The sequence below is a fragment of the Streptococcus sp. 17.1 genome, from assembly GCF_016648655.1.
GTDB lineage: Bacteria > Bacillota > Bacilli > Lactobacillales > Streptococcaceae > Streptococcus > Streptococcus salivarius_E.
Genome location: NZ_JACLQM010000005.1, coordinates 1 through 115,343, shown reverse-complemented (window position 1 = coordinate 115,343; position 115,343 = coordinate 1). Strand labels below are relative to the sequence as shown.

The 115,343-nt window shown below is 39.9% G+C and carries 111 protein-coding genes, 2 pseudogenes and 1 riboswitch (1 of these 114 running past the window's edge); of the genes and pseudogenes, 94 read left to right on the top strand and 19 right to left on the bottom strand.

All coding sequences use genetic code 11. From position 1 onward, the window contains the following. The 9 genes from queD to H7T99_RS04695 form a co-directional block, all read left to right on the top strand. Nucleotides 1–94, top strand: the final stretch of a protein-coding gene (queD, locus tag H7T99_RS04735) for a 6-carboxytetrahydropterin synthase QueD (RefSeq protein WP_004182082.1). It extends 350 nt beyond the left edge of the window; the window shows 94 of its 444 coding nt (coding positions 351–444); the start codon falls outside the window, past its left edge; its stop codon occupies nt 92–94. Next, nucleotides 87–803 carry a 7-carboxy-7-deazaguanine synthase QueE gene (gene queE, locus H7T99_RS04730; RefSeq protein WP_022496683.1) on the top strand — a complete coding sequence of 239 codons (717 nt, stop codon included), beginning with the start codon at nt 87–89 and terminating at the stop codon, nt 801–803. Before queD ends, queE begins: the two co-directional genes overlap by 8 nt. A gap of 122 nt (nt 804–925) precedes the next feature. Then, a complete protein-coding gene (queF, locus tag H7T99_RS04725) occupies nt 926–1,417 on the top strand; it encodes a preQ(1) synthase (protein ID WP_003097375.1) in 492 nt (163 codons plus the stop codon). Nucleotides 1,418–1,677: 260 nt separating this feature from the next. Further along, nucleotides 1,678–3,714: a CAP domain-containing protein gene (locus H7T99_RS04720; protein ID WP_037613878.1), complete on the top strand. Its 2,037-nt coding sequence runs from the start codon at nt 1,678–1,680 to the stop codon at nt 3,712–3,714. 125 nt (nt 3,715–3,839) lie between these two features. After that, nucleotides 3,840–4,610: a DUF1003 domain-containing protein gene (locus tag H7T99_RS04715; protein ID WP_037603138.1), complete on the top strand. Its 771-nt coding sequence runs from the start codon at nt 3,840–3,842 to the stop codon at nt 4,608–4,610. Continuing rightward, nucleotides 4,591–5,481 carry an RNase adapter RapZ gene (gene rapZ / locus H7T99_RS04710; RefSeq protein ID WP_037603141.1) on the top strand — a complete coding sequence of 297 codons (891 nt, stop codon included), beginning with the start codon at nt 4,591–4,593 and terminating at the stop codon, nt 5,479–5,481. Before H7T99_RS04715 ends, rapZ begins: the two co-directional genes overlap by 20 nt. Further along, nucleotides 5,478–6,452 carry a YvcK family protein gene (locus H7T99_RS04705; RefSeq protein WP_002891102.1) on the top strand — a complete coding sequence of 325 codons (975 nt, stop codon included), beginning with the start codon at nt 5,478–5,480 and terminating at the stop codon, nt 6,450–6,452. Before rapZ ends, H7T99_RS04705 begins: the two co-directional genes overlap by 4 nt. Beyond that, complete coding sequence (whiA, locus tag H7T99_RS04700; RefSeq protein WP_037603144.1) at nt 6,449–7,360, top strand: DNA-binding protein WhiA; 912 nt, start codon at nt 6,449–6,451, stop codon at nt 7,358–7,360. Before H7T99_RS04705 ends, whiA begins: the two co-directional genes overlap by 4 nt. A gap of 17 nt (nt 7,361–7,377) precedes the next feature. Further along, complete coding sequence (locus H7T99_RS04695) at nt 7,378–8,775, top strand: C69 family dipeptidase (RefSeq protein WP_037603147.1); 1,398 nt, start codon at nt 7,378–7,380, stop codon at nt 8,773–8,775. A 54-nt stretch (nt 8,776–8,829) separates the two neighbouring features. Here the strand turns inward: H7T99_RS04695 and H7T99_RS04690 are convergent, their stop codons facing one another. After that, nucleotides 8,830–9,651: a PrsW family glutamic-type intramembrane protease gene (locus H7T99_RS04690; protein WP_037603150.1), complete on the bottom strand. Its 822-nt coding sequence runs from the start codon at nt 9,649–9,651 to the stop codon at nt 8,830–8,832. Between the two features lie 157 nt (nt 9,652–9,808). Here H7T99_RS04690 and H7T99_RS04685 point away from each other — a divergent pair, with 157 nt between their 5' ends. The 3 genes from H7T99_RS04685 to H7T99_RS04675 all read left to right on the top strand — a co-directional run bounded on the left by H7T99_RS04685 (nt 9,809) and on the right by H7T99_RS04675 (nt 12,427). After that, nucleotides 9,809–11,353, top strand: coding sequence for a zinc ABC transporter substrate-binding protein AdcA (locus tag H7T99_RS04685; protein ID WP_002885163.1), 1,545 nt, complete (start codon nt 9,809–9,811; stop codon nt 11,351–11,353). A 218-nt stretch (nt 11,354–11,571) separates the two neighbouring features. Then, a complete protein-coding gene (locus H7T99_RS04680) occupies nt 11,572–11,970 on the top strand; it encodes a hypothetical protein (RefSeq protein WP_004182057.1) in 399 nt (132 codons plus the stop codon). A 145-nt stretch (nt 11,971–12,115) separates the two neighbouring features. Further along, entirely contained in the window at nt 12,116–12,427 is a 312-nt protein-coding gene (locus tag H7T99_RS04675; RefSeq protein ID WP_037603153.1) for a hypothetical protein, read from the top strand. A gap of 54 nt (nt 12,428–12,481) precedes the next feature. Here H7T99_RS04675 and H7T99_RS04670 read toward each other — a convergent pair whose 3' ends face one another. Further along, complete coding sequence (locus H7T99_RS04670) at nt 12,482–13,489, bottom strand: YeiH family protein (protein ID WP_037603156.1); 1,008 nt, start codon at nt 13,487–13,489, stop codon at nt 12,482–12,484. Between the two features lie 172 nt (nt 13,490–13,661). Between H7T99_RS04670 and H7T99_RS04665 the strand changes: the two genes are divergently transcribed. Continuing rightward, complete coding sequence (locus H7T99_RS04665; RefSeq protein WP_037603158.1) at nt 13,662–14,375, top strand: glycoside hydrolase family 73 protein; 714 nt, start codon at nt 13,662–13,664, stop codon at nt 14,373–14,375. Between the two features lie 93 nt (nt 14,376–14,468). On the opposite strand, the gene H7T99_RS04660 is transcribed toward H7T99_RS04665, so the two are convergent. Beyond that, nucleotides 14,469–15,377 (bottom strand): LysR family transcriptional regulator, encoded by a 909-nt coding sequence (locus tag H7T99_RS04660; RefSeq protein WP_002891090.1) that lies wholly within the window; start codon nt 15,375–15,377, stop codon nt 14,469–14,471. Nucleotides 15,378–15,584: 207 nt separating this feature from the next. Between H7T99_RS04660 and glmS the strand changes: the two genes are divergently transcribed. The 9 genes from glmS to adhP all read left to right on the top strand — a co-directional run bounded on the left by glmS (nt 15,585) and on the right by adhP (nt 23,529). Continuing rightward, nucleotides 15,585–17,393, top strand: a complete 1,809-nt coding sequence (gene glmS, locus H7T99_RS04655; protein WP_037603160.1) for a glutamine--fructose-6-phosphate transaminase (isomerizing) — start codon at nt 15,585–15,587, stop codon at nt 17,391–17,393. A 117-nt stretch (nt 17,394–17,510) separates the two neighbouring features. Next, nucleotides 17,511–17,843 (top strand): zinc ribbon domain-containing protein YjdM, encoded by a 333-nt coding sequence (locus H7T99_RS04650; protein WP_037603162.1) that lies wholly within the window; start codon nt 17,511–17,513, stop codon nt 17,841–17,843. Nucleotides 17,844–18,042: 199 nt separating this feature from the next. Next, entirely contained in the window at nt 18,043–18,684 is a 642-nt protein-coding gene (locus tag H7T99_RS04645) for an amino acid ABC transporter permease (protein WP_002891087.1), read from the top strand. Nucleotides 18,685–18,692: 8 nt separating this feature from the next. Beyond that, a complete protein-coding gene (locus tag H7T99_RS04640) occupies nt 18,693–19,322 on the top strand; it encodes an amino acid ABC transporter ATP-binding protein (protein ID WP_002891086.1) in 630 nt (209 codons plus the stop codon). Between the two features lie 12 nt (nt 19,323–19,334). After that, complete coding sequence (locus H7T99_RS04635) at nt 19,335–20,186, top strand: amino acid ABC transporter substrate-binding protein (protein WP_021144064.1); 852 nt, start codon at nt 19,335–19,337, stop codon at nt 20,184–20,186. Between the two features lie 113 nt (nt 20,187–20,299). Further along, a complete protein-coding gene (locus tag H7T99_RS04630) occupies nt 20,300–21,715 on the top strand; it encodes a Y-family DNA polymerase (RefSeq protein WP_021144065.1) in 1,416 nt (471 codons plus the stop codon). Next, complete coding sequence (locus H7T99_RS04625; protein ID WP_037603164.1) at nt 21,712–22,089, top strand: hypothetical protein; 378 nt, start codon at nt 21,712–21,714, stop codon at nt 22,087–22,089. The genes H7T99_RS04630 and H7T99_RS04625 overlap by 4 nt, the downstream gene beginning before the upstream one ends. Next, on the top strand, nt 22,067–22,348 hold the full coding sequence (locus tag H7T99_RS04620) for a DUF5960 family protein (protein ID WP_002891080.1): 282 nt from the start codon (nt 22,067–22,069) through the stop codon (nt 22,346–22,348). Before H7T99_RS04625 ends, H7T99_RS04620 begins: the two co-directional genes overlap by 23 nt. Before the next feature lie 161 nt (nt 22,349–22,509). Beyond that, nucleotides 22,510–23,529 (top strand): alcohol dehydrogenase AdhP, encoded by a 1,020-nt coding sequence (adhP, locus tag H7T99_RS04615; protein ID WP_021146799.1) that lies wholly within the window; start codon nt 22,510–22,512, stop codon nt 23,527–23,529. A gap of 109 nt (nt 23,530–23,638) precedes the next feature. Here the strand turns inward: adhP and H7T99_RS10730 are convergent. Beyond that, a pseudogene (locus H7T99_RS10730) lies at nt 23,639–23,695 on the bottom strand (IS3 family transposase); the annotation flags it as partial. Nucleotides 23,696–23,813: 118 nt separating this feature from the next. Here H7T99_RS10730 and H7T99_RS04610 point away from each other — a divergent pair. Beyond that, nucleotides 23,814–24,398: a GNAT family N-acetyltransferase gene (locus H7T99_RS04610; RefSeq protein WP_021144068.1), complete on the top strand. Its 585-nt coding sequence runs from the start codon at nt 23,814–23,816 to the stop codon at nt 24,396–24,398. Between the two features lie 286 nt (nt 24,399–24,684). Here the strand turns inward: H7T99_RS04610 and guaA are convergent, their stop codons facing one another. Further along, complete coding sequence (gene guaA, locus H7T99_RS04605; protein ID WP_008534755.1) at nt 24,685–26,247, bottom strand: glutamine-hydrolyzing GMP synthase; 1,563 nt, start codon at nt 26,245–26,247, stop codon at nt 24,685–24,687. A 168-nt stretch (nt 26,248–26,415) separates the two neighbouring features. Between guaA and H7T99_RS04600 the strand changes: the two genes are divergently transcribed. The 17 genes from H7T99_RS04600 to trmFO all read left to right on the top strand — a co-directional run bounded on the left by H7T99_RS04600 (nt 26,416) and on the right by trmFO (nt 42,735). Then, complete coding sequence (locus H7T99_RS04600; RefSeq protein ID WP_037599995.1) at nt 26,416–27,114, top strand: GntR family transcriptional regulator; 699 nt, start codon at nt 26,416–26,418, stop codon at nt 27,112–27,114. 65 nt (nt 27,115–27,179) lie between these two features. After that, nucleotides 27,180–27,512, top strand: a complete 333-nt coding sequence (locus H7T99_RS04595; RefSeq protein WP_002883908.1) for a putative DNA-binding protein — start codon at nt 27,180–27,182, stop codon at nt 27,510–27,512. 32 nt (nt 27,513–27,544) lie between these two features. Beyond that, nucleotides 27,545–29,107, top strand: a complete 1,563-nt coding sequence (ffh, locus tag H7T99_RS04590; protein WP_037603167.1) for a signal recognition particle protein — start codon at nt 27,545–27,547, stop codon at nt 29,105–29,107. A gap of 111 nt (nt 29,108–29,218) precedes the next feature. Next, the gene (locus H7T99_RS04585; protein WP_002883896.1) at nt 29,219–29,746 is read left to right on the top strand and encodes an ECF transporter S component; all 528 of its coding nucleotides are present in this window, start codon (nt 29,219–29,221) and stop codon (nt 29,744–29,746) included. Nucleotides 29,747–29,768: 22 nt separating this feature from the next. Continuing rightward, nucleotides 29,769–30,284 (top strand): transcription repressor NadR, encoded by a 516-nt coding sequence (locus tag H7T99_RS04580; protein WP_037603169.1) that lies wholly within the window; start codon nt 29,769–29,771, stop codon nt 30,282–30,284. A gap of 94 nt (nt 30,285–30,378) precedes the next feature. Next, on the top strand, nt 30,379–31,068 hold the full coding sequence (locus H7T99_RS04575) for an XRE family transcriptional regulator (protein WP_002891070.1): 690 nt from the start codon (nt 30,379–30,381) through the stop codon (nt 31,066–31,068). 128 nt (nt 31,069–31,196) lie between these two features. Continuing rightward, entirely contained in the window at nt 31,197–32,051 is an 855-nt protein-coding gene (ylqF, locus tag H7T99_RS04570; RefSeq protein WP_021144074.1) for a ribosome biogenesis GTPase YlqF, read from the top strand. After that, complete coding sequence (locus H7T99_RS04565) at nt 32,038–32,805, top strand: ribonuclease HII (protein ID WP_037603171.1); 768 nt, start codon at nt 32,038–32,040, stop codon at nt 32,803–32,805. The genes ylqF and H7T99_RS04565 overlap by 14 nt, the downstream gene beginning before the upstream one ends. A gap of 10 nt (nt 32,806–32,815) precedes the next feature. Then, the gene (locus H7T99_RS04560) at nt 32,816–33,736 is read left to right on the top strand and encodes an ROK family protein (RefSeq protein WP_037603173.1); all 921 of its coding nucleotides are present in this window, start codon (nt 32,816–32,818) and stop codon (nt 33,734–33,736) included. 66 nt (nt 33,737–33,802) lie between these two features. Continuing rightward, nucleotides 33,803–34,642 (top strand): DNA-processing protein DprA, encoded by an 840-nt coding sequence (gene dprA / locus H7T99_RS04555; RefSeq protein WP_037603175.1) that lies wholly within the window; start codon nt 33,803–33,805, stop codon nt 34,640–34,642. Nucleotides 34,643–34,809: 167 nt separating this feature from the next. Further along, nucleotides 34,810–36,954: a type I DNA topoisomerase gene (topA, locus tag H7T99_RS04550; RefSeq protein ID WP_014633069.1), complete on the top strand. Its 2,145-nt coding sequence runs from the start codon at nt 34,810–34,812 to the stop codon at nt 36,952–36,954. A gap of 183 nt (nt 36,955–37,137) precedes the next feature. Next, complete coding sequence (locus H7T99_RS04545; RefSeq protein ID WP_037603177.1) at nt 37,138–37,812, top strand: ABC transporter ATP-binding protein; 675 nt, start codon at nt 37,138–37,140, stop codon at nt 37,810–37,812. A 4-nt stretch (nt 37,813–37,816) separates the two neighbouring features. After that, nucleotides 37,817–38,545, top strand: a complete 729-nt coding sequence (locus H7T99_RS04540; RefSeq protein ID WP_037603178.1) for a lantibiotic ABC transporter permease — start codon at nt 37,817–37,819, stop codon at nt 38,543–38,545. Then, the gene (locus tag H7T99_RS04535; RefSeq protein WP_037603180.1) at nt 38,532–39,182 is read left to right on the top strand and encodes a nisG; all 651 of its coding nucleotides are present in this window, start codon (nt 38,532–38,534) and stop codon (nt 39,180–39,182) included. The genes H7T99_RS04540 and H7T99_RS04535 overlap by 14 nt, the downstream gene beginning before the upstream one ends. Nucleotides 39,183–39,262: 80 nt before the next feature. Continuing rightward, on the top strand, nt 39,263–39,922 hold the full coding sequence (locus tag H7T99_RS04530) for a response regulator transcription factor (RefSeq protein WP_037603182.1): 660 nt from the start codon (nt 39,263–39,265) through the stop codon (nt 39,920–39,922). Then, nucleotides 39,913–41,274, top strand: a complete 1,362-nt coding sequence (locus H7T99_RS04525; protein ID WP_155267075.1) for a sensor histidine kinase — start codon at nt 39,913–39,915, stop codon at nt 41,272–41,274. The genes H7T99_RS04530 and H7T99_RS04525 overlap by 10 nt, the downstream gene beginning before the upstream one ends. A 117-nt stretch (nt 41,275–41,391) precedes the next feature. Then, nucleotides 41,392–42,735, top strand: coding sequence for a methylenetetrahydrofolate--tRNA-(uracil(54)-C(5))-methyltransferase (FADH(2)-oxidizing) TrmFO (gene trmFO, locus H7T99_RS04520; protein WP_037603184.1), 1,344 nt, complete (start codon nt 41,392–41,394; stop codon nt 42,733–42,735). 59 nt (nt 42,736–42,794) lie between these two features. On the opposite strand, the gene H7T99_RS04515 is transcribed toward trmFO, so the two are convergent. Further along, the gene (locus tag H7T99_RS04515; RefSeq protein ID WP_037603186.1) at nt 42,795–43,940 is read right to left on the bottom strand and encodes a cobalamin-independent methionine synthase II family protein; all 1,146 of its coding nucleotides are present in this window, start codon (nt 43,938–43,940) and stop codon (nt 42,795–42,797) included. Nucleotides 43,941–44,106: 166 nt separating this feature from the next. On the opposite strand from H7T99_RS04515, the gene ndk reads away from it, so the two are divergent. The 18 genes from ndk (at nt 44,107) to H7T99_RS04425 (ending at nt 60,556) form a co-directional block, all read left to right on the top strand. Continuing rightward, on the top strand, nt 44,107–44,520 hold the full coding sequence (gene ndk / locus H7T99_RS04510; RefSeq protein WP_171968068.1) for a nucleoside-diphosphate kinase: 414 nt from the start codon (nt 44,107–44,109) through the stop codon (nt 44,518–44,520). Between the two features lies 1 nt (nt 44,521). Beyond that, a complete protein-coding gene (locus H7T99_RS04505; protein WP_037603190.1) occupies nt 44,522–44,815 on the top strand; it encodes a rhodanese-like domain-containing protein in 294 nt (97 codons plus the stop codon). 212 nt (nt 44,816–45,027) lie between these two features. Beyond that, nucleotides 45,028–45,792, top strand: a complete 765-nt coding sequence (locus H7T99_RS04500) for a (S)-acetoin forming diacetyl reductase (RefSeq protein ID WP_002883902.1) — start codon at nt 45,028–45,030, stop codon at nt 45,790–45,792. Nucleotides 45,793–45,892: 100 nt separating this feature from the next. Next, nucleotides 45,893–46,057 carry a hypothetical protein gene (locus H7T99_RS04495; RefSeq protein WP_002883920.1) on the top strand — a complete coding sequence of 55 codons (165 nt, stop codon included), beginning with the start codon at nt 45,893–45,895 and terminating at the stop codon, nt 46,055–46,057. Between the two features lie 121 nt (nt 46,058–46,178). Further along, nucleotides 46,179–48,011 carry a translation elongation factor 4 gene (gene lepA / locus H7T99_RS04490; RefSeq protein ID WP_003092624.1) on the top strand — a complete coding sequence of 611 codons (1,833 nt, stop codon included), beginning with the start codon at nt 46,179–46,181 and terminating at the stop codon, nt 48,009–48,011. Between the two features lie 47 nt (nt 48,012–48,058). Next, the gene (locus tag H7T99_RS04485) at nt 48,059–49,438 is read left to right on the top strand and encodes a hypothetical protein (RefSeq protein ID WP_037603193.1); all 1,380 of its coding nucleotides are present in this window, start codon (nt 48,059–48,061) and stop codon (nt 49,436–49,438) included. Between the two features lie 98 nt (nt 49,439–49,536). After that, nucleotides 49,537–49,878, top strand: coding sequence for a hypothetical protein (locus tag H7T99_RS04480; protein ID WP_037603195.1), 342 nt, complete (start codon nt 49,537–49,539; stop codon nt 49,876–49,878). Nucleotides 49,879–50,091: 213 nt separating this feature from the next. Further along, complete coding sequence (alsS, locus tag H7T99_RS04475; protein ID WP_037603197.1) at nt 50,092–51,768, top strand: acetolactate synthase AlsS; 1,677 nt, start codon at nt 50,092–50,094, stop codon at nt 51,766–51,768. 15 nt (nt 51,769–51,783) lie between these two features. Then, nucleotides 51,784–52,503 carry an acetolactate decarboxylase gene (gene budA, locus H7T99_RS04470; protein ID WP_002891043.1) on the top strand — a complete coding sequence of 240 codons (720 nt, stop codon included), beginning with the start codon at nt 51,784–51,786 and terminating at the stop codon, nt 52,501–52,503. Nucleotides 52,504–52,665: 162 nt separating this feature from the next. Beyond that, a complete protein-coding gene (locus tag H7T99_RS04465; RefSeq protein ID WP_037603199.1) occupies nt 52,666–53,115 on the top strand; it encodes a MarR family winged helix-turn-helix transcriptional regulator in 450 nt (149 codons plus the stop codon). 18 nt (nt 53,116–53,133) lie between these two features. After that, nucleotides 53,134–54,090 carry a zinc-binding dehydrogenase gene (locus H7T99_RS04460; RefSeq protein ID WP_037603200.1) on the top strand — a complete coding sequence of 319 codons (957 nt, stop codon included), beginning with the start codon at nt 53,134–53,136 and terminating at the stop codon, nt 54,088–54,090. A 1-nt stretch (nt 54,091) separates the two neighbouring features. Then, nucleotides 54,092–54,820, top strand: coding sequence for an ABC transporter ATP-binding protein (locus H7T99_RS04455; protein WP_037603202.1), 729 nt, complete (start codon nt 54,092–54,094; stop codon nt 54,818–54,820). After that, the gene (locus H7T99_RS04450) at nt 54,813–56,333 is read left to right on the top strand and encodes an ABC transporter permease/substrate-binding protein (RefSeq protein WP_037603204.1); all 1,521 of its coding nucleotides are present in this window, start codon (nt 54,813–54,815) and stop codon (nt 56,331–56,333) included. Before H7T99_RS04455 ends, H7T99_RS04450 begins: the two co-directional genes overlap by 8 nt. A 111-nt stretch (nt 56,334–56,444) precedes the next feature. Next, nucleotides 56,445–57,245 carry a PhzF family phenazine biosynthesis protein gene (locus H7T99_RS04445; RefSeq protein ID WP_037603206.1) on the top strand — a complete coding sequence of 267 codons (801 nt, stop codon included), beginning with the start codon at nt 56,445–56,447 and terminating at the stop codon, nt 57,243–57,245. Between the two features lie 318 nt (nt 57,246–57,563). Next, nucleotides 57,564–58,166 (top strand): membrane protein, encoded by a 603-nt coding sequence (locus H7T99_RS04440; RefSeq protein WP_037603208.1) that lies wholly within the window; start codon nt 57,564–57,566, stop codon nt 58,164–58,166. Further along, nucleotides 58,166–58,957 carry an energy-coupling factor transporter transmembrane component T gene (locus H7T99_RS04435; protein WP_173014509.1) on the top strand — a complete coding sequence of 264 codons (792 nt, stop codon included), beginning with the start codon at nt 58,166–58,168 and terminating at the stop codon, nt 58,955–58,957. Before H7T99_RS04440 ends, H7T99_RS04435 begins: the two co-directional genes overlap by 1 nt. Beyond that, on the top strand, nt 58,933–59,769 hold the full coding sequence (locus tag H7T99_RS04430; protein ID WP_022496220.1) for an ABC transporter ATP-binding protein: 837 nt from the start codon (nt 58,933–58,935) through the stop codon (nt 59,767–59,769). Before H7T99_RS04435 ends, H7T99_RS04430 begins: the two co-directional genes overlap by 25 nt. Beyond that, a complete protein-coding gene (locus H7T99_RS04425) occupies nt 59,756–60,556 on the top strand; it encodes an energy-coupling factor ABC transporter ATP-binding protein (RefSeq protein ID WP_037603212.1) in 801 nt (266 codons plus the stop codon). The genes H7T99_RS04430 and H7T99_RS04425 overlap by 14 nt, the downstream gene beginning before the upstream one ends. A 155-nt stretch (nt 60,557–60,711) precedes the next feature. Here the strand turns inward: H7T99_RS04425 and H7T99_RS04420 are convergent, their stop codons facing one another. Beyond that, on the bottom strand, nt 60,712–61,338 hold the full coding sequence (locus H7T99_RS04420; RefSeq protein WP_037603214.1) for an IS6 family transposase: 627 nt from the start codon (nt 61,336–61,338) through the stop codon (nt 60,712–60,714). Between the two features lie 39 nt (nt 61,339–61,377). On the opposite strand from H7T99_RS04420, the pseudogene pnuC reads away from it, so the two are divergent. After that, a pseudogene (pnuC, locus tag H7T99_RS04415) lies at nt 61,378–61,644 on the top strand (nicotinamide riboside transporter PnuC); the annotation flags it as partial. Nucleotides 61,645–61,897: 253 nt separating this feature from the next. Here pnuC and H7T99_RS04410 read toward each other — a convergent pair. Genes H7T99_RS04410 through H7T99_RS04400 form a run of 3 tightly spaced genes read right to left on the bottom strand, consistent with a single transcriptional unit; the run spans nt 61,898 to nt 63,306 of the window. After that, nucleotides 61,898–62,245, bottom strand: coding sequence for a hypothetical protein (locus H7T99_RS04410; protein ID WP_037603216.1), 348 nt, complete (start codon nt 62,243–62,245; stop codon nt 61,898–61,900). A gap of 35 nt (nt 62,246–62,280) precedes the next feature. Next, a complete protein-coding gene (locus H7T99_RS04405; RefSeq protein ID WP_037603218.1) occupies nt 62,281–62,751 on the bottom strand; it encodes an HXXEE domain-containing protein in 471 nt (156 codons plus the stop codon). Nucleotides 62,752–62,766: 15 nt separating this feature from the next. Further along, nucleotides 62,767–63,306 carry a TetR/AcrR family transcriptional regulator gene (locus H7T99_RS04400; RefSeq protein WP_037603220.1) on the bottom strand — a complete coding sequence of 180 codons (540 nt, stop codon included), beginning with the start codon at nt 63,304–63,306 and terminating at the stop codon, nt 62,767–62,769. 133 nt (nt 63,307–63,439) lie between these two features. Between H7T99_RS04400 and H7T99_RS04395 the strand changes: the two genes are divergently transcribed. From H7T99_RS04395 to H7T99_RS04380, 4 genes are all read left to right on the top strand, one after another. Beyond that, a complete protein-coding gene (locus H7T99_RS04395) occupies nt 63,440–64,342 on the top strand; it encodes a cation diffusion facilitator family transporter (protein ID WP_037603222.1) in 903 nt (300 codons plus the stop codon). Between the two features lie 112 nt (nt 64,343–64,454). After that, nucleotides 64,455–65,549 (top strand): ferrochelatase, encoded by a 1,095-nt coding sequence (gene hemH, locus H7T99_RS04390; protein WP_037603224.1) that lies wholly within the window; start codon nt 64,455–64,457, stop codon nt 65,547–65,549. Between the two features lie 96 nt (nt 65,550–65,645). Beyond that, nucleotides 65,646–66,683: a zinc-binding dehydrogenase gene (locus H7T99_RS04385; protein ID WP_037603226.1), complete on the top strand. Its 1,038-nt coding sequence runs from the start codon at nt 65,646–65,648 to the stop codon at nt 66,681–66,683. Between the two features lie 88 nt (nt 66,684–66,771). Next, nucleotides 66,772–68,052, top strand: a complete 1,281-nt coding sequence (locus tag H7T99_RS04380) for a hypothetical protein (RefSeq protein WP_037603228.1) — start codon at nt 66,772–66,774, stop codon at nt 68,050–68,052. A 587-nt stretch (nt 68,053–68,639) separates the two neighbouring features. Here H7T99_RS04380 and H7T99_RS04375 read toward each other — a convergent pair. Then, nucleotides 68,640–69,281, bottom strand: a complete 642-nt coding sequence (locus H7T99_RS04375) for an HAD-IA family hydrolase (protein WP_037603230.1) — start codon at nt 69,279–69,281, stop codon at nt 68,640–68,642. A gap of 72 nt (nt 69,282–69,353) precedes the next feature. Further along, nucleotides 69,354–72,068 carry a DEAD/DEAH box helicase family protein gene (locus H7T99_RS04370; RefSeq protein ID WP_037603232.1) on the bottom strand — a complete coding sequence of 905 codons (2,715 nt, stop codon included), beginning with the start codon at nt 72,066–72,068 and terminating at the stop codon, nt 69,354–69,356. A 214-nt stretch (nt 72,069–72,282) separates the two neighbouring features. Between H7T99_RS04370 and H7T99_RS04365 the strand changes: the two genes are divergently transcribed. Beyond that, nucleotides 72,283–73,251: an ABC transporter substrate-binding protein gene (locus H7T99_RS04365; RefSeq protein WP_037603234.1), complete on the top strand. Its 969-nt coding sequence runs from the start codon at nt 72,283–72,285 to the stop codon at nt 73,249–73,251. A gap of 46 nt (nt 73,252–73,297) precedes the next feature. On the opposite strand, the gene H7T99_RS04360 is transcribed toward H7T99_RS04365, so the two are convergent. The 3 genes from H7T99_RS04360 to H7T99_RS04350 all read right to left on the bottom strand — a co-directional run bounded on the left by H7T99_RS04360 (nt 73,298) and on the right by H7T99_RS04350 (nt 78,066). Then, complete coding sequence (locus H7T99_RS04360; RefSeq protein WP_037603236.1) at nt 73,298–74,638, bottom strand: MATE family efflux transporter; 1,341 nt, start codon at nt 74,636–74,638, stop codon at nt 73,298–73,300. A 50-nt stretch (nt 74,639–74,688) separates the two neighbouring features. Beyond that, nucleotides 74,689–76,233, bottom strand: coding sequence for a membrane protein (locus tag H7T99_RS04355; protein ID WP_037603238.1), 1,545 nt, complete (start codon nt 76,231–76,233; stop codon nt 74,689–74,691). Between the two features lie 174 nt (nt 76,234–76,407). After that, nucleotides 76,408–78,066 (bottom strand): NFACT family protein, encoded by a 1,659-nt coding sequence (locus tag H7T99_RS04350; RefSeq protein ID WP_037603240.1) that lies wholly within the window; start codon nt 78,064–78,066, stop codon nt 76,408–76,410. A 518-nt stretch (nt 78,067–78,584) separates the two neighbouring features. On the opposite strand from H7T99_RS04350, the gene H7T99_RS04345 reads away from it, so the two are divergent. From H7T99_RS04345 to nt5e, 10 genes are all read left to right on the top strand, one after another. Continuing rightward, nucleotides 78,585–79,385 carry a TraX family protein gene (locus H7T99_RS04345; protein ID WP_037603242.1) on the top strand — a complete coding sequence of 267 codons (801 nt, stop codon included), beginning with the start codon at nt 78,585–78,587 and terminating at the stop codon, nt 79,383–79,385. A gap of 133 nt (nt 79,386–79,518) precedes the next feature. Beyond that, nucleotides 79,519–80,067 carry a DJ-1 family glyoxalase III gene (locus tag H7T99_RS04340; RefSeq protein ID WP_037603244.1) on the top strand — a complete coding sequence of 183 codons (549 nt, stop codon included), beginning with the start codon at nt 79,519–79,521 and terminating at the stop codon, nt 80,065–80,067. 339 nt (nt 80,068–80,406) lie between these two features. Beyond that, nucleotides 80,407–81,180, top strand: coding sequence for a dihydroorotate dehydrogenase electron transfer subunit (locus H7T99_RS04335; RefSeq protein WP_037603246.1), 774 nt, complete (start codon nt 80,407–80,409; stop codon nt 81,178–81,180). A gap of 9 nt (nt 81,181–81,189) precedes the next feature. Next, nucleotides 81,190–82,146: a dihydroorotate dehydrogenase gene (locus tag H7T99_RS04330; RefSeq protein WP_037603248.1), complete on the top strand. Its 957-nt coding sequence runs from the start codon at nt 81,190–81,192 to the stop codon at nt 82,144–82,146. 232 nt (nt 82,147–82,378) lie between these two features. Continuing rightward, nucleotides 82,379–83,074: an orotidine-5'-phosphate decarboxylase gene (gene pyrF / locus H7T99_RS04325; RefSeq protein WP_037603250.1), complete on the top strand. Its 696-nt coding sequence runs from the start codon at nt 82,379–82,381 to the stop codon at nt 83,072–83,074. 87 nt (nt 83,075–83,161) lie between these two features. Beyond that, the gene (gene pyrE, locus H7T99_RS04320) at nt 83,162–83,791 is read left to right on the top strand and encodes an orotate phosphoribosyltransferase (protein ID WP_037603252.1); all 630 of its coding nucleotides are present in this window, start codon (nt 83,162–83,164) and stop codon (nt 83,789–83,791) included. A gap of 85 nt (nt 83,792–83,876) precedes the next feature. Further along, nucleotides 83,877–85,328, top strand: a complete 1,452-nt coding sequence (locus H7T99_RS04315) for an amidase (protein WP_037603254.1) — start codon at nt 83,877–83,879, stop codon at nt 85,326–85,328. Nucleotides 85,329–85,437: 109 nt separating this feature from the next. After that, nucleotides 85,438–86,286, top strand: a complete 849-nt coding sequence (locus H7T99_RS04310) for a transporter substrate-binding domain-containing protein (protein ID WP_037603256.1) — start codon at nt 85,438–85,440, stop codon at nt 86,284–86,286. Nucleotides 86,287–86,344: 58 nt separating this feature from the next. Then, nucleotides 86,345–86,998 carry an amino acid ABC transporter permease gene (locus H7T99_RS04305; protein ID WP_002890981.1) on the top strand — a complete coding sequence of 218 codons (654 nt, stop codon included), beginning with the start codon at nt 86,345–86,347 and terminating at the stop codon, nt 86,996–86,998. A 110-nt stretch (nt 86,999–87,108) separates the two neighbouring features. Then, entirely contained in the window at nt 87,109–89,355 is a 2,247-nt protein-coding gene (nt5e, locus tag H7T99_RS04300) for a cell surface ecto-5'-nucleotidase Nt5e (protein WP_037603258.1), read from the top strand. Between the two features lie 35 nt (nt 89,356–89,390). Here the strand turns inward: nt5e and H7T99_RS04295 are convergent, their stop codons facing one another. The 3 genes from H7T99_RS04295 to H7T99_RS04285 form a co-directional block, all read right to left on the bottom strand. Next, nucleotides 89,391–90,332, bottom strand: a complete 942-nt coding sequence (locus H7T99_RS04295) for an AraC family transcriptional regulator (protein WP_080702593.1) — start codon at nt 90,330–90,332, stop codon at nt 89,391–89,393. Between the two features lie 144 nt (nt 90,333–90,476). Beyond that, complete coding sequence (gene mnmE, locus H7T99_RS04290) at nt 90,477–91,847, bottom strand: tRNA uridine-5-carboxymethylaminomethyl(34) synthesis GTPase MnmE (protein ID WP_037603260.1); 1,371 nt, start codon at nt 91,845–91,847, stop codon at nt 90,477–90,479. Nucleotides 91,848–91,973: 126 nt separating this feature from the next. Continuing rightward, a complete protein-coding gene (locus tag H7T99_RS04285) occupies nt 91,974–93,317 on the bottom strand; it encodes an alanine/glycine:cation symporter family protein (protein WP_201035956.1) in 1,344 nt (447 codons plus the stop codon). Between the two features lie 96 nt (nt 93,318–93,413). Continuing rightward, nucleotides 93,414–93,520: riboswitch (glycine riboswitch) on the bottom strand. Between the two features lie 305 nt (nt 93,521–93,825). Here H7T99_RS04285 and pcrA point away from each other — a divergent pair. The 20 genes from pcrA to H7T99_RS04185 all read left to right on the top strand — a co-directional run bounded on the left by pcrA (nt 93,826) and on the right by H7T99_RS04185 (nt 113,876). Continuing rightward, nucleotides 93,826–96,135 carry a DNA helicase PcrA gene (pcrA, locus tag H7T99_RS04280; RefSeq protein WP_037603264.1) on the top strand — a complete coding sequence of 770 codons (2,310 nt, stop codon included), beginning with the start codon at nt 93,826–93,828 and terminating at the stop codon, nt 96,133–96,135. A 120-nt stretch (nt 96,136–96,255) separates the two neighbouring features. Continuing rightward, nucleotides 96,256–97,536: an O-acetylhomoserine aminocarboxypropyltransferase/cysteine synthase family protein gene (locus H7T99_RS04275; protein ID WP_230578926.1), complete on the top strand. Its 1,281-nt coding sequence runs from the start codon at nt 96,256–96,258 to the stop codon at nt 97,534–97,536. 60 nt (nt 97,537–97,596) lie between these two features. Further along, complete coding sequence (locus H7T99_RS04270) at nt 97,597–98,352, top strand: HAD hydrolase family protein (RefSeq protein WP_037603267.1); 756 nt, start codon at nt 97,597–97,599, stop codon at nt 98,350–98,352. A gap of 64 nt (nt 98,353–98,416) precedes the next feature. Beyond that, nucleotides 98,417–98,911: a thiol peroxidase gene (gene tpx, locus H7T99_RS04265; protein ID WP_037603269.1), complete on the top strand. Its 495-nt coding sequence runs from the start codon at nt 98,417–98,419 to the stop codon at nt 98,909–98,911. A 126-nt stretch (nt 98,912–99,037) separates the two neighbouring features. After that, nucleotides 99,038–99,658: a restriction endonuclease subunit S gene (locus H7T99_RS04260; protein ID WP_037599843.1), complete on the top strand. Its 621-nt coding sequence runs from the start codon at nt 99,038–99,040 to the stop codon at nt 99,656–99,658. 88 nt (nt 99,659–99,746) lie between these two features. Continuing rightward, nucleotides 99,747–99,980, top strand: coding sequence for a DUF1858 domain-containing protein (locus H7T99_RS04255; RefSeq protein ID WP_002890969.1), 234 nt, complete (start codon nt 99,747–99,749; stop codon nt 99,978–99,980). A gap of 1 nt (nt 99,981) precedes the next feature. Beyond that, nucleotides 99,982–101,328 (top strand): DUF438 domain-containing protein, encoded by a 1,347-nt coding sequence (locus H7T99_RS04250; RefSeq protein WP_037603271.1) that lies wholly within the window; start codon nt 99,982–99,984, stop codon nt 101,326–101,328. Nucleotides 101,329–101,448: 120 nt separating this feature from the next. Then, entirely contained in the window at nt 101,449–102,330 is an 882-nt protein-coding gene (gene truB, locus H7T99_RS04245; protein ID WP_037603273.1) for a tRNA pseudouridine(55) synthase TruB, read from the top strand. Continuing rightward, nucleotides 102,327–103,238 carry a bifunctional riboflavin kinase/FAD synthetase gene (locus H7T99_RS04240; protein WP_014634494.1) on the top strand — a complete coding sequence of 304 codons (912 nt, stop codon included), beginning with the start codon at nt 102,327–102,329 and terminating at the stop codon, nt 103,236–103,238. Before truB ends, H7T99_RS04240 begins: the two co-directional genes overlap by 4 nt. 69 nt (nt 103,239–103,307) lie before the next feature. Beyond that, nucleotides 103,308–103,721, top strand: coding sequence for a Spx/MgsR family RNA polymerase-binding regulatory protein (locus H7T99_RS04235; RefSeq protein WP_002890965.1), 414 nt, complete (start codon nt 103,308–103,310; stop codon nt 103,719–103,721). Beyond that, the gene (locus tag H7T99_RS04230; protein ID WP_004182521.1) at nt 103,714–103,995 is read left to right on the top strand and encodes a UPF0223 family protein; all 282 of its coding nucleotides are present in this window, start codon (nt 103,714–103,716) and stop codon (nt 103,993–103,995) included. The genes H7T99_RS04235 and H7T99_RS04230 overlap by 8 nt, the downstream gene beginning before the upstream one ends. Then, a complete protein-coding gene (locus H7T99_RS04225; protein ID WP_037603275.1) occupies nt 103,985–104,752 on the top strand; it encodes an inositol monophosphatase family protein in 768 nt (255 codons plus the stop codon). Before H7T99_RS04230 ends, H7T99_RS04225 begins: the two co-directional genes overlap by 11 nt. 80 nt (nt 104,753–104,832) lie before the next feature. Next, nucleotides 104,833–106,143: an RsmF rRNA methyltransferase first C-terminal domain-containing protein gene (locus tag H7T99_RS04220; protein WP_037603277.1), complete on the top strand. Its 1,311-nt coding sequence runs from the start codon at nt 104,833–104,835 to the stop codon at nt 106,141–106,143. Nucleotides 106,144–106,268: 125 nt separating this feature from the next. Continuing rightward, on the top strand, nt 106,269–107,144 hold the full coding sequence (locus H7T99_RS04215) for a phosphate ABC transporter substrate-binding protein PstS family protein (RefSeq protein WP_037603278.1): 876 nt from the start codon (nt 106,269–106,271) through the stop codon (nt 107,142–107,144). A gap of 2 nt (nt 107,145–107,146) precedes the next feature. Next, on the top strand, nt 107,147–108,061 hold the full coding sequence (pstC, locus tag H7T99_RS04210; protein WP_002890959.1) for a phosphate ABC transporter permease subunit PstC: 915 nt from the start codon (nt 107,147–107,149) through the stop codon (nt 108,059–108,061). Continuing rightward, entirely contained in the window at nt 108,051–108,935 is an 885-nt protein-coding gene (gene pstA, locus H7T99_RS04205; RefSeq protein WP_013990602.1) for a phosphate ABC transporter permease PstA, read from the top strand. Before pstC ends, pstA begins: the two co-directional genes overlap by 11 nt. A 10-nt stretch (nt 108,936–108,945) precedes the next feature. Continuing rightward, nucleotides 108,946–109,749 carry a phosphate ABC transporter ATP-binding protein PstB gene (pstB, locus tag H7T99_RS04200; RefSeq protein ID WP_002890957.1) on the top strand — a complete coding sequence of 268 codons (804 nt, stop codon included), beginning with the start codon at nt 108,946–108,948 and terminating at the stop codon, nt 109,747–109,749. Nucleotides 109,750–109,761: 12 nt separating this feature from the next. Further along, nucleotides 109,762–110,520: a phosphate ABC transporter ATP-binding protein PstB gene (gene pstB, locus H7T99_RS04195; protein ID WP_002890956.1), complete on the top strand. Its 759-nt coding sequence runs from the start codon at nt 109,762–109,764 to the stop codon at nt 110,518–110,520. 28 nt (nt 110,521–110,548) lie between these two features. Beyond that, entirely contained in the window at nt 110,549–111,202 is a 654-nt protein-coding gene (phoU, locus tag H7T99_RS04190) for a phosphate signaling complex protein PhoU (protein ID WP_037603281.1), read from the top strand. A 133-nt stretch (nt 111,203–111,335) separates the two neighbouring features. Then, the gene (locus tag H7T99_RS04185; RefSeq protein WP_037603283.1) at nt 111,336–113,876 is read left to right on the top strand and encodes a M1 family metallopeptidase; all 2,541 of its coding nucleotides are present in this window, start codon (nt 111,336–111,338) and stop codon (nt 113,874–113,876) included. 163 nt (nt 113,877–114,039) lie between these two features. Here H7T99_RS04185 and xerS read toward each other — a convergent pair whose 3' ends face one another. After that, complete coding sequence (xerS, locus tag H7T99_RS04180) at nt 114,040–115,110, bottom strand: tyrosine recombinase XerS (RefSeq protein WP_037603285.1); 1,071 nt, start codon at nt 115,108–115,110, stop codon at nt 114,040–114,042. Nucleotides 115,111–115,343 lie beyond the last annotated feature (233 nt).

Sequence of the window (115,343 nt, the reverse complement as noted above, 5' to 3'; positions counted from 1 at the left end):
GCCAGAGGAGAGAGGACTTCGTTTGGAATATGTACGCCTTTATGAAACACCAACAGCCTTTGCAGAGTTTAGACGGGAGTGGTTGGATGACTAGAGAACGTGTACTCAAACTACCAGTGCTTGAAATTTTTGGACCAACCTTTCAAGGGGAAGGGCGAGCAATTGGTCAAAAAACCATGTTTGTAAGGACAGCAGGATGTGATTACCACTGTGATTGGTGTGATTCTGCCTTCACTTGGGATGGTTCAGAAAAGCCAACTCGTATGACAGCTGACGAAGTCATTAAAGCTTTGGATGCGCTAGGAACTTACGACTATGTTACTCTATCTGGAGGAAACCCAGCTCTGCTAGCGGCTAATATGGCTGAACTCGTTTCAAAACTCAAGGCAAGAGGCGTAACCCTGGCCGTTGAAACACAGGGTTCTCGCTGGCAGGAGTGGCTAAAGGAAATTGACCAAGTAACCTTAAGTCCTAAACCGCCATCATCCAAGATGGAAGTCAATATGGAAACCCTTGACTTTATTGTTTCTCAGCTTGATCCTGATAAAGTTACCTTCAAGGTTCCTGTTTTCGATGATACAGATTTAGCCTTTGCTAAAATGATTCAGGAACGTTATCAGCCAGATGTCATGTTTCTTTCAGCTGGTAATCCTGAACCTAAAGCAGAGGGTAATATTGTCCAACATCAATTAAATCGCCTAAAAGAACTATGGGAGACTGTAGCTGCTGATAATTCGTGGGGCAATGTGCGTGTCCTCCCTCAGCTTCATACCCTACTCTATGATAATGAGCGTGGTGTCTAATCTTCACAGTCTATAAGATTAGAATTGATAGTATTTTGACTTTTTTGATGATTAAGATTAGAAATTAAGATTAAAAATCGACTATATAAAGGTCTAGAAAAATTAATAACGAAGGAAGAAAAATGTCACAACAAGAAGAAATGAAAAACCTCACTCTCCTTGGTAATAAGGAGACACCTTATATTTTTGAATACTCTCCACAAGTCTTGGAGTCTTTTGATAATCGTCACACTGATAATGATTACTTTATCAAATTCAACTGTCCAGAATTTACGTCACTTTGTCCTATTACTGGCCAACCTGATTTTGCAAGTATCTATATTTCTTATATTCCAGACCAGCTGTGCGTTGAGTCTAAATCTCTAAAGCTTTACCTCTTTAGTTACCGTAATCACGGAGATTTCCATGAAAACTGTATTAATACCATTGGTAAAGATTTGGTGGAGCTTTTGAACCCCCGTTACTTAGAAGTTTGGGGTAAATTTACACCTCGTGGTGGTATTTCTATTGACCCTTATTATAATTATGGCCGTCCAGAAACTAAGTATGAAAAGATGGCAGAGCAACGTCTTTTTAATCACGATCTTTACCCAGAAAATATTGATAATCGTTAATATCATGCTAAAGTCCTTATGTTAAGGGCTTTTTTATTCTGTTAAACACCTGTCTTTAGGGTGTAAAAGAAAGCTGATTAATCATTTTTTACAAGTAAAAGTAAGGTCATTGTTAGTTTTTTATTGGTCTGTTCTTAGAAAGTTCTATTATTAAAATAATTTGACAATAGAAGTATTATCTCCTACAATTAAAGTAAAACAGAAGCGTAAGCGCTTGCTTATAAAAGGTATATTTGTTTTTAAAAAAGGGGATGAAGACAATGAGAAAAAGTTTACGTCTATTTTCGTGCGCTGTTTTAGGGGCAGCAATATTAGCACCAACGGTAGTTGGTAATGATCATGCACAGGCAGATAGTTATTATGGCCGAGGTTACTATAATAACTATTCTTATAATCCATGGTATAACAACTATTATCCAAACTATGGTTATAACTACGGATACAATGGTTATTATCCAGGCTATAATTACAATTATGGCTATAACTACGGTTACAATAATTACTATCCAAACTATAACTATGGCTATAACTATAATTATGGTTACAACAACTACAACGAATCAGGTACTTACCGCTATAGCAATGGTTACTTGTACTACATCTTGAGTGATGGTAGCTACTATGTTAACTATAACGGACGTTGGGTTCGTGGTGGTGACTATAATAACAACAATAGTGGTTCTAATAATACCCCAACGACAGGATATGAGGTTTTGAGAAATGACCCTCACTACCGTTACGAAAATGGTACTCACTATTATTTGAAAGATAATGGCGATTACTACTATTATTCAAATGGTAAGTGGGTGCTTGTTAAGGCATCAAGCACAGATTCTGAAGCTCCAACAACTTCAACTGTAGATTCAACTTCATCAGCAAGTTCAGAAGTAGCCTCAACTGTTGATTCAACGTCATCAGCAAGTTCAGAAGTAGCCTCAACCGTTGATTCAACGTCATCAGCAAGTTCAGAAGCAGCGTCAACTGTAGATTCAACTTCGTCTGCAAGTTTAGAAGTAGCCTCAACCGTTGATTCAACGTCATCAGCAAGCGCAGAAGTAGCCTCAACGGTTGATTCAACTTCATCAGCAAGTTCAGAGGTAGCCTCAACTGTAGATTCAACTTCATCAGCAAGTTCAGAAGCAGCGTCAACTGTAGATTCAACTTCGTCTGCAAGTTCAGAAGTAGCCTCAACTGTAGATTCAACTTCGTCTGCAAGCTCAGAAGTAGCTTCAACTGTTGACTCAACTTCAGAAGCGGCTTCAACTGGTAACTCAAGTTCGACTGTAACTTCTGAATCTTCTTCAACAGCAACTTCAGAGACAGGTTCAACATCAGAAACAAGTTCTGAAGCTCCTGAACTTGAAAAACCACCATATGCGCCTGAAACAAGCATTGACTATGATAAGTTGCCAAAACCAACATTGCCACCAACAGATTATCGCATGCACTCAGACCCACGATTTGTAGATGACAACGGTACGTATTACTACCGTGTTGCTATGACTGATGAGGAAAATGCGCGTGGTATCGATGGTTACTACAAATGGGTTGATGGTAAGTGGAAACTCTACAATGGTACTGCCAATGATGACCCTGAGCTTGATCCAGATTTCCATAAACCAGCAGGAAACGACGAATACATGTACGATGACAACGCATCAAGTGTTAAGTTGTATTCTGAAAATGTAGTTGGTACTGGTAAAGCAGGAGAAGCTCTTCCATTCCAAAATGTTGATGAATTCAAAGACTATGTCATTAATAATCTTGCTCCAAAATTCATAGACAATGCTGGCTGGGATTGTAATGTAACTTGGGAAATTGAAGATGTTGATAACTTCAACGCTTCTAAGGGCAGTGCTTGGGCACGTGACTATGTTATTACAGCCAATCTCAAGAGCGGTGTTGACGACAAAAAATATAGTGATGTTGAATTTGGTTATGTAAAATTTGTTTATCATGTAGAACCAACTGAAAATTCTGATTATGTTGAAGTTGATTCAGCTAAGGCTGCCTTTAATGAAATCAATGCTCAACGTACAGCTGCCGGTTTACCAGCGCTTACATGGTCTGATGATCTTTACAATAGCACAACTCTTCCACACGCCAAAGATATTTCACATACTTACAACAGTGACGGTATTGTTTACCGTCGTGAATCTGATGGTTCAGTTGTTGCAAATAAATGGTTGAGCAGTGGTATTCGTGAACTTCTCATGAGTCCAGATGCTACTCAAGCTGCAGTGGCTTGTGTTGTCGCAGGTGATGGTACTTACTACTGGACTTTGAATTACCAATAAGAAGATGTTAAATTAATTGTCCCAATAATGAGGAGTCTGAGGTTAGTCTTGGACTCTTTTCCTTTATCTATTGAACGTTTAAGCTTTCAATATGGTATAATAGAGCCTAGAAAGAAGGCGAAAATATGCAGGTTAAGAGAGTTCAGGATTATATCTCTAAAGAGTGGTTCGATGAAACCGATGGCTCCTATTTCGAACGACTAAATAGTCGTTTGCAGGTGCTTTTGAAAAAAGATTACCCTGATTTACAAGGACATGATTTCATTAGTAATATTAGCCTTTTGGATTATAGGTTAGTTTTTCTCGACGAGATTATCGCAAATGCTAATGAGAAAAATGAGCACGTACGTGAAACAGTTCATGATGTGACCAAGAGTTTGTTCTACGAGGACCAGGATGTCCAGGAACAATTGGATAGTCGAATTACTTTTGGACAGAAAGTGGCGGATGAAGTGGCCAGATTTGGTGGGTCTTGGACTTTTATCTTGTCATTCATTGCTTTTATGGCTATTTGGATGGGGCTAAATGTCATCCAACCCTTTGGCATTGCCTTTGATAAGTATCCTTTTATTCTGTTGAATCTGGCCTTGTCCACTCTAGCTGCCGTTCAGGCACCATTGATTATGATGAGTCAGAATCGGGCATCGGATTACGATCGATTGCAAGCACGAAATGACTATAACGTCAATAAACAATCAAAGGCAGAAATCCGACTTTTACATGAAAAAATTGATCACTTGGTGCAACAAGACCAATCAGATTTGCTTACTATTCAAAAATTGCAGACAGAAATGATTATGGGGGTTAGCCAACAAGTTGAAAAAATGTCAGACGATATTCGTGTCTTGAAAGAAGAAAGACTAGAAAGGGAGTCTCATGGGAACGAAAAAAATTAATTTAGTTGTTGTAACAGGGATGAGCGGGGCAGGTAAGACTGTAGCGATTCAATCCTTTGAGGATATTGGATACTTCACTATTGATAATATGCCACCTTCTTTGGTACCAAAGGTTATCGAATTGGTAAAACATAGTGAAGAGACAGATAAGATTGCTCTTGTCGTTGATATGCGAAGTCGTTTGTTCTTCGATGAAATCAACGATATTTTGGATAAATTGGAAAGCAATGAGGAACTTAATTTCAAGATTCTTTTCTTGGACGCTACGGATGGTGAATTGGTTTCTCGTTACAAAGAGACACGTCGTAGTCACCCACTGGCGGCAGATGGCCGTGTTTTGGATGGCATCAAGTTAGAGCGTGAGCTTTTGTCACCGCTTAAGAGTTTGAGTCAAAACGTAGTTGATACGACAGAATTGACTCCGCGCCAACTTCGTAAGGCTATTTCTGAACAGTTTTCATCTGAGCAAGACCAATCTTCTTTCCGTATTGAAGTTTTGAGCTTTGGTTTTAAATATGGACTGCCATTGGATGCAGATCTGGTTTTTGATGTCCGTTTTTTGCCAAACCCTTATTATGATCCTGCCCTTCGTAACCTCACAGGTTTGGATAAAGAGGTTTTTGATTACGTCATGAAGCATACGGAATCAGAAGACTTTTACAATCATTTGACACAGCTTATTAAACCAATCTTACCTGGCTACAAAAAAGAAGGTAAGTCTGTTCTTACTATTGCTGTTGGGTGTACGGGTGGTCAACACCGTAGTGTAGCTTTTGCACATCGTCTAGCCCAAGATTTAAAAAATGATTGGACAGTCAATGAAACACATCGTGATAAGGATCGACGTAAGGAGACGGTGAATCGTTCATGAAAAAACCAAGAATTACAGTAATAGGTGGGGGAACTGGTATTCCAGTCATTCTTCGTAGTTTACGTCATAAGGATGTTGATATCACTGCTGTGGTAACTGTAGCTGATGATGGCGGTTCTTCAGGAGATTTGCGTGATATCATGCAACTGACACCTCCAGGGGATTTGCGTAATGTTTTGGTTGCTATGAGTGATATGCCTAAACTTTATGAAAGAGTTTTTCAATATCGTTTTGATAAAACCGATGGCGCTTTGGCCGGTCATCCACTTGGAAATCTAATCATCGCTGGAATTTCAGAAATGCAGGGCTCTACCTATAATGCCATGCAGCTTCTGACGAAGTTTTTCCACGTCACAGGTAAGATTTATCCTGCCAGTGAGACTGCCTTGACGCTTCATGCCGTTTTTCAAGATGGTCATGAAGTAGCAGGTGAGAGTAGTATTGCCCAGTACGATGGCATGATTGAGCGCGTTTATGTGACCAATACCTATAATGATGAAGAGCCTAAGGCCAGTCGTAAGGTTGTTGATGCTATTATGAATAGTGATATGATTGTTTTAGGTCCTGGGTCTCTCTATACATCGATTTTGCCCAACCTGGTGATACCAGAGATTCGTCAGGCTCTTATTGAGACCAAGGCTGATGTCACATACATTTGTAATATTATGACGCAGTACGGAGAAACTGAGCAATTCTCAGATGCCGACCATGTGGCTGTTCTTAATCGTCATCTTGGCTCCGATGTGATTGACAATGTCTTAGTTAATATCAAGAAAGTGCCTAAGGAATACATGGCAAGTAATAAATTTGATGAATACCTTGTTCAGGTTGAGCATGATTTTGAGGGCTTACGTCGTGAAGCAAAGACAGTTGTGTCTTCTAATTTTTTGCGACTTGAAAATGGTGGTGCCTTCCACCATGGTGACTTGGTAGTGGATGAGCTCATGCATCTAGTGAGGAATAAGTCATGAGTTTCACAATTAAGGTTAAAGAAGAGATAATTGCAGCTTCAAGCAAAGACAAGGCTGAATTGTCGGCATTTATTAAGATGTCTGGTTCTGTTGGATTGACCAACCAAGGATTGACTCTTTCCATCTCAACAGAAAATGCAAAGATTGCGCGACATATCTACCAATTAATGGAAAGTCGTTATCAGAGTAATCCTGAATTGAGACATCACAACAAGACTAATCTCAAGAAAAATCGTGTTTACACGGTTTTTGTAGCTGACCATGTCAATGATATTTTGTCCGATTTACAATTGGCGGATTCTTTCTTTGGCTTTGAAACAGGCATTGAAACATCAGTAATGGAAGATGACGAAGCTGGAAGATCCTATTTAAGAGGTGCTTTTTTGGCGACTGGAACAGTTCGTGATCCTGAAAAAGGCCGTTATCAATTAGAGATTTTTTCCGTTTACCAAGACCACGCAGAGGACTTGGCTTCTCTAATGAAAAAATTTATGCTCGATGCCAAGGTTTTGAGTCATAAAAATGGTTTTGTGACCTATCTTCAAAAAGCTGAGGATATTATGGATTTCCTCCTTGTTATTGGTGCAATGAACTCTAAGGATACCTTCGAAGAGGTCAAAATTATGCGAGAGACCAGAAATGATCTGAATCGTGCCAATAATGCGGAAACAGCTAATATTGCTAGAACGATTAGTGCTAGTATGAAAACAATTAATAATATTATCAAGATTATGGATACAGTTGGCTTGGAGATTTTACCTGTGGAGCTGCGCCAAATTGCCCAACTCCGTATTGCCAATCCAGATTACTCTATCCAGCAAATCGCAGATAGTATAGAACCTCCTCTGACCAAGAGTGGTGTCAATCATCGTCTCAGAAAAATCAATAAAATTGCGGACGATTTGTAAGTAGAAAGGAAATTTTTATGGCTTGTACAACGATTTTAGTAGGTAAGAAAGCCTCATATGACGGCTCTACCATGATTGCACGTACTGAGGATTCTCAATCAGGCGTTTTTACGCCCAAAGAATTTCTCGTCGTGACCCCTGAAAACCAACCGCGTCATTACCAGTCTGTGCTTAGCAATTTTTCAATTGATTTGCCAGATAATCCTCTACGTTATACCTCTGTCCCAGATGCGCTTGGGAAAGACGGTATCTGGGGTGAAGCTGGTATTAACTCAGCTAATGTTGCCATGAGTGCAACAGAAACAATCACGACTAATGCGCGTGTTCTCGGCGCTGATCCTCTTGTTAAAGATGGTTTTGGAGAAGAGGATATGTTGACTTTGGTCTTGCCATATATCAAGACGGCGCGTGAAGGTGTCCTTCGTTTGGGACAACTCCTTGAAACTTACGGAACTTACGAGTCTAATGGGATTGCTTTTTCAGACACTGAAGAAATTTGGTGGTTGGAAACAATTGGTGGTCACCATTGGATTGCAAGACGTGTTCCAGACGATGCCTATGTTACTAACCCAAACCAACTTGGTATCGATCACTATGAGTTTGAAAATCCAGACGACTATCTTGCCTCACCAGACATTCGAAACTTCATTAATAAACATCACCTAGATTTGACTTATTCTAATGAACACTTTAATCCACGTTATGCTTTTGGTAGCCAACGAGATAAGGATCGTCATTATAATACACCACGCGCCTGGGCTATGCAGAAATTTTTGAACCCAGAAAAAGACTATGATCCAAAATCATTCTTTATTCCATGGTGCCAAAAACCATACCGCAAAATTACAGTTGAAGATGTTAAATACGTTTTGAGTCTTCATTACCAAGACACGCCTTATGATCCTTATGGACCTCAAGGGGACGCAGTGAGTCAACGCCAATTCCGTCCAATCGGTATTAACCGTACTAGTCAAACAGCTCTCTTGCAAATGCGTCCTAACAAACCATCAGAAACAACTGGTATTCAGTGGTTAGCCTATGGATCAATGCCATTTGGTACAATGGTGCCATTCTGGACTCAGGTGGAAACAACACCTGCTTATTTCCGTCAAACAACTGATAAAGTAGATACAGGCAATTTCTACTGGAGTAATCGTTTGATTGCTGCTATCTGTGATCCTCATTTCCAACAGCATGAGGCTGATTTGGATGCTTATGTAGAAACAACGATGGCTCTTGGCCATGCTATGATTAATCATGTCGACAATGCTTTAGCAAATGGTGAGAGTATTGATTTTGAATCTGAAAATCAAAAAATTAGTGATAAGATTCAGTCAGAAACAGATAAACTATTGGCAAAAGTCTTAGATGATGCAAGTAACTTGATGACTAATCGTTTTTCTATGAGTGATTAAAGTCATCAAAAAAACCTTTCCAATTTTATGGAAAGGTTTTTTCGTAGTCTAACCTTACTTGTTTTCTTCATCCAGTTTCGAGAGGAGTTGGTAAAGTGTAATGAAAAAGAAAAGATTGACTGAAATGAGAAGGCCTGATGCCCATGGCAAATCGCTTTCTAAATTTCGAAGAGGTGAATTCCAAGCAAAGTGTGCCACAAAAGCACCGCAAGCATAAAGAATACCAATAAGACTGTACTTGGAATTAATGAGTTTTTGACGTGAACGCCATATAAGGACTAGCCCCATTGCAAGGAAGGATGTGTAAAGCCAGTGAGATGATACAGCACCAACAGTACGACCAAGAATCCCTGAAATCGTATAAGAAAAACCATCAGGCAAATCTGAAAGAATATAGGAGAAGTCTTCACTAATCTGGAAGCCAAGACCTGCCGTAATAGCGACAAGCAAGAGTCCTTTGTAACTTTTTGTTGGCACCATATAGATAGCAAAGAGAAAAGCAGCTAGTTTGAGGGGTTCTTCAACTAGGGGGGCCATAAGGGCATCCTCAAAGCGGTAGAAGAAACTCTTTGAAGAAAGATGAGCAGTCACCCAGTCGTGAGAAATGGTATTGGCATAACCAGCTATCCATCCTGTAATAAAGACTCCACCAATTAGAGCAAATATGAGAACAAGTGGTTTCACCTGCCATCTCTTACCTAAGTATCGAACCAGAAATATTCCTGGTAGGATATAACATAAGGCAATTAGTGTTGATAGTCCAATAATACCGTATGCTGAACCAGACAAGGTACCTGAGGTGTATGATTGTGTATCATAAGTCAGGCCAATGGATGCAAGCAATAAAAAAAGATATAGGGTTAATTTACGAAACATGTATAACCTACTTTCCAAATGATATTTCCAGTATATCAAATAATTCTTTTTCATCGAAATATTTCAATTTTTTTATTTTAGTACTTGCAAAATAAATGAAGTGTGATATACTTAACCAGTAAACTATTAACTGGTTAAGTATTTTGAAAGGAATATCATGAAAAAGAAACGCATTTTTGGCCTAGCAGGAATAGCAGCAGTTGTTTTAGCTGCTGGTGCAGGTATTTATTATACGACTAGTCACCACGGTTCAAAAGGAAATAGCGACTTGAAGGTTGTGACCAGCTTTTACCCTGTTTATGAATTTACAAAGCAGGTTGTTGGCGATGAGGGAGAGGTGTCTTATCTTATTCCCGCTGGTAGTGAAGCCCACGATTTTCAACCATCTACTAAGAATGTCGCTGACATTGAAAAAGCAGATACTTTCGTCTACCTAAATGAAAATATGGAAACCTGGGTTCCAAAAGTTGAAAAGTCTATCAACACTAAAAATACAAAAATCATTAAGGCAAGTCAAGGCATGGTTCTCTTACCTGGAATAGAGGAAGAAGATCATGATCACGGTGGAGAAGAGCATCACCACGAATATGATCCTCATGTTTGGCTCTCACCTAAACGTTCTCAAAAATTAGTTGAAACTATTAGGGACGGTTTGATTGCTCAACACCCAGATAAAAAAGCAGTCTTTACAACCAATGCTGAGAAATACCTTAAAAAATTAAAGACTTTGGATAAGGAGTATACTGAAGCCTTAAGTCAAGCGAAACAGAAAAGTTTTGTTACCCAGCACTCAGCTTTTGCCTACCTTGCTTTAGATTACGGTTTGACACAAGTACCAATTTCAGGTGTTTCAGCTGAATCTGATCCATCTGCAAAACGTATCGCTAGCCTTTCTAAGTATGTCAAAGAATATGACATTAACTATATCTACTTTGAGGAAAATGCTTCAAGTAGCGTTGCCAAAACCTTAGCTAATGAAGTAGGAGTTAAGACAGCAGTTTTAAATCCAATTGAATCACTAACTAAGGAACAGTTGAAAAAAGGTGAAGATTATGTCAGTGTTATGACTGAGAATCTTAAAAACCTTCGTTTAACAACAGATGTTGAAGGTAAAGCTATCCAACCTGAAGCAGGAAGCGATGATAAGAAAACAGTCCAAAATGGTTACTTTGATGACAAAGATGTCAAAGATAGGGAACTTTCTGATTGGTCTGGTGAATGGCAATCGGTCTATCCTTACCTCCAAGATGGTACTTTAGATCAAGTATTTGAATACAAAGCTCTATTGAATAAGGATAAAACCGCACAAGAGTATAAAGAGTACTACACTAAGGGCTATCAAACAGATGTTTCTAAAATTGCTATTGATGGTAAAAAGATGACCATGACTTTTACAAAGAATGACGGAAGTAGCGTGACACACACTTATCGTTATGATGGTTATAAGATTCTGACCTATGCTTCTGGTAAAAAAGGTGTCCGTTATCTCTTCACAGCAACTGACAGTCAAGCAGCAGATAACCCTTACCAGTATGTCCAATTTTCAGATCATCAAATAGATCCAACAACTTCAGCACATTTCCATATTTTCTTCGGAAATAGTAGCCAAGATGAGATTCTAAAAGAGATGGATAATTGGCCAACTTACTATCCTGGAAAACTTAGTGGCTTTGAAATTGCCCAAGAAATGGTTAGTCATTAATACTAGAATTGCACTCATTCGTGAGTGTTTTTCTTTTTTTAAAAAATCTTTCATTTCTTAAACTCTTAGAAAATTGCTAGTGTCATTATTTTTAAATAGAAATTTAAAGCATGGTATTTTTTCTAAAAAAATCCTGTAAAAAATTAAATAATTACTACATTTTTTCATTCTTTAGTGGTACAATAATAGTACGATTTTCAGATGACCAGGAGAGACCCATGAACCAGTATTTAGTAGCGATACATTATATTCAACTGCTTCAAGCAGAACTCGATATTCTAAATCATGATGCACGCTTGCTTTTTGATTTAAAGATTGAACCAAATCTTGCTAAACGAGAGCTTGCTGACTTGAAAGTATCCCTATCTAAATTATCTGACAAAAACCTTTATATCGAAGGTACAATCTGGTATCAACCAAGTTTGTTTGCAATCATTGATCAAAATTTAGGGGTTATTGATGACTGGCTCAAGGAATTAGATGACTTCTTTGAATTTACCTATAGTACAACAGTTTTCACTGTTTTGAAAGAAAATGAAAATCGAAGTTACGACTTATTACTTGGTCTCTATAGCCGTCTTGAATACGTTATTTCAGAAATAAAAAATAGCCGTTAGTCATCTAACGGCTTTTAGTATATAAAAAAATATAAGTTCTGTTTTAAATATCAAATAATTTGACAAAATACCCAAATGTGTGTAAAATAAAATTTGAAAATACTCTAATAAAAATAACGTTAAGTTAAAGGAAAATAATAACTAAGTGAGTAAGCAGGGGTTTAAATTGGGGGATTTTGTTAAATATTATTTGGTGAGCCTTGTGTCGCTGAGCTTTTTATGTCTTATTTTGTATGGGCTATATTCTTTAAACGGGCTCATTCCTTTTTCTCTAGATGGAGCTTCAGGCCTTGAAGTTAGGCATTATTCAGGACAGACCACCTCTTCTGTAAAAAAAGATGGTGATTATAAGGTTCAGGATATTAGTGGTGAAACTAAGAGCTACAATGTAGATTTGAAAGTAACAAACGATGGGGATAAGGTTATCCAAACCTATGTCTTTGAGTATAAAAAATGATTCTATAATAAAAACTCACAGTCTTAGCCAGATTGTGAGTTTTTTAGATGTCTTTTACCAAAGTCCTAATATCTTTTGCATGAGAAGAGAAGCAAGACTAATTAATAACCAACAGACTCCTCCCACTAGAAGTGCTGAGCCTCCTTTAGTGATTAGTTTTTTGAGATTTGTTTGGAAACCGATAGCTGTCATTGCCATAATAATCATAAATTTTGAAAGGTCTTTTAATGGTGAAAAGACGGCAGGTGTTACACCGAGTGACATTGCAACAGTTGTAATCAGTGAGGCCAAAAGGAACCAAAGGATAAAGTTAGGCACTGCTTTGCTTAGCGAGAATGCTTCCTTTGTATTATCCTTTCGTGACTGCCATACAGATAGACCAAGAGTTATAGGGATGATAGCAAGTGTTCGAGTCAATTTAACAATTGTTGCTTGCTCTAGGATAGATGTTCCATGTAAGCTATCCCAAGAACTAGCTGTAGCAGTTACAGAAGAAGTATCGTTGACAGCTGTTCCAGCAAATATGGCAAAGCCTTGATTACTAAGTCCCAACCAAGATCCCAAGTGAGGAAAGATTAAAGCCGCTAAGATGTTAAAAAAGAAAATTACCGAGATTGCTGTTGCAATAGATTCATCTTTAGCCTTGATTACAGGAGCAGTTGCAGCAATAGCAGATCCCCCACAAATAGAAGAACCAACACCTACTAAAGTAGCAATTTCACTATCTAGCTTGAACACACGATGGACGACATAAGCAGTAAGCAGTGCCGTAGTAATAGTCAGTAGAATAATGGGAAGTGACGTTACGCCAACCTTAAAGACTTGAGAAAGATTTAGTCCAAATCCAAGAAGAATAACAGCGTATTGTAATACTTTTTTTGATGTAAACTGCATCCCAGTTTTGAGCTTTTCAGAGTCTGTCACTACAATGCCAAATAAGAGGCCAATGAAAAGACCAATGACAGGTCCTCCAATAATAGGAAATAAGACTCCAAGAGTCCAGGCTACAAGCGAAATAAGTATTGCAATACTTATACCAGGTAAGAATGATTTGATTTTCATTTTTCATCTCCTTAAAAATTACCCACATTGTATCTTATTATTTAGGATATGTAAAGGTGTTGTTAGGGATAGTTCTGAGGAGAAACTATCCCTATAACTTGCTAAGGAGTGTTATTTCTGATAGAATAGTATTAAAATATTATAATTGAAAATTTTATGAAGGAAGGGTTGTATGTATCGTCATTTAAAGAAGTATATGATTTTTATCGTGGGAGCTTTTGTTTGTTCGCTCTTTTTGGTTCTAGCTTTTACAACAGATAGAAAAAATGATAACAGTGTTAATGCTAAAGCTGAAGCTGCCTACAATCAAACTACGACGGCTTTTATTGATAGTATCGGAGAGACTGCGAGACAGATTGGTCAAGATTACAATATCTATGCTTCTGTTCTAATTGCTCAAGCTATTCTGGAATCAAATTCAGGTCAGTCAGGTTTGAGTCAAGCTCCTTATTACAACTTCTTTGGGATTAAGGGCTCTTATAATGGAAACTCCGTTACTATGCGTACTTGGGAAGACGATGGTACAGGGAAGACTTATGAGATTGATGAACCTTTCCGTTCTTATGGAAGTCTGAGTGATTCCCTAGCAGATTATGCTGCTTTGATGACGTCATCAACTTATGCTGGCACTTGGAAATCAAATACAAGTAGTTATGCAGATGCCACTCAAGCATTGACAGGGACTTATGCTACAGATAGTCTTTACGCTTCTAAATTAAATAGTATTATTGCATACTATGGTTTGACTGCCTACGATCAAGCTCCAGTTACCCAAGCAACTGGTTCAACAAGTGGCCTTGTTTGGAATAGCTATAGAGGCTCATACACAGATGCTGAGACCTTATCTATAGATGAGGCTTGGGCAAGCTATAAAAATTATAAATAATGATGAGAGTCGAAAGGCTCTTTTTTTGTTCACTAAATTGGATAGTTTGGGTGATAAAAAGTCCCCAACATTCTGTGCTGGGGACTAAATCTATTAGTTGTCAAAAGTGACTTCTTTAACGAGGTTATCTAGGAATTTTTCCCCCATTTTAGAGAGGGTTGCCTTTTCATGCTTCAAGTAAACAATATCAATTTCATCATCAATATCAAGCGGGATAGAGACAATGTTATCTCCATTCAAATTACTATTTAAAATACCTGTAGCAATGGTGTAACCATCCAAACCGATTAATAGGTTGAAGAGTGTCGCGCGGTCTGAAACTACGATTGATTTTTTATGGGGAATCTGAGAGAGAATCTCTTCAGAATAGTAGAAGGAATTATGAATCCCTTGGTCGTAACTAAGGTATGGGAAGTCTTCTAAATCTTCCAAAGAGACAACTTCATGCTTAGCCAAGGGATTTGACTTGCTGACAAAGATATGTGGTCTAGCTTTGAAGAGACTGGTATATGTGAGACGGTTATCGTCAAACATCTTAGTCAAGACATCTCGGTTATAGCTGTTAAGGAAGAGAACACCAATTTCTGAACGGAAGTTCTTAACGTCCTCAATAATTTCGTAAGTACGTGTTTCACGTAAGAAGAGCTCGTAACGTGTCATATCAGCTCTCTTAAGAAGTGAGACGAAGGCATTGACAACAAAAGCGTAGTGTTGAGAGGAAACACTAAACAATTCACGTGTCTCTGTATGACTCTTGTAGCGTTCTTCCAAGAGATTCGTTTGTTCCACCACCTGACGGGCATAAGAGAGAAATTCAACGCCATCCTTGGTTAAGGTGATTCCCTTAGGGTTACGGATAAAGATATCAATTCCCATTTCTCTTTCCAAGTCACGAACAGCATTTGAAAGACTTGGTTGTGTGATGAAAAGTTGTTTTGCAGCTTCATTCATTGAGCCGGTTTCGACGATTTTGATAATATAATGTAATTGTTGAATTCGCATAGCCTTATTATAGCATATTTTAAGGATTATTCCTTAGGATAAGAGGCGAGTAAAAGGTCTTTTTAGGACTATACCAATTTTTATACTTGACAATGTCAAATATATGCAATATACTGTCCTCGTTAAGCTTTTTAAAGAGCTTATTGACTATACCAATTTTAAATGAAGGAGACATGACCTCTTTGATCAGAGGTTATTATTAAAAATATGTGTGGAATTGTTGGTGTTGTAGGTAACACAAATGCAACTGATATCTTGATTCAAGGACTTGAAAAGCTAGAATACCGTGGTTATGATTCAGCTGGTATCTTTGTAGCTAGCGATGCATCTAGTCAATTGGTTAAGGCTGTTGGCCGTATTGCGGAACTTGCTGCTAAAACTGAAGGAGTAGAAGGCACAGCCGGTATTGGACATACTCGTTGGGCAACTCACGGTAAACCAACAGAGGACAATGCTCACCCACACCGCTCAGAAACAGAACGTTTCGTTTTGGTTCACAATGGTGTTATTGAAAATTATCTTGAAATTAAAGAAGAATACCTTGCTGGTCACCATTTCAAAGGTCAAACCGATACTGAAATTGCAGTTCACTTGATTGGGAAATTTGTTGAAGAAGATGGTTTGTCAACTCTCGAAGCATTCAAGAAAGCTCTTCACATTATCCGTGGATCATATGCCTTTGCTCTCATGGATTCTGAAGATGCCTCAACAATTTACGTTGCAAAAAACAAATCACCACTTTTGATTGGTCTTGGTGATGGCTATAACATGGTCTGCTCAGATGCCATGGCTATGATTCGCGAAACTAATCAATACATGGAAATTCACGATCAAGAATTGGTTATCGTGAAGGCTGATAGTGTTGAAGTTCAAGACTATGATGGCAATGTAAAAGAACGTGATAGCTATACAGCTGAACTTGACCTATCTGATATTGGTAAAGGCACATACCCTTACTACATGCTCAAAGAAATCGATGAGCAACCAACAGTGATGCGTAAGCTTATCCAAGCCTACACAGATGATAAGGGGCAAGTGACTGTAGATGCTGATATTATCAAGGCTGTTCAAGAGGCTGATCGTATCTATATTCTTGCGGCAGGAACATCATATCATGCTGGTTTTGCTTCTAAGAAGATGCTCGAAGAGTTGACAGATACACCAGTTGAGCTTGGTATTTCTTCTGAGTGGGGTTATGGTATGCCACTCCTTAGCAAGAAACCTCTCTTTGTTTTTATTAGCCAATCAGGTGAAACAGCAGATAGCCGTCAGGTTCTTGTTAAAGCTAACGAGTTGGGTATTCCAAGTTTGACAGTGACAAACGTTCCGGGATCTACTCTTTCTCGTGAAGCTGACCATACAATGCTTCTTCATGCTGGCCCAGAAATTGCCGTAGCTTCTACTAAAGCTTACACTGCTCAAATTGCAGCTCTTGCCTTCTTGGCTAAGGCAGTCGGTGAAGCGAATGGTAATGAAAAAGCTAAAGCATTTGACTTGGTACATGAATTGTCACTTGTAGCACAATCTATCGAATCAACACTCTCTGAAAAAGAAGTTATTGATGAGAAAGTAGCAGCTCTTCTTGCAGAAACACGTAATGCTTTCTATATTGGTCGTGGTCAAGATTACTACGTTGCTATGGAAGCTAGTCTTAAATTGAAAGAAATCTCATATATTCAATGTGAAGGTTTTGCAGCAGGTGAGTTGAAACACGGAACGATTGCTTTGATCGAAGATGGTACACCTGTTATTGCCCTCTTGTCTGACGCTGTTCTTGCTAGCCACACTCGTGGTAATATCCAAGAGGTAGCAGCACGTGGTGCTAAAGTGTTGACTATTGCTGAGGAAAATGTTGCTAAAGAAGGTGATGACATCGTTCTTAATAACGTTCACCCTTACTTGTCACCAATTTCAATGGTTGTACCGACACAATTGATTGCTTATTTTGCAACACTCCATCGTGGACTCGACGTCGATAAACCACGTAACTTGGCTAAATCAGTTACTGTTGAATAAAAATACCAACATCTCTTACAGTGTAGGGGATGTTGTTTGTTTTTATCGTTTTCACCCTTGCTTAATTGAGAAATCTAAAGTAGAATAGTATCTATATCACAATCTTAGGAGAGAATTATGTCATTACCAAATTGTCCAAAATGTAACTCAGAGTATGTTTATGAAGATGGAATCTTGCTTGTATGTCCTGAATGTGCCTATGAGTGGGATCCAAACGAAGTTGCAGAAGAAGAAGGACTTGTGGTTCTTGATAGCAATGGTACACGTCTTACTGACGGTGACACTGTTACAGTTATCAAAGATTTGAAAGTTAAAGGTGCGCCAAAAGATATTAAACAAGGCACACGTGTTAAAAATATTCGTTTGGTTGAAGGTGACCACAACATTGATTGTAAGATTGATGGTTTTGGTGCTATGAAACTTAAATCTGAATTTGTTAAGAAAATCTAAATAAGCTTTAGAAACACTAGACTTAAGTATAGTTTGTTTCTTAGGACCGATTATTTAAGTCTCTCAGGAGTGTGATTATGAACTCATTTTGAAAATTGGGTCTAGTCGCACTCCTTTTTACTATTTCCAAAATCTTATATCATTTTTTCAAAAAATTTGGTATAATATTCAAAAATACTAAATAATTATAGGAGTTTATATGTCATACGTTTTGGAAGTATTACCAGCCCTTTTGAACGGTGCGGTAGTCACACTTCAAGTATTTTTCATTGTTATCGTACTGTCGATTCCATTAGGGATTGTACTTGCTTTCTTAATGCAGATTAAATTCAAACCTTTAAATTGGTTATTAACCCTTTACGTTTGGATTATGCGTGGAACGCCTCTCCTTTTACAATTGATCTTCGTTTATTACGTTCTTCCAAGTGTTGGGATTGTCTTTGACCGTCTGCCAGCTGCTATTCTTGCTTTTACGCTTAATTATGCAGCTTATTTCGCAGAGATTTTCCGTGGAGGAATCTTGGCTATTCCGAAAGGACAATATGAAGCAGCAAAAATGCTTAAACTTAGTCCTTTCCAAACTATCCGCTACATTATCCTTCCTCAGGTGGTCAAGATTGTCTTGCCAAGTATTTTTAACGAGATTATTAACTTGGTTAAGGATTCATCATTGGTTTATGTGCTTGGGGTTGGAGACCTTCTTTTGGAAAGTCGTACCGCTGCGAACCGTGATGCGACCCTAGCACCGATGTTTGTGGCTGGAGCTATCTATCTTATCCTTGTGGGTGTGGTGACCGTGGCTTCGAAACACATCGAAAAGAAATTCAACTATTATAAATAGGAGATCTTATGTTAGAATTAAAAAATATTTCCAAGCAATTTGGTCAACACAAAATTTTTGATAACTATAACCTAACTGTCGAAGAAGGGAAAATCTTAGCCATTGTCGGACCATCTGGTGGTGGTAAAACGACTCTCTTACGTATGTTAGCAGGACTTGAAACCATTGATTCAGGGCAAATTATTTATGAAAATGAAGAGATTCCTTTGGATCAGATGGAAAGTCGTAACTTGCTAGGTTTTGTCTTCCAAGATTTCCAACTGTTTCCGCACCTGACAGTCTTAGATAACCTAACACTTTCGCCAATTAAGACGATGGGAATGTCTAAGGAAGATGCCCAGAAAAAAGCTCAAGCCCTACTTGACCGTTTAGGTCTTGGAGCTCACGGAAATGCTTATCCTTACTCTCTTTCTGGGGGACAAAAACAACGTGTTGCATTTGCGCGTGCTATGATGATTGATCCGAAAATTGTCGGCTATGATGAACCAACATCAGCTCTTGACCCTGAGTTGCGTCAAGAAGTTGAGAAATTGATTTTGCAGAATCGTGAGACTGGGATTACGCAAATCGTTATCACTCACGATATGCAGTTTGCACAGCACATCGCCGATGAGATTGTCACTATCAATCCAAAATAGTGAGGATTTTCCATGAAAAAAATAGTAAAAACGATTTTGCTAGGCTGTCTTGTCATTTTGCCTTTGTTTGCGCTATCGGCTTGTAGCTCGCGGTCACATTTTGCAACTCAGAAAGATCAGTGGCAAACCTATACCAAAGAAAAGAAAATCAAAATTGGTTTTGATGCGACCTTTGTTCCTATGGGATATGAGGAAAAGGATGGTAGCTATGTTGGTTTTGATATTGATCTTGCCACTGCAGTTTTTAAATTGTATGGTATCGATGTCGAATGGCAGGCTATTGACTGGGATATGAAAGAAACAGAACTGAAGAATGGGACAATTGACCTTATTTGGAATGGTTACTCAGTCACGGATGAGCGTAAGCAGTCTGCAGATTTTACAGTGCCTTATATGGTCAATGAACAAGTACTGGTAACCAAAAAGTCTTCGGGAATTGATTCTGTTGCAGGAATGGCAGGTAAGACCTTAGGTGCCCAAGCAGGCTCTTCCGGTTATGATGCTTTCAATGCTTCTCCGAAGATTTTGAAGGATATCGTGGCCAACCAAAAAGCAGTCCAATATTCGACCTTTACTCAGGCCTTGATTGACCTTGATAGTGGACGTATTGACGGCCTATTGATTGACCGTGTGTATGCTAATTACTACTTAGAAAAATCAGGGGTTCTGGATCAGTATAACGTTATGCCTGCTGGTTACGAGGGTGAAAGCTTTGCTGTAGGTGCTCGTAAGGCAGATAAGACACTGATCAAAAAAATCAATCAAGGATTTAGAACCCTTTATAAAAATGGAGAATTCCAAAAGATTTCTGACAAATGGTTTGGTGAAGATGTTGCCACCGACCAAGTTAAAGGGAAAAAATAGAAGGATAACAACATTCTAGAAGGGATGTTGTTATTTTTTTGTGGAAAATACTTGAAATAAAACAAGTTATATTTTATACTAATGTTAGTTTATAAACTAACGAAAGGGCAAGCATGGGATATTTTGATTATTCAAGAGAACCGCAAAGTGATATTGCTTTTGTAGATATGAAATCTTTCTATGCGAGTGTAGAGTGTGTTGAACGTGGGCTGCACCCTCTTAAGACTTCTCTATGTGTGATGAGTAGGGCTGAAAATGCTAATGGTTTGATACTAGCCTCCTCGCCCATATTTAAGCAGGTTTTTGGCAAGTCAAATGTTAGTCGTTCTTATGACTTACCTTTTGACATTCATTCTCGTAAGTTTCATTATTATAATGCCAAAAAGCAGGGACTTCCAACGGATAGAGATTTTGTAGATTACATCGAATCTTGGGCCAAAGTTACCTTTATCGTTCCTCCTAGAATGGACCTCTATATAAAAAAGAATATCCAGATTCAACACATTTTCCAGAATTATGCCAGTGTTGAAGACATTCTTCCTTATTCCATTGATGAGGGTTTCATTGATCTCACGTCGTCACTGAATTACTTTATTCCCGATAGAACAGTTACAAGAAAAGATAAGTTAGATATGATTTCAGGGCGTATTCAAAGAGATATTTGGAGGGAGACAGGTATTTACTCGACAGTTGGGATGTCTAACAGCAATCCCTTATTGGCCAAGTTAGCTCTTGATAATGAGGCCAAACATACGGCTACTATGAGAGCCAACTGGTCCTATGAAGATGTCGAGACTAAGGTTTGGAATATTCCCCATATGACCGATTTTTGGGGGATTGGAAAGCGGATGGAGAAGCGTTTAAACAAGTTGGGGATTTTCTCTATTCGAGAACTTGCTAATAGCAATCCTGATACTCTAAAAAAGGAGTTAGGTATTGTGGGTTTAGATCTTTTTTTTCATGCCAACGGTATCGATGAGAGTAATGTTCATAAACCTTATAAACCAAAGTCACATGGCTTAGGAAATTCCCAAATCTTGCCACGAGACTATGAGCGTCAAGCTGATATTGAATTGATTCTAAGAGAGATGGCAGAACAGGTAGCTATTAGGTTAAGACGAGCCCATAAGAAAGCTTGTCAAGTTTCCATCAGCATTGGTTTTTCAAAGTTAGAGGGCAAGCGTTCGCTACAAGCACAGATGAAGATTGAACCTGCTAATAATACAAGAGTACTAATAAGCCATGTCATTGAACTCTTTAGGAAGAAATATCAAGGAGGGGCTGTTCGAAGTGTCAGTGTTTCTTATGCAAATTTTGTAGATGAAAGGCTTCAAATTCTTTCTTTATTTGATAATCCAGATGACATTGATAAAGAAGAAAGACTTCAGGCAGCTATAGATAATATTCGACAGGAATTTGGCTTTACGACCATTCAAAAAGCAACTGCTTTACAGGAGGCATCTAGAAGTCTTGCTCGAAGTAAGCTGATTGGTGGACACTCTGCTGGAGGATTAGATGGCTTAAAATGATAGACCGTAGTTACCTTCCCTTTCAATCAGCTAGGGAACATCAAGACAGGGGAATGATGAAGTGGATGGGCTTTTTCTTGTCGGAACACACAAGTTCCCTACATGAAGATAAGACTAAAGAAAATCTTAGGAGTCATTTGGATGATTTAGAGAAGTTTACTTTATTAAACCAGCTTTATTCAGGTCAATTATTGGGAAATTTCCAGATAAAGGATCAAGGTAGGCGCTGTAGATGTAGTGGCTATGTGGTTGACTTGGATTTTAATCAAGTTACTATAAAATCTTGCAAGCGATATAAATGTATTCGAACAAAGGATATATTAGAAATTAGTTTGGGGGTTGAAAACATAGATGAGGAAGAGAAAAATTTATGATGATAAACTTCAAATTGATTATTTTTCTGATAGCTATTTAAAATTTGAAGAAGACTTTTATCGTTATTCTGCCATGGATATTCCCTTAACCTTTTTGACGGATGATATAATGAGGGAGATGGCTATCAGTCAAAAGAATTATTTTCTATTAAATAAAGAGAATGCCAGAGATGGACGCAATCATTATTTCCATTTTGAAGTCAGCCTAGTTGATTCCAAGACACTTGTGAGACAGTATAGATATCTTGGGAATGATTGAAATATAGCTATATCAGCAGCAGAAATAGTAGCAATTTCACTTGTATAGAGTGTTTTCAAGAAAGTTTTCGCAAGCTAAGAAAAGTTTTATATAAGCGTTGACATTGTCTCTGTAAGTGCTACAATGAAGGTGTTAAAAGTTATCATATGGAGGTAATTAAGATGAGAGCAGTTGTTGTTAATCAAGCAAGTACAGGTGTTGAAGTTGTTGATCATGAAAAACCCGCAGTAGTTGGTCATGGTCAAGCTTTGGTTAAAGTTGAGTACTGTGGCGTTTGCCATACTGACCTTCATGTAGCTCATGGAGACTTTGGCCAAGTACCAGGTCGTATCTTAGGACACGAAGGAATTGGTATTGTTGAAGAAGTTGGCGAAGGGGTTGAAACACTTAAAAAAGGTGATCGCGTATCAATCGCTTGGTTCTTCGAAGGATGTGGTCATTGTGAATATTGTACAACTGGTCGTGAAACACTCTGTCGTTCTGTAAAAAATGCTGGTTATAGTGTTGATGGTGGTATGAGTGATTATGCTTTGGTTACTGCTGACTATGCTGTGAAAGTTCCAGAAGGACTTAATCCAGCTCAAGCTTCATCTATCACTTGTGCGGGAGTTACAACATATAAAGCTATTAAAGAAGCTAAAGTTGAACCTGGTCAATGGGTAGCTATTTATGGTGCTGGAGGACTAGGTAACTTGGCTATTCAGTATGCTAAGAAGGTTTTCAATGCACGAGTAGTAGCTGTTGATATCAACCAAGATAAACTTGATTTGGCTAAAGAATCTGGCGCTGATTTAGTGGTGAACGGTAAAGAAGTTGAAGATGTAGCAGGCTATATCCAAGAAAAAACTGGTGGTACACACAGTGCTGTTGTAACAGCTGTTTCTAAGGTCGCTTTCAACCAGGCTATCGATAGTGTACGTGCTGGTGGAACAGTCGTTGCGGTTGGTCTCCCATCAGAATATATGGAGCTCTCAATTGTCAAAACAGTTCTAGATGGTATCCGTGTTGTTGGATCTCTTGTAGGTACACGTAAGGATTTGGAAGAAGCCTTCGACTTTGGCGCACAAGGCTTGGTGGTACCAGTTGTTGAAACTGTTCCTGTTGATACAGCAGTAGAAGTCTTTGATCAAATGGAAAAAGGACAAATCCAAGGACGTAAAGTATTGGATTTCACTAAGTAAGCAAACATCTTTCTATGCTATCCTGACTATGTGAAGAGTCGAGCGGTATAAACTTGAACTGATACTAGAAAGTTAGACAAATAATTTAAGTGAAGGATTTAGTTCTCTACTATATAGGACTAGGTCCTTTTAGTTTTACCTTAATTCGTTTGTTGTTGTAATATGTACTGACCTCAAAAAGATAGACAAAATTTTATTCATTTGAAAAGTAGTAAAAAAGTAATATAATGATTTCGTAAATAAAGAAGCTAAAGAATATTATCATTTATAACAAGGAGTATGAAGTGGATTCTACCAACTTGGACTCGGAACTATTCATAGAGTATAAATCACGTGGGAAACGATGCCAACTTTTATATATATCCGATAGCCATAGTGAAGGGTTATATGAGATTGTTTCTACTGAACGAGAACGTCTTGCTATGTGGCTTCCTTGGGTGGAAGATATGAAAAGTATTGAAAATGAAAGAGCGTTTATAAAGTATGCACGTGAAAAAATGGAGCGTAATGAGTTATTTATGTTAACAATTTGCGTCAATCAGAAACCAGTAGGGATGATAGATATACATAATATTGATTTACAAAAACATCAAGCCGAAATTGGATATTGGATATCAGAAAAATATGAAAATCAAGGTTTTGTAAAGCAGGGATTAAAAGAATTAATAAAAATCATTCCATCCAAATTTAAAATTGATAAGATTTTGATTTATATAGATGTTGATAATGTTAAAAGTAAGTTTATACCAATCAGTTTAGGTTTTAAAAAGGAAAGCAAAATTTCCCAATTCGAGTTCTATAATGGATCCTATCATGATTTTGAAATTTATGGGCTAAATGTCAATGAAAGCAATATAGCAAATGGTTAAAGTGAAATTTTTACAAATAAATAACAATCTGAGTGTTTTGATTTTCCCCATTGTCTAAGTATGTTGTAAGAGTTAGTACTGAACATCAGAAAAGGAAAAATTTTTCTGACCCCATATCATTGCTTATTGGTTTATTTTTTAAATAAGATATAAAAAATCCCCACCAGAAAGAAATTCTGGTGGGGTATTTGGTGGGGAACCAAATATAATTAATTAGATTTTAGCGTTTTAAAACAATTCAAAATGCTGTTAAATCAATCAAGTCACTTTAAATTAGGTTTATATTTTATTCCCACTCTACAGTTGCAGGTGGTTTACTTGTAATGTCGTAGACGATACGGTTAACGTGGTCAACTTCGTTAACGATTCGAACAGAAATCTTTTGGAGAACTTCCCATGGAAGTTTCGCAAAGTCAGCTGTCATACCGTCAATTGAAGTGATGGCACGGATAGCGATAGTGTAGTCGTAAGTACGGCCATCACCCATAACCCCGACAGAACGAACGCCTGTGTTAACTGTGAAGTATTGCCATACATCACGGTCAAGACCTGCTTTGGCAATTTCTTCACGAAGAATAGCGTCAGACTCACGAACGGTTTCAAGTTTTTCTTCAGTGATTTCACCCATAACACGGATGGCAAGTCCTGGTCCTGGGAAAGGTTGACGCCAAACGACTTCATCAGGCATTCCCATCTCAGTACCAAGGGCACGTACTTCATCTTTGAAGAGGGTATTAAGTGGTTCAATCAATTCAAATTGCATGTCTTCTGGAAGACCACCAACGTTGTGGTGAGATTTGATTGTTTGAGCTGTCTCAGTACCTGATTCAATAATATCAGTATAGAGCGTTCCTTGAGCTAGGAAGTCTACACCTTTAAGTTTGCTTGCTTCGTCATCAAAGACGTAAACAAACTCGTTACCAATGATTTTACGCTTTTTCTCAGGATCATCAACACCAGCCAAGAGGTCTAGGAAGCGTTTAGAAGCATCAACACGGATAATGTTAAGGCCAAATTTACCTCCAAGCATCTCCATAACTTGGTCACCTTCACCTTTACGGAGAAGACCGTGGTCAACGAAGATACATGTCAATTGATCTCCGATAGCTTTTTGCAAAAGGACACCAACAACAGATGAGTCAACCCCACCTGAGAGTCCAAGAAGGACTTTACGGTCACCAACTGTTTCACGGATTTGTGCAATTTGCATATCTACGAAGTTAGCCATTGACCAGTCACCTTTGGCACCACAGATACCAAAAGCAAAGTTTTTCAAGATATCATTACCATATACAGAGTGACGAACTTCTGGGTGGAATTGAATACCATAGAAGTTTTTCTCAGTATTTTCCATCGCGGCGAATGGGCAATCTACTGAGTCACCAACAAGATGGAAACCTTCTGGAATTTCTGTAACTGCATCACCGTGGCTCATAAGAACAACTTGTTCTTCAGGAGTTCCTGCAAAGAGTTCTGATTGGGCACGAAGGCGAAGTGTTGATTGGCCATACTCACGGTTACCTGCTTCACCAGCTGGAACAACTTTACCACCAAGTTTGTGGGTCAAAAGTTGCATTCCGTAACAGATACCAAGAATTGGAATACCAAGTTCCAAAATCTCTTCGTCAATACCAAATGCATCTTCGGCATAAACAGAGTTAGGACCACCAGAAAGTACGATACCGATAGGATTGATGGCACGGACTTCATCAGCAGTAATTTTATGGCTCTTCAATTCAGAGAAAACACCAAATTCACGAATACGACGTGCAATCAGCTGATTGTATTGGCTACCATAGTCTAGAACAATGATTTTCTGCACATCATTCAAAGTAGAAATGTCAGTCATTATTACCCTTTCTTTTTACGTCACACATGGACTCTTTCTTATGCAATCATTGTATCACAAATTTATGGACTTAGCACCTAGATTTATACGAGAAACTGTAAGTATCATACTCATCTTTACAATTCTGTTACTTTTTTTGTAAAATAGGGGTACAGAAGGGGGTATTAGATGTTACCAGCGTATATTCGCATACATGATAAGATTAAGGAAGATGTTGATGATGGTACTTGGAAAATCGGGCAACGTCTCCCTAGCGAGCGAGATCTTTGCGAGACTTTTGATGTGAGTCGTATGACTGTTCGTCAGGCCATAACACTTTTAGTGGATGAGGGGATTTTAGAACGCAAACCAGGCAGTGGAACTTTTGTGGCTAGCAGTCGAGTTAAGGAAAAGATGCGTGGAACTACGAGTTTTACTGAGATTGTCAAATCCCAAGGCAAGAAACCATCTAGTGAGCTTATTTCTTATCAACGTGTACATCCAAATGAGTTTGAAATCAAGAATTTAGGTGTTTTACCGCAGTCCTATGTCATTCGTATGGAACGTGTTCGTTTTGCAGACGATCTACCAGTTGCCTATGAGATTGCCAGTATCCCTGAGAAAATTATCCGAGGTTTTAAGGAATCAGAAATTACCGAACACTTCTTCAAGACCTTAACCGATAATGGCTATGAAATAGGGAAAAGTCAGCAGACCATATCAGCAAGTTTGGCCAATAGTAGTTTGGCCAAGCACCTCAAGGTTAAGACTGGCGATGCTCTCTTGAGTCTGACACAAATTTCCTTCCTCCAAGACGGGCAGGCTTTCGAATATGTACGAAGTTACTATGTTGGCGACCGTTTTGAATTTTATTTGGAGAACAATTAACAGTCACGGCTTTTTTCTGCACAAGAATCGTGCTAACACCATGATTTTATGGTAAAATGGAGCTTATGGAAATTGAAAAAACCAATCGCATGAATGCCTTGTTTGAGTTCTATGCAGCCTTGTTAACAGATAAGCAGATGAACTATATTGAGCTATATTATGCAGATGATTATAGTTTGGCAGAAATTGCCGAGGAATTTGGTGTGAGTCGTCAGGCTGTATATGATAACATCAAGCGTACTGAGAAGATTTTAGAAGCTTACGAGATGAAACTACATATGTATTCAGATTACATTGTTCGTAGCCAAATATTTGATGATATCATGGAAAAATACCCAGACGATAGCTATCTTCAGGAACAAATTGCTGTGCTCAGCAGTATCGATAATAGAGATTAGACCCAAGCAGAAAGTAAGAGAGGAAATGATATATGGCTTTTGAAAGCTTAACGGAACGCTTGCAAGGCGTTTTCAAAAATTTAAGACGTAAAGGAAAACTTTCAGAGAAAGAAGTTCAAGAAGTCACTAAAGAGATTCGTCTGGCACTTCTTGAAGCAGACGTAGCCCTACCAGTTGTTAAGACATTCATTAAACGTGTTCGTGAACGTGCTGTAGGTCACGAAATCATTGATACTCTTGATGCTTCGCAACAAATCATCAAGATTGTTAATGAAGAATTGACAGATATTCTTGGGTCTGAAACATCTGAAATTGAGAAATCTCCAAAGATTCCAACTATCATAATGATGGTTGGTCTCCAAGGGGCTGGTAAAACAACCTTTGCTGGTAAATTGGCTAATAAGCTGATTAAAGAACAAGAAGCCCGTCCAATGATGATTGCTGCGGATATCTATCGTCCAGCAGCCATTGACCAGTTGAAGACTTTGGGACAACAAATCAATGTTCCTGTTTTTGATATGGGTACAGAGACACCGGCGGTTGAGATTGTCAGAAATGGTTTGGAACAAGCACGTGCCAATAAGAATGACTATGTCTTGATTGATACGGCTGGTCGTTTGCAGATTGATGAGACTCTCATGCAAGAGTTGCATGATATTAAGGATTTTGCTCATCCAAATGAAATTCTCTTGGTTGTAGATAGCATGATTGGTCAGGAAGCTGCTAACGTTGCCAAGGAGTTCAATGAACAACTAGATATCACAGGTGTCGTTCTTACTAAAATTGACGGTGACACACGTGGTGGTGCGGCTCTTTCTATTCGTGAGATTACCGGCAAGCCAATTAAATTCACAGGTACTGGTGAGAAAATCACAGATATTGAGACTTTCCACCCAGACCGTATGTCAAGTCGTATCTTAGGTATGGGTGACCTTCTTACCCTTATTGAAAAAGCTTCTCAAGAGTACGACGAGAAAAAATCTCTTGAGTTGGCTGAAAAGATGCGTGAAAATACCTTTGACTTCAATGACTTCATCGACCAATTAGACCAAGTGCAAAATATGGGTCCTATGGAGGATTTGCTTAAGATGTTGCCAGGTATGGCTAACAATCCAGCCTTGGCTAATGTTAAAGTAGATGAGAAACAGATTGCACGCAAGCGTGCCATTGTATCATCGATGACACCGGAAGAGCGTGAAAATCCAGATCTTTTGACACCAAGTCGTCGTCGCCGTATTGCAAATGGTTCAGGGAATACCTTTATTGAAGTAAACAAGTTTATTAAAGACTTCAACCAAGCCAAACAAATGATGCAAGGTGTTATGTCTGGTGATATGGAGCAAATGATGCGTCAAATGGGTCTGAACCCAAATAATCTGCCAAAAAACATGCCAAATATGCCTGATATGGGGAATATGGACATGTCTGCTCTTGAAGGCATGATGGGTGGCGCAGGTATGCCAGACCTTGGTAATATGGACCTTAGTCAAATGCTTGGTGGTGGTCTTAAAGGTAAGGTCGGTTCCTTTGCCATGAAACACGCGATGAAGCGTCAAGCTAACAAGATGAAAAAAGCTAAGAAAAAACGTAAATAAGAAACTTAGAACGCTAGGGCACTTTGCTCTAGTGTTTTTTTCTGAAAATTATTGACTTATATAACTATACACTGTAATATACTAATGTATATACAGTAAAAGGAGTAAATAATGAAACCTAAAAAGAGAATTCAAGAAATGACCTTTGCAGCTTTATTAACTGCAATTGCTATCCTTATCCCAAGTATTATGCCAATTAAACTAATCATCCCACCGGCTTCGTATACTTTGGGGAGTCATGTTCCAATATTTCTAGCTATGTTTATATCTCCCTGGGTAACTGCTTTTGTTATCTTAGCTTCTAGTTTGGGATACTTTATGGCTGGCTATCCGATTGTGGTTGTTTTTAGAGCCTTTTCTCATATTATATTTGGTTTTTTAGGCGCACTCTATTTGAAAAAATTTCCACAAACGATAGAAAACCATAAATCATCATTACTTTTCAACTTTGTTTTAGGACTTATCCATGCCATAGGTGAAGTTCTTGCTTGCGTGATTTTTTATTCCGTAACAGGAGAGGATTTCCAAAAACTGTTCTATGTTCTCTTTGTTTTAGTTGGTTTTGGCACTATTGTCCATAGTATGATAGACTATGTTATAGCATTAACGATTTTCAAAAGTATTCGAAAAATACGCTAGTTGAAAGAGGGAGGGTTTGTCTATGGCTTCAAATCGAAAAGAAGAATTATTGGCACTCTTAAAGGGAGCTAAAGAAGCAATGAATGGACAAAGTTTGGCGGAGCATTTTGGTGTGACACGTCAAATCATTGTTCAAGATATTGCCCTCTTACGTGCAGATGGTGCCCAGATTATTTCAACTAATAGGGGCTATATCTATAAAAGTAGCGATGACAATTGTTATATACGTAGACTGTTTAAGGTGAATCATACTGTGTCAGATATGGAAGATGAGCTTTTGGCTATTGTTGATAATGGAGGACGTATTCAAAATATCATGATAGATCATCCAGTTTACGGAGAAATTCAGACTTTGTTGAAATTGACTTGTCGTCGAGATGTTAGTCATTTTTTAGATCAATCATCGTCAAATGACTTTTGCCCCTTATCTGATTTAACAAATGGCGTTCATTACCATCTTGTCGAAGCAGATAGTGAACAGGATATGGCTTATATAGAAGAGGCACTAAACCATCTAGGATTTTTAGTTAAAGAATAATACAAAAGAGAATTGTAAAAGTAGTTAGTTTCACTTGAAGTTAACTGCTTTTTTTGATAAACTTATGTTAGTTTATTAACTTACGGAGGTAGCTATGTTTTCAGGACAACGACTTAAGGAAATTCGAGAAGCACAAGGAATGAGTCAGGCAGCAGTGGCTAAGCATCTAGGAATTTCTCGCTCCTCTTATTTTAACTGGGAAAATGGTAAGACGAAACCAAATCAAAAGAATCTATCGGTATTGGCTGAACTTTTTGGTGTAGCTGAGACATATTTTCTATCTGAACATGAGATTGTAGAAGTGTACTTGGAATTAAATGAGGAAAATCGTCAGGAAGCTTTGCGACTCACTAAGGCTCTCTTGGAGGAGCAAGAAGCAGAAAAGCAGAAGGCACCTGTTATTCCGTTATATTCTTACAAAGTTTTCGAGCGTTTGTCAGCCGGAACAGGTTATACTTACTTTGGTGATGGCAATTACGATGAAGTTTTCTATGATGAAGAATTAGATCATGATTTTGCGTCATGGGTATTTGGAGACTCTATGGAACCTACCTACCTAAATGGAGAAGTAGTACTAATCAAACAAACGGGCTTTGATTATGATGGAGCTGTTTATGCTGTAGACTGGGATGGTCAAACCTATATCAAAAAGGTCTATCGTGAGGAAGAGGGCCTTCGTTTAGTTTCTCTCAATAAACGTTATGGTGATAAGTTTGCACCCTATGACGAAGATCCTCGAATCATTGGTAAGATTGTTGGTAACTTTATGCCTGTTGAGGGGTAGGCAACTTTTATCAATTGGGCATCTCAAATTAAATCTGTTATAATAATAAGTAAAGCAAAGCCAATGATTTGGCTTTTTTTAAAGATTTTAAATGATATTTTGCTAAGAATACAAAAGGAGAAACATATATGGCTACTATTCAATGGTTTCCAGGCCACATGTCTAAGGCCCGTCGACAGGTTCAGGAGAACCTTAAACATGTTGATTTTGTTACAATTTTAGTGGATGCACGTTTGCCACTTTCGAGTCAGAACCCTATGTTGACCAAAATTGTTGGCGATAAACCTAAGCTTCTAATTCTCAATAAGGCTGACCTCGCTGACAGTAATCGTACGAAAGAATGGCGTACCTATTTTAAGAGTCAAGGGATTAAAACCTTGGCCATCAATTCCAAGGAACAATCTACAGTTAAATTGGTAACAGATGCTGCTAAGAGTCTTATGGCTGACAAGATTCAACGGCTACGTGAACGCGGTATTCAGAAAGAGACCTTACGAACCATGATTATTGGGATTCCAAATGCAGGGAAATCTACCTTGATGAACCGCTTAGCTGGTAAAAAGATTGCTGTTGTAGGAAATAAACCCGGAGTTACAAAAGGTCAACAGTGGTTGAAGTCTAATAAAGACTTGGAAATTCTTGATACTCCAGGTATTTTGTGGCCTAAGTTTGAAGATGAATTGGTTGGATTGAAACTCGCTTTGACTGGTGCCATCAAGGACCAGCTATTGCCAATGGATGAAGTGACGATATTTGGACTCAACTATTTTAAAACTTACTATCCTGAACGTTTAGAGGAACGCTTCAAAGGGATTGACCTTGAAGAAGAGGCACCAGAAATCATTATGGAAATGACTCGAAAACTTGGCTTCCGTGAAGATTATGACCGTTTTTATAATCTATTTGTCAAAGAAGTTCGTGATGGAAAACTAGGCCGTTACACACTTGATATTGTTGGGGTCGATACTGATGGCGACAATTAAAGAAGTCAAGGAGCAATTGGCAGCATTGACAGATCTTGATGACTACCGATGGGCAAGTTTTGAGGAAGATAGTCGATCTGGTGTACAGACTGCCATCAAGCAACGTCGCAAAGCTATCCTTGCTGAGATTGCTGAGGAAGAACGCTTAGAAATGATGCTCAGTTACGAAAAATTGCTTTATGCTCGGGGAGTTGAACTTATTGCAGGTGTTGATGAAGTTGGACGTGGCCCTTTGGCTGGCCCAGTTGTAGCTGCAGCGGTTATCTTACCAAAGCTTTGCAAAATAAAGGGTCTCAATGACAGTAAAAAGATTCCAAAATCTAAACATGAAGCTATCTATAAGCAGGTAATGGAGGAAGCAGTAGCTGTCGGTATTGGTATTAAGGATAATCATGTGATTGATGACGTCAATATTTATGAAGCAACCAAGCTTGCTATGGCTGAAGCTATTGAAAAACTGAGTCCCAAACCAGAACATTTGTTAATTGATGCCATGACTTTGGGCTTGCCAATAGGACAAACATCAATTATAAAAGGGGATGCTAATTCTTTATCAATTGCGGCAGCTTCTATTGTAGCAAAGGTAACCCGTGATAAGATGATGGCTGACTATGATCAGGAGTTTCCTGGATATGCATTTGCCAAAAATGCAGGCTATGGTACCAAGGATCATCTGTCTGGCCTAGATAAATTTGGTGTTACACCAATTCATAGAAGAAGCTTCGAACCAATAAAGTCAATCATAAAAAAGTAGGTGAAGTGGCGTGATTTTAGCTATTGATATTGGAGGGACCTTTATCAAATTTGGATTAGTTGATAATGATTTTAGAATTAGCAACCAATCTAAAGTGCCTACACCATCGTCCCTAGATAATTTCTGGATAACTTTAGAGAGTATTATTTCATCATTTAAGAATGGTATTTCTGGGATTGCCATTGCATGCCCAGGAGAAATAAATAGTAAACGTGGCTTCATTTTCAAGGGAGGTCTTATCCCATATTTAACGGCTATTCCTCTTGGATCACGATTGACTAGAACATTTCAACTGCCTGTAAAGGTTATCAATGACGCTGATGCGGCAGCCTTGGCTGAAGCCAGATATGGAAGTCTACAAGACTTAGATTGTGGGGCTGCCTTGGTTTTAGGTACGGGTGTTGGTTTAGGACTTGTCTCACAGGAGTTCTTGCTATCACCTCTGTCAGTCACCCAATATCTGAGAGCTCCAAGTCCCCAAAGCATGAGTCAAACCTCTCTACCTTTCCAGTGGGAATTGTTTATGCATGGCTTAGTAAGTCTTGTCGATAATAAGGGATCTGCAGTAGGCTTTGTTCATGAAGCCAGTGAGTTACTTGGGTTAAATCAAGACGATGGTCCAGCCGTATTCTCAGCTATAGAGGGAAATCAATCGGAGGATCTAAATCTTTTATTTAAAGACTATTGTCATGAAATTGCTGTTCTGATTCTTAATTTGCAGAGTTTATTCAAGTTGGACAGAGTTGTTATCGGCGGTGGTATCAGTAGGCAAGGTACTTTAATTGAAGGAATATGCGATGCCTATGAGGAGTTATTTAACGAAAAGCCTGAATTAGGTTTTGAGCCCATAACTATTCAAGCCTGTCATTTCCATAACGATAGTAACCTACTAGGCGCGGCGTCTTATTTTGCTTCTGAAAATGATTTGTAATCACGGAAAGTTCCATAATGGAGCTTTTTTCTTTTCTGTTACGAATAATGAAAAGGAGGTATCTATATGAATAATTTTGAACTTTTTAAACTTAAAGCCGCTGGGTTGACGAATTTGAACATCTTAAATATTTTGGACTATCAAAAGACACAAGATAGAAAATTGAGTTTACGTGATATGGCAGTGGTATCCAAGTCTAAAAATGCCGTTCTTTTTATGGAAAAATACAAGAGTTTAGATATTAAGCAACTCAAAGAACAATTCGACCGTTTTCCTACGTTATCGATTTTTGATAAAGAATATCCTATTGAGCTGAAGCATACCTATAATCCTCCTGTCCTCCTTTATTATCAGGGGAATCTTGATTTACTGAGTAAACCAAAGCTAGCTGTTGTTGGGGCAAGAAAGTGTTCCGAAACAGGCAAACAGTCCGTTCGCAAAATTGTTAGAGAACTTGGCAATCACTTTACTATTGTGAGTGGATTGGCGCGTGGGATTGATACTTGTGCGCATATGGAGGCCTTGAAACATAAGGGGAACACTATTGCAGTTATCGGAACTGGGCTTGATGTTTATTATCCTAAAGAAAATAAAGCTTTGCAGGACTATATGTCCAAAAATCATTTAGTTCTTACTGAATATGGACCGGGTGAACAGCCGCTTAAGTACCACTTTCCTGAACGTAATCGGATTATTTCTGGATTATGCCAAGGAGTTATGGTCGTAGAAGCTAAGCTTCGCTCGGGAAGTCTGATTACTTGTGAGCGTGCCATGGAAGAAGGTAGAGATGTTTTTGCTATTCCAGGAAATATTTTAGATGGAAAGTCAGATGGATGCCATCACCTAATTCAAGAGGGCGCAAAGTGCATTACGACAGGGTTTGACATCCTTTCAGAGTTTTCTTGAAAATCAAAGTTCTCCTATAGAGATAAAGTTTTTTATTGACAGTTAAAGAAAAGGAAGGTATCATGTTAGTTGCTCGGTCCAAGATGTTTCATTTTTTAATGTCTTGTGACTAGATTTTAGACAGATGAGTGGCGCAGCCAGTTTATAACATTATAAGGAAATAGTCTATGGCGACAGCAACGACAACAAAAACGAAAACTAAAACAACAAAGAAAACGACAGCCAAAAAGGCGACTAAAAAGAGAGCGACACCAAAGAAAAATTTGGTCATCGTGGAGTCTCCTGCTAAAGCGAAAACGATTGAGAAGTATCTTGGCCGCAACTATAAAGTTGTAGCCTCTGTTGGGCATATCCGTGATTTGAAAAAATCAAGTATGTCGATTGATTTTGAAAACAACTACGAACCTCAGTACATTAATATTCGAGGTAAGGGACCTCTTATCAATGAATTGAAGAAAGAAGCTAAAAAAGCCAAGCAAGTCTTTCTCGCAAGTGACCCGGACCGTGAAGGGGAAGCCATTTCATGGCATTTGTCACATATTCTTGGATTAGAGCCAGATGATAAGAATCGTGTCGTTTTTAACGAAATCACTAAAGACGCAGTAAAAAATGCCTTCGTAGAGCCACGCGCCATTGACATGGACTTGGTAGATGCCCAGCAAGCTCGTCGTGTCTTGGACCGTATTGTGGGTTACTCTATTTCACCGCTTCTATGGAAGAAGGTTAAGAAAGGTCTTTCGGCCGGGCGTGTACAATCGGTAGCTCTTAAGCTCATTATTGACCGTGAAAATGAAATCAAGGCCTTTAAACCAGAAGAATACTGGACTATTGATGGTGCCTTTAAGAAGGGTGCTAAGAAGTTTCAGGCTAGCTTCTATGGCTTGGATGGTAAAAAGCTTAAGCTCAACAATAATGACGATGTTCAAGCCGTTCTCTCTCGTATCACAAGTGATGACTTTAACGTAGATAAAGTAGAGAAAAAAGAACGCCGTCGTAATGCGCCATTGCCATATACAACATCATCTCTCCAACAGGATGCTGCCAATAAGATTAACTTCCGTACACGTAAGACCATGATGGTTGCCCAACAGTTGTATGAAGGGATTAATCTTGGTTCAGGCGCTCAAGGTTTGATTACCTATATGCGTACGGACTCTACACGTATCAGTCCGGTGGCACAAAACCAGGCTGCTGAATTTATTACGGAACGCTTTGGTTCTAAGTATTCAAAACATGGCAGTAAGGTGAAAAATAGTTCGGGAGCACAAGATGCCCATGAGGCTATTCGTCCGTCAAATGTTTTCCAAACACCAGAAAGCATCGCTAAGTATTTGGATAAGGATCAGCTTAAGCTTTATACTCTTATCTGGAATCGTTTTGTAGCGAGTCAAATGACAGCTGCAGTATTTGATACGATGAAGGTGACCTTGTCTCAAAACGGAGTCATTTTCACTGCAAATGGTAGCCAAATCAAGTTCGATGGTTATATGGCCGTTTACAACGATTCTGATAAGAACAAGATGCTTCCTGATATGGCTGAAGGTGATACGGTTAAGAAGGTTGTGACAACGCCTGAACAACACTTCACGCAACCACCTGCCCGCTATTCTGAAGCGACTCTGATTAAGACGCTGGAAGAAAATGGTGTTGGTCGTCCGTCAACTTATGCACCGACGCTTGATGTTATTCAACGTCGTTACTATGTCAAATTGGTAGCTAAACGTTTTGAACCAACAGAACTTGGTGAAATCGTTAATAGCTTAATCGTAGAATTCTTCCCTGACATCGTGGACGTTAAATTCACTGCCGAGATGGAAGGAAAACTCGATAAAGTTGAAATCGGTAAAGAGCAGTGGCAAAAGGTTATTGATGAGTTCTTCAAACCTTTCCAAAAAGAATTGGAAAAAGCTGAAGAAGGAATTGAAAAAATCCAAATCAAGGATGAGCCTGCTGGTTTTGATTGTGACCTCTGTGGTCACCCAATGGTTATCAAACTTGGCCGTTACGGTAAGTTCTATGCATGTAGTAACTTCCCAGACTGTCACAATACTAAGGCTATAACTAAAGAAATTGGCGTTACTTGCCCAACCTGTGGTAAAGGTCAGGTCATCGAACGTAAGACAAAACGAAATCGTGTCTTTTATGGTTGTGATCGCTACCCTGACTGTGAATTTACATCTTGGGATATCCCTGTTGGACGTAACTGTCCTAAATCAGGCGATTATCTTGTCGAGAAGAAAGTCCGTGGTGGCGGCAAGCAAGTTATCTGTAGTAACGAAGAGTGTGACTACAAAGAATCTATTGTTAAATAAAAAGAAAGCTATCTCAAGTTAAGTTTTGAGATAGTTTTTTTGTATTTTATCAGAAAAACTGATACTTTCCTTAAATTTGTTTTTTATACTAAGGATGAAAAGAAAGGAGAGTAAGTGTTTTTCTGATATTAGTAAGACATGAGTTTATATTGAAAACAGAACTATTCTAAAAGAGGTGTACAAATGCAAATAACTGTTAAACAACTTTCAAAATCCTACAAAGATAAGACTATTTTAGACAACATCACATTTACAATTGAATCTGGAACAGTTTGTGGTCTGTTAGGAGTAAATGGTGCTGGTAAGTCAACTCTGATGAAAATTCTTTTTGGTTTAGTCCAAAAAAGTAGTGGAGAAATTCGATTTGTTGGATCATCCAAAAACAAACATTTATTAGGTGCATTAATCGAAGCACCTGCAATTTATCACAACCTTTCGGCTTTTGATAATCTAAAAACAAAAGCGTTGCTATATGATATTCCTGATTCAAAAATTTTTGAAACCTTGGAAATAATTGGTCTTTCAAATACTGGAAAGAAAAAAGCCGGTAAATTTTCATTAGGTATGAAGCAACGACTTGGGATTGGTATGGCTATTTTAACTGATCCTCAATTTTTAATTCTAGATGAGCCTACTAATGGACTTGATCCTGATGGAATTAATGAACTGCTAGACCTTATTCGTTCCCTGAAAGCAGAAGGAATGACAATTCTAGTTTCCAGTCATCAACTTCTAGAAATTAGTAAGGTTGCTGATCATATTCTTATTCTCGATAAAGGTAAGATTCAATATGATGGTGAAAACAAAAATGTAGATAGTCTTGAGAGACTCTTCTTTAAAATTGTTCATGGGGGTTAGTGATATGCAAAAGATATTCTATTCGGAATTGCTCAAATTACGACATTTAGGAACTACTAAATTCTTAATCATCATACCATTTTTAACTGTTCTTATAGCCTTTTTAATGGGAGGGTTACAGATTTTTGTTCCTTTCTCGGTTTATTGGTGGGAAGCTATCTTTTTATATCTTGTAACTGGTCTTTTGTTTATAGTCGATAGACGTTTAGAAGACCAGGCTGGGCATTTTCAAAATGTTACCAATAGGGATTTCACTTGGAAAATTAGCTTGATGAAAATGGTGCTTATAGGCATGAGAACATTGCTTGCTAGTTTATTCTTACTAGCTTTCCTTAGTCTCGTTGCATTTATTTACATAGGTTTTATTCCAATAAATATTCCTAAAACAGCTATTTCCTTAATCTTAATTTGGATGACAACTTTATGGAATATTCCTTTACTTTACCTAATGTCTAAATACATGAGTCAATTCATCCTATTAGCTCTTAATGCATTAGTTTGTCTTTTAATAGCACCCTTTATTGCTCAGAGTCCACTCTGGTTTGTTTTCCCCTATACCTATCACTATAAAATAGCTCAATTTTTATTAAATCTTAAACCATCGGGGGATATTATTGTAAATACGAATCATACTAGCATTTTACAAGTGATACTTACGATGATGCTATCAATAGTAGTGACATTGCTTTTATCTTTTTCACTGCAAAGGAGACAATTAAATGCTAAGGAGTGAGTTACTAAAATTAAAGAATACTTTCGGTCTTTATCTTATTCTCAGTTTTGCTGTCTTAGAGATCATTACAATTCCAATGTATGTGAGCTTCGTTCCTAATGGTTTTTCTCTAACTAATTTAGCCATATTATCTTTTTTATGCTATCCGCTATTGACATCATTTTTGTCAATTTTAGGGATTGAACAAGAAAAATACGCTAATTATTATCAAGAAATATCGAGTTACCCTAAGCAAAGACGTTTATGGTTGGCTAAACTTTTGATAGTAGACTTAACCCTTAGCCTACCTTCTTTATTTAGTTGGCTTATCATAAACCTCCTTCTTATGAATAGTGTGAATGGATTTGTAGTAAGTCTATCAAGTTGGATGTTAATAGTCTTTCTTAATCATTTTCACTACTTTATACAAGTGAGTCTGAACAGTGTTAGTAATATTATTATCTCTATAATTGAAATTATTTTTATTATTTTTGCTAGTAATAAAGTTTTCTTGTCTGTTCATTGGCTTCCTATTGCTTTACCTATCAATAGCCTTATCCTTAGTGATTGGAGCCAATTCAATTCCCTACCTTTATGGATTGTTGGAGTGACTTTGTTATTTATTTGTTTTTTGCCAATAAATTCAAAATCTTATTAATAGATTTATCTACTCTACGCCTTGTCAGTTCTCTTCTATAGATGATATGATAAGGGTAACTTTATACGAAAGGAAAGGTTATGGCTCAGATACTTGTTATTGATGATCAGGAAGATATTGTTCAATTGGTTGTAAAGGCTTTAGAGCTTCAAAATCATAAGGTGACGGGGCTTACAAGTGTTTTAGATTTGGATAAGAACTTGTTGCCACGGTTTGACTTGATTTTACTGGATATCATGATGCCTGATGTTGATGGTCTCCAGTTTTGTCATGAGATTCGTGATCAGGTGGATTGTCCTATACTCTTTATTACAGCCAAAACGCAAGAGGCTGATATTGTTCAAGGCTTGACTTATGGTGCTGATGATTATATTTGCAAGCCATTTGGGGTTAAAGAACTTCAAGCGCGTGTGGCTGCACACTTGAGACGTGAACATCGTGAGCGCCACCATAAGCTATTAATTGGAAATATTCAGTTTGATTTGTCTGCTCAGGAGCTTTATGTTGAGAATCAGTTGTTAGATTTGACTAAGTCAGAATATAGTATTTGTCAGTTTCTGGCTGAAAATAAGGGCCAAGTCTTTTCCAAAGAACAAATCTACACGCATTTGTATGGCTATGAGGATAAAGGGAGTCCGACAGCAGTGGCCGAACATATCAAAAATATCCGTGCAAAGCTCAAAAATGTTGGGCAAAGTCCTATTGAAACAGTCTGGGGGATTGGTTACAAGTGGCACTAATTAAAAAAAGAGAACACTCTCTAAGAACAATCTTGTTATCCTATGTCGTTTGCCTTACAGTTCTATCAGCAATCAGCAGTCTTCTTATTTTTTATATTTCTACCTTCGGTGTCATTCCAGCAAATCAGGTAGAGATTGATTTATCTGCTGTGAGAAATGATATTGAGACTTCTAAGGTCTTTAATCCCGATATCTTACCTGATGGTACTAGTTATGTCTTTTTAACAAGGGAATTTAAACTTAAGAAGTCTAATATGCCTGTTAATCTGCAAGAGGAATCCTTATTAAATTACCAATTCAAGAATGCTCATGGTGACAAGTATGGGTATTTTCAGTCATTTGAACGACCAGATGGGATAGTCATTGTCAATTATCAACTATCACCTCGGTATCGTAATGAGTGGTTGAACCAGCATTTTCCTAATGCTAATCTAATGATAAATGGCTCAATAATTGTGTCCATTTTACTCATTTTTATCGTTTTAACATTGTTCTATGCTCATAAATTACGCCAACAGCTTAGACCAATACTGTGGGCAACTGAGAAAATTGCAGAGCAAGACTTGGATTTTCAAACCTCCCAGTCTACTATTAAGGAGTTTAATCAAGTTTTAAGTGGCTTGGACCACATGCGTGCTGCACTCCGTGACTCTTTGATGGAAAATTGGAAGGCAGAAAAGGATAAGCAAAATCAGATTTCAGCCTTAACTCATGATCTGAAGACACCATTAACAGTTGCACGGGGCAATGCGGAACTCTTAGCTATGACTCCCTTAGATGAAGAACAAACGAACTTGTTAGAACATTTTCAAAAAGGGATTGCACAGGTTGATTCTTATGTTCAAGAGTTGTCCGAACTCAATAAAATGAGTTTGAAGAAAACCTTGACGCTTGGAGAAGTTTCGGTCAAGGACTTTGTTGAAGACATTTACGACCAAACCTTGTCACTAGCACAAACGAAACAAATCAATGTAGTATTTGACAAGAAGGAAATTGAGAAAGAAATCATCGGCCATTGGGATAGGCCCTTGTTGAATCGAGCTTTTATGAATATTGTTTCGAATGCAGTGGAACATACACCTAGTGGCAGTCAGTTAACCTTGTTCATCAAAATCGAATCAGATGAACTTAAGTTTATCTGCCTTGATTCTGGACCTGGATTTTCTCTTGAATCTCTTGAAAAAGCGACTCAGATCTTTTATCAGGAAGATAAGAGTAGACAAAGTCGTAATCACAGCGGACTTGGTCTGACTATTGCTAATGATATTGTTCGCTTACACCATGGTAGTCTTTCGCTTTCAAATGATGATAATACAGGTGGTGCCAAAGTCACAATCATTTTACCCCTTTAAATACAGATGACTCCTAGTCGCCAGACGAGGAGTTTTTTGCTATACTACTAAGAGTAAAAATGAAGAAAGATTTGTGGAGATAGGATTTAATCTTGTTTCCAAAGAGGTATTAGTGTCATGTCTCAATCAAAAGCAGAATATATTAACGTGATTGGAGCTGGTTTGGCCGGCTCCGAGGCGGCTTATCAGATTGCCAAACGTGGTATTCCGGTAAAACTTTATGAAATGCGTGGTGTCAAAGCAACACCGCAGCATAAGACAACAAATTTTGCAGAATTAGTTTGTTCTAACTCTTTTCGTGGAGATAGCTTGACCAACGCTGTAGGGCTTCTTAAAGAAGAAATGCGTCGTTTGGACTCTATCATTATGCGTAATGGAGAAGCTCACCGTGTGCCAGCTGGTGGTGCCATGGCAGTTGACCGTGAAGGTTATGCAGAAGCAGTGACAGCGGAAATTGAAAATCATCCATTAATTGAAGTTATCCGTGAAGAAATCACAGAAATTCCTGATGATGCCATTACAGTTATTGCTTCAGGTCCTTTGACTTCTGATGCTTTAGCTGAAAAAATTCACAAGCTTAACGGTGGAGATGGGTTCTATTTCTATGATGCCGCTGCACCGATTGTTGATAAAGCGACTATCGACATGAACAAAGTCTACCTTAAGTCACGCTATGACAAGGGTGAAGCAGCTTACCTAAACTGTCCAATGACCAAGGAGGAGTTCATGGCCTTCCACGAGGCCTTGACAACAGCTGAAGAAGCTCCTTTGAATTCTTTTGAAAAAGAAAAGTATTTCGAGGGCTGTATGCCTATCGAGGTTATGGCTAAACGTGGTATCAAGACAATGCTCTATGGTCCTATGAAACCAGTTGGTTTGGAGTATCCTGAGGATTATAAGGGTCCACGTGATGGTGACTTCAAGACGCCTTATGCGGTTGTTCAGCTTCGTCAGGACAATGCGGCTGGTAGCCTCTATAATATTGTTGGTTTCCAAACCCACCTCAAATGGGGAGAGCAAAAGCGTGTCTTCCAAATGATTCCAGGTCTTGAAAATGCTGAATTTGTGCGTTATGGGGTAATGCACCGCAACTCTTACATGGACTCGCCAAACTTGCTTAAACAGACCTTCCAATCAAAATCAAATCCTAACTTGTTCTTTGCGGGACAAATGACTGGTGTAGAAGGTTATGTTGAATCAGCTGCCTCAGGTTTGGTTGCCGGCATCAATGCTGCCCGTCTTTTTAAAGGTGAAGATGAACTTATCTTCCCTCAGACAACAGCTATCGGGAGTCTCCCATATTATGTGACTCACGCTGAAAGTAAACATTTCCAACCAATGAATGTTAACTTTGGTATTATCAAAGAACTGGAAGGCCCACGTATTCGTGACAAGAAAGAGCGCTATGAAAAAATTGCTGAGCGAGCTCTTGAAGATTTACAACCTTTTATTCAAGCTTAGACAATATCAAAATCCCTTACCGAATTCGGTAAGAGATTTTCAGATTTAAAAGTATTCAATTAGCCAAAGAATTTCTTAGCAATTTCTTGACCTTGTTTGATTTTAGCCCATTGTTGAGGTGTTGCCAACTCATTCCCTGAGTCACATGAGGCGAAACCACATTGGTGAGAGAGGAAGAGACGTTCTTTTGGAAGAATTTGACTCGCTTTTTCAAGCAAATCGAGGACACGTTCTTCGTCATCAAGGTCAGTAGTTTTAGAAGACAAAAGTCCTAGTACAACTTCGGCTTTGCTGTCTTTGAGGGCTTCGAGAGCTTTGATATCACCAGCGGTGTCGCTATCCCATTCAAGGAAGAAACGGTCATAGTGTTGCTCTGCCAAGAACTTCTTGGCGATAGCTTCGTAAGTTCCTTCAGCAGCAGAACGGCTTTCGTAGTTACCACGGCAGTTGTGGGTCCAAACCGTTAAACCAATTTCGTGAGCATAGTCTACAACCTCGTTATTGATAGCTACAAACTCATCAGCCAATTCTGCTAAATCAGAATTACCTTCCGCAAAGAAACTTGCAGGGTTTGATGGGTCAAAAAGTTCCCAGAGACAGTCATCAAATTGAACAATTTTTCCACCGACAGCCTTGTATTCTTCCAAGAATTCTTTATAGGCATTAATGATACCTTTTTTGAGGTCTTCATTTGTTTCGTAGACTTGTCCAGGACCAGCCAAACGGTCAAAGATAGCAAGTTCAGTGTAGGCATGAGCAGGTCCCCAGATAGTTTGTTTGGTATCTTCATCACCAGCTTCAGCTTTAACCAATTTGTAAATATCTAGGTAATGGTGGTTCTTACCTGAGAGCGGCTCAGTGATGCGAATACCGATATCTTTACGTGTTTCATATTGACCACCATCATGGTCTTTAAAAGTGTAGCCATGCTCAGCAATGTAGCGTTCAATTCCTTTAAATCCCCAGACAAAGTCTAAATGCCACATAGAACGTCCAAACTCACCATCAGTAAGGATGTCAATACCGTTAGCTTTTTGGTCAGCCACAATTTGCTTAATATCTGTAGTTTCAGTTTCTTGATAACCAGGAAAGGCATCATAGAAAGGATACTGGATGTCGTCACGATGCTCGATTTCGTCCTTATATTTACGGAGATCCGCAGGACGAAGAAGAGAACCGACTAATTGGAATTTAGATTTTGTCATTGTATTTACCTCGAAATGTCTATTTATGTCTATAGTACTTCTTATCTAGACTAATGAAAAATAGTTAATTTCTTTCTGAGGGCATAGTTTAAGACTATATAAGGTTTTACCCTGCAAAATGATACTTCCTATGGTAAAATGGAAAAAAACGATGAAGGTTGAGAACATGCAAAAAACATTCTTTATTATTAAACCAGATGCTGTTAAACGCCATCTAATTGGTCAAGTGATTGATCGTATTGAACGTCGTGGCTTCGTTATTGAGCGTATGGAGATGCTGATGCTTGACGAAGAACGTCTTAAAGAACATTATGCCCAATTGGTTGATAAACCATTTTTCCCTAGTATTGCAGAATTCATGATGAGTGGCTCGGCAGTTATTGGTATTATGTCTGGCCCTGGTGTTATCAAGTCATGGCGTGATATGATGGGAGCAACCAATCCGGGTGATGCTGCACCTGGAACGATTCGTGGAGACTTTGCAACAGCACCAGATGGGGATATGATTTCGAATATCGTTCATGGCTCTGATTCAGAAGAATCTGCGGCTCGAGAAATTCAGATTTGGTTTGGTGAGTAAGATGGATTTAGTACAGATTCAATCTGATTTAGCTAAGGGTGGACTGTTAATTGATGTCAGGAGTCCAGAAGAGTATGCAGAAGGTCATGTAAAGGGTGCTCGCTTAATACCTCACACCCAGTTTTTCTCTGCTGACATTCTAGCTGAAAAAGACGCTTCCATTTACCTCTATTGTAAAATGGGACCTCGTGCAGAATTTGCTGCATCAGTTCTTAAAGAGCGAGGCTATACTAAGGTGACTAACTTGGGTGGCTTGGACGATATGGAAGCACTAGGTTTTGAATTTGAAGAATAATAGGAATAAGGTCACCCAAGGGTGGTCTTATTTGTTTTCAGAAAAGTTTGATAATTACTTGACAACGTTTTCATAAAGGAGTAGAATTTTAATTGAGTTAAGACAAAGCCTATGAAAATGACTTTGCCAGAACTTGACTAACTTATCGTATTCCAATTGAGATAAGGCTTCTTATTAAGCTAGTGACTCTAATTGGTAGAGGAGGATTTCGTATGTCAAAAGTTGCTATTGTTACAGGTGCAGGTCAAGGTATTGGTTTTGCGATTGCAAAACGTTTGGTTGAAGATGGTTTTAAAGTCGGAGTATTGGACTACAACGCTGAAACTGCAGAAAAAGCGGTTGCTGAATTGTCAGCAGATAAAGCATTTGCAGTTGTAGCTGATGTATCTAAACAAGCTGAAGTAGCAGCTGCTTTCCAAAAAGTTGTTGATCACTTTGGCGATTTGAATGTTGTTGTTAATAATGCCGGTGTGGCTCCAACAACACCTCTTGATACAATTACTGAAGAACAGTTCCAACGTACATTTAACATCAATGTCGGTGGTGTTATTTGGGGTGCTCAAGCTGCACAAGCACAATTTAAAGCACTCGGTCATGGTGGTAAAATCATCAATGCAACATCTCAGGCTGGTGTCGTTGGTAACCCTAACTTGACTGTATATGGTGGTACTAAATTCGCAGTGCGTGGTATTACTCAAACTTTGGCGCGTGATTTGGCTGATTCAGGCATCACTGTCAATGCTTATGCACCAGGTATCGTTAAGACTCCAATGATGTTTGACATTGCCCACGAAGTTGGTAAAAATGCTGGTAAAGATGATGAATGGGGTATGCAAACTTTTGCTAAAGATATTACCCTCAAACGTTTGTCTGAACCTGAAGACGTAGCAGCAGCAGTTAGCTTCCTTGCTGGACCTGACTCAAACTACATCACAGGTCAAACTATCATCGTTGATGGTGGTATGCAATTCCATTAAGATTGAAAGGGAGAGCGAAAGGCTCTCTTTTTTGCTTGATAAAACATAATATTTCTGATAATATAATCGTAATTAATTATGATTTGAGAGGAGCCTTCCTATGTCAGACATTTTACACTATATTGTTGAGCATCCATTTTATTGCCTTATTCTATTAGGAGTTGTTGTACTAGCCTGTGGTTTAGGTCCATTTTCAAGTAGTTCAACAGAAAACAAGCGTTCAGCAATTATTAATAAGCACTACAACGATACTTTTAAGAAATAATAAGGACTAAATGCAGTCAGAAAGCAGATATTAGAGATAGGCAAAAGCCTGTCTTTTTTGTATAATAGAAGGTAACGATTAGTTTTTTTATAATCACAAGTAAGAACTAGGAAAGATAAAAATGCCAAATATTGAAGAATTAAAACAACGACAGGAGAAGATTCGTAACTTCTCTATTATTGCCCATATTGACCATGGGAAATCAACGCTTGCTGACCGTATCTTGGAAAAGACTGAAACAGTGTCAAGTCGTGAGATGCAGGCGCAACTCCTTGATAGCATGGACCTTGAGCGTGAACGTGGAATCACTATTAAACTAAATGCCATTGAGCTTAACTATACTGCTAAAGATGGCGAAACATACATTTTCCACCTTATCGACACACCGGGACACGTGGACTTTACTTATGAGGTGTCACGTTCTCTTGCTGCCTGTGAGGGTGCCATCTTGGTGGTGGATGCAGCTCAAGGAATTGAAGCACAAACACTTGCCAATGTTTACTTGGCACTAGATAATGACTTGGAAATCTTACCAGTTATCAATAAAATTGACCTTCCAGCTGCAGATCCTGAGCGTGTGCGTACAGAGGTTGAAGATGTTATCGGACTAGATGCTTCTGAGGCTGTGCTTGCGTCAGCTAAGGCTGGTATTGGTATTGAAGAGATTCTCGAACAAATCGTTGAGAAAGTTCCTGCACCTCAAGGTGATGTTGAAGCGCCTCTCCAAGCCCTTATCTTTGACTCTGTTTACGATGCTTACCGTGGGGTTATCCTCCAAGTGCGTGTGGTTAACGGAATGGTTAAACCAGGCGATAAGATTCAAATGATGTCTAATGGTAAGACCTTTGATGTTACTGAGGTTGGTATCTTCACACCTAAAGCTGTTGGTCGTGATTACCTTGCGACAGGAGATGTTGGTTATATCGCAGCCTCAATTAAGACTGTTGCGGATACCCGTGTCGGTGATACCGTGACACTTGCAGATAATCCAGCTGCAGAGCCACTCCATGGCTATAAGCAAATGAACCCAATGGTGTTTGCAGGTCTTTACCCAATTGAATCAAATAAGTATAACGACTTGCGTGAAGCCCTTGAAAAACTCCAGTTGAACGATGCCAGTCTTCAGTTTGAGCCTGAAACGTCTCAAGCCCTTGGTTTCGGTTTCCGCTGTGGTTTCTTGGGTCTTCTTCACATGGATGTTATCCAAGAGCGCTTGGAACGTGAGTTTAACATCGACCTCATCATGACAGCACCATCGGTAGTTTACCATGTTAATACTACTGACGGTGAGATGCTTGAAGTGTCTAACCCTTCAGAGTTCCCAGATCCTACACGTATTGATGCTATTGAAGAGCCTTATGTTAAAGCTCAAATCATGGTTCCTCAAGAATATGTTGGTGCGGTTATGGAGTTGGCACAACGTAAACGTGGTGATTTTGAAACCATGGAATACATTGATGATAATCGTGTGAACGTTATCTATCAAATTCCACTTGCTGAAATCGTCTTTGATTTCTTTGATAAATTGAAATCATCTACACGTGGTTATGCAAGCTTTGACTATGAATTGTCAGAATACCGTCGTTCACAATTGGTGAAAATGGATATTCTCCTTAATGGTGACAAGGTCGATGCCCTTAGCTTCATCGTCCACAAGGAATTTGCCTATGAGCGTGGAAAACTTATCGTTGATAAGCTTAAGAAAATTATTCCACGTCAACAATTCGAGGTGCCTATCCAAGCGGCTATCGGTCAAAAAATCGTTGCCCGCACAGATATCAAAGCCCTTCGTAAAAACGTCTTGGCTAAGTGTTACGGTGGTGACGTTTCACGTAAACGTAAACTTCTCGAAAAACAAAAAGCTGGTAAGAAACGTATGAAAGCCATCGGTTCGGTTGAAGTCCCACAAGAAGCCTTCTTGTCAGTACTTTCAATGGACGAAGATGAGAAATAAGAGTAATAGTCAGAATGTGATGTTCTGGCTATTTTTGTAAAAAAGTTATGATAAAGAAGATTTTAAGATTTCCTTTCTCGAAGCGTGGAAGGATTTATACTGCGACTCTACTCACACTTTTCTTTTTAGGAAATGCTTATGTCAAACATAAATTTCACGAAAAAGCTGTAGAGGAATTACAGATTGCTTTAAAAGCGGATAAGGTAACTGACAATGAGATTTTTGGCAGCCGCCATCAGTATGTTGCCATTAGTCAGGAAGAACCTACTTACTATAATTCTGAAGATAACGTAGCGACTGAGTTGATTGGTAGAAATCATTTTGTTCGCTATTACGATACCATGAGTAGTCTGCATCAAGCTCATTTGGTAGTTTATGATATTAACAAAGATTTTAAAAAGAAAATTATTAATTTGACCCCATATTTGAAGAAAATAAAAGATTTTAAAGATATTAAGGAGTTGGTTGTGTCTTTAAGAGCGATTGATGGTTACGATTATGTTTTCTTGGAGAATTCTCAAAACGATAAGCAATTTGCTTACAATTTAGATACGAATCAATTTTTAACTAGAGACCTACCAGATTATTCTTACAGTAAGGATGAAATGCTTTATTTTGGTGATAAGAGTTCTGCTCGTAATCAGGTGAATGATAGCAACATGTGGGGATATTTAAAGAGAGAAGGAAACTTGGATGAGCTTTTAAGAATGTCTCCTGCTCAAACAAACAATCATTTATCAGCTCATCTAAATGTGATCCTAGAGATTGATAATGTAGATACTTCAAAACAAGAGAATCAAATTAATCTATTTAATGAAAATTCTGAAGTTAAGCCTATTTACGAAGAGGCTGTTAATCAGACAACAACAAACAGTAATACCTTAAAGAAATTTAAAGTATTGACCCGTCAAGGTAAGGAGGGAGATTTTCCGGTCGGTCCAACTGAGCCAGTGAAAAGCAGCCTACCTAATAAACCAAGCCAGCCAAAGAAAGTTCCAGAATTTAATGTTTTTCCTGATTCTATTTTTCCTATTAAACCTTTAAGTTTTAGTGACATTCTTAATAAGAAGGCAGAACAAGACTATCAGAAAGATTATCGAGCTTACGAAAAAGCACGTCAAAAAGCCCAAAAAGATTATGATAGGAAATATGATGCCTATAAAAAGAAATTGGCTCAATATGAGTCCTATAGAGATAGAGAGTACGACAAACAATCACAAATCTATTTTTCCCCTGAAGAGCAGACCAATGATATTTTACATTGGTTGGGAACAAATGGAGAGCAAGCAATTGTAATTTCTGTAGAGGACGGTGCTGGTATTAGGAAGGAAATTCATTCGTTTGCTGATATTAAGGAGTGGGTAGATAAACATGATTATGATTCCAGTATTAAGTCAGACTTTAGAGACTACAAAGGGGGCGACTAAGTATTCTTGAATGTCTATGTGGCTTCTACAAACCCATCACAAGCATTTTTCTCAGCTTTAGGCTATAATAGACAAAAAGGAATCTTGGGAGGGCCACTATGGATATCATGAGTTTTATCCCCAGTCAGCGACAGGCTATTCTGGAGCGTTTTCAGCAAGTGGAGGCCTTGGGGTTAGGCGCAGTTCGTATTGAGTTGAAGGTTGCGAATCCTGTTGGCATCATCTATGAATGCTACATTTTGGCAGGGGAGAATTATTTTTCTGATCAAGCAGTGATTTCCTTCCGCATTCTCTATGAAAAGGACTTGGAACGCATTTCTTTGGATGTCGTAGATATCCCTGATCGCTCAAGCTTGTCTAATTATCTCCAGTTAATAGAGATTTTTGAAGGCTTGCAAAATTATCTTAATCGAGAGTTTGCTAAGGTAAAAAATTCATGAACATCTGATAGTAATCGGGTGTTTCTTTTTGCGATGGAAGTTCAAAATTTCACAATCTTTTTTTCACAAGATTGTCTGAAAACTGTGCTATAATGATAACAGAATTGTGAAGTGATAAAAGTTTGTGAAAAAACGAGCAGACTTTGACACTTTGTGACTTATACTTGAAAGGAAAATTGGCTCTATCATTTTAGGGCCAGAAGGACTGTGTTCATGTCAGAAGAAAAGCAATTGTATGGTGCGGATTTAGTGGTTGATAGTTTGATCAACCATGATGTTGATTATGTCTTTGGGATTCCAGGTGCAAAAATCGATAGGGTTTTTGATACCTTGGAAGATAAGGGACCTGAATTGATTGTTGCCCGTCATGAGCAAAATGCTGCTTTTATGGCTCAAGGTGTTGGACGTATCACAGGGAAACCCGGTGTAGTATTGGTAACATCTGGTCCAGGTGTCTCAAATTTGGCTACTGGTTTGGTAACAGCGACAGATGAAGGAGATCCTGTTCTTGCTATTGGTGGTCAGGTTAAGCGTGCAGATCTTTTGAAACGTGCCCATCAATCAATGAATAACGTTGCTATGCTTGAACCGATTACCAAGTATGCTGCTGAAGTACATGATGCTAATACCCTTTCTGAAACGGTTGCTAATGCCTATCGCCATGCTAAGTCAGGGAAACCGGGTGCAAGCTTTATTTCAATTCCTCAAGACGTGACTGATGCTCTGGTCAGTGTTAAGGCTATCAAGCCTATGACGGATCCAAAACTTGGTTCAGCATCTGTTTCTGATATTAACTATCTCGCACAGGCGATAAAAAATGCCGTATTGCCAGTCTTACTTTTAGGGAACGGCGCTTCATCAGAAGCTGTAACTTACTCTATTCGCCAGATTTTGAAACATGTTAAATTACCAGTTGTTGAAACTTTCCAAGGTGCTGGTATCGTGTCACGTGACCTTGAAGAGGATACTTTCTTTGGTCGTGTAGGTCTTTTCCGTAACCAACCGGGGGACATGTTGCTTAAGAAGTCGGACTTGATTATTGCCATTGGTTATGACCCAATTGAGTATGAAGCACGTAACTGGAATGCTGAAATTTCAGCACGTATTATCGTAATTGATGTTGAACCTGCTGAGGTGGATACTTACTTCCAGCCAGAACGTGAATTGATTGGTAATGTAGAAGCAACCTTAGATTTGCTCTTGCCAGCTATTCAAGGCTACAAATTACCTGAAGGATCAGTTGAATATCTAAAAGGGTTAAAAAATACAGTCGTCGAAGATGTTAAATTTGACCGTCAGCCTGAAGAAGGTACCGTACACCCACTCGATTTAATTGAAGTTTTACAAGAACAAACGGATGATGATATGACAGTTACCGTTGACGTTGGTAGTCACTATATCTGGATGGCTCGCTATTTCAAATCTTATGAACCACGTCATTTGCTTTTCTCAAATGGGATGCAAACTTTGGGGGTTGCTCTTCCGTGGGCCATCTCTGCAGCTTTGGTTCGTCCTAAGACAAAAGTCATTTCTGTTTCTGGCGACGGTGGTTTCCTTTTCTCAGCACAAGAATTGGAGACAGCAGTTCGATTGAAATTGCCAATTGTCCATATTATCTGGAATGATGGGCATTATAATATGGTGGAATTCCAGGAAGAAATGAAGTACGGTCGTTCATCTGGGGTTGACTTTGGTCCTGTAGATTTTGTAAAATATGCTGAGAGCTTTGGAGCGAAAGGTTATCGTGCAACAAGTAAAGAGGAGTTTTCTAGCTTGCTCCAAGAAGCCTTGGCTCAAGCTGTAGATGGACCAGTCCTTATTGATGTTCCAATCGACTATAAAGATAATATTAAACTCGGCGAAACTATTTTGCCAGATGAATTTTACTAAAAAGAGGGTGTAGACATGTCTGAAGCCATAAAATTATTTCAATATAATACTTTGGGAGCCTTGATGGCTGGGCTTTATGGAGGTACTTTAACAGTTGGAGAATTGTTGGAGCATGGAGACTTGGGTCTTGGAACATTAGATTCTATTGATGGGGAGTTGATTGTTCTTGATGGTAAAGCCTATCAAGCTAAAGGCTCTGAAGGTAAAGTCGAAGTGGTAGAAGTTTCTCCAGATGAAAAAGTTCCCTATGCAGCAGTCGTACCTCACCAAGCTGAAGTTATCTTCCGTCAACGTTATGAAATGACTGATAAAGAACTTGAGGATCGTATTGAATCTTACTATGATGGGGTTAATCTCTTCCGTTCTATCAAAATTAAGGGTCATTTTAAACACATGCACGTCCGCATGATTCCTAAATCAAATGCGGATATTAAGTTTGCTGATGTTGCCACTCGCCAACCTGAGTACGAGGTAGATGATATTTCAGGTACCATCGTTGGTATTTGGACGCCAGAAATGTTTCACGGTGTGAGTGTTGCTGGTTATCACCTTCATTTTATTTCAGACGACTTGACATTCGGTGGTCACGTTATGGACTTTGTTATTGAAAATGGTATTATCGAAGTTGGTCCAGTTGACCAACTCGACCAACGTTTCCCAGTTCAAGACCGTCAGTATCTCTTTGCTAAATTCAATGTCGATGAGATGCGTGAAGATATTACCAAGGCTGAATAAAATATTTTAAAGCTATCAATCGATTATAGTTAGAACTTTCCTTGATGATTAGGAAAGTTTTTTTGTTTTTATAATTATTTCGATATCGAAATAATTGACAGATGTAACGAACAGTGATACAATGACTGTGATATTTCGATATAGAAATAAAAAGGAGACAAAATGGACAAGATGCAAGGGGGATACCAAGCTTTACAGATACGCTTGTTGAATGGGCGTATCTTTCAAAAACTCTTGAGCAAGGAACCAGATGCTCAATACAGAAGTGAACAGGGGAAAATTTTAACAGTCTTATGGCAAAAAGAGCAAGGAAGGGCAACTGCAACTGATATTGCTCTAACAACGGGACTAGCTAATAACACATTGACTAGCATGATAAAGAAGTTGGTCGAGCAAGGCTTGGTTAAGATTGAACAGAGTGACCAGGACAAGCGCAAGAAGTTTGTAGTCTTGACGGATTTAGGTTGGACGCAAAAAGAAATTGGAGATCGCGTCAGTCAGGAACTGGGAGAGATATTCTACCAAGGCTTTTCGGATAACGAAATCCAAGAATTTGAGGAGTATCAAGAGCGTATAATCTCAAATCTAAAAGCTAAAGAGAAAGAACTTTAAAAAAATAGGGAGTACCTTATGAAAGCAGTTGTTGTGAGCAGTCCAGGTGGACCAGAGGTATTAGAAGTTGTCGAACGACAAAAACCAATTTTGAAGGCCGGTTGGACCTTGGTGAAAATTCAAGGATTTGGTATCAATCACAGTGAAATTTTTACCCGTCAGGGTTTATCGCCGTCAGTTCAATTTCCTCGTGTGTTAGGAATTGAGTGTGTCGGTCTTGTGGAACAAACGACACGACCGGATTTGAAGATTGGACAGCAAATCATTTCCATTATGGGGGAGATGGGGCGAGTTTTTGATGGAGGTTATGCAGAGTATACACTTCTCCCAAATGAGCAAATTTATCCAATCAAGACAGAACTTGATTTGGAAAGCTTGATTGCCCTTCCTGAGACCTATTACACAGCTTTTGGCTCTTTTCTTAATCTCAAGATTGAGGAGAAAGATTGCGTGTTAGTTCGCGGAGCAACCAGTGGTGTAGGAATTGCTTTTGCTAAACTGCTTAAAGGAAAATTTCCTGAGATTCACTTGGTAGGAACTAGCCGAAATTTAGCCAAGGAAGACCAATTGAAGGTGGTTGGATTTGATCAGGTGATTTTGGAGAAGGATGGCGTTTTGCAAAGTGAGGAGTCTTTCACAAAAATTCTAGATCTAGTGGGACCTCGCCATATCAAAGATAGTATCCATCACTTAAGTGAAGGAGGAATTATCTGCTCTTGTGGTCAATTAGGTGGTCAGTGGACCTTGGCTGATTTTGATCCAATTGTTGAATTGGCGAAGAATGTTTATTTAACGACCTTTTATTCGGGGAATGTTTCAAATGAAATGCTCCAAGAGTTGATTGATTTTGTGGAATTGTATCAAGTGGATGTCCGGCCTGAGAAGGTTTATAAGCTAGAAGAGATACAAGAAGCGCACACCTATCTTGAAAGTAGCCAGTCCTTCGGGAAAGTAATTGTGAAAATTGAGGAATAATATGATTGAATATAAAAATGTAGTCCTGCGCTACACGGATACAGACATTTTAAAAGATGTCAATCTCCGCATTGAAAATGGAGAATTCATGGTGCTAGTGGGTCCTTCAGGGTCTGGAAAGACCACTATGCTCAAGATGATCAATCGTCTTTTGGAGCCGACAGATGGCAATATTTATATGGACGGAAAACGCATCAAGGACTATGATGAACGAGGGTTACGTCTTTCTACTGGTTATGTTTTGCAGGCCATTGCCCTCTTTCCAAATCTAACTGTCGCTGAGAATATTGCTTTAATTCCAGAGATGAAAGGGTGGACTAAAAGACAAATAGCCACTAAAACTGAAGAACTCTTGGACAAGATTGGTCTGCCTGCTGCAGAGTATGCAAATCGTAAGCCAAGTGAGTTATCTGGTGGGGAGCAACAACGGATTGGGATTGTGCGGGCCATCATTGCAGAGCCAAAGATTCTATTGATGGACGAGCCCTTTTCAGCCTTGGATGCTATTTCTCGCAAACAGCTACAGGCTCTCACCAAAGACTTGCACAAAGAATTTTGTATGACGACTATTTTCGTGACCCATGACACAGACGAAGCCTTAAAATTAGGGGACAGGATTGCAGTGTTGCAAGAAGGAGAGATTGTGCAGGTAGCGGATTCTGATACCATTCTAGCCCAACCAGCCAACGACTTTGTGGCAGATTTGTTTGGAGGTGCTCACCATGTCTAAACTACTTGCAACCTTTCAAGAGCGTTTTGGAGACTGGCTCACAGCCCTTTGCCAACACTTGCAACTGTCGTTACTGACCTTGCTCCTTGCGATTTTTCTGGCGGTCCCTCTGGCTATTTATTTAAGTACACGCAAGAGAGCCAGCAACTGGGTTTTACAGGTAGCTGGGATCTTCCAGACCATTCCTTCCATGGCCCTTTTGGGGCTCTTCATTCCCATCATGGGGATTGGGACACTTCCGGCCTTGACAGCTCTCGTCATCTATGCCATTTTCCCCATCCTTCAAAATACCATCACCGGTTTACAAGGGATTGACCCAAGCCTTGAAGAAGCGGGAATCGCCTTTGGGATGACCAAGTGGGAGCGACTCAAGAAGTTCGAGATTCCCTTGGCCATGCCCGTTATCATGTCTGGGATTCGGACAGCAGCTGTGATGATTATCGGGACGGCTACCCTAGCTGCCTTGATTGGAGCAGGGGGACTCGGTTCCTTTATCCTTCTAGGGATTGACCGCAATAATGCCAGTCTGATTTTGATTGGTGCCCTGTCTTCTGCCTTCTTAGCCATCGCCTTTAACCTTCTTCTCAAATGGATGGAAAAGGCCAAATTGCGGACCATCTTTGCGGCTTTTGCGGTAATGCTTATTGGATTAGGAGTATCTTATACGCCAAGTCTTCTTCCCAAACCGGAAAAAGAAAATCTGGTCATCGCTGGGAAGTTGGGTCCTGAACCGGAAATTCTAGCCAATATGTACAAGATTTTGATCGAAGAAAACACGGACATGACAGTGACTGTTAAACCAAATTTTGGTAAGACTACCTTCCTCTATGAAGCACTGAAAAAAGGGGATATTGCTATCTATCCAGAGTTTACAGGGACCGTGACCGAAAGTCTCCTCAAGCCGGCGCCGCAAGTCGACCATGATCCAGAAGCAGTCTACAAAGCAGCTCGAGATGGAATCAAGAAACAAGACAACCTAGCCTTGCTCAAACCCATGGCTTATCAGAATACCTATGCTGTCGCTGTGCCTAAGAAAATTGCCCAAGAGTATGGCCTCAAGACCATTTCAGATTTGAAAAAGGTGGAAGGACAACTCAAGGCGGGATTTACGCTAGAGTTTAATGATCGAGAGGATGGGAACAAGGGCTTGCAGAAAGTCTATGGTCTTAATCTACAAGTCTCCACCATGGAGCCAGCCCTTCGCTACCAGGCGATCCAGTCTGGTGAAATCCAGATAACAGATGCCTACTCAACGGATGCCGAGCTTGCTCGCTATGACCTTGTGGCCCTAGAGGATGACAAACAACTCTTCCCGCCATATCAAGGGGCTCCCCTCATGAAAGAAGCTCTTCTTAAGAAACATCCAGAATTGGAAGGCATTCTAAACAAGTTAGCTGGTAAAATCACAGCAGAGCAAATGAGCCAGATGAACTACCAAGTCGGAGTAGAAGGTAAACCGGCTGCCCAAGTCGCACATGATTTCTTGGTAAAAGAAGGTGTTATTAAGAACTAATGAAAAATTTGCACAAAAAGTAACTTTTTCAATTAACTTTTTTAGTTACTATTTGTCTGTTTTCTATCCTATTTTCAGATATAATAAAGATAACAAATTAAGGAGCCCTTCATGTCAATAAGTCAATATACCATCCCACAATTTATCGTTGATGCTTTTACAGATACTGTTTTTAAAGGAAACCCGGCTGCTGTTTGTCTTCTGGACGAATGGTTGTCGGATAATACCTTACAGAATATTGCCAAAGAAAACAATCTTTCAGAGACAGCTTTTACGGTTAAAAATGGTGACCACTATGAATTACGTTGGTTTACTCCCGGTGGGGAAATCGATTTGTGTGGTCATGCTACCTTGGCAACAGCCTTTGTTCTCTTTCGATTTATTGAAAAGGATGTTGAAAGTTTAACTTTTGCAACACAGAGTGGGGAACTTTTAGTTACCAAAAAAGGTGAGTACTTTGAGCTGAATTTTCCAGCATATTCCATGCAACAGGTTGCGGTCACAAGTGAGATGGAAGAAGCAATCGGTGTCCATCCGCTTGAAGCATGGCTTGGAAGAGATCTAGTCTGTGTCTTACCTCATGAAAATGATGTCATTAATGCAAGTCCAGATTTTGATAAAGTAAAAGCTTTAGATGGGCTCCTCCTGAATATCACTGCCAAAGGAAGCAAGTATGATACTGTGACACGAAGTTTCGCTCCAAAATTATCAGTCAAGGAAGATCCAGTCTGTGGCTCAGGACACTGTCATGTCATTCCTTTGTGGGCTAATAAGTTGGCACAAGAAGATTTTAGGGCCTACCAAGCTTCTGAGAGAAGTGGACTTCTCATTTGTCGTTTGGAGGGCAATCGGATTTATCTTGCAGGAAAGGCTGCCCTCTATAGTCGTGGAGAAATTTATGTCATGGACTAAATTTCTGTCGATTACGAAAACGTAGAAGTATTAGTGACAGTAATGAAAACAAAATCCCAGTCGAAAGATGTCTAGCTCAGCTAGGCATTTTAAATTTCACAACATTTTTTAAAGAATTTTCAGAAAAGACTTGACAATTTTGAAAATAAGCGTATGATAAGATTATGAACTTTTAAAAATAGTAATTTTACTATATTAACTCATGTCGACTACGGATGGTATGGTAAAGTGACTATATGGTTCTAATAACTATTCTATAGAGCGTTGCGTCCGAAAGTCATTCCTGACACGGCTCTTTAAAAACAAAAGGAGAAGATTATGAAAACAGAACCGATTCATCGTACCAGTATGTGGAAATTTAAGTTAAGTGCTGCCACCATGACTTTGATTCCCGCTGCCGTGGGGATTAACTATGTTGCCAAAGCCTTGGCGGAGGGGTTAAAGTTGCCCGTTTGGCTGGGGTCTTTGGGAACCTTTCTTGCCAGCATGTTGGCTGGGCCGGTTGCCGGTGCCATCAGTGGTTTCATCAACAACGTGATCTATGGGCTGACCTTATCGCCAATTTCAACCGTGTATGCGATTACCAGCATCGGAATTGGGATTGCTGTCGGAGTTTTGCACGCCAATGGGTGGTTCTCGTCAGCGCGACGAGTATTTGTTTCTGCTATTATTATTGCCTTCGTTTCAGCTGTCATTTCAACGCCACTCAACGTCATCTTTTGGGGTGGTCAGACCGGTATCGCTTGGGGTGACTCATTGTTTGCGGTAATGGTCGCCAATCATGTACCAGTGTGGCTGGCCTCATTTACCGATGAGTTTGTCTTGGATATTTTGGATAAAGTCTGCGTGGCCTACCTGGCATTCTTCATCTATCGTCAGCTGCCGAAGCGGATGGTGCACTTCTTTAGCGGTGATAAATGATGACTGATCAAACATTGATTTCTGGAGCGCCACGGGTCAAGCTCAAGTGGTACCAGGTGATCGATCCGATTACTAAGCTCTTGTTCATCTTGGACATGACGTTGTTGAGCTTTACCAGTATGAATTTATTGCTTCAGGCCGGATTAATTCTTGTCGCAACACTGCTATTGTTATTTTCCAAATTGAGTTCTACCATCTTTAAGGCGCTGGGATTCAGCCTGTTTCTGATTTGCACCATGCTGATCATCCAAGGGTTATTTTACAGTCGGAATCAAACTGTGCTGTTTTCTGTGCTTGGGGTGTCGTTCTACAAAGAAGGCCTGATTTACGCCACCACTCTGGGTTGTCGAGTATTGGTGATTATTTTGACCAGTGGCTTTTTTATGGTGACCACGAGTATTTCAGAAAACGCGGCCTATTTGGAACTGTCCGGATTGTCTTATAAAACTGTCTACGTTCTGATGTCGGTGTGTTATATTTTACCGGAAATGATGCGCAATATGCGGAAAATCCAGCAGGCTCAAAAAGTTCGCGGAACCAATCCGCAAAAAACGTTGATTCAGAAATTAAAGTCAGTCCTGCCGGTTCTAATTCCATTGGTGATTAAGACCTTGGATCAATCGATGGCGCGGTCGATTTCTCTCCAACTGAGAGGTTTTGATAATCTCAACCGGACTGTCAGAACCTCCCAGCGCGTGTATCGCCTGTCGCGGACGCTGCACATTGGTCTGACTGGATTGGCAATTTTATTGATTGGGTGGAAGATATGGACGAAGATAAACGGATTGTAATTGAAAATTTGACTACCCGTTATCCGGGTACTGAGCAACCACAACTGCGTCAGATTAACGCGGAGGTTCATACCGGCCAGGTGGTTGGGATTATCGGGAATAGCCACTCCGGCAAATCGACTTTGTGCCATGTGCTAGCAGGGGTCATTCCCAAAATTATGTCTGCTGAGATTGAGGGCGACTGGCACATGTTTGGCCAGCGAGTGTCCGACAATTGGCCCGTTTATAATGCCATGAATGGAGTTGTACTGCAAAATCCAGCTGGCCAACTAAGCGGGTTGGCAGACACGGTTGCCGATGAAATCGCCTTTGACTTGATTAATCAGGGAATGGCTGAAGGACTGATTCAAAAACGGGTTGAAGAAGTTGCCACGCAAATGGGGCTGATTGAACAGCTGAATTTGCGTCCCGAGAGCCTTTCCGGTGGTCAGAGCCAGCGGTTGGCAATTGCCACGGCGATTGCGGCTAACCCGGCTGTTTTGATTATGGATGATCCGACCAGTCAGATGGATCCCCTTGGCCGCCGACAATTTTTCCAATGGCTGGCCCAAGTCAAAGAGACGACTGTCTTCATTGTCACCAGTGAAATTGACGATTTGTGCGAAGTCGCCGACGTTGTGTGGGTGCTGCACGAGGGTCAAATGGTAGCCCAGGGCAGGCCGGGTGAGGTGTTTAATCATTTGGCAGCTGACTGGCAGATTCCAGCCCCGACAATCCAGCAACTTGCTCAAAAAATGGATTGGCACTTGGCTGATGGCCGGTATCCGGTGAATTACGCTGATCTGAAGGAGGTTCGTTATGTCCACAATTGAACTGAACAACCTGACGTTCACTTATTCGGAACGGTCCTTTAGCTTGGATGTTGAAGACAAACACTTCGCCGATCCGATGGTGGCGATTGTCGGCCAAAATGGTGCCGGCAAATCAACGCTCTTCAAATTGTTGACGGGCTTGCTGACACCACAAACCGGTGTCATTAAGATCGATGGAGAAAATTTTAATGATCTTAAACCAGTCGAAAAGTTACTGAAGGTTGGGATTACTTTTCAGAATCCTGACGATCAGCTTTTCAATTCGACCGTTCAACGAGAGGTGGAGTGGAGTGTCGCGCAGGTCATGGATGACCACGACACGATTACGAGGCGGGCTTTAGCGGCTCTAAAAAGAGTTGGCTTAGATGATAAAACAGCTGAAAGTCCATATGACCTGTCATTGTCGGAACGCAAGCTGTTGAGCGTTGCCACAGTTTTGGCAGTGGATCCGGCGATTTATTTATTTGATGAGCCGATGATGTCGCTTGATTGGGAAAGCCGGCGCAAGTTGACCGCAATTTTCCATCAGTTGGCTGATTCGGGCCACCAAGTTGTGACCATCACCCATGACATGGATTGGGTCGCCGCCGAGTTTGAGTCGGTGTATGTTATGGAACACGGGAAGTTTGGCTTCGCCGGCAGTCCACGGGAATTGTTCAGCGATCACGAACTTGTCCAGCGAGTGGGATTACTACCACCGCGGATTATGGACATAGCGGAGTCGTTGGGTGATTCACAGACATATTTATCGGTTAATGATTATTGCCAGAAAAATCGAGATGTATAGAAAAAGTCACCTCTGCGGGTTTTCCAGGTTGAAGGATTAACTTCAACTTCTGGCAAGAACTCACATGGGTGACTTTTGTGTTTAATATTGTTTCATGATCATCGGGTGCTTCCTCAGATCACTCGGTTTGATTTTACTTTGTTTCATGGTCATAATCATATACCATTTCTTCGGTTCTTTTTATATATTCCTCGAATGGTCTCCATCCCCTTAATCGTGGATGAGGCAGTCCGGAGACTTTGATAAAATTTATTCCGTCGCTTAATTGGCCTATGATCTTGTTCTATTAAATTGTTCAGATACTTCACAGTTCGATGTTCTGTTTTGGTGTATAATCCGTTTCTCTGTAACTTTCTAAATGCAGATCCTATAGAGGGTGCTTTATCTGTTAAGATGACTCTAGGTTGTCCAAATTGTTTATGGAGTCGCTTTAAGAAAGCATACGCCGCCTGAGTATCTCGTTTCTTTCGTAACCAGATATCCAATGTTAAACCGTCCGCATCAATCGCTCGATAGAGATAATGCCAACGCTCCTTAATTTTGATATAGGTTTCATCCATTTTCCACGAATAGAAGGACTGTTTATTTTTCTTTTTCCAGAGATGATAGAGGATTTTACTGTATTCTTGAACCCACCGATAAATCGTAGTGTGACAAACATTTATTCCACGGTCATAAAGCAATTCCTGAACTTCACGATAGCTCAGATTGTAACGTAGGTAATAACCAACAGCGACAATGATGACGTCTTGTTGGAATTGTTTGCCTTTAAAATGATTCATCTCTCAAGCCCTACTAACCTTTTTTCTGCTCTTTGAGAAGCTGAAGGTCGTGCCAGTAACTATCCCTTTGGTCTGATCAATTCCGTCATTTAACTTTTGCTTGCCCTTCAAAAAGGCTTCTACGGTGAGGTTTTGACAACACTCTATTTCACCATCATGCAGCCGATTGGTCTCTTGGTTTGGATTTATCAAGCCCAATTCAAAAAAGAACAGCAGGAATTTGTTGCTCGTAAATTGGATGCAGTGGGTTGGATCAAGTACCTATCAATTAGTATACTTTGGTGGTTAACCTTTGGTTTCATTTACCTTATCAACAGTCTCGTTGGTTGGTACCAATGAAGTAAGGCAGCTAAGAAAGCTTAGTACTTATGTTTATCAATTAAAAAGAGGATCCAGTAGGGTCCTCTTTTTGAGTTTATTTCTCTTATGTAGAAGCTAGTGACGATGCTTATCACATTTAGAATAAAGATAGTAATGTACGTTTACCTAAATCCTTAAAAAGACCTAGATTGGTACTCTAGGCCTTTTTGTATTGTATTATAGAAATGAGAATTACATGTTATTGGAATAGAAATAGCCAAACATATAGCAAAAAAGTAATAATCAAGTCAATCACAAAACGAATTTGGTGGTGTGATTTGTTGAAGTTTTTGTTATTTTGACCATTCAGGAGAGCGCCCCCGCAAATTGTCGAGCTAGCAAATAGCCATATATAAAATGCTAAGGTACGATTAACCATAACAAGAAGAAGGGCTGAGAGACAAGCAATGGCACCAACGATAATAAATCCGATTCCTAAGCTTTTTTTGCCTTTTAGAATAGCTGATAGTGCAGCAACAAGATGAAGCAGGACAAAAGTAAGGGCTAAGAAGACTGTGATGATGCTAAAGATGAGATAAAGTGACATAGATGTTTCCTTTCTTAGCTATAATTGACTGAGAGCTATTTTTTATGACTGATTTTATTAAGAATCATAAATGACACTACAAGATTTAAAACGATAACCAATAAGGTAAATAGAGAGTAACCATAAAGTATGATTGGAAATTCATTTTTGAGATTGCATAGAGTAAACAAACTCGTTAGAATTCCCGTCAACAATCCAGGCACATATTTTCTAATAATGATTGTCTGAATCAGATGTCCGAATACATGGAAGATATAAGCGATTATGATGGTTGCGTAAATGGTATAGTTGTTAAACTGGTAACTAAGATATAGCGACGTCATAAGGATGAGAAATTGCTCCAAGACAATAAAGTTGAAAGCAAAAGGAGTGTAATAAGATAGGATTCGATTGTTTGGATATTGGATTGATATTTTTTTGACAAAGGATGGCATCCAAACGATTTCTTCGAGTTCGTGAAGCATGAATAGGGCTGGAAATACAAAATAAAATTGCACGATGGACATTGAAGACACGCCTTTCTAGTTAGTACCCACTTTTAAAATCTCCAAATAAAACTGGATCACTTCTTGTTCCGTGTAGGACTTGCCTTTTTTCAACCACCAGCTGAGGGTTTCGATGAAATGGCTGACGACCAGGTGTTTGAGGTAGGAGTGAGGGATGGTTGGATGGGACTTGATAAGTTCGTCGGCTACCATTGGGTAGACATCGTGTTCTAGTTCTTTTTGTAGCTGACGGATAAAATAATCGTTTTTAGAGAGCAAAAGACTGGTTACATGGTCTTGATTTTTTTTGAAATGCTGAAAGATATGAGCTAGATAGTCTTGTGGTGAGAGGTGTTCAGCACGCTCAAAGAGATGGTGAAAGAGCTTTTGACAGAGTTCATCTAGCAATAGTTCCTTACTCTCGTAATGGCTGTAAAAGGTTGAGCGCCCCACATCAGCAAGGTCAATGATTTCCTGAACGGTGATGGCCTCGTAGTCTTTTTGGTTGAGTAATTGTAAAAAAGCATTATAGATGGCTTTTCGAGTCTTAGTAATACGACGATCCTGAGCGGTCATATGGACACTTTGAACAAACTGTTCAGTAACGTACACCCTAAACGGTTTGCCCCTATCCTTTCTGTTGATAGTAGTGGATAATAGATAATGAACAAGATGTTCATAAATCTATTATATCAGAGGATTTAGGATTATGAAGACAAAACATGCGGTCTGGCTGGCTTTTTTCTTGAATTTAGGCTATGCCATTGTTGAGTTTATTGCAGGAGGGATTTTTGGATCCAGCGCAGTCCTGGCTGATTCCGTCCATGATTTGGGAGATGCGATTGCTATTGGGATTTCTGCCTTTTTGGAGAGCATTTCAAATCGTGAAGAAGATAGCCACTATACCTTGGGCTACAAGCGCTTTAGCCTTTTGGGGGCCATGGTAACGGCAGTGATTCTCATGACAGGGTCCGTTTTAGTTATTTTGGAAAATATAACGAAACTCTTTCATCCACAACCTGTCAACGATGAGGGCATTCTCTGGCTTGGAATCATTGCAGTCAGCATTAATGTATTGGCAAGTCTTGTCATTCGCAAAGGGCAAACCAAGAATGAATCTATTCTTAGCCTGCATTTTCTGGAAGATACTCTGGGTTGGGTGGCTGTCATTCTAATGGCTATTGTCCTCCGATTTACCGACTGGTATATTCTGGATCCGCTCTTATCTCTTGCTATTTCCTTCTTTATTCTGTCAAAAGCCATTCCACGTTTTTGGAGTACGCTCAGGATTTTCCTAGATGCCGTGCCAGAAGGAGTGGATATCCAGCAGGTTAAGAGTGATTTGGAGCAGTTGGACTATGTGGCTAGTATCAATCAGCTTAATCTTTGGACCATGGATGGCCTGGAAAAAAACGCCATCGTCCATGTTTGTCTAGAGCATGTCAACCACATGGAGAATTGTAAAGAAGCGATTCGTACCTTGCTCAAAGATTGTGGTTTTCAAAACGTTACCATTGAGGTTGATGAAGACCTAGCCACCCACCGAGCCCATAAACGTAATATTGAGGAGTTGGAAGTGGGTCAAAATCAAGGAAATGGTCATCATCATTAAGAAACGTTATTTAAACTCTTAGAGTTTGTCTCTAGGAGTTTTTTTGATACTAAGTTAACTAAAGTAAGCCTTTTCATGATAAAATAGAACTAACGTGGAACAAGGAGTAATTATGAGTAAAAGAGCTGTATTGATGATGACTTTTGGGTCCCCAGAAGAGATTACCTATGAAGGAGTAGCAGAATTTTTCACAAATATACGACGTGGAGTTCGTCCCGAACCACATGAAATTCAGACCTTATATGACCATTACCTACGAATCGGTGGAACGCCGCTCCAAAGGATAACAAAAAAAGAAGTTGACTTGGTTGCTTCCGCTCTTGGAGAACAAGTGTCGGTTAACTTTGCAAATAAATTTTCCCGACCTTTCATCATTGATGCGATTAAAGAGATGGAGAATGACGGAATTGAAGAGTGTTTGTGTTTGATTCTAGAGCCCCATTATTCATACTATTCAGTCATGGGCTATGAAAAATTTTTAGAAAGTGATCAAATTAAGTTCCAAATTATCAAGGACTGGTACCGCGAACCTTCTCTACTTCACTATTGGGCTGATGAAATCCGAAAGATTTTAGATCAGATTGGAGACGATAGCTATAAGGTGATTTTTTCAGCCCACAGTGTCCCAGTTTTGGCACTAGATTTTGGTGACCCCTATATCGACCAGATTTATGACAATAGCCGATTGATTGCGGAGAATTTAGGACTTAGGGAAGAGCAGTACACCAATACTTGGCAGAGTGAGAGTGATATAGGTATTCCTTGGATTAAGCCTGATGTTTTAGAATATCTGCGAGATGAGAGTGACCACCCTGACCACTATATTTTTGTTCCTATTGCTTTTATTAGTGAGCATATTGAGGTTCTTTTTGACAATGATGTGGAATGTAAAGAGCTTTGCCAAGAGCTAGGTGTAGCCTATCACAGACCTCCTATGCCAAATAGCGATCCTCGTTTAATCAAGGCACTTCTTTCGACAATTCAGTCTCATATAGACGGTGACTATAGTGACTATCAACCTCAGCTGGAGACCTTTGATGAGTTGGAAGCTCCATCAAGTACAAGTCAGATTTTGGAAGAAGAGAATGATATCCAAATGCCAGATTTTGTGAAGAAGTTAATTGCCAAGAAAGGCCGAGAAAATGTAAAAATGCCTTATCTTGTCAAGAAAATGCTAGAAAAGAAGTATGGGAAAAAATATGATTAATTGCTCTTGTTTGAAAATAATTTGGAATGCTTGATTTGAGCCAGAGCTTAATTAAAAGTGTATACTAACAGTAACTAAAGAAAAAGAGGTAAACATATGAAATCTGCAGTTTACACTAAAGCTGGTCAGGTTGGTCTGGCAGAAATTGACCGCCCACAAATTGAGGCTCAGGATGATGCCATTATTCGCATTGTCCGTACCTGCGTTTGTGGATCTGACCTCTGGAGTTACCGTAATCCCGAAATCGAAGAAGGGCATAGTAATAGTGGTCATGAGGCTATCGGAATCGTCGAAGAAGTTGGTGAGGCTGTCACTACTGTAAAACCAGGTGACTTTGTCATCGCGCCTTTCACTCATGGTTGTGGAGAGTGTGATGCCTGTCGTGCTGGCTACGATGGGACGTGTGACCGCCATATTGGCACCAACTGGTCAGGTGGTGTTCAGGCTGCGTATATCCGTTTCCACTTTGCCAATTGGGCACTTGTGAAAATTCCAGGTCAACCATCAGATTACAGCGAAGGCATGCTTAAGTCACTTTTGACACTTGCTGATGTCATGCCGACCGGTTACCATGCAGCGCGTGTGGCTAATGTGCAAAAGGGTGATAAGGTGGTCGTTATCGGGGATGGTGCTGTTGGTCAATGTGCCGTGATTGCAGCTAAGATGCGTGGAGCTTCTCAAATTGTCCTTATGAGTCGCCACGAAGACCGTCAACAAATGGCCTTGGAGTCAGGCGCGACAGCAGTTGTGGCTGAGCGTGGTGAAGAAGGGATTGCCAAGGTCCGTGAAATCCTCGGGGGAGGAGCAGATGCAGCTCTCGAATGTGTTGGTACAGAAGGAGCTGTCGACCAAGCTCTCGGTGTTCTCCATAATGGCGGGCGTTTAGGTTTTGTCGGCGTTCCTCATTACAATAACCGTGCCCTTGGTTCGACCTTCGCCCAAAATATTTCAGTGGCAGGTGGAGCAGCCTCAGTTACTACCTACAACAAACAACTCTTGCTCAAGGCTGTATTGGATGGAGATATCAATCCAGGCCGAGTTTTTACGACAAGTTATAAATTGGAAGATATTAATCAAGCCTATAAAGATATGGATGAACGCAAGTCTATTAAATCTATGATTGTGATTGACTAATGAGAAAAATTCTAGTAGATGATTTCTGCTGTTATACTTGATAAAATAGTATTTGTCTAAAAACCTTTGATCTATGAAGGAGGGTGCCATGGTAAAAAAAATATCTGTTGAAGAAGTTGCAAGAAGGCGGACCTTGTTGTTTGGACTTCTTGCCGTCATTTTTGGAATTCTCATTTTTCGAAACGGTGTTAGCTTCACTAAGTTTTCCTTGGATCTATTAGCTGTTTATTTTTTAGTAGATGGACTAGGAAGCTTTCTTCTGCGCTTTATATTGCGTCGCAAGTCTATTTCCTATAGCCATTCCATTTGGTTTATTTTTCTTTCGGTTAGTTTGAGTTGGTTGAATCGATTGACCAATTTACCCGTTTCTTTGGTTGTAATTTGTTTAGGAGCTTACCAGTTGGGAACAGCTCTGGTCTATGCCATTACATTTTGGCTTTACAAGGCCAATCGTGTAAAAGGAGGCTGGATCTATTTATGGGATGCTCTTTTGAACGGGGGGATTGGTCTAGCAAGCGTCTTGGAACCTGGTTCAGATGGGCGCTTTCAATTTATCATCTTGGGGGCTTATCTGGTCTTGTTGGGGATTTCTAATATTCGAGATGGTATTTTATTTGACAAAGACCAACAAGGCCAAGAGTTAAAACGTCGCTTTCGTATTAGCCTACCGGTTATCTTTGCAGCCTTTATCCCTGCTAAGGAGTTAAAACGGTTTAACCAGTTTCTTCAAAAAGGGAGCTCGGCGGGACACACAGGCCCTTATCGATTGGTGAAAAAAGAAGAAGAGGCAAGGGAATTAGAAATTTTGGTTCATACTTCTGACAGCAACTTATTTGGAGCGATTGGGCATGTAGATATTTGTTATCAGGGGAAGGTCATTTCTTACGGAAGTTACGATCCCTTTTCAGAGCGTCTATTTGGGACGATTGGGGATGGCGTACTGTTTAAAGTGGATAAGGAACCATACATCGAACTATGTAAAAAAGAGAGTCAAAAGACGCTGTTTGGCTACAGCCTATCCCTTACCGAAGAAGAGAATCAGGCAGTAGAGAAGCGTCTAGCTGAAATTGATCAGTTGTTAGAACCTTGGGATCCACCTAGTAGGTTACTGGAAGACGGTCAGCCGACCTACGCTTACAAATTGAAATATGATTTAGGGGCTGAGCTATATAAATTTACTTCTTCGCGTTTTAAATCTTACTTTGTTCTGTCTACGAATTGCTGCCTGTTAGCAGATTCCATTGTGGGACAGGCGGGAACGGCTGTATTAGATGTGCGTGGAGTGATTGCACCAGGGACCTATCAGGATTACTTAGAATACGAATTTGAAGCTCCAAACGGGCGGGTCCATACACGAACAGTATATTAAGTAAAGAAAGACAGATTCAAAATTTTGAGAAATCTGTCTTTTCTGCACAAGATTTCTTGTAAAAAAAAAGAAAATCTTTTAAAATCTCTCAATACCTTGATACAATTGTGATTGAGTATGGTGCATAATGACTGTTACTCTATACATTAAAAAACAATAGCCACCTTTCGAACACAAAATCAGACTTGTTGAGTTCAAATTTTCCAAAATATTCTCATTGTACTGTAGAATGTTTTACACAAAAATCGTACATCACCATAAAATTACGCTTTCATTTTACCACCTTTGTCTTATCCTTTATATGTAATGAGGTAGTCATACATTGTATGTTGGTGATTTTTTATCTCTTGAATATACAATATAAGTGCAATAAAAAACTCATAGCGTTTCATTGGTGTAAACTGTAAGTAACCACACAAACAGAATCCGAGGAAAAACTATGAGCTACTTCTATCTTAACATAACCGACCGATTAGGGATTTAGTTTGATAAGCGATGGTGAGGGAATTAAAAAACTCAACAGGAGATTGTCCCTGTTGACCAGCGACAAAAAGAGCATGCTTGTATGGTTATGCTCTTTTTTAATATCAATTATTATTCAAAATATCCCAGAGTTCTTGGACAGTATCAGCTACAAAATCAGGATTTTCTGCCAAGAGGGTTTCGTTTGTCCCAAATCCCCAGGTAACAGCCAAGGTCTTGATACCAACTGTTTTTCCGCCAATCATGTCATACTTGGTGTCGCCAACAATGACAGACTGGTCCTTATTCGCATTATTTTCAGCAATAGCACGCTGCAAGACGTCAGCCTTGTGGAAAGCAGCAGGTGTGGCCCCATAGATGCCGTCAAAAAACTCAGTGATGCCAAGGTACTCGCACATTTCTAGAGCAGTAGGCTCATTTTTGGAAGTCGTGATATAGATTTTCTTATTTGGATTCTGCTTCAGTTCCCGAAGAACATCTTTTATACCATCGTAGAGATGGGCTTCAAATTGTCCTTTAGTCTCATAATAGTCACGATAAAGTTGAACAGCTTGTTCAGCACCTTCCTCGCTAATTTCTTCTTTAAAGGTAACTTCTAGAGGTGGTCCCATAAAGGTGCGAATTTTTTTATCACTAGGAACAGGAAGGCCTAGTCTTTCAAAGGTTTGAACAAAACCATTGTGGATGCCCTCGGAACTATCAACAAGAGTACCATCAAGGTCGAAGAAAATGTGTGTAAATTTCATATGATTCTCCAATACAATGTTGTTTGTTTATTATATCATGATAGAATGTCATAGTAAGTTTTGAGCTAATCGTCATTCCAAGCTGGACATGACTTTTTTACGTGTAATCGTACGTTCTTGCTTATTTCCAAGTGCCTTGATACGAGCTTCAAGAAGAATAGGACGTCCTTGTGCACTTCGTGTATAAATCAGATCATACTTACCAACGCTCTTTTGAATACGTTCAAGAAAGGCGGTTGCATCATCCTTTCGTCTTTCAAACATACTTGGCACAGCAAAATATTCAGTTTGATCTACAACCTTACGACTAGCTTTTAAGATATAACGTTGATTTTCAATAGGAGCGAAAAATTCAGTAATAGCTTGAGCAAAGATTTCTTTCTCCTTCATCGAAGCACCCTTGAGATAAATGGCGTTATATAAGGCTTGTTTACTATCTCTGACAACTCTAGGGGCAGATTCTTTAGTTTCAATCTGACCCGCATCTAGCAGTGCTTGATGAATAGCTTCTCCGAATACTTCCAAACGTTTATAGGGGCTTTTGTAGATGGCATATCTTCCCCAAACAATAGCTAGTGCAATAACGGCTAGCAAAAGAATTGTAAGATTAAAGTTTGACAGTGAACCACCAATCACATATTTGCTAGCATCATAGATATTAAAGCTGACGACTAATGCTTGAAAGAGTAGGAGAGCTTTCTTCCAATCATTAAGGTATGCCAAAGGTAGAAATTGTTTGTCGACTTCGACCTCATTAGCAACTTCCATTTCTTCGTTAAGCGGTAGAGCTTCTTGCCACCGGTCTTTAAGCTCCTGACGTTTTTGAGATAGTGTAATGGCATTTTGATTAAGTTTTTCTAGACCCTTTTGGCTAAAAGTTAATTGATTGAGGTCAAGGCGATCAATGCCTGATTCAATAGTGGGCTCTTGATAATGGAGACCAAGAAACTGTGTCATACGCCTATCTAACAAGTCTAGGTCAGGACTAAGTCCATATAACCGCAGCTCTAATGTCTCATCGTATTTTTCTTCGTCATCTTGAAATTCAAACCATCTCCTAGGTGATAAATTAATAGAAACCAAATGCCAGATATTACTTGTTTTATTAGGATTGTCAGGCCAAACACGGATGGCACGACCTCGCATCTGATTGCTTAGCATGAAACTTCCAACAAAACTAGCTAAAATAAGGGAGTTAACACAAGGTGCATCCCAACCTTCGCCCAATAAAGACTTTGTCCCAATAATCACTTTGATATATCCATCTTGGAAAAGCTGAGTAAGAGCTGTAACCAAATCATGATAGGAACCAGAAATACTGACCTTAAGATAGTCCTCTTGGCTCAACTGTCCAATAACATCATAGGATAAACGAGAATTAGGAATGAGTCGCTCTAGATGTTCTTTAGCTGAAGTTGGAATAATCACTAAACTTCCTGTCAATACAGCCACAGGTACTGTCCAAGACTGTTCAATCATTTCTCTTCGAATAGATTCAAAGTAAGAGAGGACACCTAGTTGGGTAAATTGAGCATTTTTATCACCTAAATGAACTTGAAAATCCTTACGTATAAAGTCTGTCAAAACAAGTTGACGAAGATTACTTCCTAGAGCCTGGTATTCTGCCTTAAAAATATCTCTAACAGCATTGAGTTTTCCCAATGATTGATTGAGCAAGACATCTTGCTTCTTATTCCGGATAAGTTTAACTTGATTTCTTTCGATAAGACCGTTTGCTTTCAAGTCACTTTTCAATTGGTTTAAGGCCTCCTCAGTAAATCCAAACCAATTTGGAACCTGAAAAATAATGCCATTAAGCAAGGTTTCAAACCACTCAAGCGTAAAAGTTGGCAAGGCTTTTGCAGCGAGAAGTTCTTGAAAACGTTGAGGAAAAGGTAATTCTTTAGACCGTAAAAAAATCAGAATAGCAGAAAGATATTTAGGATTAGCCAATAGCTCATCATCGCTAATTTGGTTACTTAGTGCCGGACTAGACTGAATGGTGTTTGAGAAGTTTATATCTGTAGACAGTTTAGTTAGAAAGTTAAGTTTCTGCTTTTCAAACTGATCTAATTGTGTTCGTTCTTCCATAGTTGGAAAGGCGAAGTAGACATAGTCCTGGTGAGGACAGAGCGTCCCTTCCTTAACCAGTTCAGGCACTGTAATTTCTTCATCAATCTCACCACACATGCTGATGTAACGCTCCCAAAGAGCAGGTTCTCCTTCGTATGGAGGGGTCGCTGTCAAGGAAATCATCTTAATTTTAGGAAAGGATTTACGAAAAATCTCTAAACTCTTCCACCATTCATTTCTTAAATGATGGCACTCATCCAAACAAAGAGTCCCTAAATCTTTATCCTCAAATGTTTTTCGGATATCGAAATCTTGAAAATTAAAATGCTCTTGTTGAGCTGTATCATCTGTGTCTTCGATAAGACCATCACCAACAACTTGGTTCATGGAACTATGTAATGCCTGATAAGTCGCAACCGTAATCATTTTAGGCCTCTTTAAGTCTTGTGAAATGAGTTGTTCTGCTTGGTTAGCATCACTTAAAAAAGCTTGTTTGATCCGGTCCACCCATTGTTGGCGGATAGTAACTGTCGGAACTAGAATTAAAGTTGGATTACCAAAACGCCGTATGAATTCAATTCCTAAGGTCGTTTTTCCAGAGCCAGGAGCAGCGACCAAGTGAATCTTTCCATCACCCATAAAACTTTCTGATTTATCAAGAATACGTTGTTGATACTGTCGCCATTGTCCTTTAAATGAAAGCTGATCTAACATAATTTCCCTCCAATGTTACCTATCATTATAACACAGTTCAGATAACTAAAAGGTTGTTATTAGGGCTTAAGCATCCTAATCTAGGATTGTTTGAAGTATCAAAACAATATAATCAAAAATATAGGCTTGAACGAATCAGTAAGTGATTGACATTAAAGAAGTTTTAAGATAACTTTAAAGTAACGATTTAATCCGATCTTATCGAGGAGTTGCCATGAAAAAAATAAATCTTCTTTATTTATTAGCTATTCTGGCCATTATTTCTGGTCTTTTACTGTATTACTTGCCAGACATGACGTCTGGACATAATGCAGAGTCAAATAAAACAAGTCAGACTTTTAAGGAGAAAACGATTGTCCATGATTTTGGTACGACAGAGTTGAAAAAAGCTCCAAAACGTATCGTTATCCTCGACAACCTCTATGGCGAAATCTTAGATCCTCTGGATATTACTCCAGTAGGAGCGACAACTGGTCAAGCTGATAGTCAAGAACTTTCAACCCTCTTTAAGAAACAATACAAGGATGCCAAAGTGGTTTCAGTTGGTTGGCAGGGTAATCCAGATTTGGATAAGATTGCTGAGTTAAAACCTGATTTAATCCTTATGACAGGCGAGCAGGAAGACCTCTACGAGGAGCTGTCTGAGATTGCACCGACTGTTGGCTACCAAATCAACACCGATGAAAATTGGGACTATCATGAAACCTCTCTCAAGGTGGCAGAAATCTTTGATAAACGTGATGAGATGAAGAAGGACCTCGATAGATTGGATGCTAGGGAGGCCGTTTTCGCAGAGAATGTCAAAGCTAAGTTTGGCAATCAAAAACTCATGTATCTGCGCGTGACTGACAATGACATCCGTTATTATGCTTACGGGCATTTTGGTTATCTGTATGATACTTATCATTTCAATCGTGCTGAAACCTTCAATCCAGATGATATGTTCCAAGTTATCGATCCAGATAAACTAAAAGACATTAATCCGGACCTCCTGATTGTTCAAGCAGATTCTCAAGAGCTCCTAGAAAACAAACTTAAAAATAACCCTGTCTGGAGTAGCTTAAAGGCAGTTCAAAATAACAAGGTAATTTATGCTGATTACTCAACCTACATGCTGGGCTTTGGGATTGTCTCCCAAGAGGCCATAATGAAACAGATCTCTGATGAATGGGGATTAAATTAAACTAAAAACGACCGTGATGGTCGTTTTTTCTATGTTCAAAAGTAGTCTAACTGATAAACAAGCGTCGAATATGTTTCCTCAAGGCAAAATAGAGCTGAATGGTCATGGGAATCCAAATCAAGGGCTCGCATAGGATAACACCAAGGTAGCCCATAGAAGGAATAACCAAAAGAACAAAGAGAATTTTTCCAAAAAGCTCAATGAAACTAGAGGTTAAAGGTGTGAGTTTTTTACCTAGGCCTTGGAGACTATTTCTAAAAATGAAAAGCATTCCTAAAATAGGATAAAAGAGAGAACTGATACGGAGGTAGCGACTGGCGTTGTCAATAATCACAGCATTATCAGAACCAGAGATAAAACCAGCCAAAAAGGGAGTTGCTATATAGAGAAGGACACAAGCAATGACAGACCAAGTGATAGAAACAAGACAAGATTGTTTTAAACCAGCCACTATGCGTTTAAACTGTTTTGCCCCGAAGTTTTGTGAGGTGAAGGTGGTCACCCCAGCAGCAAGTGAAGTCAAAGGGAGAACAGCAAAGGACATAATCCGTCTTGCCGCCACTTGAGCGCTAATGATGAGAGGACCAAAGCCGTTAATGGCATACTGTAAGGTTACAGTCCCAATAGAAACAATGGAATTCATGAGTCCCATGGCCATGCCTTGTCCAAAAAGGTCCAAATAGAGACTTGAATCAAGAACAAAATTTGACTTACTTGGTAGAAGGAAGGTCACTTTTTTCTTAATATAGTAAAGACAGAGAATTGCCGAAAGTCCTTGAGAAATAATCGTTGCCAAGCCTGCTGATTGAACCCCAAGATGGAGTTGTGTAATAAAGAAAAGGTCTAAAATGATATTGACCAGAGCTGAAAAAATCAGAAAATAGAGGGCTGTCAGACTATCACCAACTGCTCTGAGGAGACCAGCACACAGATTATAACCCAAAGTTACCCCAACACAGGAGACAATCATAGAAATATACTGGTAGGACTGCCCAATGATAGAAGCAGGTGTCCCTAAAAATCGTAGCAAAGGATAGAGCCCGAAATGTCCTAGAATCATAACCAAGGCACTTAAGCCCAGACCGATGACAACTGTGGCCGCCACAGACTGACGTAGTTTCCTATAGTCTTGTGCACCATAGTAACGTGCGATAACAACTCCCATACCATTTCCAACACCTAAGGCAAATCCGATAACCAAATCAAAAATAGCAGAAGAAGCTCCTACAGCAGCCAAAGCATCTGGACCTAGAAAGCGTCCCACAATCATGACATCCGCAGTATTGTAGAGTTGCTGGAAAATATTGGATATCAGAATTGGTAGGGCAAAGATTAAAAGAGACCGCAAAATAGGGCCTCGTAAAAGATCAACTGACGAATTTTTCATAGAACTATTATAACAAGATTGTAATTGTGAAACAATGACAAAAAGCCATCCTAGGATGACTTTCGCCTATTTTTTAGATAGCGGCTAAGTATTTGAGTCATATGGTTGTAGCCCGCCGCAATCATTGGAATCTGTAAGTAGATATAAGGTAAAGTGTACTGACTCTTAGTCTCAGATATGAGGTGAAAGAGGATGCCACCAAAGAAATAGAGAAAGGCATAAAGTCCCAACGTTGCCCCGTCTCCCATTCGTTTATAAGTGAAAGCGTAGTAGAACACACCACCAAGATATAGGACTAGGAGATAGCCTTGCATATAGGTTACGAAAAAGAGATGCAAGGTCCCATCGTGATAGATAGAAGTCGCAAACCTATTCCACAAAGGCTGAAACTTGTCTTTACTTGGGCCATTCCAGATGGACTGGAAGCTTCCCTCTGTCCAAGAACTGATAAACTTGGTACTGAAGAACCAACTGGCCTCATCGGGATGTGCTAGAAGATATTGAACACGCTTATCAAAAAGGTGATTGGCACTTTTTTCAATCTTTTCGATATTCCCCTTTTTCTTGGCGTAAATGTCACGGACATAACCGGTATACCATCCTGGCATGCGTTTAGAATCAGGCTTGTCCTGTAAGCCCATAGCCAGCCAAGCAATCTGAGGCGTTCCAGGAATTTTTTGATGGGTGGTAATCTCGTAGTAACTGGTCGTCGCCTTATGCAAACTCATAGGAAAGGCAAAGAAAGCTAAGACTAAAAGCAAATAGCGGTAACGTTTCTCTCTCAGAGTCAATAGTATCAAAATACCAGATAGAGCAATGATGAGAATGATGTTATTGCTCCTTACCCAGTATGCCAAAGATAGCATGGCCACCGAAAGAATCGCATTCCTAGCCTTACCACGTCTTAAGTAACGTAGAAAGAAGAGAATAGCAAAATTAGAAAAGAACAAGCCATACATAAGCCCATAGGCAAACATGATGTTAAAGACTAAGGGCAAGAAACCGAAACTCATGATGACAGCCAAACGACTAACTAAAGGCCTCGTAAACAGTTCATCCGTGATTTTCCAAGTAGCATAGTTCATACCAATGACCATGCCAAGATTCAATACATAGAAAACTGAGATAACTGGTAAAGGAATTAGATAGAGAACCAAGCGTTCAAAACTAAGCAAACCCAACTGATGCGGATAGCGGTAGAAGTAGGCTCCTGGTTTTATTAAGGAGAAGTTGCCAGCATTGAACTGGACTGCTCCTTTAAAGACAGTACCTGCATCGTCTCGACCAGCAAAACTAGTCAGAAAAATCAAAAGTAGGCCAAAACTCACAAAGCAAACTGAAAAAAAGATGAAAATCTGCTTTGTTGTCAGTTCCTTTAAGATCTTGGGCCAGAGAAGGGTCAAAAGCAGAATGGCCCCACCTGAAACATAAACATACCAAGGAACGCTACTAATCTCTGCCCACTCAAAGTATCCCGTCATCATGGTCGTGCGAATGAACAAAGCAGTCACAAATAATAGCCCAAAGACTAAGAGCCCCACATAGCGCCCTAACCATTCTAAAAAAGAACTCGTATATGACATAAGAGCCTTCATGCTGAAAGTCTCCTTTAATATAGGTAATTACCCTTATAGTTTAGCACAGTCGTCGGAAAAATGTAATGAAAACCAGAAGAAAATCCCATTCATCAACGAAAGAAATTGCTCTAATGAAGACATAGAAAAACTCTCTCGTTTCTAAAACAAGAGAGTTTGATTTTATAAAGCAGATTACTTCATCCGCATACTATCAATTTTTTCTTCAGTCGGTGTGACACGTAAGGTCTTTTGTCCCGTATAAGTTACAAATCCAGGTTTACCGGCTGTTGGTTTGTTGAGTTTCTTAACATCAATCATATCGACTTGAACCAAGTTTGACAGACGGGCCTTAGAGTAGTAGGCTGCCAATTCAGCCGCATCAGTCTTGACCTCATCAGTTGGGTTAAGATTGTCCTTGATAACCACGTGACTCCCTGGAATATCCTTGGCGTGGAACCAGAGCTCACCTTTTTTAGCCATCTTGAAGGTCAACTCCTCATTTTGCAGGTTGTTACGACCAACCATGATAATGGTCTTACCATCAGAAGCCAGATACTGTTCAGGTTTCTTACGTTTGTGGCGCTTGTCAGTTGAACGACGCTTCATAAAGCCAGCCTGAACAAGCTCCTCACGAATATCCTCGATTTCATCCATGTTGGCTTGAGAAAGACTGAATTCAACACTCTCCAAATAATCAATAGTCTGCTTGGTTACCTCAATCAAACCAGTCAAGTGCTTAACAGCCTCCTTGAGCTTCTGGTATTTCTTGAAGTAACGCTGAGCATTTTGGTTAGGTGTTAGAGCTACATTTAGTGGAATTGTAATCTTTTCACCAGTGTAGTAGTTGTCTAGCTCGACACTGTCCTTGTCGTTTGGCACCATGCTGAGGTAGGTGGTCAAAAGTTCACCTTTTTGACGGAACTCCTCGGCATTTTCAGTCGCCGCAAGCTCTTTTTCCTGTTTGACAAGTTTCTTCTTGTTTTTTTCCAGCTCATTTTGCACACGATGGATCAAATCACTCGCCTGTTGAGCCACACGGTCACGCGCCGCCTTGTCCAAGTAGTAGTAGTCCAATAGGGCTGACAAGGTTTCAAACTCAGGTTGGTCCTGACTATCAGAGAATCTTACAGCTGAAAATGCCTTAGCCGTTAAGTTTGGCTCTACTTCACGATTGAAGAAGGCACGGAAATTCTTGAGCTTATCAGTCTCAAGTAAAGCTGATAATTCATTGGCCGTGTCACGCCCCAAACCTTGGAAAAGTTTTTGAAGGTTTCTAGCTGACAAATCCTCGGTTTGTAGGATTTCAAAGAGTTTTTCGTCTGGGATGTCGAAAGGATTCTTGGCGTCTGTCTTAGGAGGAGCAATATAGGTAGATCCAGGCAGAATAGTACGGTAACTATTTTGTGAGAAACCAACATGCTTGATAGACTCAATGATTTTGCTCTCGTTTTTGTCAATCAGGATAATGTTGGAGTGTTTCCCCATGATTTCCATAACAAGAGTAACCTTAACGCTATCACCGATTTCATTTTTATTAGAGACGGAAATCTCAAGGACACGGTCGTTTTCCAGTTGCTGGATATCCTCGATAACCGCTCCCTGAAGGTATTTCCGCATAATCATGGTATAGGTGTTTGGATTCTGCGGATTTGGCAAGTCAGCCTTGGTCGTCTGAATACGCCCAAAGACAGGATGAGCCGAAAGCAGAAGCTTGTAATTCTGACGATTGTTACGAATGGTCAGGACTAACTCACGCTCAAAGGGCTGATTAACCTTCTGGATACGCCCGTAAAGCACTTGCTCACGCAACTCAGTCGTCATATGATGAAGAAAAAAGCCGTCAAAAGACATGATGTACTTCCTTTCTTGTTATTGATAATAATTGTTTTATTTTAAAAATAAAATTTTCTGTGAGACTTTCCTTAGGTGTTGGCGGACGTCAGCGAACTTTTACAAAGTTCCATGACTAATTTTTGAGCCTACCTAACGTCTCAAAAATTCCGAGCGCCTGAAACCTTTTAGTTTCAGGCGCTTTTAACACGGCGGAAAGTCTCGGTTAATTGCTCGCTCTGCTCGCAAAAAAAAGATATTTCAAAAACTTGCAGAGTTTATGGGCTTTGTTAGTTTTTTTAAATAATTGCATACGTTATAAACGTAAATATTGCCTAACTATTATAGCACAAAGAGAGTAAAAATGCTTTGGATGGGTAGTCGGAATTGAGTTTGTTATTATTATGGACCATTCTTTATTACAAAAATTGTTCCGCTAAAATAGTTAAAAAGTTATGTCTTTTATTTCCATGAATACCTTTGAATTTATATCTGACTTGTGGTATCATTTAATATGCTGAAAATTAAAGGAGCATTAAATGAACGATATTAAAAAGATATGCAATGCGACTAATTTGAAATACCTGGCTGTTGCACTTATGTTTTTGGACCAAATCTATCAGATGTTCGGGAGTATGGGGGCACCTATATGGTTGACGATGTTGGGACGTCTGTCTTTCCCAATTTTCCTCTTTCTTGCTGCTGATAGTTTTCACTACACTCATGATCGTATGGCTTTTCTCAGGCGTCTGCTTTACATGAGTTGGTTTATGATCATTGGCAACGCCATCATTGGTAGTATTTTTCATAATGGTGGTATCGGTTTAACCAACAATGCCTTTTCAACCTTCTTTATCACTGGGATTTTTATTTGCTCTTGGGATTTGTTGGCTAAGGGGCTTCGCGATAAATCGAACAAGGAGTTGATTCAAGGGATTGGTGTCTTTCTCTTGCCGATTCTTTCGTCTATTCCAGTTGTGATTCTTGCAGGCATATTTGAAACGCCACATGCAAACCCAATCGTTGTGCAGATTGTTGCCTTTATCTTGTCATTTGTGCCAAGTATTATCATGGTTGAGGGTGGCTTTGTGATGGTTATCCTTGGTTTGCTATTCTATATTTTCCGTACCAATCGCATGGCTCAAATCATTGTTTTAGTTGTTATTTCAGTGATTGCCCATCTCTTTGATCCGACGGGTGTGCAGTGGATGATGGTCTTTGCTGCGATTCCTATGTATTTTTATAATGGTGAGCGTGGTAGTGGTAACAAGAATTTCTTCTATACTTTCTACCCAGCCCATATTTATCTCTTGTGGATCCTAGCAAGTTTGCTTAGATAAGATGACAAAGACAGTCCTTGTGCTGTCTTTTTTTCGTGCTCAAGAGCCATTTTTATGGTTTGTTTCCTGCTTCTAAAACTGCTATAATTTAAGGCGTAATAGAATCTTGTGATAAGCAAATTGGAGGTATATCATGACAAAAGTAGCAGTAGTATTTGCGGAAGGATTTGAAGAAATCGAAGCCTTGAGCCCAGTGGATGTTTTCCGCCGAGCAGGGTTTGACTGTAACATGCTTGGACTTGAAAGTGCATCAGTAACTGGCTCACATGGGATTCAAGTTGCTATGGATGGTGTATTTGATGGTAATTTTGCGGATTATGACTTGGTGGTCCTTCCTGGAGGTATGCCTGGCTCAACTAATCTACGCGACAACGAAACTTTGATTGCCTCTCTTCAAGAGGCTGCAAAAGCTGGAAAATATGTTGCTGCCATTTGTGCGGCACCAATTGTTCTCGAACGTGCTGGTCTTCTTGAAGGCCGCAAATTCACATGTTTCCCAGGTGTTGAGGAACAAATTGCATCTGGCGAGCATCAAACTGACTTGGTGGTTGTTGATGGCAATATTGTCACTAGCCGTGGTGCCGGAACTGCATTAGCCTTTGCTTACGCCTTGGTTGATTTGTTGGGTGGCGATGGTCAGCAGTTGGCTCATACTATGGTTTACGACAGATTGTTTAAATAATCTTATTTAAGACTCTTGTTCAAGAATTCTAACACCTATTGTTAAGAATGTTGACAATTTATGTTACTCTATGAGATGATTGAGAACGTATCAAACAGAGGACCTAGTTATAGGCTGGAGAGACCTCAGCTTAATGTTATAAGCTTTGGTTTTTTCTTTTCTCCTTTGACATCCGTTATGAAAACGATTATAATAATGATAAAATAACCTTTAAATGAGTCCAGAGAGGCTTGAAAGGTCGGACAGGTGAAAAAACAGGGTTCTCCTGTGATTTTTTGTGCGACCTTGCCATGTGGCGAGTTTTTTTTGATGACATTTTGCAGTTTAGAAAGGGTTGTCATGATATTAGTTGAAGATTTAACCATTGTGAGTCAGCGTGAGATTGCACCTCGTATTTTCGAGATGGTGCTTAAGGGAGAGATGGTTGCGGATATGAAGGTTGGTCAGTTCGTTCATCTCAAGGTACCAGACCCAAGTAAGCTCCTTCGTCGTCCGATTTCCATTTCAGAGATTGACTATGACAAGAATGAGGCAACCATTGTTTATCGTGTGGAGCGTGAGGGTACAGCTATTCTATCTAAGATGGTAGCTGGTCAAACCATTGATACCATGGGCCCTCAAGGAAATGGTTTTGATATTTCTGTTATTGAGGCAGGGCAGAAAGCCCTCCTTGTTGGTGGTGGTATTGGTGTACCGCCTTTGGTTGAGACGGCCAAGCAGTTGAAGGCTAAGGGAGTTGAAGTTATATCAGTCATTGGTTTTGCCAATAAGGATGCCGTCATCTTGGAGGATAAACTCAGGGCTTGTGGTGATGTCTATGTGACGACCGATGACGGTTCATACGGTATCAAGGGTTACGTTTCGACAGTTATTGATGGTTTCGACTGGACACCAGATGCCGTTTACAGTTGCGGAGCTCCAGGCATGCTTAAATATGTCGATAGCAAGTTTGAAAATCACCCTCACGCCTATGTTTCTATGGAAGCCCGCATGGCTTGTGGTATGGGTGCTTGCTATGCCTGTGTGGTTCACGTTAAAGGAGAGTCGGACGCCAAAAATCTTCGTGTTTGCGAAGAAGGACCAGTCTTCCCTACCGGAAAAGTCATCGTCTAGGAGGTTACCATGTCAGAGACTAAATCAGAAAATCGTTTAGCTATTAGCCTTCCAGGGCTCGACTTGAAAAATCCTATTATTCCAGCCTCAGGTTGCTTTGGTTTCGGTCAAGAATATGCCAAATATTATGATTTGGACAAACTAGGTTCTATCATGATTAAGGCAACGACTGCCAACCCACGCTTTGGTAATCCAACACCCCGTGTGGCAGAAACACCATCAGGCATGCTCAATGCCATTGGACTGCAAAACCCTGGTGTTGATGCTGTCTTGTCAGAAAAACTCCCTTGGTTGCAGGAGCATTATCCTGATCTGCCAATCATTGCCAATGTGGCTGGATTTTCAAACGAAGAATATGCGGAAGTCTCTCACAAGATTTCCAAAGCCAGTAACGTCAAAGCTATCGAGCTTAACATCTCCTGTCCAAACGTGGACCATGGCAATAACGGCCTTCTTATCGGACAAGTCCCAGAGCTTGCCTACGCGGCAGTAAAAGCCAGTGTCTCTCACTCTGATGTGCCCGTCTATGTCAAACTGACACCGAGCGTGGCTGACATCACGAGTGTCGCCAAAGCAGTCGAAGATGCCGGTGCGACTGGTTTTACCATGATTAACACCTTGGTCGGAACACGCTATGACTTGGCTACTCGCAAACCTATCATTGCCAACGGTCAAGGTGGTATGTCAGGACCAGCTGTCTTCCCAGTAGCCCTCAAACTCATCCGTCAAGTTGCTCTAGCGTCAGAACTCCCAATCATCGGTATGGGTGGCGTGGACAGTGCCGAAGCGGCTATCGAAATGTTCATCGCTGGTGCCTCAGCCATCGGTGTCGGAACAGCCAACTTCGCAGATCCATATGCTTGCCCTAAAATCATTGACCGTCTCCCTGAGGTCATGGACAAGTACAGTATCACAACACTCGAAGACTTGCGTAAGGAAGTTCGAACAGACTTGTTGGGGAAATAGAATAAAAATAGCTTCTTTAAGGAATTTAACAAAGGATGATTACTTTACCCCCTTTGACATTCCCATATAAAAGCGCTATAATAGAACAAATTGAACTGAACCTTTAATCGAGTCCAGAGAGGCGAGAAAGGTGTACTGAGATGCTACGGCATCACTAAAGGGTAGGGACTGCCCTATTTTCGTGCAACCTTCGCTGACTGACGGAGGTTTTTTGTGTGAAAGGATATGAGAAATGAGAGAAAATCGTCCTGTTATTGCCCTTGATTTCCCGACTTTTGAGGATGTGAAGGCTTTCCTTGCTAAGTTTCCTGCTGATGAAAAGCTCTATGTGAAGATTGGTATGGAACTTTACTATGCGGCTGGTCCAGAGATTGTTCGCTATGTTAAAGATCTTGGCCATAGTGTTTTCCTTGACCTTAAGCTTCACGATATTCCAAATACTGTCAAATCTGCAATGCGTGTTTTGTCTAACCTTGGTGTTGATATGACAAATGTGCATGCGGCTGGTGGTGTGGAAATGATGAAGGCTGCGCGTGAAGGCTTGGGTGATGGTCCTATCTTGATTGCTGTAACTCAGTTGACCTCTACCTCTGAAGAGCAGATGCATGATTTCCAAAATATCCAAACCACACTTCAAGAATCAGTGGTTCATTATGCTAAAAAGACTGCTGAAGCAGGTCTTGATGGTGTTGTTTGCTCAGCACACGAAGTCGCAAAAATCAAAGACGCAACAAATGAAGACTTCGTTTGTTTGACACCTGGTATTCGTCCAGCAGGAGCAGCGGCTGGTGACCAAAAACGTGTCATGACACCTGCCGATGCCCGTCAAATTGGTTCAGATTACATTGTTGTTGGTCGTCCAATTACACAAGCTGATGATCCAGTAGCAGCTTATCACGACATCAAGGACCAATGGAACGGTCAATAAATTTTCAAAAAGACCTTATTTCATAGGAAAATAGACTGAATTAGGTTATAATAAAGAGTAGAAAACGCTTTACGGAGGATAATAATTATGACATTAGCATCACAAATCGCTTCAGACTTGCTTGATATCAAGGCTGTTTACCTTAAACCTGAAGAACCATTTACATGGGCATCAGGAATCAAATCACCAATCTACACAGACAACCGTATTACTTTGTCTTACCCAGAAACTCGCACACTTATCGAAAATGGTTTTGTAGAAAAAATTAAAGAAGAATTTCCTGAAGTAGAAGTGATTGCTGGTACTGCAACTGCGGGTATTCCTCACGGTGCTATCATCGCTGACAAGTTGAACCTTCCATTTGCCTATATCCGTAGCAAACCAAAAGATCACGGTGCTGGTAACCAAATCGAAGGTCGTGTGGTTAAAGGCGAAAAAATGGTTGTTGTTGAAGACTTGATTTCAACTGGTGGATCAGTACTTGATGCTGTAGCAGCTGCAGAGCGTGAAGGGGCTGATGTTATTGGTGTTGTGGCTATCTTCACTTACGAATTGCCAAAAGCTGAGAAAAACTTCGCTGATGCTGGCGTGAAATTGGTCACTCTTTCAAACTACACTGAGTTGATCAAAGTGGCTAAAGTGCAAGGCTACATCACAGCAGACGGACTTCAACTCTTGAAAAAATTTAAAGAAAACCAAGAAACTTGGCAAGACTAATTATCATGATTTAAGGCGGAACGTTTTAGGCGTTTCGCTTTTTTTAGTATAATTTAGGAAATAATAGAAGCAGGGAGAATATAAGATGTCAGTAAATGAGTGGTCAGATGCAACGGCAATGGCTGAGGCCGTGCAAAATAAGACGGTCAGTCCCCCAGAACTAGTAAAGGATACAATAAGTGAAGCGGAGAGGACGAATCCTAAAATCAATGCTATCGTCAGTCAACGTTACGAGAAAGCTTTAGAAGAAGCAGAAACTAGAGACTTTTCAGATAAACCTTTTGCTGGTGTCCCAATTTTCCTAAAGGATTTAGGTCAGGAGCAAGCTGGTGAGCCGTCAACAGCGGGTTCTCGCCTATTTACAAGTTATCGGGCTAAGGAAACGGATAATTATGTTAAGAAGCTTGAGGAATTGGGCTTTATTATTTTAGGACGGTCTAGCACTCCTGAGTTTGGTTTCAAAAATATCAGTGATGCTCAGATTCATGGTCCTGTCAATCTACCTGATGATGTGAGGCGTAATGCTGGTGGCTCAAGTGGCGGTGCGGCTGCTCTTGTGAGCTCTGGCATTTCTCCTTTGGCCCCAGCTAGTGACGGTGGAGGCTCTATTCGAATTCCAGCTTCCTTTAACGGCCTAATCGGTCTCAAGCCTACCAGAGGACGAATTCCAGTCGGTCCCGGTTCGTTTCGTGGATGGCAGGGAGCCTCTGTCCAGTTTGCTTTGACTAAGTCTGTTCGAGATACAAAACGCTTGCTTTATCATATGCAGACGTGTCAGATGGAAAGTCCATTTATCTTGCCAAAGCTCAGCAAAGATTCTTTAGACCAACCAGTCAGACCTTTGAAGATTGCTTTTTTTACTGTCTCTCCTATCGGTGGTAAGGTATCAGAATCTGCTATTGCGGCGACAAAAAAGGCTGCTAGAGCATTAGAAAGTCTAGGACATCATGTCCATGAAATCGCCCATCAGCCTCTAAATGGTGTTGAAGCTATGCAGTCTTACTACATCATGAATAGTGTTGAGACGGCTGCCATGTTTGATGGTATAGAGGCTGGTTTGGGACGTCAGATGACGCTTGAAGATATGGAGTTGATGACTTGGGCTATTTTCCAATCTGGGCAAAAGATTCCTGCCAAAGTTTACTCTAAAGTCCTAACTCAGTGGGACCAGTATAGCCATCAGATGGCGAATTTTCATGAGTCTTACGATATTCTTCTGACTCCTACAGTTGCGGATGTGGCACCTAAGCATGGGCAGTTTGCCCTCTCTGAAAGCCTACAGAACCAACTCAAGCATATGTCTGAGTTTGATTGGCCAAAACAACAAGAACTTATTTGGGATATGTTTGCGGATAGTTTAGATTGGACGCCTTTCACCCAACAAGCTAACCTGACGGGACAACCATCGATTTCTTTACCTGTCTATCGTGATGGGCAAGGGCTGTCCCTTGGTGTTCAACTGACAGCCGCCAAGGGAAGAGAAGACCTCCTCTTACACTTGGCCCAACAAATGGAAGAAGGTTCGGTTTTTAGCTAGCTATACTCATTCTCGGTTCAATTTTTTGTAAAACCCTTTCAAATAGTGTAGTCTAAAATTATAAGTTTTTAACTTAACATTATTATTTGTTCTAAGGAGACACACATAGATGAAAAAGAGATTTTTCGCCGTTTTCAGCCTAATCTTGACTGCGGTCTTTTTGGTTGCCTGCTCGTCACAAAGTACAGGTGAGAAGAACTGGGAAAAGATTGAGAAACGTGGTAGCATCAAGGTTGCGACTGCTGGAACACTTTACCCACAAACCTACCACGATGATAAGAATAATTTGACTGGTTATGACGTTGAGATTCTCAAAGAAGTTGGAAAACGTCTTAAGTTGAAAATTGAATTCACTGAGATGGGTGTAGATGGCATGCTTACTGCTGTAAATAGCGGGCAAGTCGATATCGCTAACTACTCACTCGAAGACGACAATAAGAATGTTAAAAAATTCTTACGTTCTGAACCATACAAGTATTCCTTCACTTCAATGGTCGTTCGTGAATCGGATAATTCTGGAATCTCTTCATGGAAGGATCTTAAAGGCAAAAAGGCAGCCGGTGCTGCAAGTACAAAGTACATGAAGATTGCCAAAAAAATGGGTGCTGAACTCGTCGTATATGATAATGTTACCAATGACGTTTACATGCAAGACTTGGTAAATGGGCGTACAGACGTTATCGTCAACGATTACTATTTGCAAAAGATGGCAGTAGCCGCTATCAAAGACAAGTACCCAGTTAAGATCAACGACGGTATCTACAGTAACCCTTACTCAACAAGCTTTACCTTCTCATTGAAGAATAAAACCCTTCAAGAAAAGGTCAACAAAGCCATCAAAGACATGAAGAAAGATGGTACCCTTACCAAGATTTCAGAGAAATTCTTTGCTGGTCAAGACGTTACAAAGAAAACAAAAGTTGACTATACTGAGATTGATATCTCTGATGTTGAATAATATAAGCGATCCAATTGGATCGCTTATTTGCTAAAGAAATGTTTAGAAAGATAGACTTATGATTATTGATTTTTCACTGATTCTAAAGAGCATTCCCTATGTCCTGTCTGGTCTGCCTTATACGTTAGGAATCTCGCTTTTAAGCTTTATGGTGGGGAATGTTTTTGCTATCATCCTTGCCTTTATGCGAATGTCACAAAAGCCTTGGTTAAAGTATCCGGCACGTATTTATATTTCCATCATGCGTGGGGTTCCTATGTTGGTCGTGCTCTTCATTCTTTACTTTGGTTTGCCTTATGTTGGTGTTCAGCTACCTGCCCTTCTTTGTGCCTTTATTGGCTTCTCCTGTGTTAGTGCCGCTTATATGGCAGAGATTTTCCGTTCATCCATAGTTGCCGTAGATAAGGGGCAGTGGGAAGCAGCTCGCTCTCTTGGCCTTCCTCAGAAGTCTATTATCCGTCGGATTATCTTACCTCAGGCTATGCGTATAGCAGTAGCCCCTCTTGGTAATGTTATTATTGATATGGTTAAGAGTTCCTCATTGGCTGCTATGATTACAGTGCCTGACATTTTCCAAAATGCTAAGATTATCGGTGGGCGTGAGTATGACTACATGTCTATGTATATCCTAATCGCCCTTATTTACTGGACTTTGAGCTTTACTTTAGAACTGCTTGAAGGCTATCTTGAAAAACGTTTAGCTACCTATTGATTTTTGAAAAAATTGTTTGAATATCTAATAAAATATTGAAATTTATTTAATTCTAATCTTATAAATGTGGTATAATAAAAGCGATTTAAAAATCAGAAAGGTCTTTTGGAATGAAGAAGAAAACAGTCGTTGCAACGACACTATCAACCCTACTCGTCTCAACTGCCATCTTGGCTAATGCTGTCCAAGCTGACGAGGTAGAAACTCATGCAACTGTAACAGCACCAAGCACTGAAGTAGTAGCTACAGAGGCAACTACCAATGCGACATCTACTGCAGCAACAACTGCATCAAGCGAGTCTGCAACTCCAGTAGCTAGCTCAACATCAGTTGTTACTGCTTCAACAGCTGAAACAAGCGAGACACCAGTTGCCACAACCAGTGAAACAGCAACTGCAGCCGCAACTCCTACAACAGAAGTCGTGACAAATGCTAGCACAAGTGCCAGCAACGACACTGTAACTGTTCTTCACACCAACGATGTTCATGGTCGTATGGTTGAAGATGATCGTAACGGAGTTATTGGTGATGCCCTTTTGTCTGGTATCGTCAATGATTCTCGTTCAAAAGGAACAACCCTTGTCTTTGACTCAGGGGACTCATTCCAAGGTCTTCCAATCTCAAATAGCTCTAAGGGTGAGGAAATGGCAAGCGTCATGAATGCTGTTGGTTTTGATGCCATGACAGTGGGTAACCATGAGTTCGACTTTGGTCTTGACCAATTGCGTCGTTTGAGCAAACAAATCAATTTCCCAATCATCACATCTAACGTTTATGTGAACGGTGTACGTCTTTTCCAACCATCTACAATCGTTGACAAAACACCTGGTGTTGATGGAGATGAAGTAGTTGTTATTGGTGTTACTACACCTGAGACAGCTACTAAGACACACCCACGTAATATCACTGGTGTCTCTTTCACCGATCCTATTACTGAGGTTAAAGCTGTTGTTGACCAAGTGGAATCAAATGCTCGTGCTGAAGGTAAGGAATACAAGACTTATATTGTCCTTAGTCACTTGGGTATAGATACAACAACTCCAGTTGAATGGCGTGGATCAACATTGGCAGAAGCTCTTTCAAACTATGCACCTTTGAAAGGAAAACGTGTTCTTGTCCTTGATGGTCACTCACACACTCTTCACACAGCAACATACGGCGATAATGTCACTTACAACCAAACTGGTAGCTACCTTAACAATGTCGGCCGCGTCGTTTATAATTCTGACCGTATCTTGTCACATGGCGTGATTTCACACGACGAAGCTAAGAAGAATTATCAAGTTAACCCAACAGTTAAAACTATGATTGATGACATCCAAGCTAAGTACAAGGCAGATTCTTCGAAAGTAGTTATCGAAAATAGTCCAGTTAAACTTAGCGGTGACCGTATGGACGTTCGTGTTCGCGAAACTAACCTTGGTAATGTTGTCGCTGATGCTCTCTTAGATTACGGACAATCAGCCTTCACACACAAGTCTAACCTTGCCGTAACAAACGGTGGTGGTCTTCGTGAAACAATTGCCAAAGACAAACCAATCACTAAAGGTGATATCATTGCCGTTCTTCCATTTGGTAACTCAGTTGCTCAAATTCAAGTGACAGGTCAAAATATCCATGATATGTTTGTCAAATCTCTTGGTTCTATTCTCCAAGTTGACGAAAGTGGTAAAAATGTTCTAGATGAAAATGGTCAACCTCTTCTTGAACCATCTGGCGGTTTCCTTCAAGTATCAGGAGCTCGTGTTTATTATGACACAACACTTCCAGCAGAAAAACGTATCTTGTCAATTGACATTTTTGATCCAGAAACTGGTACCTATAAACCACTCAACACTAATGAAACTTACTACCTTGTAACAAATGACTTCTTGGCTGCTGGTGGTGATGGCTACACAATGTTGGGCGGTCCTCGTGAAGAAGGTCCTTCAATGGATACCGTCTTTGCGGATTACTTGACACATGCAGACCTATCTAAGTATGCAGTTATCAATCCAAACTCACGTACCATTTCTATTTCAAGTGCTGATTTTGCTGCCTTGAACAAAAAAGAAAATGCAGAAGACCCTACACTTAATCCATTGAGTCCTGTTACGCCATCTAGCGTTGCTGAAGACCTTAAAACAACTAAACCAGTTGTATCTAAAGTAGTAACGACACCTAATGGTAAAGTATTCTTCGTTTCAACAAGAAACGAAGCACTTAAAGAAACAGAAAAAGGAGCAGAAGCTTCTGCTCAAACTGAAGTTCTTCCTACAACAGGTGACAAGGCCTCACACGCTGGACTCCTCGGACTTGGTATGTTGCTAACTCTCTTTGGACTTAGTGGAAAACACAAAGGTAAAGAGAAATACTAAGAAGTTTGCAGATAAAAAAAGAGTTAACCATTTGGCTAACTCTTTTTTGTTTTCTTGTTGTTGCTATGTGTTTTTCGATACTGACTTGGTGTTTGGTCGTAATAGTGTTTAAATTGACGGTTGAAATTTGATAAATTGTTAAAACCAACATCAGTAGCAATTTCCAAAACTGGTTTTACGCTATTACGGAGCTCCTCACAAGCAGCATGTAGTCTTGCTTGAATGATAAATTCAGTACAAGAGGTGCCAGTTTGTTGTTTAAAAATCGTCATAAAGTGTGTCTTACTATATCCCATGAGCTCTGACAACTTTTCAATCGTGAGATTTTCAGCATAATGTTGATTGATGTAATCAATGATTTCACGAATTTTATCATTTTTTCGATAATGATCATCAGAAGTCTTTCGCTCTACCAAGCGATAGAAGTAGAAGAGATAGATTAATTCCTCTAGTTTTGATTTAAGAAGAAGTTCATAGTGACGATCTTTCTGACGAATCATCTTAAAAATCTCAAAAAGAAGAGCTTTAATTTCCGTATACCCCTCGTCTGATGGTCTTAGACATTGTTTAAACTTAAAATTGGAATTCTGTAAGGGCTGAAGATAACGGAGACTAAGCAGATCCACCAGAGACTGTCCCAACATATCCAAATGAAAATGAAGAGTATCAGTATGATGAGACTGATTATCTATGGGATGAATCGAATGAAGCTCATTAGGACATATCAAAAAAATATCTCCAGCCTGACTGTCAAAATAGTCATAATCAATATGATAGCGAGCTGTCCCCTCATAAACGTACTGTATTTCAAGCTCAGGATGCCAATGAAATAGAATATCAGGGCGTCCATTTTCGACCATAGTTTCCTCCAGTCGAAAAGGAAGCAGATTATCATCAAAATCTATCAAATGTTTAAAATCAGTATCAGTAGCTTCTTGACTCATGATTAACCTTTCAAAATCATAGAATAATACCATGATAGCATTTTCTTTCTTAAAAAGCATGAGTAAATCGTCTTATAGTATTGGTTGTTTTTTTGGTTTACATAATTTTATTTCTGTATTTATGTATGCAAAATAAAAAGATGACTAAGCATCTTTTTTACATAAATTTAGTTATGTTTATTTCCCTAGACAGAACTGACTAAAGAGTTGTGTAATGAGTTCATCTGGGGCGGCGTCACCAGTAATTTCTCCTAAAACTTCCCAGGTGCGTGTCATATCAACCTGTAAGAGGTCAACAGGCATGCCTAATTCAAGACCTTGATTGACTGCTTCAAGACTTTCGAGAGCTTTTTCAATGAGTGAAATGTGACGGGCATTTGAGAGATAAGTAGCATCTTTCTCCACTAGGCCAGCATTATCAAAGAAGAGCTGATTGATGCGATCTTCGATTTTGTCAATTTTTTCATTCTTGAGGACTGAAATTGGAATGACATCTTCGGGAAGCTCTTCCATTTGGATTGCTTGTGGTAGGTCTGTCTTATTTAGAAGAATGATGCGATTGCTATTTTGACTAATTTCTAGTAATGTACGGTCTTGCTCTGTTAATGGTTCGGAGCTATTAAGCACAAGGAGAACCAGGTCAGCCTCTTCGAGAGCTTTCTTGGAACGCTCAACACCAATCTTTTCAACCACATCATCTGTGTCTCGAATACCAGCAGTATCGATTAACTTAAGTGGAACACCCTTGATATTAACGTATTCTTCAATGACATCACGGGTAGTACCTTCAATATCCGTAACGATAGCTTTCTCCTCGCGTAGGAGATTGTTAAGAAGACTAGATTTTCCGACATTTGGACGACCAATGATAGCCGTTGAAAGGCCTTCTCGTAGGATTTTTCCTCGTTTAGCAGTGGCAAGAAGATTTTCTAAAAGTGCTTGGAACTCTTGCGTTTTTTCACGGACAAGAGCTGTGGTGACTTCTTCAACATCATCATATTCTGGGTAATCAATATTAACTTCGACTTGAGCCAAGGTGTTAAGGATTTCTTGGCGAGTGTTGTTAATGAGATCCTTGAGCGACCCATCAAGTTGAGAGACGGCAACGGCCATAGCCTTATCAGTCTTAGCACGAATCAAATCCATGACAGCTTCAGCCTGAGTCAAGTCCACACGACCATTCAAAAAGGCACGTTTGGTAAATTCTCCAGGTTCAGCCATACGAGCTCCAGAACGAATAAGGAGTTGGAGAATTTCATTAGTCACAGCAACCCCACCGTGAGTGTTGATCTCCACGACATCCTCACGCGTAAAGGTCTTTGGTGCACGCATAACACTTACCATGACTTCATCAATGGTTTCCTCATTTTCGACAATATGGCCGTAATTGATAGTATGTGAAGTAACCGTTTCTAGATCTCTTCCTTTAAAAACTTTATTAGCAATGGCGATAGCATCGGTTCCAGATAAGCGAACGATACCGATAGCACCTTCACCTAAGGGCGTTGAAATGGCAGTAATCGTATCAAATTCTTTGGTAATTGACATAGTTATTCCTTTGGATTTTTTCTGTATAAGTTTAAAAATGATTTAATTTCATTGTAACGCAAAAGAGCAGTAGTCGCAAGGATTGGTGCTGATAAAGCCAAGAAAAAAGAGCCTGAGCTCTTTTCTTTATTTATGGCGTTCAAAGTATAATTTGGTTTCTTTAATGATGATTGGTGAAAGGACTAGGAGGGCAATTAAGTTAGGCAATGCCATCAAGCCGTTTACGATATCCGCAATTTTCCAAACAACATCAAGTGTGAGGTAACCACCAAGAGCAACCATAACCACAAAAATGAGGCGGTAGAGTGGAAGGAATTTAGTTGATTTGAAAATGAATTCGAAACAACGTTCACCGTAGTAAGACCAACCCAAGATTGTTGTAAAGGCAAAGAGAACTAAAGAAAGTGTTAAGGCAATTTCACCAAATGTGCCAAAAACAGAAGAGAAGGCTGCTTGTGTCATTGGGGCACCTTCCAGGCTACCTGACCATTGACCCGTTACAAGGATAGCAAGACCATTAAGCGTACAGATGATAATCGTGTCAATGAAAGTACCTGTCATCGAAATCAAACCTTGTTCAACAGGTTCTTCGGTCTTAGCGGCAGCGGCAGCGATAGGAGCTGATCCAAGACCTGACTCATTTGAGAAGACACCACGCGCAATACCAAGTCGCATAGCGACCATGACTGTTGCACCAGCAAAACCACCTACGGCTGCTTTACCAGTAAAGGCAGATTGGAAGACCATTTCAAGGACCGGTAAAAGTTGATTAAAGTTTGTAAAGATAACCACAAGAGCTGCTAGGATATAAAGTCCAGCCATAAATGGTACGACCTTTTCAGAAACTTTAGAGATAGATTGGATACCACCAAAAATGATGGCAGCAGTTATAAGAGCAAGTAAGATACTTACGATTTTTGGTGACCAGTCAAAGCTGTTTTGAAGTGAGGCGGTGATTGAGTTAACTTGAGAGAAAGTACCAATCCCCAACCATGCAACTAGGACACCTGCAAAGGCAAAGAAGTAGGCCAAAGGTTTAGCAATTGTTTGCCATTTCCCAGAGAAACCGTGTGTGATGTAATACATTGGACCACCAGAAACATTACCTTGGTCGTCAAGTGTACGGAATTTAATAGCCAAAAGACCTTCGGAATATTTGGTTGCCATACCAAAGAAAGCGGCAATCCACATCCAGAAAAGGGCACCAGGTCCACCAGTTTTGATGGCTGTAGCTACCCCAACAATGTTACCTGTACCAACAGTTGCAGCAAGAGCTGTCGCAAGGGCTGCAAAACTAGAAATATCACCTTCCCCTTTATCTTCAGCAAAAATAAGTTTAAAAGCTTTAGGAAGACGAAGAACTTGCAAAAGTCCAAGACGAAGCGTAAGGTAAATCCCAGTTCCTACAAGAAGGACCAAAAGGGGGGGACCCCAGACAAAATCATCAATGGTAGTAAAAAAGTCTAACATGAATGTAACAATCTCCTTTAACCGAGACGTCAAAAAAGAGGTTTGGCTTAACCAGACCTCTGAGAATACAAAGCTATTACTACAAGTTAAAAACTTGCGATGCTTTCTGTCCTTTTACCTGAGAGTTTCGGTTGTTACCCCTTGCCCCTTCGGTGTCTTGTTTACAGCTAAGGCTGCTTCAAGATCTCTCCAGAAGTCCGTCAATCACCAGTCTTCCTGATGACATCACTCGGTTTTTATTTTATTGTGGTTCTATCTTATCGAAAAAGCCGAACAGTGTCAACACTAATTTTCATCAAAACTATAAAAAACCGAATATTATACTTAAGAATCTCTTTCACCAAAACCTAGAAAAGCTTGGAATAACAATCATTTTAAGCAAACAACCTCTCAATAAAAACAAACGATTATTTGCTAAAGTTATTTCACACTCATTATGAATAGAGTCTGCATTTTCATCCAAAAAATGATAAAATAGTAGAGCTTATTTTTGAGAATGGAGAATATGATGAACCCATTATTAACTGGTATGAATGACAAACAGGCCGAAGCCGTCCAAACGACTGAAGGTCCTTTGTTGATTATGGCTGGTGCAGGATCAGGGAAGACACGTGTACTTACCCACCGAATTGCCTACCTTATCGACGAAAAAATGATCAATCCTTGGAATATTTTGGCCATTACCTTTACCAATAAGGCAGCTCGTGAGATGCGTGAGCGTGCTATGGCTTTAAACCCAGCAACTTCAGAAACCTTGATTGCGACCTTCCATAGTATGTGCGTGCGAATCCTTCGTCGTGAAGCGGACCATATTGGCTACAATCGAAACTTTACTATCGTGGATCCTGGTGAACAACGTACTTTGATGAAACGTATTCTCAAGAATCTTAATCTTGATCCTAAGAAGTGGAATGAACGTGCCATCTTAGGGACGATTTCCAACGCAAAAAATGACCTCTTGGATGAAGTGGCTTATGAGCACCAAGCTGGTGACATGTATACTCAAATCGTTGCTAAATGTTACAAAGCCTATCAGGAAGAGCTCCGTCGTAGTGAAGCCATGGATTTCGACGATTTGATTATGATGACTCTGCGTCTCTTTGATAAAAATCCCGATGTGCTCGCTTATTATCAGCAGCGTTATCAGTATATTCACGTGGATGAATATCAAGATACCAACCATGCTCAGTATCAGTTGGTAAAACTCTTAGCATCTCGCTTCAAGAATATCTGTGTCGTTGGTGATGCTGACCAATCAATCTACGGTTGGCGTGGGGCTGACATGCAGAACATCCTTGATTTTGAGAAGGACTATCCTGAAGCTAGGGTTGTCCTCTTGGAGGAAAACTACCGTTCAACCAAGAAAATACTCCAAGCAGCCAACGAAGTTATCAAGAACAACCGTAACCGCCGTCCTAAGAAACTTTGGACTCAAAATGATGACGGTGAACAAATTGTTTATTACCGTGCTAATGACGAGCGTGATGAAGCTGTTTTTGTTGCTTCAACTATTGATAACATTATTCGTGAAGAAGGTAAGAACTTCAAGGATTTCGCTGTACTTTACCGTACCAATGCTCAGTCTCGTACCATTGAAGAAGCTTTACTCAAGTCTAATATTCCTTATACCATGGTTGGAGGAACCAAGTTCTATAGCCGTAAAGAAATTCGTGATGTCATTTCTTACTTGAACTTGATTGCCAACCCTGCGGATAATATTAGCTTTGAACGTGTCGTTAATGAACCTAAACGTGGAGTTGGACCCGGTACACTAGAAAAGATCCGTAACTTTGCCTATGAGCAAAACATGAGTCTCCTAGATGCTTCAGCTAATATTATGTTATCACCGATTAAGGGGAAAGCAGCTCAGGGCGTTTACAATTTTGCTAACATGATTCTGAACCTACGTGATCAGCTAGATGGACTAAGTATCACTGAAGCTGTAGAGGCTGTTTTGGATAAGTCTGGTTATCTGGATGCTCTTTCGATGCAACAAACACTTGAAAGTCAAGCGCGCATTGAAAATATCGAAGAATTCATGTCTGTTACTAAGAATTTTGACGAAACCAACACCGATGGTACGGAAGACGAGACAGGTATTGACCGTTTAGGCCGTTTCTTAAACGATTTAGCTTTAATTGCTGATACGGACGATGGTGATATGGAAGCAGCAGAGGTAACCTTGATGACTCTCCATGCTGCCAAAGGGCTTGAATTCCCAGTTGTCTTCCTAATTGGTATGGAAGAGGGAGTTTTCCCTTTGTCACGTGCCTCAGAAGAGCCAGATGAACTCGAAGAAGAGCGTCGTTTGGCTTACGTAGGTATCACTCGGGCGGAAGAGATTCTCTTCCTTACCAACGCTAATACGCGTACGCTTTTTGGTAAGACTAGCTATAATCGTCCTAGCCGTTTCTTACGTGAAATTTCAGATGATTTATTACAATATCAAGGTCTAGCACGCCCAGCCAATTCATCATTTGGTGTTCGTTTTACAAAGGAAGAGCCGATACAATTTGGTCAGGGCATGAGTTTACAACAAGCGCTTCAGACCAGAAAAGCAAATGCACAACCGCAAAGACATACTGGTGCTCAGCCATTTTCAAAAGCAACTGGGGGACTACCTTTTGGCAAGACTTCAGACTCTAGCAACTCAGCTACTGATTGGGAAATCGGAGATATCGCTCACCACAAGAAGTGGGGAGATGGTACCGTCCTAGAAGTAACTGGAAGTGGCAAGACACAGGAACTTAAGATAAAATTCCCAGAAGTTGGACTTAAAAAAGTCTTGGCAAGCGTAGCACCTATTGTGAAGAAATAGAAAGGGACCGAAAGGTCCTATTTATAAGCCCTCCCTATCACATTGATAAAAAATTTCTATTAGACAGCTAGCTTTTCTGGGTGTAGAATGAAGGGAACTTTTGTTTTGGAGGACACCCATATGTCACGAGAATTTTCATTTGAAACCTTACAATTACACGCTGGACAAACACCTGACAAGGAAACAAAATCACGTGCTGTTCCAATTTACCAAACCACTTCATATGTTTTTGACGACGCTCAAGAAGGTGAAGATCTCTTTGCCCTTAGAAAGCCTGGTAATATTTACACACGTATTACCAATCCAACAGTAGCAGTACTTGAAGAACGTATTGCAGCCCTCGAAGGTGGTGTTGGGGCCTTGGCTACGGCATCAGGTATGGCTGCAATCACCTATGCTATCCTTGGTTTGGCACATGCTGGCGATCATGTTGTTGCCGCGACAACCCTCTATGGTGGGACATTCAATCTCTTAAAAGAAACTCTTCCACGCTATGGTATCACAACAACTTTTGTAGATGTTGACAATCCTGAAGAAATTGAAGCTGCTATCAAAGATAATACCAAGCTTGTCTTGATTGAGTCTTTGGGAAATCCGCTTATCAATATTCCTGATTTTGAAAAAATTGCTGAGATTGCTCACAGTCATAAGATTCCATTGGTTGCTGACAATACTTTTGGAACTCCATATCTCATCAATGTTATCTCCCATGGTGTAGATATCGTGGTTCATTCTGCAACTAAGTTTATCGGTGGACATGGAACAACTATTGGAGGTCTTATCGTCGATTCTGGTAAATTTGACTGGGAAGCTTCAGGCAAATTCCCACAGTTGGTTGACGAGGACCCATCTTACCACAATATCAGCTATACGCGTGATGTTGGTCCAGCAGCATTTGTAACTGCCCTTCGTACACAACTTTTGCGTGACACAGGGGCTGCCTTGGCACCTTTCAATGCTTTCTTGCTCTTGCAAGGACTTGAAACACTTTCACTTCGTGTCGAACGCCACGTCGAAAATACTAAAAAAATCGTAGACTTTTTGGAAAATCATCCAAAAGTTGAAAAAGTTAACTATCCTGGATTACCATCAAGTCCTTACTATGATTTGGCACAAAAATACTTCCCTAAAGGTCCAGGTTCTATTTTCACTTTCCATGTTAAAGGTGGACAAGACGAAGCACGTACCGTAATTGATAATCTTGAAATCTTCTCAGATTTAGCTAACGTTGCTGATGCAAAATCTTTGGTGGTGCACCCTGCAACAACAACTCACCAACAATTGGCAGAAACTGATTTACTAGCTTGTGGTGTCACTCCAAATCAAATTCGTATCTCAGTTGGTTTGGAAAACGCAGAGGATTTGATTGAAGATTTAAAACTAGCCCTTGATAAAATTTAAGTATTCCGATACTAACTTATTTAACCAGCTCTTTAGCTGGTTTTTTGTTATACTATCCCTATGAAATTTGTTTTTGATTTGGATGGAACCCTATGTTTTGATGGTATGACCATGTCAAAAGACCTACAAAAGGTTCTTTTAACTGCACCAAAATACGGACATGAAATTATTTTTGCAACAGCACGCTCTTACAGAGACTGTCTTAGTATTTTAGAAGGAGAATTGAGAAAGCTGACAGTAGTTGGCTTAAACGGTGGTGAAGTCTTTCAAGATGAACACTTAGTATCGCAATACACAATACCTTCTCATGATCTCAGAACGATTGTTAGCTACTGTGATACTTATAATCTCCCTTATTTTATTGATGATACCTTTAATTATGCTATTCAAAATCCTGAGCAAATCCCTTTTCTTTCAAATGTTGATCCATTAAACAAAGCAAGGATTTTGCCTGTTCATGAACTTAATGAGCCTATCAAAGTTGTTATTCCACTTGTAGAGCATGAAGATATACGTGAAGACCTTATCTCTAATCTAAACAAACTGGAATGTTTAGACCTTAGTTATCATGATATCGAAAGGTGTCTGTACATTAATCCTAAAGGTGTGACTAAGGCTAGTACTGTTTTAAATCACTTTAGTAAAGACTTTGTAGCTTTTGGGAATGACCAAAATGATATTTCTCTTTTCAAAAATGCTATATATGGTGTGCAAGTTGGTGATTATCCCTACCTGAAGGACTTTGTGGATGAAGTTATTCCAGCAATTAATACTGTAATTGCTGAAAAAATTAGACTACTGTTTGAAAAGTTCTAAACAAATGCTTAGGCTTATTGCTATATTTACAGTACAATAGTAAAAAAAGTATTGGAGGACTAACATGCCAACATTTATTGGAAAACCAGTTACAGTAGCAGAAGACAAACAACTTCAAGTTGGAGATACCTTGCGTGACTTTAACTTGACAGCAACAGATTTAACGAAAAAATCACTTTCAGAATTCGATGGAAAGAAAAAAGTTATCTCTATTGTTCCATCAATCGATACTGGTATCTGTTCAACTCAAACACGTACCTTTAACAAGGAGTTGTCAGAACTAGATGACACTGTAGTTATTACTATTTCAGTGGACCTACCATTTGCACAAGCTCGCTGGTGTGGTGCTGAAGGACTTGAAAATGCCATCATGCTTTCTGACTACTATGATAATAGTTTCGGTAAAGAGTATGGTGTTCTTATTGAAGAATGGCACTTGTTAGCGCGTGCAGTTATAGTGGCAGATGCTGACAATAAGATTACTTATGTCGAATATTTGGACAATATCAATACTGATCCAAACTATGAAGCAGCAGTAGCAGCGGTTAAAAGCTTATAAAATGAGGCTCAGGTCTCTTTTTTATTTTGCCTTTCTTACAGTTTTTACTTGCAAAAGGATTAGCTTCTTGCTATTATTGTATAGCAATACTCAATATGGATAGTAAAATATAAAAAAGGAGATTCAATGTCTGAAAAAGAAAGACCTCAACTGATTATCGATTACGAAGCTAATACAGACAAACTTGTTCGTTTAGGCGATGTTGTCGATCAATTTAAAGGAAAAGCTGTCCCTGCTAAGGCAGAACCTGGCGAATTTTCTGTCATTAATCTATCGGATATGACACCCAACGGCATTGCCTACGATGACCTAAAGACGTTTTCTGAAGAACGCCGGAAATTATTACGATTTCTCTTAGAAGATGGTGATGTCCTTATTGCTTCTAAGGGAACTGTACAAAAAGTTGCTGTTTTCGAAGATCAGGGTAAGCGAGAAGTTGTCGCCTCATCAAATATCACAGTATTACGACCTAAGGAAAAACTCCGTGGTTTCTACATCAAGTTTTTCCTTGAGACAGAGATTGGTCGTGCCTATTTAGACTATGCTGATAAGGGAAAGGCTGTCCTAAATTTGTCGACAGCTGACCTCTTGGATATCAAAATTCCTGAGATACCAATTGTGAAGCAAGATTATCAAATTGCTGCCTACTTGCGTGGGCGTGCTGATTACCACCGTAAGATGGTGAGGGCAGAGCAGGAGTGGGAAAATATCCAGCATAATGTCACAGAAGCTCTATTTGGAAATTAATCAAAAGCCAGCAAACTAAGATTTGTTGGTTTTTTTTCATTATTCTCGTGTATAATGGAAGTAGTAAATATGTTATTAGGAGGTCATTATGACTACCAACACTATAGATTTATCACAACCTGTTGCAACAATCATTAAAGAGCATCCAGAGGTTAAGGAATTACTGATTGATCTCGGTTTCAAGCCCTTGTCTAACCCAGCTATGCTAAATACTGTCGGTAAGGTAACAAGTCTAAAGGCTGGATCTAAGTTAGCAAATATTCCCTTAGAAAAAATTAAGCAAACCTTGCTGTTCAATGGTTATGACGTAATTGGTGACTGATATGGAAGATAATCGTATTCAAATACTCAAAGAAATTCTACTAGATTTGCACCATGGAGCCAGTCCTGAGAGTGTTCAAGAGCGCTTCAATCAACACTTCAAGGGAGTATCTGCCCTCGAGATCTCTATGATGGAGCATGAATTGATGTCATCAGAAGATGGGGTTACCTTTGAAGACGTAATGAGCCTCTGTAATGTCCACGCAAACCTCTTTAAAGGTGCTATTGCAGATGTGGAAGTGGCAGACGCTGATCAAGAGGGCCACCCTGTTTATGTGTTTAAACAAGAAAATTTAGCCCTACGTTCAGCTATTCTCCGTATCCGACGTATCATAGAAAATATTAGTAAGCCTGAAAATGAAGATTTTAAATCTGACCTGTTCAATGGACTTAAGCATCAGATGACTTTACTTGGTCAATTTCATAATCATTATACGCGTAAAGAAAAGCTTTTCTTTCCAATAATGGAGCGTTACGGCCATGACTCCCCTCCAAAAGTGATGTGGGGAGTAGACGATGACATCCGAAAACTTTTTAGAGCGGCAGAAGCTAAACTAAAAGAACTTCCAGATGCTGATTTAGAAGAATTTTCAAAATCTTTCGAAGCATTCTCAGAAGAGTTTGAAGCCATGATTTTCAAAGAAGAGGCTATCTTACTTATGATTCTGCTTGAAACCTTCACGCAAGACGATTGGCTTTCGATTGCCGAAGAAAGCGATGCCTATGGCTATGCAATAATAAAACCTACAGCTGTCTGGAAACCTAAGCGTGAACGTTTTGAGGAGGTAAATGCTGATACATCGCAAAAACAATCTGAACTAAGTAGTGACGAACAACTGGACAATACCCGAATTATTGACACTCCCGAAGGGCAGTTCACCATTAGCTTCACTCCAAAACCAAAAACTGAAACTGTCATAGATAGAGAAACGACTCAGCCTTTTGGCAATGGTTATCTTTCTGTGGAGCAGGCCAATCTCATTCTCAACCATCTTCCTTTGGAAATCACTTTCGTCAATAAAGACGATATTTTCCAGTACTATAATGATAATGTTCCCGCCAATGAAATGGTTTTTAAACGAACACCTAGCCAAATTGGACGAAACGTTGAACTTTGTCATCCGCCAAAAGTGCTTGATAAGGTCAAGAAAATCTTTGAATTACTGAAGAGTGGGAAGCGTGACCAAGTTCCAATGTGGTTTAAATCTGAACGTTTAGGGAAATTCGTTTATGTTACCTATGCAGCTGTTAGAGATGACAAGGGAGACTTTCAGGGTATCCTAGAATATGTGCAGGATATTCAGCCTTTCTTTGAATTGGAAAGCGACCTTAATAGAGATATCGATTAAAAAAGCTAGCAGACCTGCGATTGCTTATGACTATAATACTTAAGAGGTTTGAGACTTTGCTCTCTGCCTCTTTATGTTTCTACCTAGCTCTTTAGGATTGCTTTTGATATAATTAAAAGTATGATTTCAGGAATTATTAATCTAAAAAAAGAGGCTGGGATGACCAGTCATGATGCTGTTTTTAAACTACGCAAAATATTACATGAGAAAAAAATTGGGCACGGCGGAACTCTTGATCCAGATGTTACTGGTGTTCTACCTATAGCGGTTGGAAAAGCGACTCGTGTTATTGAGTACATGACTGAAGCAGGAAAGGTCTACGAGGGAGAAATTACCATTGGATTTTCGACAACTACCGAGGATGCTAGTGGAGATGTCGTTCTAACAACTCCAGTTACAGAGTTAGATGAAGAAACCGTCGATATGGCAATGGCTAGTTTTGAGGGAGAAATCACACAAATTCCTCCTATGTATTCAGCGGTTAAGGTCAACGGAAAGAAACTTTATGAGTATGCACGCGCTGGAGAAGAAGTAGAGCGTCCACAACGTCAAGTGACAATTACCGAATTTGTCCGTACCTCTCCTATTGAATTGGAAAACAACACCGCAAAATTCACCTTCCGTGTTGCTTGTAGCAAGGGGACTTATGTCCGTACTTTATCTGTCGATTTGGGTGCTAAACTCGGATACGCGAGTCATATGTCTGCTCTTCGTCGAACAGCCTCAGCTGGTCTAACCTTAGATAAGGCAGTAACACTCTCACAAATTTCAGAAATGGTAGAAGCGGGGGATACTTCCTTCCTCCTTCCCATCGAATTTGGTGTTCAGGACCTACCAGCTGTTCAAGTCACTGAGGATGATGCTAAAGAAATTTCATTTGGTCGCTTTATTACTATCGATAGCCAAGAACCCTTAGTTGCGGCCTTTTTAGGAGACAAGGTTCTAGCCATCATGGAAAAGCGAAATCAAGTTTATAAACCTAGAAAAGTATTAAGTCAATGAAAATAACTTCTATTAATGATTATAAAGATATCCATCAGGAAAAGGAAACGGTTCTTGTCTTAGGGTATTTCGATGCTCTTCACCGTGGTCATAAGGTCCTTTTTGATAAGGCGCGCCAGATTGCTGATGAAAAACAGCTTGAAGTAGCTGTCCTTACCTTTAATGAGAGTCCTCAACTGACTTTTCAAAGGTATACGGATGATCTCCTCCTTCATATCACAGCACCTCAGAGACGTTGTGATCTTTTTGAAGCCTATGGCACTGATCAGCTTTATTTAACAGATTTCAATAGTGATTTTGCTCGAACAAGTTCAGACGATTTCATTGCTCGTTATATTAAACGTCTCAAAGCCCAAGAGGTTGTTGTGGGCTTTGATTACAAATTTGGACATCATCGAACAGATGCGGACTATCTAGCCCGTAATTTTTCTGGTAATGTTCATGTCATTGAGGAGCAACAAAGCGATGGTGAAAAGATTTCGTCAACACGTGTGCGTCAATTAATACGAGAAGGCAAGGTTAAAGAAGCCAATAAACTCCTTGGCCATGAATTCTCTACACGTGGCATCGTGGTGCATGGTGATGCCCGTGGACGTACCATTGGTTTTCCAACAGCAAATTTAGCACCTATTGATAGGACTTTTCTACCAGCTGATGGTGTCTATGTCGCCGATGTTGTAATTGATGGCAAACGTTATCGTTCCATGACTAGCCTAGGAAAAAACGTTACCTTTGGGGGAACAGAACTCCGTCTTGAAGCCAATATCTTTGATTTTGAAGGCGATATTTATGGAAAGACAATTGAAGTTTTTTGGCTGGATTATATCCGTGATATGATTAAGTTCAATAATATCGATGAACTATGTGCTCAACTGGAGGCTGATAAAAAAATCGCGGAAAAATTTTAAGAAAGCGTAGCCAAAACTAATCAAATAATGTATAATGATTAGGAATGTTAAAGTGAAAGGGGTGTTTGCGTGGTAACTTTATTTTTATCACCTAGCTGCACCAGCTGTAGGAAAGCACGAGCCTGGTTGACCAATCATGAAGTTGCTTTTGACGAACACAATATTATCACGAGCCCATTAACTCACGATGAGTTAATGAAGATTTTGTCTTACACGGAAAATGGTACTGAAGATATCATTTCAACTCGTTCAAAAGTCTTTCAGAAGCTGAATATCGATGTGGATGATTTGACCATCAAGGAACTCATTCAATTGATTTCTGAATACCCAAATCTTCTTCGTCGACCTATCATTATGGACACCAAACGCATGCAAATTGGTTTCAACGAAGATGAAATTCGTGCCTTTTTGCCTCGTGATTATAGAAAGCAAGAATTGCGCCAAGCGACCATTCGAGCTGAAATTGAGGGTAACAATGACTAAAGGAAATTATTCCTACCCACTCGATCCATCATGGAGCACTGAGGAAATTACCACAGTGCTTCATTTTTTGAGTCAGGTAGAAAAAGCATACGAGAGCAAGGTTGACCGTGACCAACTCTTGCAAGCCTATAAGGCATTCAAAACCGTTGTTCCAGGCAAAGCGCCTGAAAAACAACTAGACAAGGCCTTTGAAGAAGCTAGCGGTTTTTCAACCTATCAAGCTGTCAAAGCTGCTAAAGCAAAAGATAAAGGATTTGTATCACTTGGAAAATAAACTGATTTTCGCCAAAGAAATCATCAAAGAAGCCGGTACTTTTATCAAAGAAAGTTTAAGTAAAACTATCACGGTCGAGGAAAAGACGGCTTTTGATGATTTAGTCACTAATATTGACAAACAAACACAAGATTTACTCGTGGCACGCATTAAATCTGCCTTCCCTTCAGACAATATTTTCGCTGAAGAAAATGGCTTGGTTCATAATATCAAAGATGGAAATGTCTGGGTCTTGGATCCTATTGATGGAACGGTCAATTTTATTGTCCAACAAGATAATTTTTGTGTTATGATTGCCTACTATGAAGAGGGGCAAGGAAAATTTGGCCTCATTTATAACGTCATGGCTGATCAACTTTTCTATGGTGGTGGCCAGTTTGATGTGTATTGTAATGACAAGTTGCTTCCAGCATATAAAAACCGACCTTTAGACCGTTGCCTAGTCGCTAGCAATGGAGCTATGTATGCTAAAAATTTTCACGGCTTAAAAGACCTTATTGATAAGACCTTAGGCGTTCGTGTCTACGGTGGTGCTGGTTTAAGCATGTCAAAAGTCCTATCTGGTCAAATTTTAGCTTACTTTTCAGTTATTTACCCATGGGACTATGCCGCAGCAAGTATTATGGGAGAAAAATTAGGTTATCACCTTGAGACCATTACTGGAGAACCACTGGATTATTCTAGTCGTCAAGCTGTGATGCTGGTCCCTAAAGACAGACTTGAAGAAATCAAGCATATTATGGGCTCAGAAAATTAATTTGAAACATAAAACCATACTGGACAAATCAGAACAGCAAGTTCTCTTGGTTAGTCCAGTTTTTTGATAGAAAGGAAACTATGCAATTTCCATCAGACTTTATAGAAAAATATAATAACCTCCTTAGAGATGAAGCTGAGGACTTCTTTGCATCTTTTGATCAAGAAGCCGTATCCGCCTACCGTACCAATCCTTTGAAAAAGCAACAGAAGGACTTTCCTGATGCTATCCCTGAAACACCTTGGGGCCATTACGGTAAAATTTCTGGAAAATCTGCCGATCATGCAACTGGTTTGGTTTATTCTCAGGAACCAGCTGCTCAAATGGTTGCTCAAGTGGCAGCCCCATCCAAGGGAAGTCGTGTCTTAGACTTGGCAGCTGCTCCAGGCGGAAAGTCTACTCATCTTCTTAGTTACTTAGATAATACAGGACTGCTGGTCAGCAATGAAATCAATCCAAAGCGTAGCAAAATTCTGGTTGAAAACATTGAGCGTTTTGGAGCGAGAAATGTTATTGTGACAAACACGTCAGCTGATAAACTAGCCAAAGTTTTCAAAAATTATTTTGATACGATTGTCTTTGATGGACCATGTTCTGGAGAAGGAATGTTTCGTAAAGATCCTGATGCAATCCAATATTGGCATAAGGAGTATCCTAGTGAACTGGCACAATTACAGAAGGACATCTTATCAGACGGTTTGAAAATGCTCGCTCCTGGTGGACAATTGATCTACTCAACCTGCACATGGTCTCCTGAGGAAAATGAAGGTGTTGTTGCTTGGATTTTAGAAAATAATCCTGATCTTGAATTGGTGGCAATCCCTAAATTGAATGGCATGAGTGATGGAATTGATTTTCCAGAAACAGCTCGAATGTATCCACACCATTTCAAAGGTGAAGGCCAGTTTGTGGCAAAATTCCAGGATAAGCGCGTGCCTGAGCAAACACGTATCAAAGAGGGAAAATCTAACCTAAACAAGGAGCAGAAGCAGCTTTGGGAAGATTTTGCAAAAAAACACCTTAAAACTAGACTGGATGGTTTGCTGCAAGTTTTTGGGGACAATCTCTACCTGCTTCCAAAAGGGCTCCCAGACCTTTCTAAAGTTAAAATCGCTCGTAACGGTTTGCATCTTGGTGTCTTCAAGAAAAAACGTTTCGAACCAAGTTTTGCTCTTGGAATTGCTTTAACATCTGATGAAGTTGTTTCAAGTATAGAGCTAAGTCAAGACCAGTTTGCCCAATACGTTTCTGGTAATGTGGTTACTCTAGATCAAATACATCCTAACGGTTGGTATCAGCTTTTAGTGGACGGCAATGGTTTTGGGTTTGCTAAAGTTGTTGGAAATACGGTTAAAAACTACTATCCTAAAGGATTAAGATTTCACATTTAAAAACCTGTAACCAAACTTTAATATGACTTAATTATCCTATACTTGTTATAATTAGATAGGTGTCTTTTAACAGCATATCTATGAGACACTTTTTTACTTATGTTACAAAATGTCGGAGGACAAAAATGAAAAAAACAAAAGTCCTTGCAGTGATTCTGTCACTGGCAATGGCCATGCTGGTTTTAACTGGCTGTGCCTCTTGGATTGACCGTGGCCAGTCCATTACAGCAGTTGGTTCTACGGCCCTTCAACCCTTAGTGGAGGCGGCAGCAGATGGGTTCGCTGAAAAGAACCCTGACAATATCGTTAACGTTCAGGGGGGCGGTTCTGGTACTGGACTTTCTCAAGTACAATCCGGTGCCGTCCAAATTGGTAACAGTGACCTTTTTGCCGAGGAAAAATCTGGAATCGATGCCAGTAAGCTTGTTGACTATCAAGTTGCTGTTGCTGGAATTGCAGTAATTACAAATAAAGAAGTCTCTGTCGATAACCTGACAAGCGAACAACTTCGCAAGATTTTCACTGGGGAAATCACAAACTGGAAACAGCTTGGTGGTAAAGACCTAGAGATTACTATTATTAACCGTGCAGCTAGCTCAGGATCACGCGCGACTTTCGATGCAGTGATTATGGACGGCAAATCGCCAATCCGTACCCAAGAGCAAGATTCTAATGGTATGGTTAAGTCAATCGTTGCTCAGACACCAGGTGCTATTTCCTACCTATCATTTGCCTACCTTGATGATTCTGTTAAAACATTGAAGTTAAATGGATTTGAACCAAAAGCTGAAAATGTTGCAACTAACGATTGGCCGATTTGGTCCTACGAACATATGTATACCAAGGGAAAACCGGATAGCTATACCAAACAATTCTTAGATTATATGATGAGTGACGAAGTCCAAGAAAACGTAGTCGCAAAAATGGGTTACATTTCCATCCATAGCATGAAAGTTACCAAGGATGCTGACGGCAAGGTTACAAAGAAGAGTGAGGAGTAAGCATGAAAAATGAAGAATTGGTGAAACAATTAACATCACCCTCTAAAAATTCACGCCTCGAAAAGTTTGGTAAAACAATCACTTTCCTTTGCCTGGCCTTGATTGTTTTCATCGTGGCGATGATTTTACTTTTCGTTGCTCAAAAAGGGCTGGCGACTTTCTTTGTCAATAAAGTTAGCTTGGTCGAGTTTCTCTTTAGTGGTGATTGGTCACCATCTGAAGGCAAATTCGGGGCACTACCAATGATTTTGGGATCATTCGTAGTGACTTTGCTTTCAGCCTTGGTTGCAACCCCATTTGCCATTGGAGCAGCCATCTTTATGACTGAGATTTCTCCTAAAGGGGCTAAATTCCTACAACCCGCTATTGAACTTTTGGTCGGGATTCCATCCGTTGTTTATGGATTTATTGGTCTCCAAGTCGTGGTTCCATTTGTTCGCTTAATTTTTGGTGGAACAGGTTTTGGTATTCTTTCAGGTACCTTTGTCTTGTTCGTCATGATTCTACCAACCGTAACCTTTATGACAACAGATACGCTTCGTGCAGTGCCTCGTCACTATCGTGAAGCTAGTCTAGCAATGGGGGCTACACGCTGGCAAACTATTTGGCGTGTGACACTTAATGCGGCTAAACCAGGTATTTTCACGGCCGTTATCTTTGGTATGGCCCGTGCCTTTGGTGAGGCTCTTGCCATCCAAATGGTTGTCGGAAATTCCGCAGTGATTCCAACTTCTTTAACAACACCAGCAGCAACATTGACATCTGTCTTGACTATGGGAATCGGGAATACAGTCATGGGTACTGTTTCAAACAATGTCCTTTGGTCTCTCGCCTTGGTGCTCTTATTGATGAGTCTTGGTTTCAATATGTTGGTGAAATTCATTACCCGTGAGAGAAAGAGAAATTATGAACGCTAAAAAAATTGATAAAATTGCCATCAGCACGCTTTATGTGATTGCTGGCATTATTGTAACAATCCTGGCAGCCTTGATTCTCTATATCTTGGTTCGCGGGATACCACACATCAGCTGGTCTTTCTTGACTAGTCGATCATCTTCCTACAAAGCTGGTGGAGGAATTGGGGTTCAACTCTACAACTCATTCTTCCTATTAGTTATTACTTTGATTATTTCTGTGCCTCTTTCAATGGGAGCTGGCATCTTCTTATCAGAATATGCTAAAAAAGGACGACTTACCAACTTTGTCCGTACCTGTATTGAAATCCTATCTTCACTACCTTCAGTGGTGGTCGGACTCTTTGGTTATTTGATTTTCGTTGTCCAATTTCAGTATGGATTTTCAATCCTATCAGGTGCCTTGGCCTTAACTGTCTTTAACTTGCCACAAATGACTCGTACGGTTGAAGATAGCTTAAGAACCGTTCACCATACCCAACGTGAAGCTGGCCTAGCTCTAGGTTTGTCTCGATGGGAAACTATCTGTCACGTTGTTGTTCCAGAAGCCTTACCTGGTATTGTTACTGGTATCGTTCTTGCTTCTGGTCGTATTTTCGGAGAAGCGGCAGCGCTTATCTATACAGCAGGTCAATCTGCACCAGCACTTAACTGGAGCGACTGGAATCCGCTTAGCATCTCTAGTCCAATTTCAATTTTCCGCCAAGCAGAGACACTTGCTGTTCACATCTGGAAGGTCAACTCAGAAGGTACGACACCTGACGCCACTGCAGTATCTGCTGGTTCAGCAGCAGTGCTCTTGATTTTCATTCTGATTTTCAACTTTGGTGCACGTCGTTTGGGAGCTTACCTCCATAAGAAATTAACATCCGCTTAAAGGAGTTATCATGACAAAATATAATTGGGACGAGCGTCATATTATTACCTTCCCAGAGAAGGAGCTCGCTCTTGAAACAAAGGACTTGCATGTCTACTATGGTCAAAAAGAAGCCATCAAAGGCATTGACATGCAATTCGAGAAAAATAAAATCACAGCTCTTATTGGGCCTTCAGGATGCGGTAAATCAACTTTTCTTCGTAGTCTAAACCGTATGAATGATACGATTGATATTGCCAAGGTTACTGGACAAATCCTTTATCAAGGAGTCGATGTTAACGCAAGTAATATCAATGTTTATGAAATGCGTAAACATATTGGAATGGTTTTCCAACGTCCAAACCCATTCGCAAAGTCTATTTACAGAAATATCACCTTTGCTCACGAACGTAAAGGTGTAAGAGATAAGCAAACCTTGGACGAGATTGTTGAAACATCACTTAAGCAAGCTGGACTTTGGGATCAAGTTAAAGATGACCTTCATAAATCTGCCTTTACCCTCTCAGGTGGTCAGCAGCAACGTCTTTGTATTGCAAGAGCTATTGCCGTGAAACCGCAGATTCTCCTCATGGACGAACCTGCAGCTTCATTGGACCCTGTAGCTACTATGCAGCTCGAAGAGACCATGTTTGAACTTAAGGAAGATTACTCTATTATTATCGTGACGCACAATATGCAACAAGCAGCGCGTGCTAGTGATTATACAGCATTCTTCTACCTTGGTGATCTTATCGAATATGATGAAACCAAGAAAATCTTCCAAGATGCTGCCCTACAGTCAACCAGTGACTATGTATCAGGACGCTTTGGATAGAAAGGAGCACTTATGACTGAACCAATCATTTCAATTAATGATTTATCGGTGTATTTCAATAAGAAAAAAGCCCTCAATAATGTGACAATGGATTTCTATCCAAATGAAATCACGGCCCTTATCGGTCCTTCAGGATCCGGGAAATCAACCCTGCTCCGTTCTATCAACCGAATGGGAGATTTAAATCCCGAATGGACACTTACTGGTGCTGTTTCATACAACGGTCACAATGTCTACAGTCCTCGAACAGATACCGTTGAACTCCGTAAAGAAATCGGAATGGTCTTCCAACAACCCAATCCTTTTCCAATGTCAATCTATGAAAACGTGGTTTATGGCCTTCGTATCAATGGTATCAAAGATAAGGCTGTTCTTGATCAAGCAGTAGAAGAATCACTAAAGGGTGCTTCAATCTGGGAAGAGGTTAAAGACCGTCTCCATGACTCAGCACTTGGACTTTCAGGAGGGCAACAACAACGTGTCTGTATTGCACGAGTGCTAGCCACATCTCCAAAGGTCATCCTTCTTGACGAACCAACGTCGGCCCTCGACCCTATATCCGCTGGTAAGATTGAGGAAACCCTCTATAACCTTAAAGAACAATACACCTTGTTGCTAGTCACTCGTTCTATGCAGCAGGCAAGTCGTATCTCACAACGAACAGCCTTTTTCCTTGATGGAGAGCTCATCGAGTATTCATCAACGAAAGACATGTTCCTAAATCCACAACATAAAGAAACTGAAGATTATATTACCGGTAAATTCGGTTAAGAAAGGACAGATTACTAAAAAAATTATGATGTTACGAACTCCCTTCGAAGAAGAATTAGAAAAACTCCACAACCAATTTTACGCTATGGGTACAGAGGTTGCAGCTCAGCTTAAGAAAGCTGTACGTGCCTTTATCAGCCATGACCGTGATTTGGCTAAGGAAGTCATTGAAAATGACGAAATCGTCAATAACTACGAAACCAAACTTGAGAAAAAATCACTTGAAATTATTGCTCTACAGCAACCTGTATCAAGTGATTTGCGTACAGTTATCACCGCACTTAAAGCATCTAGCGACGTTGAGCGTATGGGTGACCATGCCGTTGCTATCGCTAAAGCAACCATCCGCATTAAAGGTGAAGAGCGTTTAACTGATATTGAAGCTGAAATCAAGAAAATGGGGAAAGCAGTCCGCCACATGGTCGAAGATGCTCTAGATGTTTACTTGAACAGTGACGAACGACGCGCTTATGAAATCGCAGCTTCAGATGAAATCATTGATAACTATTTCCGTGATATTCAAGCTATGACAGTAGAAGGTGTTCGTAAGAATCCAGATGCTGCCTTCGCTGCCAAAGAATATTTCCAAGTACTTATGTATTTGGAACGTATCGGTGACTATGCCCGCAATCTCTGCGAGTGGGTTGTCTACCTCAAATCTGGTAAAATCATTGAACTGTAGGCAAAGCTTCCAATCTATGTTATAATGGGTTTGTATTGAATAATTCAGACCCTTTTCTTTTGTAAAAGAGTCTAATATCGAAACATTTGTCAGTCTGTTTCGATACGAAAAGTTAGATTAGGAGTATATACGTATGACAGCATCTGTTGCTCGTTTTATCGAAAGTTTCATCCCTGAAAATTACAATCTTTTCATGGACATTAATCGTTCTGAAAAGACCTTTACAGGGAATGTTGCCATTACAGGTGAAGCCCTTGATAACCATATCTCCCTTCACCAAAAAGACCTTACCATTAGTTCCGTTCTCTTGGATAATGAATCGTTAAACTTCCAAATGGATGATGCTAACGAAGCCTTCCATATTGAACTTCCAGAGACCGGTGTTTTGACGCTTGTCATTGAATTCTCTGGTCGCATTACAGATAATATGACAGGGATTTACCCATCATATTACAGCTACAATGGTGAGAAAAAAGAAATTATTTCAACGCAGTTTGAATCTCATTTTGCGCGTGAAGCCTTCCCATCTGTTGATGAACCAGAAGCTAAAGCTACTTTTGATTTCTCATTGAAATTTGATGCTGAAGAAGGCGATATCGCTTTGTCAAATATGCCTGAGATCAATAGCCATTTGCGTGAAGAGACTGGAGTTTGGACTTTTGAGACAACCCCTCGTATGTCTACATACCTCCTTGCCTTTGGTTTTGGAGCTCTTCAAGGTAAGACAGCGAAAACACAAAACGGTACTGAAGTTGGTGTCTTCGCTACAGTTGCACAAGCTGAAAACAGCGTTGACTTTGCCCTTGATATTGCCGTTCGTGTCATTGATTTCTACGAAGACTACTTCCAAGTCAAGTATCCTATCCCATTGTCATACCATCTCGCACTTCCTGACTTCTCAGCAGGTGCCATGGAAAACTGGGGACTTGTTACCTATCGTGAAGTTTACCTTCTTGTAGATGAAAATAGCTCAGCTGCAAGCCGTCAACAAGTAGCCCTTGTAGTTGCCCACGAATTGGCTCACCAATGGTTCGGTAACCTTGTTACAATGAAATGGTGGGATGATCTCTGGCTTAACGAAAGCTTTGCCAATATGATGGAGTATGTTTCAGTAGATGCCATTGAGCCTAGCTGGAATATCTTCGAAGATTTCCAAACAACTGGTGTGCCTCATGCCCTCCAACGTGATGCTACAGACGGTGTTCAGTCTGTCCACATGGAAGTCAATCACCCAGATGAGATTAATACCCTCTTTGATAGTGCTATCGTTTATGCTAAAGGTAGCCGTCTCATGCATATGCTTCGCCGTTGGTTAGGTGACGAAGCCTTTGCTAAAGGACTTAAAGCTTACTTCGAAAAACATCAGTACAACAACACTATTGGACGAGATCTCTGGAATGCCCTCTCTGATGCTTCTGGTAAAGATGTCTCTAGTTTCATGGATACTTGGTTGGAGCAACCAGGTTACCCTGTTGTTAGTGCAGAAGTAGTTGACGACACTCTTATTCTTAGTCAAAAACAATTCTTCATTGGTGAACATGAAGATAAAGGTCGTCTTTGGGAGATTCCATTGAACACAAACTGGAAGGGGCTCCCAGACACACTCTCAGAAGAACGTATTGAGATTCCAAATTATAACCAGCTTGCTACTGAAAATAAAGGAGCTCTTCGCCTTAATACAGCAAATACAGCACATTACATCACAGATTATCAAGGTGAACTCTTGGACCAACTCTTAGAGGAATTTGCTAACCTTGATACTGTAAGTAAACTTCAGATTTTGCAAGAACGCCGTCTTCTTGCTGAAAGCGGCCGTATCTCGTATGCAAGCCTAGTCGCTCTTCTTGATCTTGTCGAAAAAGAAGAAAGCTTCTTGATTGCTCAAGCTAAGTCTCAAATCCTCGCTGGTTTGAAACGCTTTATCGATGAGGATACAGAAGCAGAAGTGCATTACAAGGCTTTAGTACGTCGTCAATTCCAAAACGACTTTGAGCGTCTTGGTTTCGATGCCAAAGATGGAGAATCAGATGAAGACGAAATGGTTCGTCAAACAGCTCTTAGCTACTTGATTCAAGCAGACTATCAACCAGCAGTCCTTGCGGCCGCAAGTGTTTTCCAAGCTCATAAAGAGAACATTGAAAGCATCCCTGCAAGTGTCCGTGGTCTCGTTCTCATTAACCAAATGAAACAAGAAAACAGTCTAACTCTTGTTGAAGACTATGTCAATGCATATGTAACAACAAATGATAGTAATTTCCGTCGTCAATTGACTCAAGCAGTTTCATACCTTAAAAACCAAGAAGGTCTCGACTACGTGCTAGGTCAGCTTAAAGACAAACATGTCGTTAAACCTCAAGATTTGTACCTATGGTATATGAATTTCCTCAGCAAATCATTTGCACAAGAAACCGTTTGGAACTGGGCGAAAGATAACTGGGATTGGATTAAGGCAGCCCTAGGTGGCGATATGAGCTTTGATAGCTTTGTTAATATCCCAGCAGGAATCTTTAAAACGCAAGAACGTCTTGATCAATATATTGCTTTCTTCGAGCCACAAACAAGTGATAAAGCCTTAGAACGTAATATCTTGATGGGAATTAAGACAATTGCCGCACGAGTAAACTTGATTGAAAAAGAAAAAGCAGCCGTTGAATCTGCCCTTAAAGATTATTAATAAGTAAAACAAGCTTTCCATGGAGGAGAGTTTGTTTTTTGTGTGTAATATTTTACATAAATTTAGTTATGTTTATGTATGATCATAAAACACTTTTAGCATAATTAAATTTATGTAAACTAAGAAATAACCACTCCAAATAGGAATGGTTAGACTAGGGTAATTATAAATTATCTAGAGCATTTTTTTGCTCATCATTGACGATATGAGTATAAAGATCAGTGACCTGAGTGGAAGCATGGCCAAGTTGGTGGCTAACTAAAACTTGAGACTTGGTAGCATCATAAAGACGTGTTGCCAGAGTGTGTCGTAGTTTATGGGGAGTCACACGTATCTTGAAATCCTGAGAATATTTGGCAACCATTTTTTCGATACTTGAAGCATCAATACGGTTTGGAACCCCTCGATATTCCGTTAAAAATAGGGCAAGGTCTTGCTTTTCAGCCTTATAGCGTTTATCACGTATACTAAGATAATTCTCAAGATAAGGTTTTGCAAAACTTGCTACATTAACTGAGTCTCGTTTGCCACCTTTTCGAGTAACATCAATGACCATCATTTTCAAATTGATATCTTTAGGGTCCAGGTTAACAGCCTCAGAAAGTCGAACCCCTGAAGCCAGTAGCAAGGCTATTATCGCTAAATCACGTTCTTTATTCTTGTAAAACGAAGATTTTGCGCGATTTGAGAGCTTAACTTCGTATTCATTTTCAACATAATCAAGAAATTCCATGGTTTCATCGCCTAGAAAGAGTTTCTGCTTGATATTCTCAGCACGTGCAGCTAGAGTTTCTTTCTTTTTCTTAGTAGAAACTTTTTTCATGACGTTACGATAGAAATATGGCTCACCGTCAGGACCCTCGACCTCCTCAGTTAAATACTTATAGAGACTAGATAGAGCGGAAAGCGTACGGTTAATGGTTGTTTGAGAAACTCCCTGTTTCTTGGAATAGGTATTTAAGGACGGACGTTCACGTAGATAGAGCACAAATGACTCCATGTCTTTTTTAGTTAGATTTTCCAGGGTTTTGATGTCAATTGAGGCAATATCATGAGCATCTGAAATACCTGAGTCAATCAACCAGTCAAAAAAGCGTTTATATTCCTTTAGGTATTCGTATAAGGTCGTAAAAGAATATGGAACCGATAGTTTAGACTGATAATACTCCAAGACAAACCAAGGCATAAGAGATTTGTATTCTTCAATTTTTTCGAGTAAGAGTTCACGTTTCATTTGTTTTTTTCTCCAAAATTACTTAATAGAAGTATATCACACCCTTATCTTTCTTTCAAGAAAATTACAGTTTTTCGGAAAGATGTTATAGGATGTTTTCTCTTAGAGGCTTTATGGTTTAATAACCAAAAAAATTTTTTAAGCCAATTATACTCGATTATGTACTTTATTTAAGTGAACACTGGAATTTTTTACTACTCTCAATTCAGGTGAAAATGTACTTTATTTAAGTG

Bases quoted from the DNA above. Each gene is read 5' to 3' on its own strand.
- H7T99_RS04575 (WP_002891070.1), top strand. From the start codon at position 30,379: ATGTTTTCAGGACAACGACTTAAGGAAATTCGAGAAGCACAAGGAATG.
- H7T99_RS04690 (WP_037603150.1), bottom strand. From the start codon at position 9,651: ATGTTTCGTAAATTAACCCTATATCTTTTTTTATTGCTTGCATCCATT.
- H7T99_RS04595 (WP_002883908.1), top strand. From the start codon at position 27,180: ATGGAAATTGAAAAAACCAATCGCATGAATGCCTTGTTTGAGTTCTAT.
- H7T99_RS04430 (WP_022496220.1), top strand. From the start codon at position 58,933: ATGGACGAAGATAAACGGATTGTAATTGAAAATTTGACTACCCGTTAT.
- guaA (WP_008534755.1), bottom strand. From the start codon at position 26,247: ATGACTGACATTTCTACTTTGAATGATGTGCAGAAAATCATTGTTCTA.
- H7T99_RS04455 (WP_037603202.1), top strand. From the start codon at position 54,092: ATGATTGAATATAAAAATGTAGTCCTGCGCTACACGGATACAGACATT.
- H7T99_RS04535 (WP_037603180.1), top strand. From the start codon at position 38,532: ATGCTAAGGAGTGAGTTACTAAAATTAAAGAATACTTTCGGTCTTTAT.
- ndk (WP_171968068.1), top strand. From the start codon at position 44,107: ATGCAAAAAACATTCTTTATTATTAAACCAGATGCTGTTAAACGCCAT.
- H7T99_RS04420 (WP_037603214.1), bottom strand. From the start codon at position 61,338: ATGAATCATTTTAAAGGCAAACAATTCCAACAAGACGTCATCATTGTC.
- H7T99_RS04695 (WP_037603147.1), top strand. From the start codon at position 7,378: ATGGCTTGTACAACGATTTTAGTAGGTAAGAAAGCCTCATATGACGGC.
- H7T99_RS04635 (WP_021144064.1), top strand. From the start codon at position 19,335: ATGAAAAAAATAGTAAAAACGATTTTGCTAGGCTGTCTTGTCATTTTG.
- pstA (WP_013990602.1), top strand. From the start codon at position 108,051: ATGAACGCTAAAAAAATTGATAAAATTGCCATCAGCACGCTTTATGTG.
- pyrF (WP_037603250.1), top strand. From the start codon at position 82,379: ATGAGAGAAAATCGTCCTGTTATTGCCCTTGATTTCCCGACTTTTGAG.
- H7T99_RS04330 (WP_037603248.1), top strand. From the start codon at position 81,190: ATGTCAGAGACTAAATCAGAAAATCGTTTAGCTATTAGCCTTCCAGGG.
- H7T99_RS04545 (WP_037603177.1), top strand. From the start codon at position 37,138: ATGCAAATAACTGTTAAACAACTTTCAAAATCCTACAAAGATAAGACT.
- H7T99_RS04405 (WP_037603218.1), bottom strand. From the start codon at position 62,751: ATGTCCATCGTGCAATTTTATTTTGTATTTCCAGCCCTATTCATGCTT.
- queF (WP_003097375.1), top strand. From the start codon at position 926: ATGTCACAACAAGAAGAAATGAAAAACCTCACTCTCCTTGGTAATAAG.
- H7T99_RS04435 (WP_173014509.1), top strand. From the start codon at position 58,166: ATGACTGATCAAACATTGATTTCTGGAGCGCCACGGGTCAAGCTCAAG.
- H7T99_RS04530 (WP_037603182.1), top strand. From the start codon at position 39,263: ATGGCTCAGATACTTGTTATTGATGATCAGGAAGATATTGTTCAATTG.
- budA (WP_002891043.1), top strand. From the start codon at position 51,784: ATGTCTGAAGCCATAAAATTATTTCAATATAATACTTTGGGAGCCTTG.
- tpx (WP_037603269.1), top strand. From the start codon at position 98,417: ATGCCAACATTTATTGGAAAACCAGTTACAGTAGCAGAAGACAAACAA.
- H7T99_RS04295 (WP_080702593.1), bottom strand. From the start codon at position 90,332: ATGGTATTATTCTATGATTTTGAAAGGTTAATCATGAGTCAAGAAGCT.
- xerS (WP_037603285.1), bottom strand. From the start codon at position 115,110: ATGAAACGTGAACTCTTACTCGAAAAAATTGAAGAATACAAATCTCTT.
- H7T99_RS04220 (WP_037603277.1), top strand. From the start codon at position 104,833: ATGCAATTTCCATCAGACTTTATAGAAAAATATAATAACCTCCTTAGA.
- truB (WP_037603273.1), top strand. From the start codon at position 101,449: ATGATTTCAGGAATTATTAATCTAAAAAAAGAGGCTGGGATGACCAGT.
- phoU (WP_037603281.1), top strand. From the start codon at position 110,549: ATGTTACGAACTCCCTTCGAAGAAGAATTAGAAAAACTCCACAACCAA.
- adhP (WP_021146799.1), top strand. From the start codon at position 22,510: ATGAGAGCAGTTGTTGTTAATCAAGCAAGTACAGGTGTTGAAGTTGTT.
- pstC (WP_002890959.1), top strand. From the start codon at position 107,147: ATGAAAAATGAAGAATTGGTGAAACAATTAACATCACCCTCTAAAAAT.
- H7T99_RS04500 (WP_002883902.1), top strand. From the start codon at position 45,028: ATGTCAAAAGTTGCTATTGTTACAGGTGCAGGTCAAGGTATTGGTTTT.
- H7T99_RS04375 (WP_037603230.1), bottom strand. From the start codon at position 69,281: ATGAAATTTACACACATTTTCTTCGACCTTGATGGTACTCTTGTTGAT.
- H7T99_RS04660 (WP_002891090.1), bottom strand. From the start codon at position 15,377: ATGCGAATTCAACAATTACATTATATTATCAAAATCGTCGAAACCGGC.
- H7T99_RS04580 (WP_037603169.1), top strand. From the start codon at position 29,769: ATGGCTTCAAATCGAAAAGAAGAATTATTGGCACTCTTAAAGGGAGCT.
- H7T99_RS04395 (WP_037603222.1), top strand. From the start codon at position 63,440: ATGAAGACAAAACATGCGGTCTGGCTGGCTTTTTTCTTGAATTTAGGC.
- H7T99_RS04255 (WP_002890969.1), top strand. From the start codon at position 99,747: ATGACTACCAACACTATAGATTTATCACAACCTGTTGCAACAATCATT.
- H7T99_RS04370 (WP_037603232.1), bottom strand. From the start codon at position 72,068: ATGTTAGATCAGCTTTCATTTAAAGGACAATGGCGACAGTATCAACAA.
- dprA (WP_037603175.1), top strand. From the start codon at position 33,803: ATGAATAATTTTGAACTTTTTAAACTTAAAGCCGCTGGGTTGACGAAT.
- H7T99_RS04335 (WP_037603246.1), top strand. From the start codon at position 80,407: ATGATATTAGTTGAAGATTTAACCATTGTGAGTCAGCGTGAGATTGCA.
- pstB (WP_002890956.1), top strand. From the start codon at position 109,762: ATGACTGAACCAATCATTTCAATTAATGATTTATCGGTGTATTTCAAT.
- H7T99_RS04240 (WP_014634494.1), top strand. From the start codon at position 102,327: ATGAAAATAACTTCTATTAATGATTATAAAGATATCCATCAGGAAAAG.
- ffh (WP_037603167.1), top strand. From the start codon at position 27,545: ATGGCTTTTGAAAGCTTAACGGAACGCTTGCAAGGCGTTTTCAAAAAT.
- H7T99_RS04345 (WP_037603242.1), top strand. From the start codon at position 78,585: ATGAACGATATTAAAAAGATATGCAATGCGACTAATTTGAAATACCTG.
- H7T99_RS04600 (WP_037599995.1), top strand. From the start codon at position 26,416: ATGTTACCAGCGTATATTCGCATACATGATAAGATTAAGGAAGATGTT.
- H7T99_RS04260 (WP_037599843.1), top strand. From the start codon at position 99,038: ATGTCTGAAAAAGAAAGACCTCAACTGATTATCGATTACGAAGCTAAT.
- H7T99_RS04385 (WP_037603226.1), top strand. From the start codon at position 65,646: ATGAAATCTGCAGTTTACACTAAAGCTGGTCAGGTTGGTCTGGCAGAA.
- alsS (WP_037603197.1), top strand. From the start codon at position 50,092: ATGTCAGAAGAAAAGCAATTGTATGGTGCGGATTTAGTGGTTGATAGT.
- H7T99_RS04440 (WP_037603208.1), top strand. From the start codon at position 57,564: ATGAAAACAGAACCGATTCATCGTACCAGTATGTGGAAATTTAAGTTA.
- queE (WP_022496683.1), top strand. From the start codon at position 87: ATGACTAGAGAACGTGTACTCAAACTACCAGTGCTTGAAATTTTTGGA.
- H7T99_RS04445 (WP_037603206.1), top strand. From the start codon at position 56,445: ATGTCAATAAGTCAATATACCATCCCACAATTTATCGTTGATGCTTTT.
- H7T99_RS04670 (WP_037603156.1), bottom strand. From the start codon at position 13,489: ATGAAAATCAAATCATTCTTACCTGGTATAAGTATTGCAATACTTATT.
- pcrA (WP_037603264.1), top strand. From the start codon at position 93,826: ATGAACCCATTATTAACTGGTATGAATGACAAACAGGCCGAAGCCGTC.
- H7T99_RS04705 (WP_002891102.1), top strand. From the start codon at position 5,478: ATGAAAAAACCAAGAATTACAGTAATAGGTGGGGGAACTGGTATTCCA.
- H7T99_RS04625 (WP_037603164.1), top strand. From the start codon at position 21,712: ATGATAGACCGTAGTTACCTTCCCTTTCAATCAGCTAGGGAACATCAA.
- H7T99_RS04410 (WP_037603216.1), bottom strand. From the start codon at position 62,245: ATGTCACTTTATCTCATCTTTAGCATCATCACAGTCTTCTTAGCCCTT.
- H7T99_RS04640 (WP_002891086.1), top strand. From the start codon at position 18,693: ATGTTAGAATTAAAAAATATTTCCAAGCAATTTGGTCAACACAAAATT.
- nt5e (WP_037603258.1), top strand. From the start codon at position 87,109: ATGAAGAAGAAAACAGTCGTTGCAACGACACTATCAACCCTACTCGTC.
- H7T99_RS04715 (WP_037603138.1), top strand. From the start codon at position 3,840: ATGCAGGTTAAGAGAGTTCAGGATTATATCTCTAAAGAGTGGTTCGAT.
- ylqF (WP_021144074.1), top strand. From the start codon at position 31,197: ATGGCTACTATTCAATGGTTTCCAGGCCACATGTCTAAGGCCCGTCGA.
- whiA (WP_037603144.1), top strand. From the start codon at position 6,449: ATGAGTTTCACAATTAAGGTTAAAGAAGAGATAATTGCAGCTTCAAGC.
- H7T99_RS04250 (WP_037603271.1), top strand. From the start codon at position 99,982: ATGGAAGATAATCGTATTCAAATACTCAAAGAAATTCTACTAGATTTG.
- H7T99_RS04425 (WP_037603212.1), top strand. From the start codon at position 59,756: ATGTCCACAATTGAACTGAACAACCTGACGTTCACTTATTCGGAACGG.
- H7T99_RS04460 (WP_037603200.1), top strand. From the start codon at position 53,134: ATGAAAGCAGTTGTTGTGAGCAGTCCAGGTGGACCAGAGGTATTAGAA.
- lepA (WP_003092624.1), top strand. From the start codon at position 46,179: ATGCCAAATATTGAAGAATTAAAACAACGACAGGAGAAGATTCGTAAC.
- pyrE (WP_037603252.1), top strand. From the start codon at position 83,162: ATGACATTAGCATCACAAATCGCTTCAGACTTGCTTGATATCAAGGCT.
- H7T99_RS04275 (WP_230578926.1), top strand. From the start codon at position 96,256: ATGTCACGAGAATTTTCATTTGAAACCTTACAATTACACGCTGGACAA.
- rapZ (WP_037603141.1), top strand. From the start codon at position 4,591: ATGGGAACGAAAAAAATTAATTTAGTTGTTGTAACAGGGATGAGCGGG.
- H7T99_RS04285 (WP_201035956.1), bottom strand. From the start codon at position 93,317: ATGTTAGACTTTTTTACTACCATTGATGATTTTGTCTGGGGTCCCCCC.
- H7T99_RS04630 (WP_021144065.1), top strand. From the start codon at position 20,300: ATGGGATATTTTGATTATTCAAGAGAACCGCAAAGTGATATTGCTTTT.
- H7T99_RS04515 (WP_037603186.1), bottom strand. From the start codon at position 43,940: ATGACAAAATCTAAATTCCAATTAGTCGGTTCTCTTCTTCGTCCTGCG.
- H7T99_RS04540 (WP_037603178.1), top strand. From the start codon at position 37,817: ATGCAAAAGATATTCTATTCGGAATTGCTCAAATTACGACATTTAGGA.
- H7T99_RS04305 (WP_002890981.1), top strand. From the start codon at position 86,345: ATGATTATTGATTTTTCACTGATTCTAAAGAGCATTCCCTATGTCCTG.
- H7T99_RS04400 (WP_037603220.1), bottom strand. From the start codon at position 63,306: ATGACCGCTCAGGATCGTCGTATTACTAAGACTCGAAAAGCCATCTAT.
- H7T99_RS04360 (WP_037603236.1), bottom strand. From the start codon at position 74,638: ATGAAAAATTCGTCAGTTGATCTTTTACGAGGCCCTATTTTGCGGTCT.
- glmS (WP_037603160.1), top strand. From the start codon at position 15,585: ATGTGTGGAATTGTTGGTGTTGTAGGTAACACAAATGCAACTGATATC.
- H7T99_RS04620 (WP_002891080.1), top strand. From the start codon at position 22,067: ATGAGGAAGAGAAAAATTTATGATGATAAACTTCAAATTGATTATTTT.
- H7T99_RS04315 (WP_037603254.1), top strand. From the start codon at position 83,877: ATGTCAGTAAATGAGTGGTCAGATGCAACGGCAATGGCTGAGGCCGTG.
- H7T99_RS04585 (WP_002883896.1), top strand. From the start codon at position 29,219: ATGAAACCTAAAAAGAGAATTCAAGAAATGACCTTTGCAGCTTTATTA.
- H7T99_RS04495 (WP_002883920.1), top strand. From the start codon at position 45,893: ATGTCAGACATTTTACACTATATTGTTGAGCATCCATTTTATTGCCTT.
- H7T99_RS04270 (WP_037603267.1), top strand. From the start codon at position 97,597: ATGAAATTTGTTTTTGATTTGGATGGAACCCTATGTTTTGATGGTATG.
- hemH (WP_037603224.1), top strand. From the start codon at position 64,455: ATGAGTAAAAGAGCTGTATTGATGATGACTTTTGGGTCCCCAGAAGAG.
- H7T99_RS04365 (WP_037603234.1), top strand. From the start codon at position 72,283: ATGAAAAAAATAAATCTTCTTTATTTATTAGCTATTCTGGCCATTATT.
- H7T99_RS04350 (WP_037603240.1), bottom strand. From the start codon at position 78,066: ATGTCTTTTGACGGCTTTTTTCTTCATCATATGACGACTGAGTTGCGT.
- pstB (WP_002890957.1), top strand. From the start codon at position 108,946: ATGACAAAATATAATTGGGACGAGCGTCATATTATTACCTTCCCAGAG.
- H7T99_RS04310 (WP_037603256.1), top strand. From the start codon at position 85,438: ATGAAAAAGAGATTTTTCGCCGTTTTCAGCCTAATCTTGACTGCGGTC.
- H7T99_RS04465 (WP_037603199.1), top strand. From the start codon at position 52,666: ATGGACAAGATGCAAGGGGGATACCAAGCTTTACAGATACGCTTGTTG.
- H7T99_RS04720 (WP_037613878.1), top strand. From the start codon at position 1,678: ATGAGAAAAAGTTTACGTCTATTTTCGTGCGCTGTTTTAGGGGCAGCA.
- H7T99_RS04505 (WP_037603190.1), top strand. From the start codon at position 44,522: ATGGATTTAGTACAGATTCAATCTGATTTAGCTAAGGGTGGACTGTTA.
- H7T99_RS04650 (WP_037603162.1), top strand. From the start codon at position 17,511: ATGTCATTACCAAATTGTCCAAAATGTAACTCAGAGTATGTTTATGAA.
- H7T99_RS04665 (WP_037603158.1), top strand. From the start codon at position 13,662: ATGTATCGTCATTTAAAGAAGTATATGATTTTTATCGTGGGAGCTTTT.
- H7T99_RS04450 (WP_037603204.1), top strand. From the start codon at position 54,813: ATGTCTAAACTACTTGCAACCTTTCAAGAGCGTTTTGGAGACTGGCTC.
- H7T99_RS04185 (WP_037603283.1), top strand. From the start codon at position 111,336: ATGACAGCATCTGTTGCTCGTTTTATCGAAAGTTTCATCCCTGAAAAT.
- H7T99_RS04480 (WP_037603195.1), top strand. From the start codon at position 49,537: ATGGATATCATGAGTTTTATCCCCAGTCAGCGACAGGCTATTCTGGAG.
- H7T99_RS04685 (WP_002885163.1), top strand. From the start codon at position 9,809: ATGAAAAAGAAACGCATTTTTGGCCTAGCAGGAATAGCAGCAGTTGTT.
- H7T99_RS04340 (WP_037603244.1), top strand. From the start codon at position 79,519: ATGACAAAAGTAGCAGTAGTATTTGCGGAAGGATTTGAAGAAATCGAA.
- H7T99_RS04680 (WP_004182057.1), top strand. From the start codon at position 11,572: ATGAACCAGTATTTAGTAGCGATACATTATATTCAACTGCTTCAAGCA.
- H7T99_RS04215 (WP_037603278.1), top strand. From the start codon at position 106,269: ATGAAAAAAACAAAAGTCCTTGCAGTGATTCTGTCACTGGCAATGGCC.
- topA (WP_014633069.1), top strand. From the start codon at position 34,810: ATGGCGACAGCAACGACAACAAAAACGAAAACTAAAACAACAAAGAAA.
- H7T99_RS04355 (WP_037603238.1), bottom strand. From the start codon at position 76,233: ATGAAGGCTCTTATGTCATATACGAGTTCTTTTTTAGAATGGTTAGGG.
- H7T99_RS04380 (WP_037603228.1), top strand. From the start codon at position 66,772: ATGGTAAAAAAAATATCTGTTGAAGAAGTTGCAAGAAGGCGGACCTTG.
- H7T99_RS04230 (WP_004182521.1), top strand. From the start codon at position 103,714: ATGACTAAAGGAAATTATTCCTACCCACTCGATCCATCATGGAGCACT.
- H7T99_RS04645 (WP_002891087.1), top strand. From the start codon at position 18,043: ATGTCATACGTTTTGGAAGTATTACCAGCCCTTTTGAACGGTGCGGTA.
- H7T99_RS04485 (WP_037603193.1), top strand. From the start codon at position 48,059: ATGATAAAGAAGATTTTAAGATTTCCTTTCTCGAAGCGTGGAAGGATT.
- trmFO (WP_037603184.1), top strand. From the start codon at position 41,392: ATGTCTCAATCAAAAGCAGAATATATTAACGTGATTGGAGCTGGTTTG.
- H7T99_RS04565 (WP_037603171.1), top strand. From the start codon at position 32,038: ATGGCGACAATTAAAGAAGTCAAGGAGCAATTGGCAGCATTGACAGAT.
- mnmE (WP_037603260.1), bottom strand. From the start codon at position 91,847: ATGTCAATTACCAAAGAATTTGATACGATTACTGCCATTTCAACGCCC.